This is a genomic window from Microvirga guangxiensis (assembly GCF_900102135.1).
In the GTDB taxonomy this organism is placed as follows: domain Bacteria; phylum Pseudomonadota; class Alphaproteobacteria; order Rhizobiales; family Beijerinckiaceae; genus Microvirga; species Microvirga guangxiensis.
Genome location: NZ_FMVJ01000004.1, coordinates 1 through 111,401, shown reverse-complemented (window position 1 = coordinate 111,401; position 111,401 = coordinate 1). Strand labels below are relative to the sequence as shown.

At 62.3% G+C, this 111,401-nt stretch carries 117 protein-coding genes and 1 tRNA gene (1 of these 118 running past the window's edge); 74 read left to right on the top strand and 44 right to left on the bottom strand.

Annotation, left to right across the window (positions count from 1 at the left end; all coding sequences use genetic code 11):
- The 3 genes from BLP10_RS06985 to BLP10_RS06975 form a co-directional block, all read right to left on the bottom strand.
- A protein-coding gene (locus tag BLP10_RS06985) for an amidohydrolase (protein WP_091132530.1) crosses the window boundary here: on the bottom strand, window positions 1-1,392 show its 5' portion. Its footprint begins 279 nt before the window's first position; only the first 1,392 of its 1,671 coding nucleotides appear in the window; the start codon lies at window positions 1,390-1,392; its stop codon lies off the left edge, out of view.
- Window positions 1,393-1,397: 5 nt separating this feature from the next.
- A complete protein-coding gene (gene wrbA, locus BLP10_RS06980) occupies window positions 1,398-1,997 on the bottom strand; it encodes an NAD(P)H:quinone oxidoreductase (protein WP_091132526.1) in 600 nt (199 codons plus the stop codon).
- 104 nt (window positions 1,998-2,101) lie between these two features.
- Complete coding sequence (locus BLP10_RS06975) at window positions 2,102-2,977, bottom strand: LysR family transcriptional regulator (protein ID WP_210183601.1); 876 nt, start codon at window positions 2,975-2,977, stop codon at window positions 2,102-2,104.
- Window positions 2,978-3,382: 405 nt separating this feature from the next.
- On the opposite strand from BLP10_RS06975, the gene BLP10_RS06970 reads away from it, so the two are divergent.
- The 3 genes from BLP10_RS06970 (at window position 3,383) to BLP10_RS06960 (ending at window position 6,568) form a co-directional block, all read left to right on the top strand.
- On the top strand, window positions 3,383-4,978 hold the full coding sequence (locus BLP10_RS06970) for an ATP-dependent nuclease (RefSeq protein WP_091132519.1): 1,596 nt from the start codon (window positions 3,383-3,385) through the stop codon (window positions 4,976-4,978).
- Window positions 4,965-6,041 carry a UvrD-helicase domain-containing protein gene (locus BLP10_RS06965; protein ID WP_091132516.1) on the top strand — a complete coding sequence of 359 codons (1,077 nt, stop codon included), beginning with the start codon at window positions 4,965-4,967 and terminating at the stop codon, window positions 6,039-6,041. The genes BLP10_RS06970 and BLP10_RS06965 overlap by 14 nt, the downstream gene beginning before the upstream one ends.
- A gap of 263 nt (window positions 6,042-6,304) precedes the next feature.
- The gene (locus BLP10_RS06960; RefSeq protein ID WP_091132513.1) at window positions 6,305-6,568 is read left to right on the top strand and encodes a helix-turn-helix domain-containing protein; all 264 of its coding nucleotides are present in this window, start codon (window positions 6,305-6,307) and stop codon (window positions 6,566-6,568) included.
- Window positions 6,569-7,139: 571 nt separating this feature from the next.
- Here the strand turns inward: BLP10_RS06960 and BLP10_RS06955 are convergent.
- Together BLP10_RS06955 and BLP10_RS06950 are read right to left on the bottom strand one after the other, a co-directional pair.
- Complete coding sequence (locus BLP10_RS06955; protein ID WP_091132510.1) at window positions 7,140-8,693, bottom strand: site-specific integrase; 1,554 nt, start codon at window positions 8,691-8,693, stop codon at window positions 7,140-7,142.
- Window positions 8,694-8,779: 86 nt separating this feature from the next.
- Window positions 8,780-8,864, bottom strand: a tRNA-Leu gene (locus tag BLP10_RS06950).
- 201 nt (window positions 8,865-9,065) lie between these two features.
- Here BLP10_RS06950 and BLP10_RS06945 point away from each other — a divergent pair.
- Window positions 9,066-10,181: a complex I NDUFA9 subunit family protein gene (locus tag BLP10_RS06945; RefSeq protein ID WP_091132507.1), complete on the top strand. Its 1,116-nt coding sequence runs from the start codon at window positions 9,066-9,068 to the stop codon at window positions 10,179-10,181.
- Here the strand turns inward: BLP10_RS06945 and BLP10_RS06940 are convergent.
- A complete protein-coding gene (locus tag BLP10_RS06940) occupies window positions 10,178-10,909 on the bottom strand; it encodes a sulfate transporter family protein (RefSeq protein WP_091132505.1) in 732 nt (243 codons plus the stop codon). The two genes, BLP10_RS06945 and BLP10_RS06940, sit on opposite strands and share 4 nt — an antisense overlap.
- Window positions 10,910-11,009: 100 nt before the next feature.
- Between BLP10_RS06940 and BLP10_RS06935 the strand changes: the two genes are divergently transcribed.
- Window positions 11,010-12,281, top strand: a complete 1,272-nt coding sequence (locus BLP10_RS06935; protein ID WP_244510429.1) for a flavin monoamine oxidase family protein — start codon at window positions 11,010-11,012, stop codon at window positions 12,279-12,281.
- Here BLP10_RS06935 and BLP10_RS06930 read toward each other — a convergent pair.
- From BLP10_RS06930 to BLP10_RS06920, 3 genes are all read right to left on the bottom strand, one after another.
- Window positions 12,273-12,566 carry a hypothetical protein gene (locus tag BLP10_RS06930; protein ID WP_091132499.1) on the bottom strand — a complete coding sequence of 98 codons (294 nt, stop codon included), beginning with the start codon at window positions 12,564-12,566 and terminating at the stop codon, window positions 12,273-12,275. The genes BLP10_RS06935 and BLP10_RS06930 overlap by 9 nt on opposite strands.
- Window positions 12,567-13,286 carry a Crp/Fnr family transcriptional regulator gene (locus BLP10_RS06925; RefSeq protein WP_091132496.1) on the bottom strand — a complete coding sequence of 240 codons (720 nt, stop codon included), beginning with the start codon at window positions 13,284-13,286 and terminating at the stop codon, window positions 12,567-12,569.
- 100 nt (window positions 13,287-13,386) lie between these two features.
- Complete coding sequence (locus tag BLP10_RS06920; protein WP_091133478.1) at window positions 13,387-14,379, bottom strand: 2-hydroxyacid dehydrogenase; 993 nt, start codon at window positions 14,377-14,379, stop codon at window positions 13,387-13,389.
- Window positions 14,380-14,542: 163 nt separating this feature from the next.
- On the opposite strand from BLP10_RS06920, the gene BLP10_RS06915 reads away from it, so the two are divergent.
- Window positions 14,543-15,079, top strand: coding sequence for an SH3 domain-containing protein (locus BLP10_RS06915; protein WP_091132493.1), 537 nt, complete (start codon window positions 14,543-14,545; stop codon window positions 15,077-15,079).
- A 478-nt stretch (window positions 15,080-15,557) separates the two neighbouring features.
- Window positions 15,558-15,704 carry a DUF3096 domain-containing protein gene (locus tag BLP10_RS06910; protein WP_091132489.1) on the top strand — a complete coding sequence of 49 codons (147 nt, stop codon included), beginning with the start codon at window positions 15,558-15,560 and terminating at the stop codon, window positions 15,702-15,704.
- Between the two features lie 3 nt (window positions 15,705-15,707).
- Here BLP10_RS06910 and BLP10_RS06905 read toward each other — a convergent pair whose 3' ends face one another.
- Window positions 15,708-16,586: an EamA family transporter gene (locus BLP10_RS06905; RefSeq protein WP_091132485.1), complete on the bottom strand. Its 879-nt coding sequence runs from the start codon at window positions 16,584-16,586 to the stop codon at window positions 15,708-15,710.
- A 48-nt stretch (window positions 16,587-16,634) separates the two neighbouring features.
- A complete protein-coding gene (irr, locus tag BLP10_RS06900; protein WP_091133476.1) occupies window positions 16,635-17,108 on the bottom strand; it encodes a Fur family transcriptional regulator Irr in 474 nt (157 codons plus the stop codon).
- 247 nt (window positions 17,109-17,355) lie between these two features.
- Between irr and fabA the strand changes: the two genes are divergently transcribed.
- The 4 genes from fabA to BLP10_RS06880 all read left to right on the top strand — a co-directional run bounded on the left by fabA (window position 17,356) and on the right by BLP10_RS06880 (window position 20,894).
- Window positions 17,356-17,877, top strand: a complete 522-nt coding sequence (gene fabA, locus BLP10_RS06895; RefSeq protein WP_091133474.1) for a 3-hydroxyacyl-[acyl-carrier-protein] dehydratase FabA — start codon at window positions 17,356-17,358, stop codon at window positions 17,875-17,877.
- Window positions 17,878-18,098: 221 nt separating this feature from the next.
- On the top strand, window positions 18,099-19,322 hold the full coding sequence (gene fabB / locus BLP10_RS06890; RefSeq protein ID WP_091132481.1) for a beta-ketoacyl-ACP synthase I: 1,224 nt from the start codon (window positions 18,099-18,101) through the stop codon (window positions 19,320-19,322).
- Between the two features lie 246 nt (window positions 19,323-19,568).
- Window positions 19,569-20,399 carry an enoyl-ACP reductase FabI gene (fabI, locus tag BLP10_RS06885; protein WP_091133473.1) on the top strand — a complete coding sequence of 277 codons (831 nt, stop codon included), beginning with the start codon at window positions 19,569-19,571 and terminating at the stop codon, window positions 20,397-20,399.
- 54 nt (window positions 20,400-20,453) lie between these two features.
- Window positions 20,454-20,894, top strand: a complete 441-nt coding sequence (locus tag BLP10_RS06880) for a GNAT family N-acetyltransferase (RefSeq protein ID WP_091132478.1) — start codon at window positions 20,454-20,456, stop codon at window positions 20,892-20,894.
- Here BLP10_RS06880 and BLP10_RS06875 read toward each other — a convergent pair.
- The gene (locus tag BLP10_RS06875; protein WP_091132475.1) at window positions 20,884-21,786 is read right to left on the bottom strand and encodes a protein-L-isoaspartate O-methyltransferase family protein; all 903 of its coding nucleotides are present in this window, start codon (window positions 21,784-21,786) and stop codon (window positions 20,884-20,886) included. The genes BLP10_RS06880 and BLP10_RS06875 overlap by 11 nt on opposite strands.
- 185 nt (window positions 21,787-21,971) lie before the next feature.
- Here BLP10_RS06875 and BLP10_RS06870 point away from each other — a divergent pair, with 185 nt between their 5' ends.
- The 11 genes from BLP10_RS06870 (at window position 21,972) to olsA (ending at window position 30,670) form a co-directional block, all read left to right on the top strand.
- Entirely contained in the window at window positions 21,972-22,598 is a 627-nt protein-coding gene (locus BLP10_RS06870; protein ID WP_091132471.1) for a DsbA family protein, read from the top strand.
- Between the two features lie 316 nt (window positions 22,599-22,914).
- On the top strand, window positions 22,915-24,429 hold the full coding sequence (gene murJ, locus BLP10_RS06865) for a murein biosynthesis integral membrane protein MurJ (RefSeq protein ID WP_091132469.1): 1,515 nt from the start codon (window positions 22,915-22,917) through the stop codon (window positions 24,427-24,429).
- Window positions 24,430-24,529: 100 nt separating this feature from the next.
- Complete coding sequence (gene trpS / locus BLP10_RS06860; RefSeq protein WP_091132466.1) at window positions 24,530-25,570, top strand: tryptophan--tRNA ligase; 1,041 nt, start codon at window positions 24,530-24,532, stop codon at window positions 25,568-25,570.
- Window positions 25,571-25,640: 70 nt separating this feature from the next.
- Window positions 25,641-26,138: a universal stress protein gene (locus tag BLP10_RS06855; RefSeq protein WP_091132463.1), complete on the top strand. Its 498-nt coding sequence runs from the start codon at window positions 25,641-25,643 to the stop codon at window positions 26,136-26,138.
- A 327-nt stretch (window positions 26,139-26,465) separates the two neighbouring features.
- A complete protein-coding gene (locus BLP10_RS06850) occupies window positions 26,466-27,026 on the top strand; it encodes a NifU family protein (RefSeq protein ID WP_091132460.1) in 561 nt (186 codons plus the stop codon).
- A 68-nt stretch (window positions 27,027-27,094) separates the two neighbouring features.
- Entirely contained in the window at window positions 27,095-27,685 is a 591-nt protein-coding gene (locus tag BLP10_RS06845) for a malonic semialdehyde reductase (RefSeq protein WP_091133471.1), read from the top strand.
- 71 nt (window positions 27,686-27,756) lie between these two features.
- Window positions 27,757-28,143, top strand: a complete 387-nt coding sequence (locus BLP10_RS06840; RefSeq protein WP_244510427.1) for a hypothetical protein — start codon at window positions 27,757-27,759, stop codon at window positions 28,141-28,143.
- A gap of 91 nt (window positions 28,144-28,234) precedes the next feature.
- Window positions 28,235-28,918 carry a tRNA (adenosine(37)-N6)-threonylcarbamoyltransferase complex dimerization subunit type 1 TsaB gene (gene tsaB / locus BLP10_RS06835; protein ID WP_091133468.1) on the top strand — a complete coding sequence of 228 codons (684 nt, stop codon included), beginning with the start codon at window positions 28,235-28,237 and terminating at the stop codon, window positions 28,916-28,918.
- Entirely contained in the window at window positions 28,915-29,400 is a 486-nt protein-coding gene (locus tag BLP10_RS06830; protein WP_091132456.1) for a GNAT family N-acetyltransferase, read from the top strand. The genes tsaB and BLP10_RS06830 overlap by 4 nt, the downstream gene beginning before the upstream one ends.
- A gap of 131 nt (window positions 29,401-29,531) precedes the next feature.
- Entirely contained in the window at window positions 29,532-29,906 is a 375-nt protein-coding gene (locus BLP10_RS06825) for a Fur family transcriptional regulator (RefSeq protein ID WP_175493839.1), read from the top strand.
- The gene (gene olsA / locus BLP10_RS06820) at window positions 29,903-30,670 is read left to right on the top strand and encodes a lyso-ornithine lipid O-acyltransferase (RefSeq protein WP_091132453.1); all 768 of its coding nucleotides are present in this window, start codon (window positions 29,903-29,905) and stop codon (window positions 30,668-30,670) included. The genes BLP10_RS06825 and olsA overlap by 4 nt, the downstream gene beginning before the upstream one ends.
- A gap of 9 nt (window positions 30,671-30,679) precedes the next feature.
- Here the strand turns inward: olsA and gcvA are convergent, their stop codons facing one another.
- The gene (gene gcvA, locus BLP10_RS06815; RefSeq protein ID WP_091132450.1) at window positions 30,680-31,594 is read right to left on the bottom strand and encodes a transcriptional regulator GcvA; all 915 of its coding nucleotides are present in this window, start codon (window positions 31,592-31,594) and stop codon (window positions 30,680-30,682) included.
- Between the two features lie 120 nt (window positions 31,595-31,714).
- On the opposite strand from gcvA, the gene BLP10_RS22795 reads away from it, so the two are divergent.
- The 10 genes from BLP10_RS22795 (at window position 31,715) to trmB (ending at window position 41,036) form a co-directional block, all read left to right on the top strand.
- On the top strand, window positions 31,715-31,933 hold the full coding sequence (locus tag BLP10_RS22795) for a DUF1127 domain-containing protein (protein ID WP_210183600.1): 219 nt from the start codon (window positions 31,715-31,717) through the stop codon (window positions 31,931-31,933).
- 27 nt (window positions 31,934-31,960) lie between these two features.
- The gene (locus BLP10_RS06805; protein ID WP_091132443.1) at window positions 31,961-32,644 is read left to right on the top strand and encodes a glutathione S-transferase family protein; all 684 of its coding nucleotides are present in this window, start codon (window positions 31,961-31,963) and stop codon (window positions 32,642-32,644) included.
- A gap of 221 nt (window positions 32,645-32,865) precedes the next feature.
- The gene (gene miaB, locus BLP10_RS06800; protein WP_091132437.1) at window positions 32,866-34,224 is read left to right on the top strand and encodes a tRNA (N6-isopentenyl adenosine(37)-C2)-methylthiotransferase MiaB; all 1,359 of its coding nucleotides are present in this window, start codon (window positions 32,866-32,868) and stop codon (window positions 34,222-34,224) included.
- Between the two features lie 63 nt (window positions 34,225-34,287).
- On the top strand, window positions 34,288-35,382 hold the full coding sequence (locus BLP10_RS06795; RefSeq protein ID WP_091132435.1) for a PhoH family protein: 1,095 nt from the start codon (window positions 34,288-34,290) through the stop codon (window positions 35,380-35,382).
- 14 nt (window positions 35,383-35,396) lie between these two features.
- Window positions 35,397-35,855 (top strand): rRNA maturation RNase YbeY, encoded by a 459-nt coding sequence (gene ybeY / locus BLP10_RS06790; RefSeq protein WP_091133464.1) that lies wholly within the window; start codon window positions 35,397-35,399, stop codon window positions 35,853-35,855.
- A gap of 33 nt (window positions 35,856-35,888) precedes the next feature.
- On the top strand, window positions 35,889-36,923 hold the full coding sequence (locus tag BLP10_RS06785) for a hemolysin family protein (RefSeq protein ID WP_091132432.1): 1,035 nt from the start codon (window positions 35,889-35,891) through the stop codon (window positions 36,921-36,923).
- A gap of 71 nt (window positions 36,924-36,994) precedes the next feature.
- Window positions 36,995-38,611 carry an apolipoprotein N-acyltransferase gene (gene lnt, locus BLP10_RS06780; RefSeq protein WP_091132429.1) on the top strand — a complete coding sequence of 539 codons (1,617 nt, stop codon included), beginning with the start codon at window positions 36,995-36,997 and terminating at the stop codon, window positions 38,609-38,611.
- A gap of 44 nt (window positions 38,612-38,655) precedes the next feature.
- Window positions 38,656-39,069, top strand: a complete 414-nt coding sequence (locus BLP10_RS06775) for a helix-turn-helix domain-containing protein (RefSeq protein WP_091132425.1) — start codon at window positions 38,656-38,658, stop codon at window positions 39,067-39,069.
- 102 nt (window positions 39,070-39,171) lie between these two features.
- Window positions 39,172-40,347: a methionine adenosyltransferase gene (gene metK / locus BLP10_RS06770; protein WP_091132421.1), complete on the top strand. Its 1,176-nt coding sequence runs from the start codon at window positions 39,172-39,174 to the stop codon at window positions 40,345-40,347.
- Window positions 40,348-40,352: 5 nt separating this feature from the next.
- The gene (trmB, locus tag BLP10_RS06765; protein WP_091132417.1) at window positions 40,353-41,036 is read left to right on the top strand and encodes a tRNA (guanosine(46)-N7)-methyltransferase TrmB; all 684 of its coding nucleotides are present in this window, start codon (window positions 40,353-40,355) and stop codon (window positions 41,034-41,036) included.
- Window positions 41,037-41,039: 3 nt separating this feature from the next.
- On the opposite strand, the gene BLP10_RS06760 is transcribed toward trmB, so the two are convergent.
- Genes BLP10_RS06760 through BLP10_RS06750 form a run of 3 tightly spaced genes read right to left on the bottom strand, consistent with a single transcriptional unit; the run spans window position 41,040 to window position 43,967 of the window.
- On the bottom strand, window positions 41,040-41,741 hold the full coding sequence (locus BLP10_RS06760) for an ABC transporter ATP-binding protein (protein ID WP_091132414.1): 702 nt from the start codon (window positions 41,739-41,741) through the stop codon (window positions 41,040-41,042).
- Window positions 41,738-42,985, bottom strand: a complete 1,248-nt coding sequence (locus BLP10_RS06755) for an ABC transporter permease (RefSeq protein ID WP_091132411.1) — start codon at window positions 42,983-42,985, stop codon at window positions 41,738-41,740. The genes BLP10_RS06760 and BLP10_RS06755 overlap by 4 nt, the downstream gene beginning before the upstream one ends.
- Before the next feature lies 1 nt (window position 42,986).
- Window positions 42,987-43,967 carry an efflux RND transporter periplasmic adaptor subunit gene (locus tag BLP10_RS06750; RefSeq protein ID WP_244510454.1) on the bottom strand — a complete coding sequence of 327 codons (981 nt, stop codon included), beginning with the start codon at window positions 43,965-43,967 and terminating at the stop codon, window positions 42,987-42,989.
- 245 nt (window positions 43,968-44,212) lie between these two features.
- Between BLP10_RS06750 and rimP the strand changes: the two genes are divergently transcribed.
- The 8 genes from rimP (at window position 44,213) to truB (ending at window position 52,617) form a co-directional block, all read left to right on the top strand.
- A complete protein-coding gene (gene rimP / locus BLP10_RS06745; RefSeq protein WP_091132404.1) occupies window positions 44,213-44,839 on the top strand; it encodes a ribosome maturation factor RimP in 627 nt (208 codons plus the stop codon).
- Window positions 44,840-44,851: 12 nt separating this feature from the next.
- Window positions 44,852-46,471: a transcription termination factor NusA gene (gene nusA, locus BLP10_RS06740; RefSeq protein ID WP_091132400.1), complete on the top strand. Its 1,620-nt coding sequence runs from the start codon at window positions 44,852-44,854 to the stop codon at window positions 46,469-46,471.
- Between the two features lie 31 nt (window positions 46,472-46,502).
- The gene (locus BLP10_RS06735) at window positions 46,503-47,174 is read left to right on the top strand and encodes an RNA-binding protein (RefSeq protein ID WP_091132397.1); all 672 of its coding nucleotides are present in this window, start codon (window positions 46,503-46,505) and stop codon (window positions 47,172-47,174) included.
- On the top strand, window positions 47,171-50,173 hold the full coding sequence (gene infB, locus BLP10_RS06730) for a translation initiation factor IF-2 (protein ID WP_091132394.1): 3,003 nt from the start codon (window positions 47,171-47,173) through the stop codon (window positions 50,171-50,173). Before BLP10_RS06735 ends, infB begins: the two co-directional genes overlap by 4 nt.
- Window positions 50,174-50,278: 105 nt before the next feature.
- A complete protein-coding gene (rbfA, locus tag BLP10_RS06725) occupies window positions 50,279-50,695 on the top strand; it encodes a 30S ribosome-binding factor RbfA (RefSeq protein ID WP_091132390.1) in 417 nt (138 codons plus the stop codon).
- Entirely contained in the window at window positions 50,685-51,089 is a 405-nt protein-coding gene (locus BLP10_RS23105) for a hypothetical protein (RefSeq protein WP_175493811.1), read from the top strand. The genes rbfA and BLP10_RS23105 overlap by 11 nt, the downstream gene beginning before the upstream one ends.
- Before the next feature lie 17 nt (window positions 51,090-51,106).
- Entirely contained in the window at window positions 51,107-51,688 is a 582-nt protein-coding gene (locus tag BLP10_RS06720) for a YcxB family protein (protein ID WP_175493810.1), read from the top strand.
- A complete protein-coding gene (gene truB, locus BLP10_RS06715) occupies window positions 51,685-52,617 on the top strand; it encodes a tRNA pseudouridine(55) synthase TruB (protein WP_091132383.1) in 933 nt (310 codons plus the stop codon). Before BLP10_RS06720 ends, truB begins: the two co-directional genes overlap by 4 nt.
- Before the next feature lie 116 nt (window positions 52,618-52,733).
- Here truB and BLP10_RS06710 read toward each other — a convergent pair whose 3' ends face one another.
- Window positions 52,734-53,276: a ferritin-like domain-containing protein gene (locus BLP10_RS06710; protein WP_091132380.1), complete on the bottom strand. Its 543-nt coding sequence runs from the start codon at window positions 53,274-53,276 to the stop codon at window positions 52,734-52,736.
- Between the two features lie 309 nt (window positions 53,277-53,585).
- On the opposite strand from BLP10_RS06710, the gene rpsO reads away from it, so the two are divergent.
- The 3 genes from rpsO (at window position 53,586) to BLP10_RS06690 (ending at window position 57,201) form a co-directional block, all read left to right on the top strand.
- On the top strand, window positions 53,586-53,855 hold the full coding sequence (rpsO, locus tag BLP10_RS06705) for a 30S ribosomal protein S15 (RefSeq protein ID WP_091132374.1): 270 nt from the start codon (window positions 53,586-53,588) through the stop codon (window positions 53,853-53,855).
- A gap of 290 nt (window positions 53,856-54,145) precedes the next feature.
- A complete protein-coding gene (gene pnp / locus BLP10_RS06700) occupies window positions 54,146-56,323 on the top strand; it encodes a polyribonucleotide nucleotidyltransferase (RefSeq protein WP_091132370.1) in 2,178 nt (725 codons plus the stop codon).
- A 482-nt stretch (window positions 56,324-56,805) separates the two neighbouring features.
- Window positions 56,806-57,201, top strand: coding sequence for a type II toxin-antitoxin system death-on-curing family toxin (locus BLP10_RS06690; RefSeq protein ID WP_091132360.1), 396 nt, complete (start codon window positions 56,806-56,808; stop codon window positions 57,199-57,201).
- 176 nt (window positions 57,202-57,377) lie between these two features.
- Here the strand turns inward: BLP10_RS06690 and BLP10_RS06685 are convergent, their stop codons facing one another.
- Window positions 57,378-58,226: an AraC family transcriptional regulator gene (locus BLP10_RS06685; protein ID WP_091132357.1), complete on the bottom strand. Its 849-nt coding sequence runs from the start codon at window positions 58,224-58,226 to the stop codon at window positions 57,378-57,380.
- 166 nt (window positions 58,227-58,392) lie between these two features.
- On the opposite strand from BLP10_RS06685, the gene mbfA reads away from it, so the two are divergent.
- Entirely contained in the window at window positions 58,393-59,376 is a 984-nt protein-coding gene (gene mbfA / locus BLP10_RS06680) for an iron exporter MbfA (protein WP_091132353.1), read from the top strand.
- Between the two features lie 13 nt (window positions 59,377-59,389).
- Here mbfA and BLP10_RS06675 read toward each other — a convergent pair whose 3' ends face one another.
- On the bottom strand, window positions 59,390-60,328 hold the full coding sequence (locus BLP10_RS06675; RefSeq protein ID WP_091132349.1) for a DMT family transporter: 939 nt from the start codon (window positions 60,326-60,328) through the stop codon (window positions 59,390-59,392).
- A 131-nt stretch (window positions 60,329-60,459) separates the two neighbouring features.
- Here BLP10_RS06675 and BLP10_RS06670 point away from each other — a divergent pair, with 131 nt between their 5' ends.
- Both BLP10_RS06670 and BLP10_RS06665 read left to right on the top strand, forming a co-directional pair.
- Window positions 60,460-61,074, top strand: coding sequence for a pyridoxamine 5'-phosphate oxidase family protein (locus BLP10_RS06670; protein WP_091132345.1), 615 nt, complete (start codon window positions 60,460-60,462; stop codon window positions 61,072-61,074).
- Window positions 61,075-61,171: 97 nt separating this feature from the next.
- Window positions 61,172-61,522, top strand: coding sequence for a RidA family protein (locus BLP10_RS06665; protein WP_091132342.1), 351 nt, complete (start codon window positions 61,172-61,174; stop codon window positions 61,520-61,522).
- 64 nt (window positions 61,523-61,586) lie between these two features.
- On the opposite strand, the gene BLP10_RS06660 is transcribed toward BLP10_RS06665, so the two are convergent.
- Both BLP10_RS06660 and BLP10_RS06655 read right to left on the bottom strand, forming a co-directional pair.
- Complete coding sequence (locus BLP10_RS06660) at window positions 61,587-62,030, bottom strand: BA14K family protein (protein WP_091132337.1); 444 nt, start codon at window positions 62,028-62,030, stop codon at window positions 61,587-61,589.
- An 82-nt stretch (window positions 62,031-62,112) separates the two neighbouring features.
- On the bottom strand, window positions 62,113-62,889 hold the full coding sequence (locus BLP10_RS06655) for an endonuclease III domain-containing protein (RefSeq protein WP_091132335.1): 777 nt from the start codon (window positions 62,887-62,889) through the stop codon (window positions 62,113-62,115).
- Between the two features lie 192 nt (window positions 62,890-63,081).
- On the opposite strand from BLP10_RS06655, the gene BLP10_RS06650 reads away from it, so the two are divergent.
- Entirely contained in the window at window positions 63,082-63,516 is a 435-nt protein-coding gene (locus tag BLP10_RS06650) for a PACE efflux transporter (protein ID WP_091132331.1), read from the top strand.
- A gap of 42 nt (window positions 63,517-63,558) precedes the next feature.
- Here the strand turns inward: BLP10_RS06650 and hslU are convergent, their stop codons facing one another.
- A complete protein-coding gene (gene hslU, locus BLP10_RS06645; RefSeq protein WP_091132328.1) occupies window positions 63,559-64,869 on the bottom strand; it encodes an ATP-dependent protease ATPase subunit HslU in 1,311 nt (436 codons plus the stop codon).
- Between the two features lie 39 nt (window positions 64,870-64,908).
- Complete coding sequence (gene hslV / locus BLP10_RS06640; protein WP_091132324.1) at window positions 64,909-65,439, bottom strand: ATP-dependent protease subunit HslV; 531 nt, start codon at window positions 65,437-65,439, stop codon at window positions 64,909-64,911.
- Window positions 65,440-65,606: 167 nt separating this feature from the next.
- Between hslV and hisB the strand changes: the two genes are divergently transcribed.
- From hisB to coaA, 9 genes are all read left to right on the top strand, one after another.
- On the top strand, window positions 65,607-66,194 hold the full coding sequence (gene hisB, locus BLP10_RS06635; RefSeq protein ID WP_091133462.1) for an imidazoleglycerol-phosphate dehydratase HisB: 588 nt from the start codon (window positions 65,607-65,609) through the stop codon (window positions 66,192-66,194).
- Between the two features lie 67 nt (window positions 66,195-66,261).
- Window positions 66,262-66,750 carry a DUF2628 domain-containing protein gene (locus BLP10_RS06630; RefSeq protein WP_091132320.1) on the top strand — a complete coding sequence of 163 codons (489 nt, stop codon included), beginning with the start codon at window positions 66,262-66,264 and terminating at the stop codon, window positions 66,748-66,750.
- Complete coding sequence (gene hisH / locus BLP10_RS06625; protein ID WP_091132316.1) at window positions 66,747-67,397, top strand: imidazole glycerol phosphate synthase subunit HisH; 651 nt, start codon at window positions 66,747-66,749, stop codon at window positions 67,395-67,397. Before BLP10_RS06630 ends, hisH begins: the two co-directional genes overlap by 4 nt.
- Window positions 67,385-68,137, top strand: coding sequence for a 1-(5-phosphoribosyl)-5-[(5-phosphoribosylamino)methylideneamino]imidazole-4-carboxamide isomerase (gene hisA / locus BLP10_RS06620; RefSeq protein WP_175493809.1), 753 nt, complete (start codon window positions 67,385-67,387; stop codon window positions 68,135-68,137). The genes hisH and hisA overlap by 13 nt, the downstream gene beginning before the upstream one ends.
- Window positions 68,137-68,919 (top strand): imidazole glycerol phosphate synthase subunit HisF, encoded by a 783-nt coding sequence (gene hisF / locus BLP10_RS06615; RefSeq protein ID WP_091132312.1) that lies wholly within the window; start codon window positions 68,137-68,139, stop codon window positions 68,917-68,919. Before hisA ends, hisF begins: the two co-directional genes overlap by 1 nt.
- Window positions 68,920-68,925: 6 nt before the next feature.
- Entirely contained in the window at window positions 68,926-69,441 is a 516-nt protein-coding gene (locus BLP10_RS06610) for a hypothetical protein (RefSeq protein WP_091132309.1), read from the top strand.
- Window positions 69,442-69,522: 81 nt separating this feature from the next.
- The gene (map, locus tag BLP10_RS06605) at window positions 69,523-70,272 is read left to right on the top strand and encodes a type I methionyl aminopeptidase (protein ID WP_091132306.1); all 750 of its coding nucleotides are present in this window, start codon (window positions 69,523-69,525) and stop codon (window positions 70,270-70,272) included.
- An 8-nt stretch (window positions 70,273-70,280) separates the two neighbouring features.
- A complete protein-coding gene (locus BLP10_RS06600) occupies window positions 70,281-70,601 on the top strand; it encodes a phosphoribosyl-ATP diphosphatase (protein ID WP_091132302.1) in 321 nt (106 codons plus the stop codon).
- Window positions 70,602-70,621: 20 nt separating this feature from the next.
- Window positions 70,622-71,596, top strand: coding sequence for a type I pantothenate kinase (gene coaA / locus BLP10_RS06595; RefSeq protein ID WP_091132297.1), 975 nt, complete (start codon window positions 70,622-70,624; stop codon window positions 71,594-71,596).
- A gap of 119 nt (window positions 71,597-71,715) precedes the next feature.
- Here coaA and BLP10_RS06590 read toward each other — a convergent pair whose 3' ends face one another.
- A complete protein-coding gene (locus tag BLP10_RS06590; RefSeq protein WP_091132293.1) occupies window positions 71,716-72,732 on the bottom strand; it encodes a DUF2279 domain-containing protein in 1,017 nt (338 codons plus the stop codon).
- Between the two features lie 225 nt (window positions 72,733-72,957).
- Between BLP10_RS06590 and BLP10_RS06585 the strand changes: the two genes are divergently transcribed.
- Together BLP10_RS06585 and BLP10_RS06580 are read left to right on the top strand one after the other, a co-directional pair.
- On the top strand, window positions 72,958-73,479 hold the full coding sequence (locus tag BLP10_RS06585) for a DUF202 domain-containing protein (protein WP_091132289.1): 522 nt from the start codon (window positions 72,958-72,960) through the stop codon (window positions 73,477-73,479).
- Window positions 73,480-73,559: 80 nt separating this feature from the next.
- Window positions 73,560-74,267: a gamma-glutamylcyclotransferase gene (locus BLP10_RS06580; RefSeq protein WP_091132286.1), complete on the top strand. Its 708-nt coding sequence runs from the start codon at window positions 73,560-73,562 to the stop codon at window positions 74,265-74,267.
- On the opposite strand, the gene BLP10_RS06575 is transcribed toward BLP10_RS06580, so the two are convergent.
- The 5 genes from BLP10_RS06575 to BLP10_RS06555 all read right to left on the bottom strand — a co-directional run bounded on the left by BLP10_RS06575 (window position 74,264) and on the right by BLP10_RS06555 (window position 78,209).
- Entirely contained in the window at window positions 74,264-75,265 is a 1,002-nt protein-coding gene (locus BLP10_RS06575) for an adenosine kinase (RefSeq protein ID WP_091132281.1), read from the bottom strand. The two genes, BLP10_RS06580 and BLP10_RS06575, sit on opposite strands and share 4 nt — an antisense overlap.
- A 73-nt stretch (window positions 75,266-75,338) precedes the next feature.
- A complete protein-coding gene (locus BLP10_RS06570) occupies window positions 75,339-75,746 on the bottom strand; it encodes a helix-turn-helix domain-containing protein (RefSeq protein WP_091132277.1) in 408 nt (135 codons plus the stop codon).
- Between the two features lie 5 nt (window positions 75,747-75,751).
- Window positions 75,752-76,321, bottom strand: coding sequence for a Smr/MutS family protein (locus tag BLP10_RS06565; RefSeq protein ID WP_091132274.1), 570 nt, complete (start codon window positions 76,319-76,321; stop codon window positions 75,752-75,754).
- Window positions 76,318-77,490, bottom strand: a complete 1,173-nt coding sequence (mltA, locus tag BLP10_RS06560; protein ID WP_091132271.1) for a murein transglycosylase A — start codon at window positions 77,488-77,490, stop codon at window positions 76,318-76,320. Before mltA ends, BLP10_RS06565 begins: the two co-directional genes overlap by 4 nt.
- Window positions 77,487-78,209 carry a Tim44/TimA family putative adaptor protein gene (locus BLP10_RS06555; protein WP_091132268.1) on the bottom strand — a complete coding sequence of 241 codons (723 nt, stop codon included), beginning with the start codon at window positions 78,207-78,209 and terminating at the stop codon, window positions 77,487-77,489. Before BLP10_RS06555 ends, mltA begins: the two co-directional genes overlap by 4 nt.
- A 264-nt stretch (window positions 78,210-78,473) precedes the next feature.
- Between BLP10_RS06555 and secB the strand changes: the two genes are divergently transcribed.
- On the top strand, window positions 78,474-78,959 hold the full coding sequence (gene secB / locus BLP10_RS06550; RefSeq protein WP_091132265.1) for a protein-export chaperone SecB: 486 nt from the start codon (window positions 78,474-78,476) through the stop codon (window positions 78,957-78,959).
- Between the two features lie 153 nt (window positions 78,960-79,112).
- On the opposite strand, the gene dnaQ is transcribed toward secB, so the two are convergent.
- Genes dnaQ through BLP10_RS06525 form a run of 5 tightly spaced genes read right to left on the bottom strand, consistent with a single transcriptional unit; the run spans window position 79,113 to window position 82,762 of the window.
- A complete protein-coding gene (gene dnaQ, locus BLP10_RS06545) occupies window positions 79,113-79,838 on the bottom strand; it encodes a DNA polymerase III subunit epsilon (protein WP_091132261.1) in 726 nt (241 codons plus the stop codon).
- Between the two features lie 2 nt (window positions 79,839-79,840).
- A complete protein-coding gene (coaE, locus tag BLP10_RS06540) occupies window positions 79,841-80,449 on the bottom strand; it encodes a dephospho-CoA kinase (RefSeq protein WP_091132257.1) in 609 nt (202 codons plus the stop codon).
- A complete protein-coding gene (locus tag BLP10_RS06535; protein ID WP_091132253.1) occupies window positions 80,446-81,294 on the bottom strand; it encodes a shikimate dehydrogenase in 849 nt (282 codons plus the stop codon). Before BLP10_RS06535 ends, coaE begins: the two co-directional genes overlap by 4 nt.
- Before the next feature lie 12 nt (window positions 81,295-81,306).
- Window positions 81,307-81,924 carry a Maf family protein gene (locus BLP10_RS06530; protein WP_091132246.1) on the bottom strand — a complete coding sequence of 206 codons (618 nt, stop codon included), beginning with the start codon at window positions 81,922-81,924 and terminating at the stop codon, window positions 81,307-81,309.
- 4 nt (window positions 81,925-81,928) lie between these two features.
- On the bottom strand, window positions 81,929-82,762 hold the full coding sequence (locus tag BLP10_RS06525) for a pyruvate, water dikinase regulatory protein (protein WP_091132243.1): 834 nt from the start codon (window positions 82,760-82,762) through the stop codon (window positions 81,929-81,931).
- 512 nt (window positions 82,763-83,274) lie between these two features.
- Here BLP10_RS06525 and hemE point away from each other — a divergent pair.
- The 3 genes from hemE (at window position 83,275) to rho (ending at window position 86,331) form a co-directional block, all read left to right on the top strand.
- Window positions 83,275-84,312 carry a uroporphyrinogen decarboxylase gene (gene hemE / locus BLP10_RS06520; RefSeq protein WP_091132240.1) on the top strand — a complete coding sequence of 346 codons (1,038 nt, stop codon included), beginning with the start codon at window positions 83,275-83,277 and terminating at the stop codon, window positions 84,310-84,312.
- Between the two features lie 5 nt (window positions 84,313-84,317).
- Window positions 84,318-84,743, top strand: a complete 426-nt coding sequence (gene hemJ, locus BLP10_RS06515; protein WP_425286939.1) for a protoporphyrinogen oxidase HemJ — start codon at window positions 84,318-84,320, stop codon at window positions 84,741-84,743.
- Window positions 84,744-85,065: 322 nt separating this feature from the next.
- A complete protein-coding gene (rho, locus tag BLP10_RS06510; protein WP_091132236.1) occupies window positions 85,066-86,331 on the top strand; it encodes a transcription termination factor Rho in 1,266 nt (421 codons plus the stop codon).
- Between the two features lie 213 nt (window positions 86,332-86,544).
- On the opposite strand, the gene BLP10_RS06505 is transcribed toward rho, so the two are convergent.
- Entirely contained in the window at window positions 86,545-88,551 is a 2,007-nt protein-coding gene (locus BLP10_RS06505; RefSeq protein ID WP_091132233.1) for a thioredoxin domain-containing protein, read from the bottom strand.
- Between the two features lie 137 nt (window positions 88,552-88,688).
- Here BLP10_RS06505 and mnmE point away from each other — a divergent pair, with 137 nt between their 5' ends.
- The 6 genes from mnmE to BLP10_RS06475 all read left to right on the top strand — a co-directional run bounded on the left by mnmE (window position 88,689) and on the right by BLP10_RS06475 (window position 94,933).
- Window positions 88,689-89,999, top strand: a complete 1,311-nt coding sequence (gene mnmE / locus BLP10_RS06500; RefSeq protein WP_091132230.1) for a tRNA uridine-5-carboxymethylaminomethyl(34) synthesis GTPase MnmE — start codon at window positions 88,689-88,691, stop codon at window positions 89,997-89,999.
- A 202-nt stretch (window positions 90,000-90,201) separates the two neighbouring features.
- On the top strand, window positions 90,202-92,103 hold the full coding sequence (mnmG, locus tag BLP10_RS06495; RefSeq protein WP_244510426.1) for a tRNA uridine-5-carboxymethylaminomethyl(34) synthesis enzyme MnmG: 1,902 nt from the start codon (window positions 90,202-90,204) through the stop codon (window positions 92,101-92,103).
- Complete coding sequence (gene rsmG / locus BLP10_RS06490) at window positions 92,100-92,726, top strand: 16S rRNA (guanine(527)-N(7))-methyltransferase RsmG (protein ID WP_091132224.1); 627 nt, start codon at window positions 92,100-92,102, stop codon at window positions 92,724-92,726. Before mnmG ends, rsmG begins: the two co-directional genes overlap by 4 nt.
- Window positions 92,723-93,562, top strand: a complete 840-nt coding sequence (locus tag BLP10_RS06485; protein WP_091132219.1) for a ParA family protein — start codon at window positions 92,723-92,725, stop codon at window positions 93,560-93,562. Before rsmG ends, BLP10_RS06485 begins: the two co-directional genes overlap by 4 nt.
- An 18-nt stretch (window positions 93,563-93,580) precedes the next feature.
- On the top strand, window positions 93,581-94,468 hold the full coding sequence (locus tag BLP10_RS06480; protein WP_091132215.1) for a ParB/RepB/Spo0J family partition protein: 888 nt from the start codon (window positions 93,581-93,583) through the stop codon (window positions 94,466-94,468).
- 39 nt (window positions 94,469-94,507) lie between these two features.
- Entirely contained in the window at window positions 94,508-94,933 is a 426-nt protein-coding gene (locus BLP10_RS06475; RefSeq protein ID WP_091132212.1) for an SMI1/KNR4 family protein, read from the top strand.
- Window positions 94,934-94,974: 41 nt separating this feature from the next.
- Here the strand turns inward: BLP10_RS06475 and holA are convergent, their stop codons facing one another.
- The 3 genes from holA to leuS form a co-directional block, all read right to left on the bottom strand.
- The gene (gene holA / locus BLP10_RS06470; protein ID WP_091132208.1) at window positions 94,975-95,994 is read right to left on the bottom strand and encodes a DNA polymerase III subunit delta; all 1,020 of its coding nucleotides are present in this window, start codon (window positions 95,992-95,994) and stop codon (window positions 94,975-94,977) included.
- A 95-nt stretch (window positions 95,995-96,089) separates the two neighbouring features.
- Window positions 96,090-96,626, bottom strand: a complete 537-nt coding sequence (gene lptE / locus BLP10_RS06465) for an LPS assembly lipoprotein LptE (RefSeq protein WP_091132205.1) — start codon at window positions 96,624-96,626, stop codon at window positions 96,090-96,092.
- On the bottom strand, window positions 96,613-99,234 hold the full coding sequence (gene leuS, locus BLP10_RS06460; protein WP_091132202.1) for a leucine--tRNA ligase: 2,622 nt from the start codon (window positions 99,232-99,234) through the stop codon (window positions 96,613-96,615). Before leuS ends, lptE begins: the two co-directional genes overlap by 14 nt.
- A 126-nt stretch (window positions 99,235-99,360) precedes the next feature.
- On the opposite strand from leuS, the gene BLP10_RS06455 reads away from it, so the two are divergent.
- Both BLP10_RS06455 and BLP10_RS06450 read left to right on the top strand, forming a co-directional pair.
- Window positions 99,361-100,041: a YggS family pyridoxal phosphate-dependent enzyme gene (locus tag BLP10_RS06455; RefSeq protein WP_091132198.1), complete on the top strand. Its 681-nt coding sequence runs from the start codon at window positions 99,361-99,363 to the stop codon at window positions 100,039-100,041.
- A gap of 332 nt (window positions 100,042-100,373) precedes the next feature.
- Window positions 100,374-100,592, top strand: a complete 219-nt coding sequence (locus tag BLP10_RS06450; protein ID WP_091132195.1) for a hypothetical protein — start codon at window positions 100,374-100,376, stop codon at window positions 100,590-100,592.
- A 79-nt stretch (window positions 100,593-100,671) separates the two neighbouring features.
- On the opposite strand, the gene BLP10_RS06445 is transcribed toward BLP10_RS06450, so the two are convergent.
- Window positions 100,672-100,869 carry a YqaE/Pmp3 family membrane protein gene (locus BLP10_RS06445; RefSeq protein WP_091132191.1) on the bottom strand — a complete coding sequence of 66 codons (198 nt, stop codon included), beginning with the start codon at window positions 100,867-100,869 and terminating at the stop codon, window positions 100,672-100,674.
- Window positions 100,870-101,034: 165 nt separating this feature from the next.
- On the opposite strand from BLP10_RS06445, the gene BLP10_RS06440 reads away from it, so the two are divergent.
- Window positions 101,035-101,988 (top strand): DNA-methyltransferase, encoded by a 954-nt coding sequence (locus BLP10_RS06440; protein WP_244510425.1) that lies wholly within the window; start codon window positions 101,035-101,037, stop codon window positions 101,986-101,988.
- Between the two features lie 164 nt (window positions 101,989-102,152).
- Here BLP10_RS06440 and BLP10_RS06435 read toward each other — a convergent pair whose 3' ends face one another.
- Window positions 102,153-102,686 (bottom strand): L,D-transpeptidase family protein, encoded by a 534-nt coding sequence (locus BLP10_RS06435; RefSeq protein ID WP_091132187.1) that lies wholly within the window; start codon window positions 102,684-102,686, stop codon window positions 102,153-102,155.
- A 214-nt stretch (window positions 102,687-102,900) separates the two neighbouring features.
- Between BLP10_RS06435 and BLP10_RS06430 the strand changes: the two genes are divergently transcribed.
- From BLP10_RS06430 to BLP10_RS23100, 3 genes are all read left to right on the top strand, one after another.
- Complete coding sequence (locus BLP10_RS06430) at window positions 102,901-103,587, top strand: response regulator transcription factor (protein ID WP_091132184.1); 687 nt, start codon at window positions 102,901-102,903, stop codon at window positions 103,585-103,587.
- A gap of 4 nt (window positions 103,588-103,591) precedes the next feature.
- Window positions 103,592-104,086: a cyclic nucleotide-binding domain-containing protein gene (locus BLP10_RS06425; protein ID WP_091132180.1), complete on the top strand. Its 495-nt coding sequence runs from the start codon at window positions 103,592-103,594 to the stop codon at window positions 104,084-104,086.
- 159 nt (window positions 104,087-104,245) lie between these two features.
- On the top strand, window positions 104,246-106,609 hold the full coding sequence (locus BLP10_RS23100; RefSeq protein WP_091132176.1) for a M10 family metallopeptidase C-terminal domain-containing protein: 2,364 nt from the start codon (window positions 104,246-104,248) through the stop codon (window positions 106,607-106,609).
- Between the two features lie 66 nt (window positions 106,610-106,675).
- On the opposite strand, the gene BLP10_RS23485 is transcribed toward BLP10_RS23100, so the two are convergent.
- From BLP10_RS23485 to BLP10_RS06400, 4 genes are all read right to left on the bottom strand, one after another.
- Window positions 106,676-108,757 (bottom strand): methyl-accepting chemotaxis protein, encoded by a 2,082-nt coding sequence (locus BLP10_RS23485; RefSeq protein ID WP_091132173.1) that lies wholly within the window; start codon window positions 108,755-108,757, stop codon window positions 106,676-106,678.
- 119 nt (window positions 108,758-108,876) lie between these two features.
- Entirely contained in the window at window positions 108,877-109,689 is an 813-nt protein-coding gene (gene xth, locus BLP10_RS06410) for an exodeoxyribonuclease III (RefSeq protein WP_091132171.1), read from the bottom strand.
- An 83-nt stretch (window positions 109,690-109,772) separates the two neighbouring features.
- Window positions 109,773-110,705: an outer-membrane lipoprotein carrier protein LolA gene (locus BLP10_RS06405; RefSeq protein WP_244510424.1), complete on the bottom strand. Its 933-nt coding sequence runs from the start codon at window positions 110,703-110,705 to the stop codon at window positions 109,773-109,775.
- Window positions 110,706-110,802: 97 nt separating this feature from the next.
- On the bottom strand, window positions 110,803-111,401 hold a 599-nt coding region (locus BLP10_RS06400; RefSeq protein WP_139165442.1), incomplete at its 5' end, for a DNA translocase FtsK.

Here is a 111,401-nt window from a genome sequence, read left to right as displayed (position 1 = left end):
CACGAAAGGATTGTAGACGTTCGCCATGACGGAATCGGAGCCAATGCCCCAGGGCACGCCGCTGGCACGCACGAGATCGAGCGGAGGCATACCGAGAGATTCTTCGCCCAGAGCCCGAAGACGGCGGCGACCGAAAAGCACCGGGCGGCTGTGCAGCGCCACCATCATGCCCAGCGACTTCATGCGCTTGAGCGATTCTTCCGAGATCGTGTCGCCATGCTCGATGGTCCAGCGCAGATGCGCGACGGGCGTATCCTTCGCAATCTTCTCGATGAGATCGAGATGCTGGGAAATGGTGACGTCGCTTTCCGCATGAATGCGCATCGGCCATTCGGCCTTTGCCAATGCGCGCAAAATCTTCTCGAACTCGTCGAGATGAACCGGAAGAGGAGATCCCGGCTGGCCGATGGAATCGAAGACCGGCATGTAGATCAGCTCGCCTGCGCCGATGAGACGAAAATGCGCAGGGCCGGAGAGCGGCTTCATCTCACGCAATTCGCGCGCGAACGCCTCCTTGCCGCGCGAGCCGTTGTCATTGCGGAACCAGCGTGTGTGAAACACGCGGATGGGCAGCTTGCCCGCAGCAGCGAGCTTGGAGAACGGCGTGTAGTCCTCGTCCCGGATTCCGAAGCCGCCCATGTCGAAGATGGAGGTGAGGCCCGCTGCAGCATGATCGCGCATCACGGCTTGTGCGCCTGCGAGCGACTTCTCCGCCGTCTTGGGCGGCAGCTTGCGCATGGCGAAATCCATCGCCCGGCCCGCGATGGCGCCGAGCGGCAGGCCGTCCTCGCCCGCAGGCATCTCACCTGTTTCAGCAAAGATGTGGCTTGCGGGCCCCATCAACCCCGCCGCCTTGGCCGCAGCGAGGTTGATATAGGCATGGCTGTACATGTGCTGGAGATAGACCGGATGATGGGGCGCGGCTTCATCCAGCTCCTCGCGGTTGAACACGCGCCCGTCGCCGAATTGCGCATCCGTGAATCCGCCCTGGCTGTAGATCCAATGCCCCTTGGGCGTAACTGCCGCCTTGCGGCGGATGCGGTCGAGCGCCTCCTCACGGGTGGTCGCTCCATCGAGGCGAACCTCCTCGGCCCAGGTGGCCGCCGCGCGGATGACATGGACGTGGTTGTCGATCAGGCCCGGCATAACCGTGCGGCCTTCGAGATCGACGATCTCCGCGTCGGCACCTGCCAGAGCTATGACCTCTGCTTCGGAGCCAACCGCGAGAATGCGATCACCGCGTACCGCCAGTGCCTGCGCGGTGCTGAACGCCGCGTCGACAGTCAGCACCTTGGCATTGCGATAAAGAACGGTTTTATCCTTGCCCGTCTCCGCCGATGCTGAAGCGGCGGCGAGCAGTGCAAGGAGCCCGATCCAGGATGCGCGGTGCATGGCGTTTAAGCCCGCAGCCTCTTGGCGATCTCCGCCACGTGCTTACCTTGAAAGCGGGCACCAGCGAGATCAATCTGACTGGGCTGACGCGCACCATCATTGCCCGTAAGCGTGGTTGCGCCGTAGGGCGAGCCGCCCTTCACTTCCTCGATGCCCATCTGATCCGCGAAGCTGTAAGGCAGGCCTACTACAACCATGCCATGATGGAACAGGGTCGTGTGGAAGGAGGTGATGGTGGTTTCCTGGCCGCCATGTTGGTTGGCGGAGGAGGTGAAGACGGAACCGACCCTGCCGATCAGCTTGCCTTGCGCCCACAGACCGCCGGTCTGGTCGAGGAAGTTGCGCATCTGCGCCGCCATGTTGCCGAAACGCGTGGGCGTGCCGAAGATGATGGCGTCGTAATCGGCCAGCTCGTTGGGCGATGCAACCGGCGCAGCCTGATCGAGCTTCGCACCTGCGGCGCGAGCAACCTCATCCGGCATCAGCTCGGGAACGCGTTTGACGACAACATCGGCGCCTGCGGAGCGTGCACCCTCGGCGACGGCGGCTGCCATGGTTTCGATATGGCCGTAAGTGGAATAATAAAGAACGAGAACTCTCGCCATCGCTGGACCCTCAACTGCGTGGACACGCCGATGAGAACCACAGGGCTTTTCCCCGATAAACGAGATGCCAGGCACAAGACTTTTAGCTGGCGGTAAAAAGTGCTCTAGAGGCGCGCCTCAAGCGTATCGGCCAGGAAATCCAGGAACACACGAACCTTGCGCTGGAGATGACGGCTGGTGGGATAGACCGCATAGACGTGGCGCTGCGGAAAGACGTGATCCTTCAGAACCGGCACGAGAGCACCACTGTCGATCTGCGGTTTGGCGATGAAGGAGGGCAGAGCCCCGATTCCCATTCCGGCCAGAAGCATGTCTCGCAGCATGATGCTATTGTTGGCGGAAAGCCGCACCGGGACGGCAATACTCATGTCGCCCTTCGGACCCTTGAGGTGCCAGACGCCTGGGTTATCGGCCAGAGTGTAGGCGAGACAATCGTGGCGGTGAAGATCGTCGAGATCGAGAGGCGCTCCCCGCCTTTCCAGATACGCCGGAGCGGCGCAGATGATCTGGTCCACATCGGCAAGCCTGCGGGCGATCAGGGAGGAGTCGGCCAGCTCCGAGCGCACACGGATCGAGACATCGAAACCTGAGCCCACCACATCGAGCAGGTGATCGCTGAGGGTCAGGTCGATCGTGAGATCGGGATAGGTCGCCATGAAAGCGGGCAAGATCGGCGAGAGCACCGTCAATCCGAAGGATAGAGGCGCATTGACCCGCAGGCGTCCCGTGACATGGCCGGCATCCGCCGCGATGGAGTGCTCCACCGCATCGATTTCATCGAGGATCCGGCAGCATTCCTCGTAATAGGCGCGCCCCGTCTCCGTCAGACCCATGCGCCGGGTCGTGCGCTGGATCAGGACAGTTCCCAGCCGCTCTTCCAGCCACCGGATCTGCTTGCCAAGGCCCGCCGACGACAGTCCCAGCTCCTCAGCCGCCCGGCTGAAGCTCCCCCGTTCGATCACGCGCCTGAACGAGCGCATTGCCCCTAGATGGTCCATGTTTTCCGCTGAAAGCTGGATATTCTTCCTGCACCTTAGCAGGTTTCTTCCAGGGTTGTTATGCGCCGATCCTCAGACGCAGCGGTGCCCAGCGGAGGATTGTCTCTTACAGGCTTAAAACCGAGGCAAAATAAGGCTTTTTGGAACTGCCAGTTGGAAGCGTTTGTACCACTCCACTGGACCACCGTCGAGCCTTGTAAGCAGCATAGATACGGTCAAAACCATCCCCCTCTCATCTTTATGTGCGGATCTAACCGGGTAGTTCCATATGCTCCTAAGCACGCCCCTACCCTAGCTTGGCTTTATCTGTGGATGGCATCCGCAGCTTTGCCGCACCGGGTAATATCTCTGCTAAATCGAGCAACAGGGAAGGAACGGGGGCGTCTGTTGTACATTTCACGTGTCATCGTGAATAATTATCGCTGCTTGAAGACAGCGGATGTAGAACTCAACCCAGGTCTCAACATCATTGTTGGGAATAACGAGTGCGGTAAATCCACTCTCCTTGAAGCAATCGATCTTGCGTTAACTTGCCAGTTGAATGGACGCCCGATCCAAACTGAACTCCATCCCCACCTGTTTAACTCCGAGGCTGTGGCCGACTATATCAATGCGCTGATCGCAAAGTCCCCCATCGCGCCGCCAGCGATCCTTATCGAGCTGTACTTCGAAGATCATTCAGCATTGGCGAAACTCAAAGGCATCAACAATACAGTAAAGGCGGATTTACCTGGCGTATCACTCGCAATCGAGTTCAATCCGGAATATGGCGATGAGCTCGCCAACTATGTCGCGAACCCATTACTTATCCGAACTCTACCAATCGAATATTACAAAGTCTCCTGGAGGAGCTTTGCGGAAAATCCGATTGCAACGGCTCGAAGCATCCCAATCAAGCCAAGCTTTATCGATGCGAGTACGATCCGCAATAATGCTGCTGCCAGCCGCTACGTTGTCGATCTGATGAAGGACAGCCTTAGTAAGGATCAAAAAGTCGATCTAGCTCTATCTTACCGGATGATGAAGGACGCATTCCTGGATAATGACAAGGTTAGGGGCGTGAACGAAGCGCTTGCCAGGAAGAAAGGCGATATCACCGAAAAGTCCTTATCGGTATCTCTCGACACGACATCCCGCGCAAGCTGGGAGGTAGGCGTCATACCTCACCTCGACGACGTGCCGCTTATGCTTGTTGGTAAGGGTGAGCAGAATTCTATCAAGATCAAGCTCGCACTAGAGTCTTCTGCCGACTCGCACCTCATCCTGATTGAGGAGGCGGAGAATCATCTTTCCTTCTCAAACCTCAACACTTTAATCAATCATATAGCTGAGCGGCGCGGAACCAGACAGCTCGTAATCACCACCCACAGTAGCTTCGTGCTCAACAAGCTCGGAGTCGACTCAGTGATCCTTTTCCACCGAGGTCGGGCAATTACGCTCAAAGAGTTGAAGAAGGACACTCAGGACTATTTCATGCGTCTTCCGGGTCATGACACGCTCAGGCTGATCCTGTCAGAGCGAGCCATTCTCGTCGAGGGTCCATCGGATGAGCTGATTGTTCAGGCCGCCTATAGGAAGCTGCACGGAAAGATGCCACTAGAAGCCGGAGTCGACGTGATCTCCGTAAACTCGCTGGCATTCAAACGTTTCTTAGAGATCGCTGTGCTCCTTGATCTCACCGTTGCCGTAGTAACGGATAACGATGCTGATATCGCAGCTGTCGCACGCAAGTACCAAGACTATATGAGCAAATCAAACATCCGCATTCATTACGATGCCGATGAAAAATGTCGAACGCTTGAGCCTCAATTGCTCAAAGTAAATGGACGCCCTGCTATAGAGCGCGTCTTGGGCAGAACTTTTGCAAGCGATACCGATCTCTTGGATCATATGCAGTCCAACAAAGCTGACACTGCACTGAAGTTCTTCACGACCCAGGAAGCCTGGACTGTTCCCGGATACATCTTAGATGCAGTCGGCTAGTCGAATTATCCTATGCGCTGCGGGCGGTGGGAAGACCACTCGAATTGTTAGTGAAGCAATATCGGAAGGAACATCCCGAGTTGCCCTCGTGACCTACACCCAAAACAATACAAAGGAGATCGAACGTAAGTTCTATGGACATACGACGGCCATTCCATCCCGCATCGAGATAATGACATGGTTCACCTTTTTACTGAGAGAGCTGGCCCGACCATATCGACGAGTTATGCATGATGAAAGGATTGAAGGTTTCCGCTGGGCTGAGGGCCGATCAGTCCCGTATGTCCCCGAAACTAACACGGCGGCGCATTATTTCGCTGGTGGCGAGTTTATCTACTCTGACAAAGTCTCGAAATTTATATGCGAATGTGAACGGCTGACCGGCGGTGCTGTGATGCGCCGCTTGGCTCAGCGTTTTGACCACGTGTTTGTTGATGAAATCCAGGATATGGCTGGCTACGACCTAGATGTGTTAGAATTGATCCTCAAGGCGGGAATTAAGCTCAGCCTAGTTGGTGATCACCGTCAGGCTACGCTTCGCACTAACTATTCGAAGAAGAATTCGGCTTATGCCGGAACTAATATCATAAAGAAGTTTCACGAGTGGCATAATTCAGGCCTTGCTACGCTTTCCTATGAACAGCACACGCATCGCTGCAATCAAGACATCGCGGATCTTGGGGATAGCTTTTTTCCAAATGAGCCGCGTACAAGGTCGCTCAACGACTCTGTGACGGGCCATGACGGGGTATTTATCGTGCCGCCCTCGCAAGTCGTCACTTATGTAGATCGCTTTAAGCCACAGGTTCTGCGACTCGACAAACGAACCCCTTGTGATGGTTTCCCCGCAATGAATTTCGGTGAATCCAAAGGATTGACCTTCGACCGGGTGCTGATCTTCCCGCATGGGCTGGGAAAGAAGTGGCTAGGCACAGGAAATTTGATCCATGTTGAAAAGTTATTACCCAAAATGTACGTTGGGGTGACTCGCGCTAGATTCAGCCTTGCATTCGTTCTCGATGGAGATGCGTCTATACCACATGCACAGACTTACTCTCAGTAGCGCGAGTATGGATCTGGGGTCTTGGACTAAGATCAAGCTATCTGCTCTAAGTCTGCCGAATTGGGGGTGTGGCCATTGCTGGTGCGTTGCTGATGACAGCCCCAAGCATCACCGATGCCCAAACCCCAACCCCACATTTTCCTCGGGAACTCCACATCTCGTGCATTCAGCTCTGTAAGATCGAATCATATTATGATCTTATTTTCTTATCATCGACTTAGAAGTTTACTGAATGCCTCGGTCAAGACCCATTCGGCCGAGACATGGCAAAATCCACACTTTCGAAATCGACACACACGACCCGCTATCAACGGCTCCTCAAGCTGATCATCGAAGCTCGCAGCGAGGCCAATCTGACCCAGGCAAAGGTGGCTGATCGTCTTGGCAAGGCGCAGTCGCAGATCGCCAGCATAGAGAGCGGCGGGCGGCGGCTTGATGTGGTCGAATTGCTAGACCTCTGCGAGGTGATCGGTCTCGACCCCGTCAAAGTGGTCAAGGTGCTCAGGGATACGAAGGAAGTCGATTGAGCCAGGCTTTCTCTTGCCTTAGCTCGTCGGGGACTGGCCTGGCCGGAAGAGGGCCCACCACCCGCCGAGGCTCGGCGGGTGGGAACAGAGACTGGAAGTATTGATGTGCTTGATGCCCTCTTTAGAGAGGGCAGTCTCTATTCATCTCGAATTCTGGTGGACGCTTGTTGGGGTCGTCTTTGCCCTTTGGGGCAAAGCTTCGCCTAAGCGGCGAAGCTGCTGACCGTCTGCAACGCTCTCGAATCCCGGAGCCACGCCGTCGGTAAGGCCGTTGGACCAGAACACAACCCTTTTACGGGGAGGCCGGGGTCAGGCGGTCGGCCTTTACATGTCGCTTCATATCTGACGCGGACTGGACCGTCCCGCCTGTTCCATACACGGGCCGGTCATCTGTAGGTCGGGGCTTTACCCGTTGCCTACTCCTGCAGCACTGAACTCATGTGCTGCTTTCTTACACTCCGATGCCCTTCGGCTTTTGATCGGCTACCCCCGAACCGCCTGGTTAGCGCCGAGGACCGAGTCCATATGGGACTGGCTATGTTGCCTAAGCCAGGGACAGGTTCGCTAAAATTCAGTCAGATGATGAGTCGAGTTTGAGTTCCGGCACTTTCTTAAGCTCCCTCAGCAACGCCTCAACCGGAAACTCCCCATACCCATCGCCAACGGTCCTACGCTGATGCCCGACGAGCGCGTCCACGATGTCAGGAGCCAAACCGTGCCTGCGGCCCAGGGTCTTGAAGCGGTGGCGCCAGGAATGGTTGGGGGAGATCCGGGTGTCCTTCAGGTCGAGGGATCGAACCCAGCGACCGATGACCTTGGTTCCGTTGCCTCCGCGCTTGCCGAACTTGTCCGGGGACAGCTTCGGGAAGAGAGGGCCGGATTTGACCGTGCGGACGTATTCGAGAAAGCCGCTCTCGATGATGGCTGGATGGAGCGGGACGATGCGCTCGGAACTGAGGGTCTTGAGCGATCCGGCGTCGGGGTCGATCTTCATACAGTCGATGCGCTCGACCTTCACGATGTCCTCGGCGCGGAGCTGGCAGATTTCCGAGACGCGCGCTCCCGAATAGGCGCACAGCCACGGCACCCAGCGGCGAACGGCGTTGGTCTCGGTGAGAGCTGCCTTCAGGACGATCTTGGCTTCCTCATCCTGGTAGCTGCGCTTGCGCTCGCCGGCCTTCGTCTTCACGTCGATGACGATCCGCTCGGCGGGGTTTTCCTTGAGGTGATGGTTATCGACTGCCCAGCGGAGGATGGCGCGCACAGGCGCGAGCTTCGCGTCCCGGATCGTCTTGGGACGAAGGTTCGCCGCGATGAGGGTGTTCTTCCAGCTCACCAGATCCTGGGCGGTCATCCGGGCAGCATCATCGTGCTTGAGGAAAGCCTTCAACTCCTTGAGCACCCGCTTCCACTCATAGACCGTCTTTTCGGCAGGGCGTTTCTCGGCTGACCAGCCTTTCACGAGATCGTCGAAGCTGACAGGCTTATGGTCGACACGAGCCGATGCCGAAGGAACGATGATCGGCGTATTCGAAGCCGGAATGAAAGCGTCCTTCCCATAGTCGCCCTTGGCGAACTGCGCGAGCTTGAGACAGGCCCGCTGGATGGCTGCACCGATGGCCTTCGCCAGACGTTCCTGACTCTCCTCATCCAGGATCAGGCCGCGCGCTTGGGCAAGGGCTGCGACTTCTTCCCGGCACAGAAACTCATGGGCGCGGTGCGCACCACGCGCGGGGTCGCCTATCAGGCGCACTTCGAGGGGAGTGCTGAGGTCGAAGGATAAGGGCTTCCAGAGGTCGCCGCCGATGTCGGTGTTCCAAGAGGTCTGCTGGCTCGGGTTGTCCTGGAAGGCAGTCAGCCAGGTATCGTGAACGGCCTGGGCCAACTCATGGGCCTCGCGCTCGGAGAGGGTCTTGGAGCCGGCGCGCAGGTTCTTCCACTGCTCCTCCAGCTCGACAAGAGCCTTGAGGTGCTCCTGCTTTGCCTTCTCAGGATCTTTGGTCTTGAGACTGAGCTTGATTTCCCGCTTGCCGATGATGGGTCGCAAGTCGTCCGGGACGCCTCTGCGAAGCCAGTAGATTCCGGTTTTGGGATGCTTCCAGGGACGCGACATCGAAAGAGCCATTTGTACCACCCGTTTGTACCACTCGGGCAGTCTCTAAGCCTTGATTTACCTGGATTCGCTTGCGGATCAACACCTTAGGGTGTTGTTGGTGCCCAGGAGAGGACTCGAACCTCCACGGTGTTACCCGCTGCTACCTGAAAGCAGTGCGTCTACCAATTCCGCCACCTGGGCATGCCTTACCGGCGAGGCTTCGTTTACGGTGGTTGAGGCTTTCCGTCAATCACTGAAAATGAGGTTCGTGCGCTTTCTTCGTCTCACGCCCCTTCACAGGGGAACGCCGTTTGACTAGAGACATTCCAATTCAAACCCCCAAGCTCTCCTTGCGAGCCCCTTTGCAGGTCTTCGCGGGTTCTTGGCGGACAGGAGACTTTCATGATCGGCGCCCTTCGCACACCTGAACAGCAAACCGTCACGGTCTTCGGTGGGTCGGGTTTTCTCGGCCGCTATGTGGTGAGCCGTCTCGCCAAGCGGGGCTACCGGGTGCTGGTCGCGACCCGTAATCCCAATCCCACCTATTTCCTGCCCATGGGCAAGGTCGGGCAGGTCTATGCGATCCAGGCCAACCTCCGCTATCCGGCCTCCATCGCTCAGGCGGTGGCGAAGGCGGACCACGTGGTGAACCTGGTCGGCATTCTCCAGGAGGGCGGCCGCCAGACCTTCGATGCGGTTCATGCCGATGCCCCCCGCCTGATTGCCGAAGCGGCCAAGCCTGGGGCGACCATCGTCCATGTCTCGGCCCTGGGCGCCGATGCCAATTCCGAATCGGCCTATGCCCGCTCCAAGGCGGCGGGCGAGGAGAACCTCCTCAGAGCTCGTCCCGATGCGGTGATCCTGCGTCCCTCCCTCCTGTTCGGGCCGGGCGACAGCTCCTTCAACCGTTTCGCGTCGCTCGCCCGCATGCTGCCCGTGCTGCCGCTGCCAGGCTGCGACACCCGCTTCCAGCCGGTCTATGCGGACGACGTGGCCGAGGTCATCGTGCGCGCCGTCGATGGCGCGGTGAAGCCGGGCATCTATGAACTCGGCGGCCCCGAGATCCGCACCATGCGCGAGATGATGGAATTCGTCTGCGAGATTACCGAGCGCAAGCGGGCGGTTCTCCCCGTGCCGGATGCGGTCGCCCGGTTCCAGGGCACGGTCATGGGCGCCCTCGACAAGCTCACCCTGGGCATTCTGCCCGACGAGATCGTCACTACCCGCGATCAGGCGCTGCTGCTCGAGAAGGACAATGTGGTTTCGCAGGCCGCCATCGCGGAGGGCCGCACCTTCGAGGGCCTGGGCGTGACGCCCACCACCATCGGGGCCATCGTGCCGTCCTATCTCGTGCGCTTCCGCAAGACTGGCCAGTTCGACCTCAAGCGCAACGCCGCCGCAACGACGCCGGACCTGCTGGCCCCGAGATCAGGCGGCGCGGCGTCCGACTTCCACCCGGAGCGGGCCTCCGGACCGGCCGCCGTCAATCCGCCGAGCGCCGTGCGGACGGGCCACTAACGCGCCTCGATCGACGCGCGATCCTGAGGGCGTTGCGAGATCCGCTTTGACGGATCCCGCGTGAGTTTCTTGTGCAGGTGAACCATCATCGCCGCTCCGAAAATGGGGGTGATGAGGTTCAGAACCGGCACCAGAACCAGGCCCGCCAGAACCGCGCCCGCAGCCAGCACCGTACCCCGATGCTCCAGGCGCAGGCGCTGCACGTCCTCGGGAGCCCAGAAACGGCCCGCCGCCAGTTCGAAATATTCACGGCTCAGAAGATAGGCGTTGGCGGCGAAGAACGCGCCGATATTGATGCCGGGCACGAACAGAAGAAGCAGCGCCACGAGGTTCACGGCGAGCGACAGGGCGCCGAAGCGCAAACCATAAAAGATCGCCTTGCCGAAAGGCAGGGGCCGTCCCGGTGCGTCGGCGGAATAATGCTCGCGCTCCACCACCTCGGCCACGTCATCGAGGAAGTAGCCTGCCACGATCGCCGATACCGCCGGCAGCAGATAGAACAATCCGACGAACAGACCGAAGCCTGCCAGGAAAATCGCCAGCGTATCCAGAAACGGATAGCTTTCGCTGAGGCTGTGATTGTTGAGAAAGACGTCGATCAGGCGCGTCAGGCCAACCCAGACCAGCGCCAGCAATGCCATGGTCAGACCGATGGACTTCCACAGGATGCGCCGGAGCGCCGGAGAGAAGACATCCCGGGCTGCCGCGATAACCGTCTGAATCAGCATGTTTCGTTCGTTTTCCTTGAAAGCGGTGCCCCCTCGTCCGAGAAGGCGTGGCCTTTACTTATGACCGAACCTCTCGAATCGCGAGAGGGTGGAGGAATGTGTGCCGTTCGATCCCTCGCCTGCCGTCGATCTCCCTCAGGAGCCGGATGTGGTCATCGTCGGCGCGGGCAGCGCCGGCATCGGGGCTGCGCGAAGGCTTCTGAGCCAAGGCCTCACGGTGGCGGTGCTTGAGGCGCGGGTCCGGATCGGCGGGCGCACGACCACGCAGCTTTTCAAGGGACATCCCGTAGATCTGGGCGCGCACTGGCTTCATGCCGGCCCCATCAATCCCCTCGTGAAGCTCGGCTTCGAGCGCAGGGAACCCTTGCGGCGCGCGCCGGTCGAGGGGCATTTCTACGTGCGCGGCAAGCCGGGACGGCCTTTTGAGCGTGCCGCCCTCGACCGGGCCTTCGACATGGCCGACCGGGCGATGACGCTGGCTGCGAGGGCTCCGGAGGATCGGCCCGCTGCGAGAGCCCTGCCTGCGGGCATGGGCCCCCTGGGCCGTCGCGTTTCGGACATCCACGGCCTCGTCTCGGGCAGGCCTCTCGGCGAGGTGAGCCTGCACGACTTTCCGAGCATGGAATACGCCGACAACCTGTTCATTGCTGGCGGTCTCGGGGGCTATGTGGCACGGCTCGGGAAGGATCTTCCAGTTCGCCTTGCCAGTGCCGTCCATGCCATCGACTGGTCGGGAGGCGACGTGCGCGTCGAGAGCGCATCCGGCACGCTCCGCGCAAAGGCCGTCATCGTCACCACCCCCATGGCCGTGCTACAAGGGGATGCGATCCGCTTCGCGCCTGCTCTGCCGAACGAGGTGCGCGAGGCGATTCAAGGCTTCACCCAAGGCGTCTACGAGCATGTGATCCTGCATTGGCCCGACGCGCCCTTCAAAGGCCCTGACAGGCTCGCGACGCTAACCGGCACCCGCCGCTCGCCGCCGGGACTTCTTACGCGGATCGACGGCACGCCGTTTCATTTCTTCGAGCTCGATCAGACCCATGCCGCGCATTTCGACCGGCGCGATCCTCATGCGCCGGCGCGGTTCGCGCGGGATATTCTCGCGGAGCATTTCGGCTATCGGGCCTTGCGGAATCTGAGCGTGATGCATGCCACCGCGTGGCGCAACGATCCCTGGTCCCGGGCCTCCTGGGCGGTGATTCAGCCGGGACTGGCGCCCATCCGCGACCTGCTGAAAGCCCCCGTGGGCGAACGGATCTGGTTTGCGGGAGAGGCGCTGTCGCGCGCGCAATGGGGCACGGCCGGCGGCGCGTGGGAGGAAGGCGAGCGGGCGGCAAACGAGGTTGTACAGAAGCTCAAAGTCTCAGGTTGAAGGCGCTTCCGCCTCCAGCTTTTCGCGCACCCAGACAATGGCCTCGTCGAGCGTCGGGAATACGGGCGGGATCGGCGTCATGAGAATGCTGCAGGGGCCGAAGCCTGCTTCCAGGAACCAGCCTTCAGTTTGAATGTTGCTGCCTGCATTCTCCTCCGCGGAGACTTTTGCGAAGACGGCGACGAGATCTCCGCCGGACAGGACAAGGCACCCCTCATGGCTGCCGCCGTCGCTCAGAACGGAGATGGGCTGAAGGCTGATGTCCGGCGTCGGTTTTCCTGACATTTATCGATGTTCGCGCTGGAGATTGAGATAGGTCGGAGTGAACTCGCCCACGCTGACCAGGCGCTCCCAATCGAGAATCGTCAGGGCATCGCCTTGCCACCGGATCAGCCCCTCCTTGCGCAGTTCCTGCAGCACGCGGTTCACGTGAACGGTGGAAAGTCCCAGCGTATCGCCAAGTTCCGCCTGCGTGAGCGGCAATTGGATCGTATCGCCATCCGTGCGTCCGACGGCCTTCAAGCGCATGAAGAGTTCGCAGATGAAATGCGCCGTGTGGGCCGTGGCCGAGAGGCGGCCCATGGTGGTGAGCCATTCGCGATGAATGGCGCCGTCGATGAGCGTGTTGAGCCACAACAGCCGCGTGAGATGCGGGTATTCGTCGGTGATCTTCTCCAGCGCCGCATGGGGCACGATGGCAATGCGGCAGGGCGTGAGCGCCACCACCCCATGATCCATGGTCTTGAGAAGGAAGCTGTGAAGGTCGACGAAATCGCCGGCGACGTGAATGGCCGTGATCTGTCGCCGCCCGTTGGAGAAGATCTTGTAGCGCGCGGCGAACCCGTCGAGCAGCAGATTGCTCTCGGACGGATGCTCGCCCTCATGCACGATATCCTCGTCGTTCTCGACAACGCGAACGCGCGAAATCGCGCTTTCGAGCACACGCTTCTCGTCGTCCGAGAGGCTGTCGCATTGTTCGAGTTTGAGAACGAAGGGGTTCGGCATTTCAGGCTTTTCATTGGAGCATGAAAAACCCTTCTGGCCGTTCCAGCCTAAACTACGCACTCACATATGTTATATGCCCGGAGGTTCTCCCCTCCATGCCTTACAACATGCTCGGCAGCACGCGATCCGGCGGCTTGTGGCCGTCGACGAAAGCCTTGATGTTGACGATCACCTTCTCGCCCATGGCGACGCGGCCCTCGTGCGTGGCCGAGCCCATATGGGGCAGGAGCACCACCTTGCCCTGCTTGGCGAGCCGCACGAGGCGCGGATTGACGGCGGGCTCCTCCTCGAACACGTCAAGGCCCGCGCCTGCGATGGCGCCGGATTCGATGAGCTTGGTGAGCGCACCCTCGTCGATGATCTCGCCGCGCGCCGTGTTCACCAGAATGGCGTCGGGCTTCATGAGCTTGAGCCGCCTTGCCGAGAGCAGGTGATAGGTTGCGGGCGTATGCGGGCAGTTGACGGACACGATGTCCATGCGCGCCAGCATCTGGTCGAGGGATTCCCAATAGGTCGCCTCGAGCTCCGCCTCGATCTTCGGCGGCACATGGCGGCGGTTGTGGTAGTGGATCGAGAGGCCGAAGGCCCGCGCCCTGCGGGCCAGCGCCTGGCCGATGCGGCCCATGCCGACGATGCCGAGGCGCTTGCCGGTGATGCGCCGTCCGAGCATCCAGGTGGGCGACCAGCCGGCCCATTCCCCGTCCGGGATCACCTTCGCGCCTTCCGTGATGCGGCGGGCGACGGCGAGGATCAGCGCCATGGTCATGTCCGCCGTGTCCTCGGTGAGCACGCCCGGAGTGTTGGTGACGGTGATGCCTCTGGCGACCGCCGCCGCCACGTCGATATTGTCGACGCCGTTGCCGAAATTCGCGATGAGCTTGAGGTTGGGGCCGGCCTGTTGCAGGAGCGCGGCGTCGATCTCGTCCGTGATGGTGGGCACGAGCACATCCGCCGTGCGGACCGCTTCCGCCAGCTCCTCCGGGGAGAGAGGCTTGTCCTCGAGGTTGAGGCGCGTGTCGAAGAGCTCGCGCAGGCGCGTCTCGATAGCGTCGGGGAGGCGGCGGGTGACGACGACGGCAGGTCTCTTTTTCATCGGCTCAGACAATCCCCCACATGAAAAACACTGGATATGAGGAGTTTTTCACGCTCCCTTAACCCTGTTTCGGCACTAAAGGCGACGAGCCGCCGCGTGGCGGCACCGGTCAAGCTTCTCTATCAGAGGCTTGTGTAGACACAAAGTCGCCGAGAGGGGTTCCATGCGCAAGATCGTCGTCGCCATTGCCGCTTTGATTGTGAGCGCAGTGCCGGCCCTGGCGCAGCAGACGCCTCCGGGAGGACGCCTCGGCACCGGACTGCCCGTTCCCCGCTATGTCAGCCTCAAGACCGACCGCGTGAACCTGCGCGAAGGCCCCTCGAAGGATCACCGGACGGCCTGGGTGTTCCAGCGCGCGGGCCTGCCGGTCGAGATCGTCGCCGAATACGAAACCTGGCGGCGCATCCGCGATTCGGAAGGAACGGAAGGCTGGGTGCTGCACTCCCTCCTGTCGGGTCGGCGCACGGCTCTCGTGATGCCCTGGGCCAAGAGCGGAGAACCGCCGATCAGCCTGCTCGACCGGCCGGATGCCAAGGCGGGAATCATCGCCCATATGCAGCCGGGCGTGATCGCCAATGTGCGCGCCTGCGACGGCAAATGGTGCCGCGTCATGGTCGGCATGGAACGCGCCCGCGACCTCGACGGCTATGTGCAGCAGGAAAAGCTCTGGGGCGTCTACCCCAACGAGCAGGTCGAGTAGAGCGGGACGTTTCTTCGAAAGCGACCCAGTCCTCGTCCTCGCAGCCCGGATTCCCATCCTGCGAGGCTGGCACGATCAAGGATAAGGCGCGTGCTTCTGTCTCCCTTGCAGGAAAGGGGGCGCAAAGTCAGAACGCTGCATCTGCTTCAGTGAGCCCGACAGCCCTACAGCACATCCCCTCTCCCGGGTGGGAGAGGGGCAAGGGTGAGGGAATGCCCTGTCCGGATCAGGCTCAGTCCTAACCGCTCGGGAGAATTGGAACTGCGCTTCTCTGGTTGAGCCATTCACCCGGTCGATCGACCCCCATCCCTACCCCTCCCCGCAAGGGGTAGGGAGCAGGACCGTCTGCGCTTTGTTCGGCCGCACTCCTGGGATGGGGGTCGGCAATCATGGATCTGACTTCAGGCGCTTTTCCGATTTATCAAGGAATAACGGGATAGGTAACAGCGTATCGTTATCAGTTTCCGGAGCCCGATTCGTGTCCATCAACCTGAGCTTCAAGCTCCTGCCGATCCTGGCCCTCATCCTGGGCATTGCTTCCCTCGTCGCGCCACGCTTTCTCAACGTCTTCGTCGCGATCTTCCTGATCGTTTACGCGCTGGTCGGCTTCGGCTTCATCCGCTGACCGTCAGGCGGTTTTCCGGCGGCCCAGGATCTTTCCTCCGAATACGTTCAGGGTCAGCCCTGCCACGATCACCGCGCCGCCGATCGCCTCGACGGGGTGCATCTCCTCGCCCAGGAACAGGGCGGAGCCGAGAATGCCCGCAACGGGCACGAGCAGGGCAAAGGGCGTAACGGTCGCCGCCGGATGGCGGGAGAGCAGGTACGCCCAGACCCCGAAGGCGAAGACGGTGGTGGGATAGGCGAGATAGGCCACCGCCGCCCAGGTGCTCGGGCTCATGCTTGTCAGCGCCGTGGCGACCTGCGCCGGCCCGTCGATGAGGAGCGAGAGGGCCAGAAGCGGCAGCGGCGCGACAACGCCCGCCCAGACGATATAGCTCAGCATGTCGACCCGACCTGCGCGCTTCGAGACGATGTTTGCCACGCCCCAGGACGCCGCCGCGGCCACCGTCATGAGGAACGCCCCGGCCCCGCTGCCGGTGAGCCGGGGCACGGCGATGATGACAAGCCCGAGAGCACCGATGAGGCCGCCCGCGATCTGATGCGGAGTGGGCCGCTCGTTCATGAGGAACGCGGCGAACAGGATCGTGAAGAACACCTGCGCCTGCATGACGAGAGACGCGAGGCTCGCGGGCATGCCGAACGCGATCGCGGCAAAGAGCAGGCCGAACTGGGCGACGCCCAGGAAGAAGCCATAGGCCAGTACGTTGCCCCATGTCGTCTGAGGACGCCGGACGAAGAAGATGGCGGGAAAGGCGACGAAGAAAAAGCGCAGGGCCGCCAGCAGCAAAGGCGGCATGGTGCCGACCCCGAGCTTGATGACGACGAAGCTCAAGCCCCAGATGATGGTGACGAGAACGGCAACGAGGCTGTGGGAGAGCGGCATGCGATGAAATCCCGGCTGCCGCTCTTAGAAACCTGTCGGGCCGATTTGTTAAGCCGTTTTGCGGCGAAGGCGCACAATCACCTCGACGCCCGCCACTTCCATGCCTTCCGGCGGTTCGGGCAGGTCGGCCACGCTCACCGCGGCGGTATGGGGCATGTCCACGAGTTCCCCCTCGCCTTCCAGGAAGAAGTGGTGGTGCTCGGTAGGGTTGGTGTCGAAATAGGCCTTGGAGCCGTCGACGGCGAGCTGGCGCAGGAGGCCCGCTTCCGTGAACTGGTGCAGGGTGTTGTAGACGGTTGCCAGCGACACCGGCACGCGGGCGCGGCTCGCCTCGTCGAAGAGCATTTCCGCCGTGATGTGGCGGTCGCCCTTGCCGAACAGAAGCCAGCCCAGCGAAACGCGCTGGCGGGTGGGGCGCAGGCCGACACGGCGAAGCTTGTCCCGCAGCTCGGACAGGGGGCATCCCCTCCGGTGGGCCGGAGCCGTCGTGGACTCGATATAGGCGGACAAAGGATCGGTCATCATCGGAACTGTTTGCAGGAGCGAGCGCTTCTCTATCATTGCAATGATAGGAAAGCGAGGGGGGCGCCGCAAGGTGATCTACGGTCGCGCTTAAGGAATCATCCTTAAAAGGCGGCAGGAATGACCGCTCTGTGCCCGGGTCCCTTTGATGGATGGCCAAGCCTGTGCTACCAGAGCCCGCATTGAAGGCCTTGAGGACCTCTCGAGGCTGCCCGTTGAGACCCTGATGAAAGGATCGGCATCCGGCATGGCCCGCCAGTCCAGCTTTAACTACGAAGAGCTCCTTGCCTGCGGGCGCGGAGAATTGTTCGGCCCCGGCAATGCGCAGCTGCCGCTGCCTCCCATGCTGATGTTCGACCGGATCACCTCCATCGGCGAGGACGGCGGCGAATACGGCAAGGGCCATGTGCGCGCCGAACTCGACATCCGCCCGGACCTCTGGTTCTTCCCCTGCCATTTCGCAGGCGATCCGGTGATGCCGGGCTGCCTCGGCCTGGACGCCCTCTGGCAGCTGACTGGCTTCTTCCTGGGCTGGGGCGGCTCCCCCGGTCGCGGCCGCGCCCTGGGCGTCGGCGAGGTGAAGTTCGCCGATCAGGTGCTGCCCACCACGAAGAAGGTGGTCTACGGCGTGGACCTGAAGCGCGTCTTCCGTTCCAAGCTCGTTCTCGGCATCGCCGATGGCTGGCTCGAGGCCGACGGACGCCGCATCTATGAGACCAAGGACATGCGCGTCGGCCTGTTCCAGGCCGAGACTCCGGTCGGCGGGTAAGCCTCCCGGAGGCTGCCCCTACGTCAGCAGCGATTCATTCATCCTGTTGACAAAACATCATCTTTTCGAAAAACCGGCCCTGCCGCACGCCGGCGGGGCCATCGAATCCGATGAATCGTTTTTTCGATCTCCCGCAGGCTCACGGTTGAGAATGAGCCGGTCAAGCCTTACGTGTCTCAGACAGAAGGCTTGGCATCCAGAATCCTATGAAGAGGTTGGCTATGAGGCGCGTCGTCGTCACCGGAATGGGCATCGTTTCGTCCATCGGCAACAACACGCAGGAGGTGCTGGCCTCTTTGCGCGAGGCAAAGTCCGGCATCGCGAAGGCCGATGATTACGAGAAGTACGGCTTCCGCTGCCAGGTGCACGGCGCCCCGCAGATCGACGTGGATTCCCTCGTCGACCGCCGCGCCATGCGCTTCCACGGCAAGGGCACGGCCTGGAACCACGTGGCCATGGATCAGGCGATCCGCGATTCCGGTCTCGAGGAGAGCGACATCTCCAACGAGCGCACCGGCATCATCATGGGCTCGGGCGGTCCGTCCACCCGCACCATCATCGAGGCCGCCGACATCACCCGCGACAAGGGCCCCAAGCGCATCGGCCCCTTCGCCGTGCCGAAGGCCATGTCGTCCACGGCCTCCGCGACGCTCGCCACCTGGTTCAAGATCAAGGGCGTGAACTATTCCATCTCGTCCGCCTGCGCGACCTCCAACCACTGCGTCGGCAATGCCTACGAGATGATCCAGTACGGCAAGCAGGACGTGATGTTCGCCGGCGGTTGCGAGGATCTGGACTGGTCCCTGTCGAATCTCTTCGACGCCATGGGCGCCATGTCCACCAAGTACAACGACACCCCGGCCCGCGCCTCCCGCGCCTATGACGTCAACCGCGACGGCTTCGTGATCGCCGGCGGCGCAGGCGTCCTGGTGCTTGAGGAGCTGGAGCACGCCAAGGCCCGCGGCGCCAAGATCTACGGCGAGATCGTCGGCTACGGCATGACCTCGGACGGCTACGACATGGTGGCCCCGTCGGGTGAGGGCGCGATCCGCTGCATGCGCATGGCCCTCAAGGACGTGCACAACCCGGTCGACTACATCAACCCGCACGCCACCTCGACCCCCGTGGGCGACCAGAAGGAGATCGAGGCGATCCGCGAGGTGTTCGGCTCGGGCGACAAGTGCCCGCCGATCTCGGCCACCAAGTCGCTCACCGGCCACTCGCTCGGCGCCACCGGCGTGCAGGAGGCGATCTACTCGCTTCTCATGATGCAGAACGGCTTCATCTGCGAGAGCGCTCATATCGACGAGATCGATCCCGCCTTCGCCGACATGAACATCGTCCGCAAGCGCATCGACGATGCGAAGCTCGATACGGTTCTGTCGAATTCGTTCGGATTCGGCGGCACTAATGCCACACTCGTCTTCAGCCGCTACAACGGATAAGAGCATTTTCGGCGAAGTGGATCCGGTTCGCCGCAAAAAATGCGGCAACCAAAGATGAGAGCTGATTTCACGTCAGTGGAAACAGCTCTGATCACGTCATAAACCTGAGACAGCGCCATGCGATTTCCCGACTATTTAGGGGGATTTCGCATGGACACGCTCATTGAAATCAAGACCAAGGCTCCGGATGCACGGTTTGCTAACGATCGGCATCCGACAATCGAGCCGATGCATAGGGGGACCCACATGAGCGGTCTGATGCAAGGAAAACGCGGCCTCATCATGGGCGTCGCGAACGACCACTCCATTGCCTGGGGCATCGCGAAGGCACTGGCGGAGCAAGGCGCGGAACTTGCCTTCACCTACCAGGGCGAAGCCCTCGGCAAGCGCGTGACGCCGCTGGCGCAGTCCCTCGGCTCCGACCTCGTGATCCCCTGCGACGTGGAAGACCTCGCCTCCGTCGACGCCGCTTTCGACGCCCTCGACAGGCGCTGGGAATCCATCGACTTCGTGGTCCACGCCATCGGCTTCTCCGACAAGTCGCAGCTCAAGGGCTCCTACACGGACGTCACCACCCGCGAGAATTTCTCGCGCACCATGGTGATCTCCTGCTTCTCGTTTACGGAAATCGCGCAGCGCGCGGCCAAGCGCATGAAGAACGGCGGCTCGCTTCTCACGCTGACCTATGGCGGCTCCACCCGCGTGATGCCGAACTACAACGTGATGGGCGTGGCCAAGGCCGCTCTCGAAGCTTCCGTGCGCTACATCGCCAACGACCTCGGCCCCCAGGGCATCCGCTGCAACGCCATCTCCGCGGGCCCGGTGCGCACGCTGGCGGGCGCCGGCATCGCCGATGCGCGCCTGATGTTCACCTACCAGAAGGCTCATTCGCCCCTGCGCCAGAACGTGACCATCGAGGATGTGGGCGGCGCAGCCCTCTACATGCTGTCCGACCTGTCGCGCGGCGTGACCGGCGAGATCCATTATGTGGATTCCGGCTACAACATCATCTCGATGCCGCGTCCCGACGTGCTGAAGGCCCAGGACGCCGCCGGCGTGACGGGCGAAGAGGCCTAAAAGGTTCTTCCAAAGCTCTTGTATCGAACATCCGCGAGGGGCACTCTTTCGCGGATGTTTGCTTTTCAGCCCATCACTCCCGACACGGAAGGCTTCGATGCGCTCTTGCGCGCAAGCCTGTCCGAAAATCACGGCATGCTGCAGCGGCTGCAGGAGAACTGGCGGAACGGCGCGAACCGGTTCTCAAGGCCAGGCGAAACCCTCCTCGGCGCCTTCGATGGCCGAAGCCTCGTCGGCATCTGCGGACGCAACATCGATCCTTACACCGGCAATCCGAAAGCAGGCCGCGTCCGTCATCTCTATGTCGCGCCGCCAGGCCGGCGTCAGGGCATCGGCCGCATGCTCGTGACGGCTATTGCCGAGTGTGCAGTGCCGTTCTTCGGGCATCTCAATGCGCGTGCGCCGGAATTCGCTTTTCCGTTTTACGAGCGTCTCGGTTTTTCGCGGATCGAGAACGATCCCTACGTGACGCATCGCCTGCGGCTCAAGGCGTAATCTCGTCGTAGCACAACGCCCAGCCCGAGCCAGTGAACCAGCAGCGTCCGGGTGGAGGGACCTGTCGCCAGATCAGGCTGCGGACGAATTCGATGCCGCCGCCCTCGAAGGCCGCTTGCAGGGCCTGACGCTCCTGACCCGCAATCGACAATTCGCCTTCCGCGCAGACGAAGAAGGCCCGGTTGAGCCATTGCACAGCCAGCCCCTTCTCACGGAGCGTCACGCGCAGGCCAGCACCATGGATGGCGTGGGTGCCCCCCCACGGACTGGGCTTCGACCGGGGCAAGCCCAGCGGAAAGATGAGGCGGCCATCGTGCTTCAAGTGGTCGATCCAGGCTTCAGCCGGACGCTCGACCGAAAAATTCACATAGACCGCATCCACATCCTCGCGCGGCCATTGAGCTCCGTCTCCCTCGACCACAGTAACATTGGGCCGGTCGGCGAGGTTTTCGCGGGCAGCCTTCGCCAATTCAGGGTTGAACTCGACCGCTGTCACATGGCCGGACTCACCCACGAGCTCCGCGATGATCGCGGTATAATAGCCTGTGCCTGCTCCCATATGCGCCACGCTCTCGCCTTCGCGCAGCGACAGGGCGTGCAGCCATCCGGCGTGGAGCGAGGGGGATCCGTTGTTCACGCCGCGATGGGAGGCCAGCGCCAGGAGCACATCCTGGTAGAGCACCACTGGATCCTGAGAGGGAAGAGGCTCGTAGCCCCCGGCGCCCCGCGAAATGGTCCAGGGTGGATCTCCGAGAAACCGCTCGCGCGCGATAGCAGCGAAGGCTGCTTCCAATCTGGCATCTTCCACTATGCCTGCCAGCGTCAGGATCTGCTTGGCATAAGCACGCCGGATCACGGCCATGTCGGCCTGGGTGAAGCTCGATTCCATCATCGGTTGTTTCCTGAACCTGCGCCATCTTCACTTGGTTAAGGCTAAGCTGCAACCTCTGCGTTTGCACCGCTCCTTTAAGACTTCCGAAACCCTGCCTTCACAAGTGCATCAGCAGCCAAAGCTTGGCCTTGCTCCGGACACGATCCACCGGCACCTGAGGAGCTCACCTCCGAGAGTAGCTTTCGATGATCCTGTCCCGACGCACCCTTCTTGCCGGTTTGGCCGCCTCCGGCGCCAGCATTCCCGCCTTCGCGCAATCCGCGCCGGAACCGCAGCTCGTTCCCATCGAGCTTGTCGAGGACACCCTCGCCCTGCCTTCAGCCGTGACGCTCGGACACAAGCACGGCGACGTGATCATGATCGAGTATTTCGATTACAACTGCCCCTGGTGCAAAAAGTCCGCGGCGGAGCTGCCCCAGCTTCTGAAGGCGGAGCCCGATCTCACCTATGTGCTGGTGAATTTCGCTGTGCTCGGCATCCCCTCGGTCACGGCCACGAAGGCCGCCCTCGCCTACCTTCAGGTCCACGGGCCCGACGCCTACCTGCCGCTGCACCTTGCTCTCTTCAAGCTCAAAGGAGCCGTCGACGGGGCGCGGGTAATGAAGGAGGCAGAACGCCTCGGCGGCGACCCCAAGCGCCTGGAGGAGGCTGGCAACAGCGAACGCACGACGCAATGGATGAAGGACACCCTCAAGCTCGGCGACTCGCTTGGCTTCACCGCGACGCCTTCCTTCCTCGTGGCGACCGAATCCTATGTCGGCGGAATGACGCTGGCCCAGAAGCGCGAGGCGATCGCCCGAGCGAGGGGTTGAGGCAGAGCGCTTCCCTCCCCCTTGCGGGGAGGGGTAGGGGTGGGGGTCGCAAAGTCGAAGCGCTGTGCTGATCCAGGAAGCCCGACAGCCCTACAGTGTCATTCCCGGACGGAGCGCAGCGGAGGGGAAGGGAATCCATATCGCTGCGCGTGATCGTGGATCCCCGTCCCTCGCTGATGCTCGCCGGGGATGACAGAACTGGTTCAGATAATCACCCAGTCACACCACTCCTGCCTCTCCCTGGAAGAGGCAGCGAAAGAAACGCCCTCCATCCCTTAGACAATCCGCCCGGAAGGGTTTAAGCGCGACAACAGCCATGTCGCTCATCCGCTCGTCCCTTCTGGTCGGCCTCAGTTCCATCGCCTCGCGCATTCTCGGCTTCGTCCGGGACATGCTGTTCGCGCAGGCCTTGGGCGCCGGGCCTGTGGCGGATGCGTTCCTGACCGCCTTCCGCCTGCCGAACCTCGTGCGCCGCATCGTCGGCGAGGGCGGGCTCAATCCGGCCCTCGTGCCGCAATTGAGCCGCCTGGACGAGAAGGATGCCGCCACGATGGCGGGGGATGTGCTCAGCGTCTTCGCGCTCGCTCTCCTTGCGCTCACCGCTCTCGTCGAGATCGGCGCGGGTCTTGTCGCGCTCCTTCTTGCGCCGGGGCTCCGCGACGATGGCAATACGCTGGCGCTGACGGCCTTCTATACGCGTCTGTCCTTTCCCATCGTGGTGAGCGTCACGCTCTCCTCCATCGCCGCCGCCATCCTCAACATGCGCGGGCGCTATGGAGCGACGGCGCTTGCGCCGCTGGCGGTGAACGCGGGCCTGATCCTGACGCTCGTGGTTCTGGAAACCGTCGTCACCGTGCCGCTGGACGCCAAGGCCGCATGGCTCTCGGGCGCATCGAGCGTGGCCGGTTTCATTCAGCTTCTCGTGGTGCTGATCGCGCTCCGCGGGGGCCGCGAGCACTTGGTGCGCTTTCGTAAACCCCGTTGGTCTCCCGCGCTGAAGAGTCTGCTGCTGGCAGGTTTTCCCGCGCTTGTCGCCAGCGGTGCGGTGCAGCTGTTCGTGCTCGCGGGAACGATCGTCGCGTCGTTCTGGCCCTCCGGCATTTCGTGGCTCTACTATGCCGATCGCGTGATGCAGCTTCCGCTCGGCCTCATGGCGGCCTTGGGCTCCAGCGTATTGCTGCCGGAGCTCGCCCGGCATCATCACGCGGGCGAGACGAAGACCATCATCCGTTCTCAGCATCGGGCGCTGGAAATGGCGCTGCTGCTGGCGCTTCCCGCCAGCGCCGCCCTGCTGATGCTGAGTTTTCCGATCACGCGCGTGCTCTTCGAGCGCGGCGCGTTTCTGCCCTCCGATACGCAGGGCACCGCGCTGGTGCTCGCAGCCCTCAGCTTCGGCCTCCCCTTCGCCACAGCCGGCAAGGTGCTGAGCCAGACCCTCTTCGCCCGCGGCGCGCTGCGCATGACCCTGGCCGGAACCGTCCTCGGCATCCTCGTCACCCTCCTGGGCAGCGCGCTCCTCGCGCCGCTCTGGGGCGTAGCGGGAATCGCGCTGGGCGTCAGCCTGGGCTGCGCCGCCCATGCCCTCGCCATGGCATGGCTGTTGCGCCGAATTGGCCTGTGGCACCCGGATCGTCTCTTCCTCGGACGGCTGATCCGCATCGCCGTCTCTGCCGCCCTCATGTGTGCGGCTCTTTGGGGCGCGCAGAGCCTTCTCGCGCCCGACGACAGCCTGTCGCTTGCCGCCTTCTGCTTCGGAGGACTGGGGGTTTATGCCCTCGCGGCATGGCTGACGGGCGCGGTGACCCGTGACGATTGGGCCCTGCTTCGTTAAACGCTTGCATCGTGGCGCGGCCCTGTCATAACGCGCGCCTCTAGACCTGATCGCAACGCGGAGCGGCGTCCAACCCGCTTCCGCTAAGGAGTGCATAAAGATGGCGCAGTTCAAGGAGCTGGTTTTCTCGGGCGTCCAACCCACCGGCAACCTCCATCTCGGAAATTACCTCGGCGCCATCAAGCGCTTCGTGACGATGCAGGAGACGCACGACTGCATCTACTGCGTCGTGGACATGCACGCGATCACCGTGTGGCAGGATCCCAAGGAGCTGAAGCGCCAGATCCGCGAGGTCACCGCAGCATTCCTCGCCGCCGGCATCGATCCGAAGAAGCATATCGTGTTCAACCAGAGTCAGGTTGCGCAGCACGCGGAGCTCGCCTGGGTGTTCAACTGCATCGCCCGCATGGGCTGGGCGAACCGCATGACCCAGTTCAAGGAAAAGGCCGGCAAGGACCGCGAGAACGCGTCGGTGGGCCTCTTCGCCTACCCGATGCTGATGGCCGCCGACATTCTGGTGTACCGCGCCACCCATGTGCCGGTGGGCGAGGACCAGAAGCAGCATCTGGAGCTGACCCGCGACATCGCGCAGAAGTTCAACAACGACTTTGCCGAGTCGATTGCCGAGAACGGCTTCGGCGACGCCTTCTTCCCGATCACCGAGCCGCTCATCCATGGCCCGGCGACCCGCGTCATGTCGCTCCGCGACGGCGCGAAGAAGATGTCGAAGTCGGACCCGTCCGATTACTCGCGCATCAACCTGACCGACGATGCCGACACCATCGCCCAGAAGGTGCGCAAGGCGAAGACGGACCCCGAGCCGCTGCCGTCCGAGGTCGAGGGACTCAAGACCCGTCCGGAGGCCGATAACCTGGTCGCCATCTACGCCGCTCTCACCAATACCACGCCGGAAGAGGTGCTGCGCGACCATGGCGGCTCGCAGTTCTCCGGCTTCAAGGCCGCCCTGGTCGATGTGGCGGTGACGAAGCTCGCGCCCATCGCCGACGAGATGCGCCGCCTCATGGCCGACCCCGGCCATATCGACGCGGTGCTCGCCGATGGTTCCGACCGCGCCCGCGTGATTGCCGCGCAGACCATGGATGCGGTCAAGGACATCGTCGGATTCGTTCGGTCGCGCTGACCTGACTGCGGCTGGCCTTGCCCTAGATAACAGGGCAAGGCAGCATCGAGCTGTTGCAGGAGAACGTGCCGTGAGCAGCCAGCGCCGATCCTACGAGACGGGCCACCGGCCCAAATTCATGGTGGTGATCGACAAGACCCCGGAATGCGCCCGGGCGATCCATTTCGCCTCGCGCCGCGTCGTGCGCACGGGGGCGAGCATGCTCATGCTCGCCGTCGTGGACCCGCCGGACAATTTCGAGTGGATCGGCGTCGGCGAAGCCATGATCGAGGAAGCCAGCGAAGAGGCGAAAAAGCTCCTGGAGGCCGCCGCCCGCGAGGCGCGCAATGCCGCAGGCGTGGAGCCCGAGCAGGTGATCCGCGTCGGCGACCGCGCCGATGAGATCATCAAGCTGATCCGCGAGGACGAGGATGTCTCCTTCCTCGTGCTCGCCGCCGGCAGCGGCAAGGAAGGCCCCGGCCCCCTGGTCTCGACCCTCGCCGGCAAGGCCGCCTCCACCTTCCCGGTCCCGATCGTCATCGTGCCCGGCACCCTGACGGACGAGGAGATCGACGCTCTGGCGGGTTGAAGGGTCGGTTATTCCGGACTGACTCAGCGATCCGGGATCGTCAGCAGAAAACAGCGCCATTTTCCTCCCCCTTGTGGGGAGGGACTAAGGGTGGGGGTGCTAGCTCCTGACCTTGATAGGCTATCGCCCCCACCCCCACCTCCAACTCCTCCCCACAAGGGGGAGGAGGGTTCCCATGCTATTTTCGTCATGTGATCCTACCTTCTGCCTTGTCCCTCTCCTCTTGGAATCCTCGCTTCTTCATTCCACATTAGAGCTGAAACCTGTTAGAACGATTCTAAGCCCACCGCTCGGCCGGCCTTGAACCGGCGTCAGAGGACCCAAACGATGTTCATTCAGACCGAAGCCACCCCGAATCCCGCCACCCTGAAGTTCCTGCCCGGCCGCGTCGTGATGCCCGAAGGCACCTTCGAGGCGAAGACCCCCGAACAGGGCGAGTTCTCGCCGCTGGCCCAGCGCCTCTTCGCCGTGCCCGGCGTGACCGGCGTTTTCTTCGGCTATGACTTCATCACCGTCACCAAGGCCGATGGCGAATGGCAGCACCTGAAGCCCGCCATCCTCGGCGGGATCATGGAGCACTTCATGACCGGCGCGCCGCTGTTCGCCAACGGCTACGGCGCGAACGAGGATGACGGCGAGGAATTCTTCGATCCCGAGGACGAGCCCACGGTCGCGACCATCAAGGAGCTGCTCGAGACCCGCATCCGCCCGGCCGTTGCGGGCGACGGCGGCGACATCACCTTCCGCGGCTTCAAGGACGGCGTGGTGTATCTCGTCATGAAGGGCGCCTGCTCGGGCTGCCCCTCCTCGACCGCGACGCTCCGCCACGGCATCCAGAACCTCCTGCGCCACTTCCTGCCGGATGTGCGTGAAGTCCAGGCCGTTTAAGCGATCTGTAAGAACCCTATTATTCAAAGCGCGGCGTGAAAGCCGCGCTTTTTCTTTGGAGCCTTGCCTTGCCGCCTCTCTCTGACGCCGCCCTCGACCAGCTCTTCCGCAATGCCCGCACCCATCGCTGGTGGGAGGACCGGAAGATTCCCGAGGAAACCCTGCGCCGGATCGCCGATCTCGCCAAGCTCGGCCCGACCAGCGCCAACACGACGCCGGTCCGCTTCGTCTTCGTGGTATCCGACGCCGCCAAGGAAAAGCTCAAACCCCATCTCGACGAGGGCAATGTGCGCCAGACCATGAGCGCGCCTGCCACCGTGATCGTGGCCTACGACACGGAATTTTATGAAAAGCTCGGCTTCCTTGCCCCGCACAGCAAGGATGCCCGCAGCTGGTTCGCGGGCCAGCCCGACGTGATCGAGCGCACGGCGTTCCAGGGCTCCTGCCTCCAGGGCGCCTATCTCATCATGGCGGCGCGTTCGCTCGGTCTCGATTGCGGCCCCATGGGCGGCTTCGACCGGGAGGGCGTGGACGGGACCTTCTTCCCGGACGGCAAGACGAAGTCCAACTTCCTCATCAATCTCGGCTACGGCCTGCCCGAGAAGCTCCATCCCCGCCAGCCGCGCTTCGCCTTCGAGGAATTCTGCCGGATCGAGTGAGAGGAGCCAGCTCCTGCTTTTCCGGCCGACCTGGGCTAAGATCGGCTCCGAACCATCAGCAACGGCACGCCGTGAGCGACAAACCGCACGCCGCCCCTATCGACAGGACGCCTGAACCCGACGCAGAGCGCGCGACCATCGATTCGACCTTTCGGAACGGCTCGCTGACCGCGATCGGCGTCGTGGTCGGCTTCTCACTGGGCTTTTTAAGCCGGTGGGCGGGGCTTCCCGGCGATTGGGCCCCTTCCGACCTCGTTGCCGTCTTCGCCATCACCCTCGGCATCGGACTTCAGATCAAGGCCCTGGCCGACCTCCTGTCGATCCAATCCCTCCAGTTGGTCCGCTACAACCGCGCGGTCAGGATCTTCATCATCGGCCTGATCCTCGTTTCCTGCGGCGTTGCTTCCGCGCTCTTTGCCGACCTTCTGGGCTTTGGCGGCATTGCCCTGAAAGGCTGACGCCGTGCTACCATGACATCCTGCAGAAAACCGGGGTCCACTTTTCTGTCCGATGCGGTAAAGAAGCGCCCTCACCTGACGGAGACGAATGTTGCGCGTCCTTGCCATCGATACCGCTCTCGGCGCCTGCTCTGCCTGCATCTGGCAGGCGGGCGATGACGTGCCCCTGGCCAGCGAATCGCTCCCCATGGAGCGCGGCCATGCGGAGGCGCTGCTGCCGCTCATCGACCGCGTCGCCGCCCAGGTGGAAGGCGGGTTCGAGACCCTGGACCGGGTCGCCGTGACCGTGGGGCCGGGCAGCTACACGGGCCTGCGCGTCGGCATCTCGGCCGCCCGGGGCATCGGCCTCGCCGCCGGAATTCCCGTAGTGGGCGTGGCCACCCTTTCCGCCTATCTCGCCCCGCTCATGGTGAAGGAACGGCGCGGGCTGTTCACCGCCGCCATCGATGCCAAGCACGGGCACATCTACATCCAGGCCATTGCGCCGGGCGGACGCACCATCATCCAGCCGAGCCTGATGAGCTATCGCGATGCGATCCGCGTGCTCGGCTCCGGCCCCCTCCTGATCAGCGGCTCCGCCGCCGCGATGCTGGCCGCGGAAGCGCGCACTCAGGGCGTGGACGCGTACATCACCGACATGCCGCAGGCTCCCGACATCGCCTGGGTGGCACGCCTCGGCGCACTCGCCGACCCGAATCAGGCCTTGCCCAAGCCCCTCTATCTTCGCGATCCCGACGCCAAGCCTCAGGACAGGGCGCGCATCGCCCGCCAATGAGTTTCTTCGATCTCTTCAAGAGGCCGAGCGGCCTGCGCATCGACCCCTTGGGCACCGATTCCGCCTCGCGCCTGGCTGCCATCCACGGCGCATCCTTCGCGCAACCCTGGAGCACCCTGGAATTCGAGCGGCTGCTGGGCGAGCGCGGCGTGGTGGGCGACGGGGTCTTTCTCGGAAGCGCCACGAAGCCCTCGGGCTTCGTGCTGTCGCGGATCGTGCTGGACGAAGCGGAGATCCTCACCGTCGCCATCGCCCCGGACGCGCGAGGCAAGGGGTATTCGATCCCCCTGCTCGAGCGGCATCTCGACGAGCTCTCCCGCCGGGCGGTTCGCAATGTCTATCTGGAGGTCGAAGAGGGCAACGATCCTGCGCTTGCCCTCTACCGGCGCTTCGGCTTCGAGGAAACCGGACGGCGCGAAGGCTATTACCAGAAGGCGGATGGCACCCGGGTGGCGGCGCTCACCATGACGCTCGGCCTATAGCCGCTCCCGGCCAAGTCTCGTATAAGCATTCGCAAGGAGTGGCTCTCACCTTGTCAGTACGCACCAGCAGCACCGGAAAATCCCGCCGCCTCGGCGCGATCGAGCGCGCCTGCCGCGACAAGGGCCTGCGCATGACGGGCCAGCGGAAGATCATCGCGCAGGTTCTCGACGATGCCGCCGATCATCCCGACGTGGTGGAGCTGCACCGGCGTGCGGCCGATGTGGATGACCGCATCTCGCTTTCCACGGTTTATCGCACGGTCAAACTCTTCGAAACGGAAGGCATTCTGGAGCGGCTCGATTTCCGCGACGGACGCTCGCGCTACGAGCAGGCGGCGCGCGAGCACCACGATCATCTCATCAATCTCGAGACCGGCGACGTGATCGAGTTCCATTCCGACGAGATCGAAAAGCTCCAGACCGAGATCGCCAAGCGCCTCGGCTACAAGGTGGTCTATCACCGGCTCGAGCTCTACGCGGTGCCCCTCGACAAGGACGAGGCGTGACGAAACCCATCGTCGTTCTGAAGCTCCTCGTGCTGCTTCTGTGCAGCCTCGTGCTCGTTCCCTTGCAGCTGCTGGCGATCCGATTCAGCTGGGATGTCGTGCACCACCTGCCGGTGCTGTTTCACCGCATCTTGCTCAAGCTGTTTCATGTGCGCGTGATCGAGAAGGGCACGCCGCCGGGCGATGCGCCGACACTCGTCGTGTCGAATCACGTCTCCTGGCTCGACATTCCCGTTATCGGTTCGGTGCACCCGCTCTCCTTCATCGCGAAATCCGAAATCGAAGGCTGGCCGGTGGTGGGACTGCTCGCGAGATTGCAGCGCTCCGTGTTCATCGACCGCCAGCGCCGCAAAGCCACCGCGGAAGTGAACGACGCTCTTGCCCATCGCCTCGTGAAGGGAGAGGTGATCGTGCTCTTTGCGGAGGGCACCACGAGCGACGGCAACCGGCTCCTGCCCTTCCGCTCCTCCCTCGTCGGCGCGGCGCAGACCGCGCTCATGCATGACAGCGTCGAGCAGGTATTCCTGCAGCCGCTCGCCATCTCCTATACCCACCGCAACGGGATGCCGATCACGCGGCGCGACCGCCCCGCCATCGCATGGTATGGCGACATGGATCTCGCGCCTCATCTCGGCCTGTTTCTCGAAGGCCATCCCATCGATGTGGTGATCACCTGGGGCGAGCCGATCCCCTTCAACGGCAACCGCAAGGAGGCGACCGCTTCCGCCGAGAGCGCCGTGCGCAAGGCCTTGAAGGCGGCCTGACGACATGCCTCACACGTTCTGCGCGCGCGCCTCGTCCTGAAGCCACCCGCGGAAGGCTGCGATGGCCGGCCGGTCGGCGGCATCGTCGGGACAGACGATGTAGTATTGATAGGCGCCGCGCACCTGATGCGGGAACGGTCTGACCAGACGGCCCGCCGTGAGGTGATCGCCGATGAGCGCGCTGGTGGCGAGCGCCACGCCCTGGCCCGCGGCGGCGGCCTGCAGGCAGAGATAGGTGTGGGAATAGCGCGGGCCGCGCGAGGTATCGACACCCGTTACGCCGATGGCGGAAAACCATCGGTCCCAGGTGGTATAATCCGGCACGTCGGCGATTTCGTGGATCAGGGTGTGATGGCGCAGGTCCTCGGGCTCCCGTAGCGGCCTGGCGGGATCGTTCAGCAGGGCGGTGCTGCAGACGGCGAAGAAATGCTCCTCCATCAGAAGCTCCGTCCTGAGGCCTGGATAATGTCCCCGCCCGAAACGGATGGCGATGTCCACGTCCTCCCGGGCGAAATCCGTGAGCTTCATCGACACCGAGACGCGCACGTCGATCTCGGGCTCGCGCTCGCGGAACGCGCCGAGCCTTGGGATGAGCCAGTTCGAAGCGAGGCTCGGCATGGCGCTGACGGTGATCACATGCGGATTTTCGGGCTTCAGCGCCTGCGCGGTCGCCTCATCGAGCCGGTTGAGGATTTCCGTGACCGCGACCGCATAGCGCTGGCCGAGAGGGGTCAGCGCCACCCCCTTGGCCGGCAGGCGCATGAAGAGCGGGCGTCCCAGCCAGCCCTCGAGGGTCTTGATCTGCTGACCGACGGCGCTGGCGGTCACGGCGATCTCGTCGCCCGCTTTCTCGAAGCTCAGATGACGGGCGGCCGCCTCGAAAGCGCGCAAGGAATTGAGCGGCGGAAGGCGGCGGCGGGCCATGGTGCATCCCTAAAATTGCCCAAGCTGCACTTGGGCAAAACGCAAGATCTTCCCGTTTGCTTCCGGACCCTGCGAGGAGCATTTCTCTCCTTAGGAAAAGCACTCTCGATGGAGGCCGTCATGGCAACCGGGTACGCCACAGTAAATCTTGGGTTTGTCGCCGCCAAGCCTGAAAAGAAAAACACCTTCATGGATCACCTCCTGAAAGTCGAAGCCTGGCTCGACAGGCGGAGAACCAGCCGCATCCTCTACACGCTGACCGATCGCGATCTCGCGGATCTCGGCTTGTCGCATGCCGATGTGGATGGCTTGAATGAGGAAGCCGAGCGGCTCTTCTGATCGGCCGCCTCTCCTGAAGGATCGACGATGAAGCTCTATTCCGGCCCTTTGAGTCTCTTCTCGCGCAAGGTGGAGATCGCCCTTCACGAGAAGGGGCTTTCCTTCGAGCGCATCCAGGTGCCCTTCAGCCAGACCAGAGGCTATCACCCGAAGGATCCGATGGTGCTGGCCGCCAATCCGAAGGGGCAGGTGCCGGTTCTCATCGACGGGGACCTCTCGATTTACGATTCCACCGTGATCCTGGAATATCTGGAGGACGCCTATCCCTCGCCCGCCCTCTATCCGCAGGATCCAAGGGAGCGTGCCCGTTGCCGGCTTCTCGATGTCTTCGCCGACGAGGTGATGCTGGCCGCCTTTCGCGCCCTGATGCATCGCACGGAGCCCCACGAGGCGGACGATCCGCGCTTTCTCGCCAACGAGGCGAAGGCGAAAGAGGCCGAACCTGCCATCACGGGCCACTTCGCGAAGCTGGAAGTAGAGCTTTCCGGACGCTCCTATCTGTGCGGCGCATTCTCCGCGGCCGACATCGCGGTCTTCATGGCCGTTTTCTGGATCCGCCGCCTCGGCGGTCCGTCGCTGAAAGGCACCCCTGCCCTCTCCGCCTGGTACGCCCGCCTCTCCGAGCGCCCGGCCTTCGCGCGGGTGATCGAAGAAATCCTTCAAGCCGACCGGGAGCTGTCCGCTCCGGTCGAGGGCGCGTTTCAAAATTAAAACTCGTCATCCCGGACAAGCGAAGCGCAGATCCGGGATCGTTCTCAGAAAAAGGTGCTCTTCTCGTCACCCGATCCCGGGTTCCGCGATGCGGACCCGGGATGACGCCATGGGCCAATTGACCTCTCTCACTTGAGCCAAACAGCCGCTATTCTCTTCAAGCGACAAAAGGCTTAAAAGGGCCGCCTGATCTTCCCGACCAAAGCAGACAGGCCGATCTCGTGAAAAAAGTCTTCGTCAAATCCTATGGCTGCCAGATGAACGTCTATGACGCCGAGCGCATGGCGGACATGCTGGCGACGGAAGGCTATGCCGAGACCAAGGCCATGGAGGAGGCGGACCTCGTCATCCTCAACACCTGCCATATCCGCGAGAAGGCCGCCGAGAAGGTCTATTCGGAACTGGGCCGCGTGCGCGAGCTGAAGAAGGAGCGCGCCACCCAGGGCCAGGAGACCAAGGTGGTCGTGGCGGGCTGCGTCGCCCAGGCCGAGGGCAAGGAGATCCTGCGCCGTGCGCCTGCCGTCGACGTGGTGGTCGGTCCGCAGAACTACCACAACCTGCCGGGCCTTCTGAAAAAGGCGAAGGCCGAGCGCGTGGTCGACACCGAGTTCCCGATCGAGGACAAGTTCGACCATCTTCCCAAGCCTTCGAAGGCGATGATCCGGAACCGGGGCGTGTCCTCGTTCCTGACCATTCAGGAAGGCTGCGACAAGTTCTGCACCTTCTGCGTGGTGCCCTATACCCGCGGCGCGGAAGTCTCGCGCCCCGTATCCAAGATCGTCGACGAAGCGCTTCGCCTCGCCGATGCGGGCGTGCGCGAGCTGACGCTGATCGGCCAGAACGTGAACGCGTATCACGGCGAGGATTCCACGGGCGCCGTCTGGACGCTGGGCCGCCTGCTGCATCGCCTCGCCGAGATCCCCGGCATCGCGCGGCTTCGCTACACCACGAGCCATCCGCGCGACATGGACGACGAGCTGATCGCCGCCCACCGCGACCTGCCCGCCGTGATGCCCTACCTGCACCTGCCGGTGCAGTCCGGCTCCGACCGCATTCTCGATGCCATGAATCGCAAGCATACGGGCGACGAGTACCGTCGCCTGATCGAGCGCATCCGTGCCGCGCAACCCAATCTCGCCCTCTCCTCCGACTTCATCGTGGGCTTCCCCGGCGAGACGGATGCGGAGTTCGAGGAGACCATGCGCCTCGTGGCCGATGTGGGCTTTGCCAGCTCCTTCTCGTTCAAATACAGCCCGCGCCCCGGCACCCCCGCCGCCGAGATCGCGGAGCAATTGCCCGAGGCCGTGAAATCCGAACGTCTGGCGCGCCTGCAAAACCTGTTGGAAACGCAAAGACAGGCTTTCAATCACGGAACCGTTGGTCAGACTCTGGACGTTCTCTTGGAGAAGCCGGGCCGTCACCCGGGCCAGATGGCCGGCAAGTCGCCCTATCTGCAACCTGTGCAGTTTGACAGCGACAGCCACCGGATTGGTGATATCGTGACGGTGCGGATTATGCAGGCTGGCTCGAACAGCCTGTTCGGCGAAGTGGTTGAGCCCGGCTCTCAGGCCGCTGCCTGACACTTTTCCGCAGCTTGAGAGTTTCCTTCGCTGCAACCCGCAGCGAACACAAAGGAGAGGCATTTGAGGCCAGCGGACAACGCGACCGCACGAGCGCAGAAGGGCAGATCCCCCAGCACCTTGCATCCTGGAGTCGAGGAAGAGGCCGAGATCATCCTCACCTTCGACGACAACCGCCTCGCCAGCCTTGTTTTCGGGCAATACGACCAGAACCTCGCGCATCTGGAGCGCCGCCTGAACGTGGCCGCCATCGCCAACGGCAACCGGGTGACCGTGAAGGGCACGCCCGAGGCCTCGGAGATGGCGCGGCGCGTCCTGGAAGGGCTCTATGACCGCGCCCGCCAAGGCGCCGCTCTCACCCCCGGGGACGTGGACGGCACCATCCAGGAGGCCACCCTGCAAGGCTCGCTCTTCTCGCCCGAGGAAGCGCCCGCTCCGGGCCTTTCCGCCTTCGATCACATCTCCACCCGCAAGCGCGGCCCCGTGCGCGCCCGCAACGCGGCGCAGAACGATTACATCAAGGCGCTCAAGCAGAACGAGCTCGTGTTCGCCGAAGGCCCTGCCGGCACCGGCAAGACTTGGCTCGCCGTAGGCTATGCCGTTTCGCTTCTCGAAGCGGGACAGGTGGATCGCCTCATCATCTCGCGACCGGCCGTGGAGGCGGGCGAGCGCCTGGGCTTCCTGCCCGGCGACATGCGCGAGAAGGTCGACCCCTATCTGCGCCCGATCTACGACGCGCTTTACGATTTCATGGAAGCCCGCCACGTGGACCGGGGCCTGCAGACCGGCATGATCGAAATCGCGCCGCTGGCCTTCATGCGCGGACGCACGCTCACCAACGCCCTGGTGCTGCTGGACGAGGCCCAGAACACCACCTCCATGCAGATGAAGATGTTCCTGACGCGTCTCGGCGAAGGCTCGCGGATGATCATCACCGGCGACCCGACCCAGATCGACCTGCCGCCGGGCCAGAAATCCGGTCTCGTGGAAGCGGTGCGCATCCTGAACGGCGTCGAGGGCATCTCCCGCGTCACCTTCAAGGAAGCGGACGTTGTGCGCCACGATCTCGTACGCCGCATCGTGGCGGCCTACGACACCGACTTCCGGAACAACCCGCCTCAAGAACCTTCCTACCGCGAACGGAATCAAAGGCCGTGATCGAGCTCGACATCATGATCGAGGAGGGCGATTGGGAGACGATTCCCGATGTGGAGGCCCTCGCGCAGAAGGCCGCCTCGGCGGCGCTCGCGGTCACCTATGAGGCCGAGGAGGAATGCGAGGCGAGCCTGATGCTCACCGACGACGCCCAGATCCAGGAGCTGAACCGCAACTGGCGCGGCAAGGACAAGCCCACCAATGTGCTGTCTTTTCCCGCGCCCGAGCAGCCAGGCTTAAACGGGCCTCGCCATTTGGGCGATATTGCTTTAGCCTACGAAACGCTGGTGCGCGAATCCGAGGAGGAATCCAAGGAGCTTGCGCATCATTTTGCCCATTTGATCGTCCATGGCGTTCTGCACCTTCTCGGCTACGACCACGAAACCGAGGCTGAGGCGGAGATCATGGAAGGTCTTGAGGTGAAGGCGCTCGCCACTCTTGGCATCGCCGATCCCTATCGCGATATGGCAGCGTGAACGCACAACGTTTGAGCTGAAACTCACACTGATATGAACGAAGATCGAAGTCGTAACGACCGTCCTGTCCGACCTCTCTCGGACGATGAAATCCCACGAGAACATTGGTACGAACGTGTTCTCACCCGCTTGGGCCTGAAGCCCCGCGATTCCATCCGCCACGATCTCGAGGACGCCCTCGAGGAAACATCCGTCGAAGACACGGACTTCTCGCCCCAGGAAAGGGCGATGCTCAAGAACGTGCTCTCCTTCCACCGGATCCGGGTGGAGGACGTGATGGTGCCACGCGCAGACATCGTGGCGGTCGCCGCCGATACCAATCTCGGCGAGCTCCTGAACCTTTTCCGCACGGCAGGCCACTCCCGTCTTCCGGTCTATGGCGAGACCCTCGACGACCCGAAGGGCATGGTCCATATCCGGGACTTCCTCGATTTCATCGCCATGCGTGCTGACAGCGGCGCCTCCGAGGGCGGAGCGAGCGACGACACGCCCCCGCCGAGCCTCGGCCAGATCGATCTTTCCATGACCCTGGCTGAAGCCAACATCCTGCGTCCGGTGCTCTTCGTGCCGCGGTCCATGCCGGCCATCGATCTGCTGGTGCGCATGCAGGCGACCCGCACCCACATGGCCCTCGTGATCGACGAATACGGCGGCACGGATGGGCTCGTCTCCATCGAGGATCTCGTGGAGATGGTGGTGGGCGACATCGAGGACGAGCACGACGAGGACGAGGAGGTCACCGTCACGAAAGCCGCGGACGGCACCTATATCGCCGATGCCCGCGCCAGCCTCGAAGAGGTGACGGAAACCCTCGGCGTCGACCTCTCCGACGAGGATGGGGCCGAGGACATCGACACCATCGGCGGCTTCATCGTGACCCTTGCCGGTCGCGTGCCCTCGCGCAGCGAGGTGATCGAAGGCCCGAAAGGCCTCGAATTCGAGGTGCTGGACGCCGATCCGCGCCGGGTGAAGCGCCTGCGCATCCTCCAGCGCACCGTCTCCACCGAAGTCGAAGTGGAAACATCCGTCTCCGTGACCCCGCGTCCTGAGAGCGCTGCGGCGGAATGATGCCGGCAAAGCAGCTCCGGCTCGCTGACGAGACTTGCCACATACCAAAGGAAGGAACCGGTTCCAGGAACATGGAGCCGGTTCTGGCCGACCGCGTCATCCTCGCTCGGGGATGGCGACGCTGGGCCTTGAGCTTCACGGCAGGCGCCATCGGCGCGCTCGCGATGCCCCCCTTCGGCCTCCTGCCGGCGCTGGCCCTGTCTCTCGTGCCTGCTATCTGGCTCATCGACGGCACCGGTAAAGCGGGTCCTGGCCGCTGGGCCCCTTTCAAATCGGCGGCGCTGATCGGCTGGTTCTGGGGGTTCGGCTATTTCGTGGCCGGGCTCTGGTGGCTGGGGGCAGCCTTCCTCGTGGAGGCCGACCAATTCGCCTGGGCCCTGCCCCTCGGGGTCCTGGGGCTTCCTGCCCTGCTCGCTTTCTTTACGGCCTTCGGCTTTGCCCTCGCGCGCCTGCTCTGGCTGCCGGATGCGTCGCGCATCCTCGCCCTCGCTTTCGGACTGACGGTGAGCGAGGTCTTGCGCGGCCACCTCTTCACGGGCTTTCCCTGGAACAACCCCGGGATGGCGCTCGGCCAGAACATCTGGCTCATGCAGTCCGCCTCGCTGATCGGCCTTTACGGCTTGTGCTTCCTCGCCGTTGCGATCGGCGCCTCGCCTGCCCTGATCTTCACCGGCCGCACGGCTCGGGCGCGCTGGCTCGCGCCTGGGATCGCAGCGGGCCTTCTCGCGGCCATGGCTGCTTTCGGCTTTTGGCGCGTGCCTGCCGACCCCATGGCGAGCGTCGAGAACGTGCGCCTTCGCATCATGCAGCCCAACCTCCCGCAGGATGCCAAATTCAACCCCCGCAACCGCGATGCGATCATGCGGCGCTACCTGAGCCTGAGCGCCAGCCCCGGGCGCGACGGCAGAACGCATGCGGACGCCACCCATATCATCTGGCCGGAATCTGCTTTTCCGTTCCTGCTTCATCGCGATCCCGCCTCGCTGGCCCAGATCGGCGGTCTTCTCGAACCTGGCTCCGTGCTGATCACCGGTGCGGCCCGCATGGACGAGCCGCTTCCCGGCGAGGAGGTCGGCAAGTTCTTCAATGCGATCCAGGTGATCGACGATCGCGGCACCATTCTGGGAGCCTACGACAAGGTCCATCTGGTGCCCTTCGGCGAGTATGTGCCCAAATTCCTCGATGCCCTGATCCGGGCCGCGGGCTTGCGTCAGTTCATCCATATTCCGGGCGGCTTTGAGCCGAGCGAGAGGCGAAAGCCCTTGAGCATTCCCGGCCTTCCGCCTGTCGCTGCCACTATCTGCTACGAGGCGATCTTTCCCGGCGAGATCCTGCCCGAGGGTCCGCGCCCGAGCCTGATCCTCAACGTCACCAACGATGGCTGGTTCGGCCAGACGACAGGCCCTTATCAGCACTTCGCGCAGGCCCGTCTGCGTGCCGTAGAGGAAGGTCTTCCTTTGGTGAGGGCTGCGAACACGGGAATCTCCGGTGTCGTGGATCCTTACGGCCGGGTTGTGGACAGTCTTCCACTTGGAGTTGATGGCATCCTCGACGCAAATTTACCGGTTGCAATCTGGCAGGCTAAATCCTCACAAACACGAAGCTTTTCTTTGACGGCCATGCTTGTGATCTGCTTAATGACCTTGATTGTACGTCGAAAACAAAAAGCCGCATCGTCGCAAGACTAGATCGGCACGACGCTACGTCAGCTTTAGCAGGAAAGCGCGGGGCTATGAAGAAGTCGACCAGCTTGATCGATAAGGAAATCGGAACGCGCGTGCGCATGCGCCGAATTTCGATTGGTATGAGCCAGGAAAAGCTTGGCGAAATGCTTGGCCTTACCTTTCAGCAGGTGCAGAAATATGAAAAGGGGATGAACCGGATCAGCGTCGGCCGCTTGGTCGATATCGCTAAGATCCTGGGGGTCGAGATCCACTTCTTCTTCGACGGCATCAAGAGCGCAAAGGCCGAACCCGGTTTCGCGGAGGATGATTCTCCGGCCTATATCGCCGATGTTATGTCGACACCCGAGGGCCTCCAGCTCATCCGAACCTTCACCGGAATCAAGAGCGCAAAGGTCCGAAAAAGCATCGTTCAGCTCGTCGCTTCCCTGGCCGCTCAGGAAGAAGAAGAACGTTCGTCATAAAGAACGCGTTCGCTTGACCTTTCCAACGTCCTGAGGCATGAGCACGGAAAGTCTATGAGCTCATAGACACCCGATTTTCTTATTTGCCTGAGGAATTCTCCCGTGCGGCGCTCAAGCTATCTCTTCACCAGCGAGTCGGTGTCCGAAGGTCATCCCGACAAGGTTTGCGACCGCATTTCCGATGCCGTCGTCGATGCGTATCTGGCAGCCGAGCCCGAGGCTCGCGTGGCGTGCGAAACCCTGGCGACCACCAACCGCGTGGTCATTGCCGGCGAGGTGCGCGGCCCGGCTTCCATCACCAAGGACAAGGTGATCGAGCTTGCCCGCGATGCTATCAAGGATATCGGCTACGAGCAGGAAGGCTTCCACTGGAAGAACGCCGAGATCGACGTGTACCTGCATGCCCAGTCGGCGCACATCGCCCAGGGCGTCGACGCTGCCGGCAACAAGGACGAAGGCGCGGGCGACCAGGGCATCATGTTCGGCTATGCCTGCAACGAGACGCCCGAGCTGATGCCGGCGCCGATCTACTACGCCCACAAGATCCTCGAGAACCTGACCGCGGCCCGCAAGGCCAAGCAGGGCGATGCCGCCAAGCTCGGCCCCGACGCCAAGAGCCAGGTCACCGTCCGCTACGAGAACGGCAAGCCGGTTGCTGCCACGCAGATCGTTCTCTCCACGCAGCACTTGGACGAGAACCTCTCGTCCGACGACGTGCGCGCCATCGTCGAGCCCTATATCCGTCAGACCCTGCCGGAAGGTTGGATCTCCGCCGATACCATCTGGCACGTGAATCCCACCGGCAAGTTCGTGATCGGCGGTCCCGACGGCGATTGCGGCCTCACCGGCCGCAAGATCATCGTGGACACCTACGGCGGCGCGGCCCCGCACGGCGGCGGCGCGTTCTCCGGCAAGGATCCGACCAAGGTGGACCGTTCGGCCGCCTACGCCGCGCGCTACCTCGCCAAGAACGTGGTGGCCGCTGGCCTTGCCGACCGCTGCACCCTGCAGCTCTCCTATGCCATCGGCGTAGCCAAGCCCCTGTCGATCTACGTGGATCTGCACGAGACCGGCAAGGTGAGCGAGGACAAGCTCGAGGCCGTGCTCATGGAAGTGATGGACCTCACCCCGCGCGGCATCCGCACGCATCTCGGCCTCAACAAGCCGATCTATGCGCGGACAGCAGCCTACGGCCATTTCGGCCGCAAGCCCGACACGGACGGCGGCTTCTCCTGGGAGCGCACCGACCTCGCCCCCAAGCTCAAGTCAGCTTTTTAACTCCCATGAGCGAAGCCTCCAAACAGACCGGCGCCTTCTTCGGGCGCCGGAAAGGCAAGAAGCTTCGCTCAAGGCACGATGACCTGATTCATCATCTCCTGCCCGCGATCCGCGCGATCCCGGGCAGCGCCCCTGCCGGTCAGTTTCCGAATGTGAACCCGCGGGAAACCTGGCTCGAGATCGGCTTCGGCGGCGGCGAGCATCTGGCCCATCAGGCCCGCACCCACCGCGACATCAATTTCATCGGCTGCGAGCCCTTCGTGAACGGCATGGCGAAGCTGCTTGCCGCCGTGGATCATGAGAAGCTCGACAACATCCGCGTGTGGGACGACGACGTCACCAAACTCCTGCCGACCCTTCCGGATGCGTGCTTCGACCGGGTCTATATTCTCTATCCCGACCCATGGCCCAAGCGCCGTCAGCGCAAGCGCCGCCTCGTCTCCGACGAGATGCTCGTCGAATTGGCGCGCGTGCTGAAGCCTGGCGGCGAGCTGCGTTTCGCCAGCGATATCGACGATTATATCGGCTGGGTTCTTTCCCGCATCCTGCGCTCGGACCACTTCCGCTGGACGGCGAAGCGCGCCGACGATTGGCGCACGCCCTACGAAGGCTGGCCGGGCACGCGTTACGAGGCGAAGGCGATCCGCGAAGGCCGCGTGCCGAGCTATCTCACGATGGTTCGGATCTGACGCCTACACGGCTGCCTGAACTACACGCTCGTCGCTCACCACCCTGCCGTCGACGAGATGAATGCGCCGATCCACGCGGGCCGCGATGTCCATGTCGTGGGTAACGGCGATCACCGTCTTTCCGCGCTCGCGCACGAGATCTTTCAGGATGGTGAAGACCTGCTCGGAACTCTTGCTGTCGAGACTTCCCGTCGGCTCGTCGGCGAGCACCACATGCGGATCGTTGGCGAGCGCGCGGGCCACCGCCACGCGCTGGCGCTGACCTCCGGAGAGCTGATCGGGCCGCTTGTCGAGATGCCCCGCAAGACCGAGATCCTCCAGGAGGCTCGCGGCCCGGTCATGCATCTCGGAAGCGGACAGACGGCCGGCTTTTCGCATCGGCAACCGCACGTTCTCGAGAACGCTGAATTCCGGCAGCAGAAAGTGGAACTGGAACACGAAGCCGAGGTGCTCGAGCCGCAATCGCGCGAGTTCGTCGTCGTTCAATTGCGACGTGTCCTGGCCTGCGATCTTCAACATGCCGCTGGTCGGGCGATCCAGAAGGCCGAGCAGATAAAGCAGCGACGACTTGCCGGAGCCCGACGGACCGGTGATCGCGAGAAATTCCTGCTCGCCGACGGTGAGCGACACGTCGCGCACAAGCGTGACCGGCACGATGGCCGGCAGGATGCGGGTGAGATGATCCGCCTCGATCAGCGCGCTCATGTGGCGCCCCTGATGATGTCGACGGGATTAAGCCGCGCCGCCTGGCGCGCTGGAAGATAACCGGCGACACCCGACGATATGAGCGCGAAGGAGGAGGCGATGGCGTAATGCCACGGCGACCAGAACAGCGGCAGGCGCGTGAGCTCGCGGCCGACACCGGCGCCCGAGAGCTTGAACTCCACCTGCGAGAGCGCGAAACATAACAGAAATCCGATCAGCCAGCCGGCAACGGAGCCTGCAAGGCCAAGCGCCAATCCTTCGATGAGGAACAGGCGGCGCATGTTGCCTTGCGTGAAGCCGAGAGATTTCAGAATCGCGATGTCGCGCGCCTTCTCGTGCGTGATGGTGGAGATGATGTTGTAGATGCCGAAACCCGCCACCAGCAGGATCGCGCCGACCACCGTGTACATCACCACGTTGCGCACCACGAGCGCTTCGAGAAGCGACTCGTTCGCCTCCTGCCAGGGCACGGCCTTGTAGCCGAGCTCCGCTTCCGCCTGCCGGGCCACGCGGGGCGCGGCGTCCGGATCGTCGAGGCGCAGGCGGATGTCGTTGATGGCGTTCGGCCGCTCGGAGAGGATCTGCGCGTTCTTCAGAAGCACATAGGTCTCGCCTTCGTCGCGCGCATTGTTGCCCGTGTGGAACTCCCCGACGATCTTGAAGCCCCGCGACTGGCCCGTGGGCGACACGAGTTGGATCGTCGTGCCCATGGATGCGCCCAGGCGCCGCGCAAGCGTATCGCCCACGACGATGTTGTTGCCCCCCGCCTGCAGCGCATCGAAGCTTCCCTGTACGAAATCGCCCGCTACGGACGACACGGTTGCCTCGATTTCCGGCTCGATGCCGATGACGGAAACGCCCACATCCCGCCCGGCATAGCGAACCACGCCTTGCGTGCGCAGGCTCCGCGCCATGCGTCCGGGCACCCAGGCCCGCAGCGATGCGAAGGCGGCGGCGGGATTGAGGATGCCGCGCCGATCCTCCTTCGGCCTGAGCCCCTCGAATTGGGCTGCGGCGAAAAGATCCTCCGCCGGTTGGCGGCGCGCCGTGCGGCGCTCGTCCGAGATCTGCACATGAGGCATGGTGTCGACGAGCTGGGCTATGAAATCCTTTTCCGTTCCCTGCATCAGCGCGGCCATGGCGATGGAGAAGCCGACACCGAGCGCGACGCCCAGGATTGCCACGATGGTCTGGCGGCCGCGTCCGGCGATATGCGTCAGGGCCAGCTCCAGGATGAGGCGCATGTCAGCCTCTCTTCTCTTTGATCCTCGCCCCGTCCGCGAGATCTTCCGGGAACGGTACGATCACATGCTCCTTCTCGTTCAGGCCTGAGAGGATCTGCGTGTTGCTTGCTCCGCGAATTCCCACCTTCACGTCGCGGCGACGGGCGGTGCCGTTCTCCGCGACGAAGAGCGAGCCTCCGCGCAGCCCATTGGTCGGCACGAGGAGCGCGTCGGCGGACACCTGCACGATCACGTTCACCTCGACCGTCATGCCGATCCGCAGCGGGGTATCGTCCGGCAAAGCGAGATGGACCCGGTAGGTCTTGGCCACAGGGTCTCCCTTGGGTGTGATGGCTTCCACCTTGGCTTCCAGGACGCGGTCCGGGAAAGCGTCCGCTTTCAGGACCGCGCGCTGGCCGACCACGACGCGCGGAATGTCCTCCTCGTTCACGTCGGCTTCGATCTGCAGCGGTTTGGGCTCGCCGACCCAGAACAGGACCGTTCCGGGCTCGGCCACCTCACCGACCTCGCCGTCCTGGCGCAGCACGACGCCGCTCACGGGCGCCCGCAGGATGTAGGTTTCGAGCCGGGTCTCCTGCCCGGCGATGAGCGCTTCCACCTGGCTCAACTCGCTGCGGGCGCGGTCGAGGGCCTGCTCGCTCGCCACCCGGCGCTCGACCAGGGTCGCGATCCGATCGTAGTCGGCCTTGATGAACCTCTGGCGGGCTCGCAGCTCGGAGAGGGTGGCTTGCGGCTGCCGGTCGTCGAGGCGGGCGAGCACGGCGCCCTTCTCCACGGATTCGCCCTCGCAATTGCAAAGCTCGACGAGCCGTTCCCTGAGCAGGGGCGTCACCTTGGCCCAGATTCGCGGCTCCACCACCCCGGTTGCGTAGACGATCTCGGCCGCGTCGCCACGGGTCGGCGTGGCGGCAACCACCTCCTGGGGTAAGGTGAGACGCCAATACGCCGCAGCCGCTGCGGCCAGCGCCACCAGGGCAATCATCACGCGGGAGAGCTTCAACGGCGGATCTCCGGGAACGGCCTTCTCTACCATAGCCGCAAAGTTGCGACGATTGAGGGTTATTCCGGAGACACGGTGCCCTTTACCCTCACCGACCTTGCATTTCAGGGCTTGAACGGGTATATCGGTGGTTGTCAGCTCTGGTTGCAGTGTAAACTGCCGTTCGAGAGTGGGCCCCGCCGGGTCCGCTCTTTTTTATTGCCTCGATGCTGGAGCTTTGGAGAAATATGACGAACGAACGCGACAAGCGGTTGATTACGGAAAACGGCGTGGCCGCCCGTGTGGCTGCCATTGTCGAGCCTGTGATCGAGGATCTGGGCTTCAATCTCGTGCGGGTGAAGGTGACCGGCGAGAACGGCTGCACCGTTCAGATCATGGCCGAGCGGCCGGACGGCACCATGTCGGTGAGCGATTGTGAAACCGTCAGCCGCGCCGTTTCGCCGGTGCTGGATCTCGAAGACCCGATCTCCACCGCCTATTATCTCGAAGTCTCCTCGCCGGGGATCGACCGTCCGCTCGTGCGCGTCAGCGACTTCGAGCGCTGGACCGGCCACGACGCCAAGATCGAGATGGCCGTGCCGGTGGCGGGCCGCAAGCGTTTTCGCGGCTTCCTGCGCGGCGTCGAAAACGGCGAACTCATGATCGAATTGCCGGACGTCAAGGAGGGCCTCGAGCCCATCGCCCGCGTTCCCCTCTCGGATCTGGGTGAAGCGCGCCTCGTTCTGACCGACGACCTGATTCGTGAGTCGCTGCGCCGGGGAACCGCGCCGACCACGGACGATCTTGATGAAGACACGGATGTGGTGGAAGCGCCTGAACAGGACAACGACCCGTCCGATACGAAACCGAACTAAGGAGTGACCTCGATGGCTGTTAGTGCCAACAGGCTTGAGCTCTTGCAGATCGCCGATGCGGTCGCGCGTGAGAAGGTGATCGACAAGCAGATCGTGCTGGACGCCATGGCGGACGCCATCGCGAAGGCCGCGCGGTCCCGCTACGGCGCCGAAACCGACATCCACGCCGAGATCAACCCGAAGACCGGCGAGCTGCGCCTGTCGCGCCACCTCCTCGTGGTCGAGGACGGCGCCATGGAGAACGACGCCCGCGAGCTCACCCTCTCGGAGGCCCGCGCCCGCCACAACCCGGCGGCCCAGGTCGGCGACGTGATCGCCGACACCCTGCCCCCCTTCGATTTCGGCCGCATCGCGGCCCAGTCGGCCAAGCAGGTGATCGTGCAGAAGGTGCGCGATGCCGAGCGCGACCGTCAGTACCAGGAATACAAGGACCGCATCGGCGAGATCGTGAACGGCGCCGTCAAGCGCGTCGAATACGGCAACGTGATCGTGGATCTCGGCCGTGGCGAAGCGATCATCCGCCGCGACGAGCTGATCCCGCGCGAGACGTTCCGCCCCGGCGACCGCATCCGCGCCTATCTCTTCGACGTGCGCCGCGAGACCCGCGGACCGCAGATCTTCCTGTCCCGCACCCATCCGCAGTTCATGGCGAAGCTCTTCGCCTCCGAAGTGCCGGAAATCTATGACGGCATCGTCACCGTGCAGGCGGTCGCCCGCGATCCGGGCTCCCGCGCCAAGATCGCCGTGATCTCGCGCGATTCCTCCATCGATCCCGTCGGCGCCTGCGTCGGCATGCGCGGCTCCCGCGTCCAGGCGGTGGTCGGCGAGCTCCAGGGCGAGAAGATCGACATCATTCCGTGGTCCCCCGATCAGGCGACCTTCATCGTCAATGCGCTCCAGCCCGCCGAAGTGGTGAAGGTGGTGCTCGACGAGGAAGCCGACCGCATCGAGGTAGTGGTGCCCGACGACCAGCTCTCGCTCGCCATCGGCCGCCGCGGCCAGAACGTGCGTCTGGCCTCGCAGCTCACGGGCTGGGACATCGATATCCTCACCGAAGCCGAGGAATCCGAGCGTCGCCAGAAGGAATTCGCCGAGCGCACCGATCTCTTCATGAACGCGCTGGACGTGGACGAGGTGGTGGGCCAGCTGCTCGCCTCCGAAGGCTTCCGCTCGGTTGAGGAAATCGCCTACGTGGATTCCGCCGAAGTCGCCTCCATCGAGGGCTTCGACGAAGACACTGCGGCCGAGATCCAGAACCGCGCCCAGGAATACATCGCCCGCATTGAGGCCGAGAACGAAGCCCGCCGCAAGGAGCTTGGCGTCTCGGACGACCTGAAGGAGATCGACGGCGTCACCACCGCCATGCTCGTGGCCTTCGGCGAGAACGACATCAAGAATGTCGAGGATCTTGCCGGCTGCGCCACCGACGATCTGGCAGGCTGGACCGAAGGCAAGGGCCCCGAGGCAACCCGCTACAAGGGCGCTCTCGACGGGTTCGACGTGTCCCGCACCGAGGCGGAAGCCATGATCATGGCGGCCCGCGTGAAGGCCGGCTGGATCGAGGCTCCTGAAGAAATCGTAGAGACCGAGGGATCGGCCGAAGAGGCCGAGACCGAGGCTCAGCCGTCTTAACAACGGCCATGGCAAAGCGAGGTCAGCACCCGTGCCGCGGCATGAACCGGAGCGCACCTGCATCATCACCCGCGAGGCTCAAAGCCCCGCGGGCCTGATCCGCTTTGTCCTCGGGCCCGACAATCAGGTCGTGCCCGATCTCAAGCACAAGCTTCCCGGCCGGGGCGTCTGGGTGACGGCCCGCCGCGATATGGTGGACGAGGCGGTGAAACGCCGCCTCTTCGCCCGCGCCTTCAAGACCGAGGCGAAAGCCTCTCCGACCCTCTCCCAGGACATCGAGCGCATGTTGCTGGAGGACCTGAGACAGGGCTTGGCGCTGGCCAATAAGGCAGGCTGCGTCATCACCGGCTTCGAAAAAGTCGAGTCGGCAATCACGGTTAAGCCCATCGTTGCCCTTATTCATGCCGCAGAGGCGGCCGAAGATGGGCGAAGAAAATTAGCGAACCCGTTGCGAAAACGCCTCGGCGAGGCAATATCTAGCTTTCCGGTCATCCAAGTATTGTCGAATGACGAATTGGGTTTGGCATTAGGCCGGTCACATGTGATACATGCTGCCCTCGTCGCGGGCGCTGGGAGCGACGGCTTTCTGAACCGCTGGCATCGTTACCGCACCTATTGCGGCATCGACGCCAATCTATCTGGCCTCGAAAACGAGACCGGCGAACCCACGATTTTGAAACCCGCAGGAACTGAGGCGGAATGACTGATACGAAAAACCAGGGCGACAAGACTCTTCACGTGTCGTCCAAGACGCTGTCTCTGAAGCGCCCCGTCGAGCAAGGCACGGTGCGCCAAAGCTTCTCCCATGGCCGCTCGAAATCGGTCGTGGTCGAGACCGTAAAGCGTCGCCCTGCTGCTGCCCCCACGGGGGGCAAGGACGAGAAGCCGGCTGTCTCCCAGGCTGCAGCGCCCGCTGCCGCGCCGAAGGCAGCTGCTCCGGCTTCGAAGCCGTCCAATCAAGGCGGACGCCCGCAACGCGGCGCGCCCTCCTCAAACGCGCCCCGGTCCGGCGTGGTGCTGCAGACGCTCTCCGACCAGGAGCGCGATGCCCGCATGAACGCGCTGGCCGATTCCCGTCGTCGTGACGAGGAAGACCGCAAGCGTCAGGCCGAAGAGGCTGCTCGCCGCGCCGAGCGCGAGGCTGCCGAGGCCAAGGATCGTGCTGCGGCAGAAGCCCGCAAGCAGGAAGAGGACGAGCGGCGCCGTCAGGACGAGGAGCGCAAGCGCCGCGCCGAGGACGAGGCTCGCCGTCGTCTGGGCGAGACAGCGGCTCCTGCTCCCGCACAGGCTCGCGACCGTACTCCGGCTCCGCGCCAGGATGGCCCGCGCGAAGGTCGCCCCGGCGGCTTCCGTCAGGACGGCCCGCGTGGCGATGGTCCCCGCGGTCCGCGTCCCGATGGTCAGCGTTCCGGCGGCTTCCGCTCCGAAGGTGCCCCGCGCGGTGAAGGCCGTCCAGGCGGTTTCCGCTCGGAAGGCGGCCCGCGTGGCGAAGGTCGTCCCGGTGGCTTCCGTTCCGATGGACCGCGTGAAGGCCGCCCTGGCGGTTTCGGCGGTGGTCCGCGCGTAACGGGCGGCACCTCCGGCGGTCGTCCCCCGAGCCTCAACCACATGGCCCGTCCCGCGGCTCCGGCGATCCCGGATCCGTCCACGGCCAAGCCCAATGCACGCACCGCTCCGCCGGTGGCAACCCGTGGCCCCGCCGTCGAGATCGATGACGATGAGGCACCGCGTACGGTTCGCCGTCCCGGCACCCCGGCAAAGCCGGCGGCTGCTCCGAAGACGCCCAAGGCCGCTCCCGGCGAGGAGCGCCGCCGTGGCCGCTTGACGCTCGCGACCGCCACTTCCGGCGAGGACGAGCGCACCCGTTCGCTCGCCGCGTTCCGTCGCCGCAACCAGCGTCTGATGGGCCACCGCCAGGTGGAGCAGAAGGAAAAGATCGCCCGCGAGGTGACGATTCCGGAAACGATCACCATCCAGGAGCTCGCCAACCGCATGTCGGAGCGCGCCGTGGACGTGATCAAGTTCCTGATGAAGCAGGGACAGATGCACAAGATCACCGACGTGATCGATGCCGATACCGCGCAGCTCGTCGCGGAAGAGCTCGGCCACACGGTGAAGCGCGTCGCGGAATCGGACGTCGAGGAAGGCCTTTTCGACACGCCGGACACGGACGAGAACCTCACGGCCCGTCCTCCGGTGGTCACCATCATGGGCCACGTCGACCACGGCAAGACCTCGCTGCTCGACGCGATCCGCAAGACCAACGTGGTCTCCGGCGAAGCCGGCGGCATCACGCAGCATATCGGCGCCTATCAGGTGACCTCGCCGCTCGGCGGCAAGATCACCTTCATCGACACCCCCGGCCACGCCGCCTTCACCGCCATGCGCGCCCGCGGCGCCAAGGTGACGGACATCGTCGTGCTCGTGGTGGCGGCCGATGACGGCGTCATGCCCCAGACCGTCGAGGCGATCACCCACGCGCAGGCGGCCGGCGTGCCGCTGATCGTGGCGATCAACAAGGTGGACAAGCCCGACGCGAACCCGCAGCGGGTGCGCACCGAGCTGCTCCAGCACTCGATTGTCGTGGAATCCATGGGCGGCGAAACCCTCGAATTCGAGGTGTCCGCCAAGACCGGCCACGGCCTCGACAGCCTTCTCGAAGGTCTGTCGCTCCAGTCGGAAATCCTGGATCTCAAGGCGAACCCGGAACGTTCGGCCGAAGGCACCGTCATCGAAGCCAAGCTCGATCGCGGTCGCGGTCCGGTAGCGACCGTGCTCGTCCAGCGCGGCACGCTGCGCACCGGCGACATCGTGGTGGCCGGCGCCGAATGGGGCCGCGTGCGCGCCCTGATCAACGATCTCGGCTCCAACGTGAAGGAAGCAGGCCCCTCGGTTCCGGTCGAGGTGCTGGGCTTCAACGGCACTCCGGAAGCCGGCGACCGCGTTGCGGTGGTCGAGTCCGAAGCCCGTGCCCGCGAGGTCACCGAGTACCGCACCCGTCAGAAGCGCGAACGCGCCGCAGCCCGCATGGGTTCGGCCGGACGTACGCTGGTGGACATGATGCGCGACCTGAAGGCCGGAGCCGGCCGCAAGGAGTTCCCGCTCGTGATCCGTGCCGACGTGCAGGGCTCGGCGGAGGCCATTGCCGGTGCTCTCGAGAAGGTTGGCAACGACGAAGTCGCTGCCCGCATCATCCAGGCCGGTGTCGGCGCGATCTCGGAATCCGACGTCACGCTGGCGGAAGCCTCCGGTGCGATCATCCTCGGCTTCAACGTGCGCGCCCACAAGGAAGCACGTGAATCCGCCGAGCGTGCCGGCATCGAGATCCGCTACTACAACATCATCTACGACCTCGTGGATGACGTGAAGGCGGCGATGTCCGGACTGCTCGCTCCGACGCTGCGCGAAGAGCGCCTCGGCGAAGCGCAGATCCTCGAAGTGTTCAACGTGTCGAAGGTCGGCAAGATCGCAGGCTGCCGCGTCCTCGACGGCGTGGTGCAGCGTGGCGCCCATGTTCGCCTCATCCGCGACAACGTGGTCATCCACGAGGGCAAGCTCGCTCAGCTCAAGCGCTTCAAGGACGACGCGAAGGAAGTCACATCCGGCCAGGAATGCGGTATGGCCTTCGAGAACTACCAGGACATGCGTGCTGGCGACGTGATCGAATGCTACCGCGTGGAAGAGGTGAAGCGGACATTGTAAGCCGCTCACCCTCTCGCTTCGACAGACTTGAAACGAACATCATGGCCGGGTCATCCCCGGCCATGATCCCTTTTGATCAATCCGGTCCAATCCCGGAGGACGACCATGGCAAAACGTTTTGAACAAACCACCGGCCCCTCCCAGCGCCAGCAGCGCGTGGCCGAGCTTATCCGCCACGCTCTCGCCGAGGTGCTCTCCCGCGGCGACATCCAGGACGACGTGTTGACGAAGAACGTCATCACGATTCCGGAAGTGCGCATGTCGCCGGACCTCAAGCTCGCGACCGCCTATGTGATGCCGCTCGGAGGCAAGGACGAGGATGCGGTGATCAAGGCTTTGGAGAAGAACAAGAAGGTTTTGCGCCAGGAAGTCGCCCGCCGCGTGAACCTGAAATTCGCGCCCGACCTGCGCTTCCGCCGCGACGAGAGCTTCGACGAGGCTGCCCGCATCGACGCATTGCTGCGCTCCGAGCGCGTGGCGCGCGATACGGGTAAACCGAGCGTCGACGAAGATGACGAGTGATCATCAGGAGAGCGCGTGGCCGAAAGTTGCAGTAACATTAGCAACATTTGGTGCCCTGATCCTTCTGAGTCTGATCGGACTTCGTCTGTTTGATCGAGGTCCTCTCATCACTGCTTATGACGAAGCTTGGCGAGACAGCTTTGGAACCAATGTCACAGAGGATGTCGCTGCAGCCCTACCCTTGGATAAATCTGCACGGGAAATGATGCAGTTTGTCGAGAGTAACGGGTTTGCCTGCAAACGCTCCGAACTCCTGCAGGATTTCGGTTTTCACATCTGTCAGCGTCGAAGATTACGCGTGAGGTTGCTTAGCTTCGCCTACGAAAAATGGGTCTTGGAATTTGAATGCCGAGCCAAACTTCCACGCTGCAACCATTTCGCGATGGTCCGGTGAGCGAAAGATCGAGCATAATGTCTGACGCACTCACGAACGCAGCGCTGGGCATCATCGATATCCGGTTCACGCCGTCGGCTGCAGATATGAAGGTTCTGTCGCGTCTTGCTTCAGACCGCGCCCTCATCATGATCCTGACGGTTCTTTCCCGCCTGGGCGCCTTTGCCTTTGGGGCAATCCTCACAGGCGCCGCCGTTTGGGCCTTGGGCGTGTTCGAAAGCGACATGCTGCAGACTGTGACCTTCGCCATTGCAGGCGGCTTGGCGGGTGTGGTGGCCTTTCGGCTTCTGATCGAAAAAGCCTGGCATCAACGCATTCGGCAGTTGCCCCTCAAGCGGGCACGAAACATGCATGTCATCGGCGATGGTCACGCTCTGACCGTCGAGGCCGAGCATATCAAAACCCGCATCGCCTTTTCAGGCATCGACCGTGTAGTCGTGGTGCCGACACATCTGGTTCTCTACCACGAGCGCATCCTGATCGCCGCCTTGCCGAAAAAAGCCTTTGAGGAATCTCAGGCTTTCGACGCCTTCGCGTCTTTTCTGCAGAAGCGCATTGCTCATCAAACTCACATATCTATTTCAGAGAAAACCGCATGACCGACGCACCTCAGAACGAGCGCCCTCCCCGCCGTCCCCATGGCGACCGCCCGAAGAAGCGCGACGTCAATGGCTGGATCATTCTCGACAAGGGCGTCGGCATGACCTCGACCCATGCGGTTGCGGTGGTGAAACGCGCGTTCTCCGCCAAGAAGGCAGGTCACGCGGGCACTCTCGATCCGTTGGCCTCCGGCATTCTGCCGATTGCCTTGGGTGAAGCCACGAAAACCGTGCCCTTCATCATGGACGGCCGCAAATCCTACGTGTTCACCGTCGCCTGGGGCGCGGAGACCAATACGGACGACACGGAAGGCGAGATCGTCGAGCGTACGGATAAGCTGCCTGAGGCATCGGAGATCGAGGCCCTGCTGCCGCGCTTTACCGGCTCCATTCAGCAGGTCCCTCCACGCTTTTCAGCCATCAAGATCCAAGGCGAGCGTGCCTACGATCTCGCCAGGGAGGGCGAGGTTGTGGAACTGCAGGCGCGCACCGTCGAGATCGACCGTCTCGCCCTCATCCATCATGACGGCAACCGCTCGGTAATCGAAGCGGATTGCGGCAAGGGCACCTATGTGCGCGCGATCGCCCGCGATCTCGGCCGCGCCCTCGGCTGCCTTGGCCATATCGCCGCGCTCAGGCGCACCCGCGTCGGGCCATTCTCGGAGCACGATGCAGTGACGGTGGACGATCTCACCACGGATCCTGCAGCGCTTCGCTCCGTGGACACGGCCTTGAGTGAAATTCCGTCGATCGCAGTCAGCCGCGACATGGCGAACCGCCTCATGCGCGGCCAATCCATTATCCTGCGTGGACGGGAGGCCCCTCTCACCGGCAAGGCTTACGCCACCTGCAACGGCGTGCTCGTCGCCGTCGGCGATATCGAGCGCGGTGAGTTGGTTCCGCACCGGGTGTTCAATCTGGGGGCTTAAAAACATGCCATCCCGGGCTGCGGTGCAGAACCCGGGATCGCTGGACGACAAGTGCACCTTATTCTGAAAGCGATCCCGGATCGGCTTGACGCCGTCCGGGATGACGCTTGTCGGAATTACCGGTCCGCCTTCAGGCCCTGTGCCTCGCGCGACAGGTACTTCAGCGTGATCGGCTCGATCATGTCGTAGATGGCCTGAGCGGTTTTTTCCTCTTCCCGCAGAGTCTCCTGGAGAGCGGGAACGAAGCGCTGGTGGCCGGCGGCTTGCGCCATGGCGATCAGCGACTTGTAGGACGCAATCTCGAAATTCTCGAAGGCATGATTGGCGAAGGTATTTTTCAGCACCTCGTCGGCCATGGGCATGTGGCCGGCCGCGGCCATGTTGGCCATGAACTGGGTGGCCATGTCCTTCAGCAGTGAGCGGTCCTCGCCGAAGGTGTGCAGCATCTCGTCGAGACGGCGCACCTGGCCTTCCGTCTCGGCAATGTGCCGGCGCAGAAGGTCGGACATTTCCGGATAGTTCTCGAAGCGCTCGACCTGACGCTGCATCAGCTGCAGCGCTTCCTTCTCAAGGGCATGCGCGTTCTGAAGACCAGTGATGAAAACGTTCTTCACGGTTTCATTGGAGGCAAGATCAGTCGTGCCGGTGCTGGCGGTCATGATGTCGGGTTCCTATATGAGAGGGTGTCTGGTTCACCAACCTCGCGACCGAATACTTGTTCCGGCGCATGCGGCACCGGACAGCCCGGAACCGGCCATCCTATTGTCAGGCTTGGCAAAAACGATTCCGCTGGTACTTATTCACAATTCGTGTATGGTGCGCCCGCCTCGAAGGGTTGACCCTTCGAAGGACCGTCTGGGCTTCCAGACCGCGCTGGACGACATCCCGGCCCGGCCTTTCCCCGACGAAACCGGCCCTGAGCCCCTCGGCCAAGGTCTCACGAAAAAGCAAACCTGAAAGGATATGCGATGTCGATCACTGCTGAGCGCAAGAACGCGCTTGTAAAGGAATTCGCGCAGAAGGCTGGCGACACGGGCTCCCCCGAGGTGCAGATCGCCATTCTGACCGAGCGGATCACCAACCTGACCGGTCACTTCAAGACCCACAACAAGGACAACCATTCCCGTCGTGGCCTCCTGAAGCTCGTCTCGTCGCGCCGTTCGCTTCTCGACTACCTGAAGAAGAAGGACGAGAACCGCTACAAGACCCTGATCGAAAAGCTCGGCATCCGCCGCTAAGCTTTTGACCTTTCCGTCCGGAGCACGGCTCCGGACGGTTTTTCCGGATGTGACCGAGAAATCATCTCCGGTGTTCACGAACGGATCGGGCGATAGAGCCTGACCGGTTCGCTCCGGCGCTGGCGAGACCTCGAGAAGAAGTCCCGGCGTCCCTTTGAGGAGATGGATGACGCGATGTCCATGGCAGGATCGCAAGAGGCTTGGAGAAGCGGGCAGACCCGCTTTACGAGCCTCTTGCCGTCTTGCTCATGGCATCGAGCCCCCGCTCCTGCTGTCATGAAAGACGAAACATGTTCGATACACAACGCGAAGAACTGATCTGGGGTGGGCGCAAGCTCACGCTCGAAACCGGCCGCATGGCCCGCCAGGCCGATGGCGCCGTGGTCGCCACCTATGGTGAAACTACCGTGCTCGCCACCGTCGTTTCGGCCAAGGAGCCGAAGGTCGGCATCGATTTCTTCCCGCTCACGGTGAACTACCAGGAGCGCGCCTATGCCGCCGGTCGCATCCCGGGCGGCTACTTCAAGCGCGAAGGCCGTCCGACCGAGAAGGAGACCCTCGTCTCCCGTCTCATCGACCGCCCGATCCGCCCCCTCTTCGTCGAAGGCTACCGTAACGACACTCAGGTTGTCGTGACCGTGCTCTCGCACGACCTCGAGAACGATCCCGACATCGTCGGCATGGTTGCCGCCTCCGCGGCCCTCACCCTCTCCGGCGTGCCCTTCATGGGCCCGGTGGGCGCAGCCCGCGTCGGCTATATCGGCGGCCAGTACAAGCTGAACCCGCCGCTGCAGGAAATGGACCAGACGGACCTCGACCTCGTGGTCGCCGGCACCGCCGACGCCGTGCTCATGGTCGAGTCGGAAGCCAAGGAACTGCCGGAAGACGTGATGCTCGGCGCCGTGATGTTCGGCCACAAGCACTTCCAGCCGGTGATCGAGGCCATCATCCGCCTCGCCGAGAAGGCCGCCAAGGAGCCGCGCGACTACCAGCCGGCCGATGTCTCCGACGTGGAGAAGGCCGTTCTCGAAATCGCCGAGAAGGACCTGCGCGAAGCCTACAAGCTCACCAAGAAGCAGGACCGCTACAATGCCGTCGACGCCGTGAAGGCGAAGGTGTTCGAAGCGCTCTGCCCCGCCGAGGGCGAAGCCAAGTTCGAAGCCGAGAAGGTCAAGGCCGTCTTCAAGGAAGCCCAGGCCAAGGTCGTGCGCTGGAACATCCTCGACACCGGCTCGCGCATCGATGGCCGCGATCTCAAGACCGTCCGTCCGATCCTGTCGGAAGTAGGCGTTCTGCCCCGCACCCACGGCTCCGCCGTGTTCACCCGCGGCGAGACGCAGGCGCTGGTCGTGACCACGCTCGGCACCGGCGAGGACGAGCAGTTCATCGACGAGCTGGAAGGCACCCGCAAGGAAACCTTCCTGCTGCACTACAACTTCCCGCCCTACTCCGTCGGTGAGACGGGCCGCATGGGCTCGCCCGGTCGCCGCGAAATCGGCCACGGCAAGCTCGCCTGGCGCGCCATCCACCCGATGCTGCCGGCGGCTCACGACTTCCCCTACACGATCCGCGTCGTGTCGGAGATCACCGAGTCGAACGGCTCCTCCTCCATGGCCACGGTCTGCGGCGCGTCTCTCGCGCTGATGGATGCTGGCGTGCCGCTCCGCCGTCCGGTGGCGGGCATCGCCATGGGCCTCATCCTCGAGGGTGAGCGCTTCGCGGTCCTGTCCGACATTCTCGGCGACGAGGATCACCTCGGCGACATGGACTTCAAGGTGGCCGGAACCGAGCAGGGCATCACCTCGCTCCAGATGGACATCAAGATCGCCGGCATCACGGAAGAGATCATGCGCGTCGCGCTCGAGCAGGCTCAGGCCGGCCGCACGCACATCCTCGCCGAGATGAACAAGGCCCTCACCGCTCCGCGCGCCGAACTCGGCGAGCACGCTCCGCGCATCGAGACCATGCAGATCCCGGTCGACAAGATCCGCGAAGTCATCGGTTCGGGCGGCAAGGTCATCCGCGAGATCGTGGAGAAGACCGGCGCGAAGATCGACATCAACGACGACGGCCTCATCAAGATCGCCTCCGCCGACGGCAAGTCGATCAAGGCCGCCTATAACTGGATCCGCTCCATCGTCGCCGAGCCCGAGGTCAATGTGATCTATGACGGTACGGTGGTGAAGGTGATGGAATTCGGCGCCTTCGTGAACTTCTTCGGTTCACGCGACGGCCTCGTGCACATCTCGGAGCTCGCCAAGAACCGCGTCGCCAAGGTCACGGACGTGGTCAAGGAAGGCGACAAGGTGAAGGTGAAGTTCCTCGGCATGGACGACCGCGGCAAGGTCCGTCTCTCCATGAAGGTCGTGAACCAGGAGACCGGCGAAGACATCACCGAGCAGCTCAAGGCTGAGCGCGACGCCGAAAAGGCCCAGCGCGACCAGCAGAAGGCCGCCAGCGGCGAGTAAGTCTCAAGGCTTATAGCTCCAGAATGAAAGCCTCGGTCTTCTGGACCGGGGCTTTTTTCTTGGTTTCAATGCTGGCAGAAAGGCGACACAGCTCAATTTCCATATTGCCGTGCCACTAAGTCCTCATGGCTTCAACAGATCATTACGGATTATGGCCTGTACCAAGGTCAGTATTATGCCAGACGTCGCTAGATCTTGCTCGAAATCCTACAAAACTGTATCCATATTCTGGTGGAACATCCTCTGGAACCCTTGCTTAGCTCTAAGCTTTGATGGGTAGGAGCCTCTAATGGTCGCTGTTAAGGCAAAAGCAAAGACTACATATACCGCCCGGGATCGGAGCGGTAAGTTTGTTGCTGTCGCCTCACGCGATCAGAGTGCAGTGCTTGTTGCCCGCCCTCCCCGGCCTTTGCAGGGGAAGGTCGACTATGATGAACTTATCACAACGGCCATGAAGAAGTTCTCGAAGACGCGGGCACGCCTTGCCGAGTGAGCCGCGTTGGCTTCCTCTTGAAGTCGTTATCACGATAAATCGCCGCGAAGTCGAAGAGACTGGTGAGCCTTTTGGCGTGCGAGATGATGGGCTTCTCGAAATGGCACTTATGAAGCCCCGGAACCTTTGGCTCTATGAGCATCAGGACGACATAGCGGTGCTCGCGACGGCCCTTTTGTTCGGGATTACACGTAACCATCCATTCCAACAAGGCAACAAGCGCACGGGGCTGACCGCCGCCGAGGTATTCGTTGCCCTCAATGGTTACAAACTAGAGGTACCGGATGGAGATCTCTTGGCCAATGCCATTCTCGATGTGATCACTGAGCGCGCTTCAGAGGAAGAGTTCAGCGAGGCCATGCGCGTCTTCGTCCGCTCGCTCTGAATATAGAGTTTGGGCCCGGGCCTATCTGAAATATCTTTTATTGAAGAATTTAACATCAGATGGAATGCTGTGCTCAGCAGCGTGAAAGATTTGTACGTGGAATTCTTCCTTTGTAGCGCAATCAGCGCTTAATGGGCGCGTTTTCGACCACACCCTTTCTTTGTCGACACTGCTCCTCACCTCAGCGGCAGATAAATATCTGTCCGCAACTCGGTCGGCGGGGTGTCGCGCGGGCTGTTGAGATAATCCTCGAAGACTGGGGCGTCGGCGGCTTCGCGGTTTGATGCGGGAAGCCATTGGCCGAAGAGCCAATCATAGGCCATGCGCATGTCGCCATAGGGGCCTTTGTATTTCAGAACCGCATAGTCGCCGCCTTGAACCTGTGTCGTCAGAAGCGGCGCATCGACCGCGACCGGATTGAAAACGGCAACGCCCGCCTGCGATCTCAACTCAGCCTCCGGCACGCTCGTCGGATCATCAATATAGACGCCGATCATGCGCATATCCGGCTTGATGAGATTGCGCGAAGCCAGCGTCGTGAACAGAAGGTCGAAGCTTTTGCCGATGCTCATGTAAGAGCCGCGATGATCGACCGCGATCAAATCCATGGCGGGAACGTGATTGAGGGCGATGTCATACATGGCTTGGATGTCCTGAAGTGTTGAGTCTTTGAAGACTGAATGGCTGCCGACCTCGCGGTATTTCGCAGGTGGCAGTCCGAAGGCGGCGCTGAAGGCGCGGGTGAAGGAGGCCTGGCTGTCGTATCCGGCGCGCATCGCGATCGCCTGAATGGATTTTCCAGTATGGGCCAGTTCGGCAGCGGCGCGCTGCAACCGCAGGCGCCTCACTGTCGCCGCGACCGTTTCACCGAAATAGCCGTGATAGATGCGGTGCCAATGATAGGGCGACAGGCAGGCGACATCGGCCAGAACATCGAGACTAAGTTCTTTATCCAGATGATCGTGGATATAGGCCGAAACGCGCATGAGGCGCCTCGCGTAAGTCTCTGAAACCGGTTTCTCCATGACCTGCCCTCAACTGACTATTTGCCTAACCTTAAGCGGAGAGGCTTTGATAAATCCTGCTGTTCTGAAGTTTCTCATCCTTCGTTTTAGAGAAGCCCAAGTTCGGCAAAATTGACCTGCCGGGGAACAAAAGTTATTTAGAATTATTCTAAAGAAAGGGTCTGCCATGCTCTCCCGCGTCTTCGGCTTTGACCGTCGTCCGTTCGATTCCTTGAGCGAACAGGAAATCCTGGCGCTCGCGATTTCCTCGGAAGAGGACGATGCGCGGATCTATCGCTCCTATGCGGAAGGTCTGCGGGAGCAGTTTCCGCAATCGGCCAAGGTCTTCGAGGAAATGGCGGTTGAGGAAGACGGGCACCGGTCGGCGCTGATCGAACTGCACCGCAAGCGCTTCGGAGAAACCATTCCGCTGATCCGGCGCGAGCATGTGCGCGGCTATTACGAGAGAAAGCCGGATTGGCTGGTGCGCCCGCTCGGCATCGAGAAGGTGCGGACGGCGGCGGAAACCATGGAGGCGCAGGCGCACCGCTTCTATGTGGAGGCTGCGAAGCGCTCGACGGATGCCTCGACGCGAAAGCTCCTCGGCGATCTCGCCACCGCGGAGATGGCGCACGAATCTCTCGCCCGCCGCCTCGGCCTCGCTCACACGCCGGAATCGGTAAAAGAGGAAGAGGCACAGACCGAGCGGCGGCAATTCATCCTGACTTACGTTCAGCCGGGACTGGCGGGCCTGATGGATGGATCGGTTTCGACCCTCGCGCCGATCTTCGCCGCGGCCTTCGCCACGCAGGATACCTGGCAGACCTTTCTCGTGGGCCTCTCGGCGTCCGTGGGTGCGGGCATTTCCATGGGCTTCACGGAAGCCGCCCACGACGACGGCAAGCTCTCAGGGCGCGGCTCGCCCATCAAGCGGGGATTTGCGTCAGGCATCATGACCGCCGTCGGAGGCCTCGGACACGCCCTGCCCTATCTGATTCCGCATTTCTGGACCGCGACGATCATCGCCGCCGCCGTTGTGTTCGTGGAGCTCTGGGCCATCGCCTTCATCCAGAACCGCTACATGGAGACGCCCTTCCTGCGTGCGGCGTTCCAGGTGGTGCTCGGTGGCGCGCTGGTCTTCGCGGCGGGCGTGCTGATCGGGAACGCCTAGCGTAGCGCCAGGATCACCCTCTCCTCTCCGACAGCGTGAACCATCCGATGCCGAGAATGACGAGAGCGGCGCCGAGCCAATCCGCAAGGCCCACCGCATCGCCGAGGATCGACATGGCGAGCACGATGGTGACCACGGGGCTGAGCATGCCGATGGTGGCGTTCGCCTGGGGCGTGATCTGCTTCAGGGCCGCGCTCATGAAGAACGATGGCAGCACCGTTGCGCCGAAGGCGAGGGCGAGGCTCAAACCCCATAGATGGGCTGACACGAACAGGTTCTCGAAAGGGTGCGTGACCAGAAACTGCAGGATGACGGCCACCCCCGCCGCGCCCATGGCGATGCAGGTGAACAATTGCGGGCCGATCGTCATGATCAAGGGCTTTGCGAGCAGTTGATACAGCGCGAAGGTGACGGCGGCGGCGAGCACGAAGAGGGTGCCTGTCATCGCGCTTGCGCCGAGGGCGGCAAAATTCTGTGAGAACATCAGCGCCAGGCCCACATAGCTCACCGCAAAGGCGAGCAGAGCCTTAGGCTTGATCGACTGGCGGAAAAAGGCTGCGCCGATGAGCACGACGAAGAGCGGGTAGGTGAACAGGATCAGCCGCTCGAAATGCGCGGAGATGTATTCGAGCCCCTTGAAGTCGAGATAGCTCGACGTCCAGTAACCGATGAGCCCGACGCCGATCACGCGCAGCCACAGCTTCGTATCCGGAAGCGTTTTCCCGCTGGCCTTCATGCTGGTGAAAGCGTGGATGCCGATGACGAGATAGAAGGGCAGGGCGAGGATCATGCGCAGAGCGAGCGTGGTCTCCGCATCGATGCCGTGCGCGTAGGCCAGCTTGATGAGAATGCTCTTGGTGGAAAACAGCGTCGCGCCCGCAGCCGCCATGGCATAGCCCATGTAAGGCGGTCGCTTGATGTCTTGGGCCACGGTCTCGGCGGAGGCGGTCATGCGAATTCCTTCCCTGCCACCTTTTTCACAGAGCCGGTGAGGGCACAAGGCTGACAGAGTGCATCCCACCGTTGCGGCCAAGGCGCAGCGAGTTTATGCCTTGGCCTCGTCCACCGCAGAAGAGGCGTTTCATGCCGGCCACGATCTCCAGCATCGCTGAACTCGAAGCGCTCTACGAGCTCCCGTCCGAGGCCTCGCTGCTGAAGGAGGTCGATCGCATCATCCCCGAATACCGCGCCTTCATCGAGGCCGCGCCCTTCCTGGCTCTCGCAACGCAGGGACCTGAGGGCCTCGACTGCTCGCCCCGCGGCGACGGGCCGGGCTTCGTGCGCGTTGCGGACGACAAGACCCTGCTGATACCGGACCGTCGCGGCAACAACCGCATCGATTCCCTTCGCAATATCGTACGCGACCCGCATGTTGCCCTGCTTTTCCTGATCCCTGGCATCGGCGAAACGCTCCGGGTGAACGGACGGGCGGTGATTTCCGTCGAACCACCATTGCTGGAGAGCTTCGCGTTCGACGGCAAGACACCGAAATCCGTCATCGCGATCACGGTGGAATCGGTATTCTTCCAATGCGCCCGCGCGATCCTGCGCTCGGATTTATGGAACCCGCAGAAGCATATCCCGCGCAAGGACCTGCCGAGCGCCGGCCAGATTCTGGCGGCCGTGACCCAGAACCGTTTCGACGGCGAGGCATATGACAAAGTCCTGCCGGAACGTCAGAAAACGACTCTCTACTGAACCTCGTGGAGCTGCCGCCTATCTCCCACGCGCCCTCTTGACCATCAGGGCCTGCCCGTCGGAAAAGCGGAGGCAGTCTTCTTGAAAGGGGCACATCATGACCATTCAACGCATCAAGTCCGGTCCCCGCATGAGCGGCGCCGTCGTCCACGGCAACACGGTGTATCTCGCAGGCCAAGTCGCCAACCAGAGCGCCGGCAAGAGCGTGACCGAGCAGACGCAGGAAATCCTGTCGATCATCGACAGCCTGCTGGCCGAGGCCGGCACCGACAAGTCGAAGCTCCTGATGGTCAACATCTGGCTGACCGACATGAGCACGTTCCAGGAAATGAATGCCGTGTGGGACGCCTGGGTTTCCCCCGGCAATACGCCCGCCCGCGCCACCGTCGAGGCAAAGCTGGCGGCTCCCCAGTTCAAAGTCGAGATCGCCGTCATCGCGGCGAAGTAAACTCTTCGACGCAAAAAAGAAGCGGGCCGAAAGCCCGCTTCAATCTTTTCAAGCTCACGCCGTCTTATGGGCAGGCGTGACGGCGCCCGTCATAGCCCAGATAGGTGCCCGAAGCCGGATCGTAGGACCGGAAGCGCTGAGCGCAGTAAGCGTGGACATTGCTGCTTGGAGCGGCCTGAGCCTGCGACTGGGCAAGGGCCCCGCCGATGATAGCGCCGGTGGCAAGGCCCAGAGCGCCGGCGGCCAGGGCGTCACCGCGGTCGCGGCGATAATAGCGGCGCTCCCCGTAACGAGGGCCACCGCGATAATAGCGACGCTCCACATAGCGCGGACCGCCACGGTAGTAACGGCGATACTGCACGTAATCGGCCTTCACGTCGCCATTCTGGATCGCAGCGACAAGGCCATTCAGGGGAGCCTTCTGCACTTCAGCTGCCGAGGCAGGCGCGGTGAAGGCTGCGGTGCCAAGAGCTGCCGTCGCAGCGAGAGCCATCAACATTTTACGCATAAGGTAACTCCTTGGAGGGTTTTCAGCGTTGTGAGCCGAACGCATCAGGCAAGGCGTCGTTCCCTAGCGTGGCCTTTTTTGCCTAAGAGCTCTCGCGAAAACGTGAGGGAGCGCCAGCCGGTGCTGCCCGGCCACGCTTCACGGAGGAGGGGGCATTTGCTTCGCGCATTCTCAGCTGTCCGGTCGGGCAGAGATCGAGAATGACGCAGCGTCCGCAGGCTGGATTGTTGAAGAAGCAGCAGCGCTGCCCATGCAACATCATGACTTCATGATTATCATAAACGGCTTGGGCATCCCATTCCGGGGGGAGCAGGGCGAAGAGAACCGCATGCGACGGCCCCACGGCCACGTTGCGTGCGATCAGGCCCGTGCGCGCAGCCACACGGTGATGATGTGAATCGACGGGGAGAGCTGCTTTCCGCAGTGTCGAAAAGGATAGAACGGCCGCGCTCGTTTTCGGCCCGATGCCGGGGATGCTTTCGAGCCATGCACGCGCTTCCTCCACCGGCATCTCGCTCAGGAAATCGAGGGAGAGGGCGCCGTGACGCTCTTCGATAGCGTGCAAAATCGCCTGCAGGCGCGGCGCTTTCTGCTCAGGCCAGGTTACGCCCTGAATCGTTTCTTCCACTTCCTCGGTCGGAGCGTTCATCAGCGCCGCCCAATCGGCATAGCGCGCCCGCAACGCTTTGTACGCGCGACCTGAATCCGCGTTGCGGGTGCGATGCGACAGAAGCGAGGAAATCAGCTCGCTCAGCGGGTCGAGAGTATGGAAGTAGGGAATCGGGCAACCATAGGCTGCGCAAAGACGCTCGTGGATCGCGAGCGCCTTGGCCTTCAGGTCCTGCGGTTCCGGATTCATGGGCTTTCAAGTCGGAACCCGACTCGCCGGTTCCATAAGTCCGAGTCGGAAGGGCTGGCGTGTCGTGAAACCACGTTCGCTTGTGCCTATCGTAGCGTTGACTTATATGAAGCTCGTAAGCGAGGACGGCCTCCCCCAGCCTTCTGGGACAATCGTTCGGGACGACCCGAACTTTTCCCGCTGGGGTTTTTCATGCGCACGACACGCGACCGGATTCGTCACGCCATCAGCTTCGAAATCATCGGACTTGCCCTCATCACGCCCCTCGGCGCTTGGGTTTTCGACATGCCCATGCACGATATCGGCGTGATCGGTTTCGCAAGCGCGACTATCGCCACGCTTTGGAACTACATCTACAATCTCGGCTTCGACCATGTCATGCAGCGGGTGAGGGGAAGCACGCTAAAGACCGCGCCGATCCGTGTGCTGCACACGATCCTGTTCGAAGGCGGCCTTCTGGTCGTGCTGCTGCCGCTCATCGCCTGGTATCTCGATATCGGCCTGTGGCAGGCCTTCCTGATGGACGTGTCCTTCGCCCTTTTCTACATGGGCTACGCTTTCGTCTTCAACTGGGCTTATGACCGTCTGTTTCCGTTGCCGGAATGGCGAGAGCTGGGAGCAGCCTGAAGACCACGATGCGGCGCTACGCAGAGCCGCATCGAACTCCGATCACAGGATGAAGCGGCTCAGATCCGTATTCTTGGCAAGCATCTCGACCTCGCCGCGCACGTAAGCGGCATTGATGGTCACCGTCTCGCCGGAACGGTCGGGTGCGGTGAACGACACGTCGTCGAGCACGCGCTCCAGAACCGTCTGCAACCGGCGCGCGCCGATGTTCTCAACCGTGTTGTTCACCTCGACTGCCACTTGCGCCAGCGCGTCGATGGAATCGTCCGTGAATACCAGCTCCACGCCTTCCGTCCTCATGAGCGCGACGGATTGCTTGATGAGGCTTGCCTCCGTTTCCGTGAGGATGCGTTTGAAATCCTCGACGGTAAGCGGTGACAGCTCCACGCGGATCGGCAGGCGGCCCTGCAATTCGGGGAGAAGATCCGACGGCTTGGAGACGTGGAACGCGCCCGACGCAATGAAGAGGATATGATCCGTCTTCACCGGTCCGTATTTGGTGGACACTGTCGTGCCTTCGATGAGCGGCAGCAGATCGCGCTGCACGCCTTCGCGCGATACGTCCGCGCCCGAGCGGCCTTCGCGCGCGCAGATCTTGTCGATCTCATCGAGGAAGACGATGCCGTTGTTCTCCACCTGACGCAGGGCTTCCTGCACGATGGCGTCCTGGTCGAGCATCTTGTCGGCTTCTTCCGTCACCAGCGGCTCGTAGGCTTCCTGCACCGTGGTGCGCCGCGTCTTGCGCTGTCCGCCGAAAGCCTTGCCGAACATGTCGGAGAGATTGATCGCGCCCACCGATGCGCCGGGCATGCCGGGAATCTCGAACATGGGCATGCCGCCCCCGCCCGATTGCTGCAGCTCGATCTCGATTTCCTTGTCGTCGAGTTCGTTGTTGCGCAGTTTCTTGCGGAAGGAATCGCGCGTGGCGGCGCTCGCCGTGGATCCGACGAGTGCATCGAGCACGCGCTCTTCCGCTGCAATATGGGCCTTCGCCTGCACCTGGCGGCGACGCTCGTCCTTCACGAGACCGATGCCGATCTCCACCAGATCGCGCACGATCTGCTCCACGTCACGGCCCACATAGCCCACTTCCGTGAACTTCGTCGCCTCGATCTTAATGAAGGGCGCGCCCGCAAGCTTGGCGAGACGTCGGGAAATCTCCGTCTTGCCGCAACCGGTGGGGCCGATCATCAGGATGTTCTTCGGCGCGACTTCCTCTCGCAGAGAGCCTTCCAGCTGCTGACGCCGCCAACGGTTGCGAAGCGCAATGGCGACGGCGCGCTTCGCGTCGTTCTGGCCAACGATGTAACGGTCGAGTTCGGAAACGATTTCGCGGGGGGAGAATGTGGTCATCAATCGGTCTTTCAGAGCCATCCAAAGGCGGAAATGAATTTATTCTGCTTCCAGCGTTTCAATGACGATGTTCGCATTCGTGTAGACGCAGATGTCGGCGGCAATCGCGAGAGAGCGGCGGACGATGGCTTCCGCATCCATATCGCTGTCGGCCAGCGCCCGGGCCGCGGCCAATGCGTAATTGCCGCCCGAGCCGATGGCCATGATCCCGTTTTCCGGCTCCAGTACGTCGCCGGCGCCGGAGAGCAGCAGGCCGACCTCCTTGTCGGCCACCAGCATCATCGCCTCCAGGCGGCGAAGATAGCGGTCGGTGCGCCAGTCCTTCGTGAGCTCCACGCAGGCGCGGGTGAGCTGGCCGGGATATTGCTCCAGCTTGGCCTCAAGCCGCTCGAAGAGGGTGAAGGCATCGGCGGTGGAACCTGCAAAGCCCCCGATCACACCTCCCTTGGACAGGCGGCGGACCTTCCGCGCGTTGCCCTTCACCACCGTCTGGCCGAGGCTGACCTGCCCATCGCCGCCGATGACGACGCGGCCCCCTTTGCGGACCATGAGGATCGTGGTGGCATGCATGCGGGGGGTAGCGTCTTCGGACACGAGGAGAGCTCCAACGGGCGGGGAGGGGAAAGCCTTACGAACCCTGACTTAATCACTCATTCCTTAAAAGCAACGCGGGTAGCGTTTCTTGCGCACTCTTGCTAGAACGCCCTCGTCTTACCTCTCCGCAAAGGACATTCATGATGCGCTCCGCGAGCGTCAGCCGTCGCACCGCCGAGACCGATGTCGCCGTGTCGATTGCCCTCGATGGCACCGGCAAGGCTGAGATCTCCACGGGGGTCGGCTTCCTCGACCATATGCTGGAACTCTTTGCCCGACACGGTCTCTTCGACCTGACCGTGAAGGTGACGGGCGACCTGCATGTGGACCAGCATCATACGACGGAAGACACGGGCATCGCGCTGGGCCAGGCCATCCTCAAGGCGCTTGGCGACAAAAAGGGCATCACCCGCTACGCGGATATCCATCTGCCGATGGACGAGACCCTGACGCGGGTCGCTCTGGACATTTCCGGCCGCCCGTTCCTGGTCTTCCGCACCTCCTTCCCCACGGAGAAGATCGGCGTGTTCGACACCGAGCTGGTGCGCGAATTCTTCCAGGCCTTCGCCGTCCAGGCGGGGCTGACCCTTCACGTGGAGACGCTCTACGGGGAGAACAGCCACCATATCGCCGAAAGCTGCTTCAAGGGCCTGGCACGGGCCTTGCGTCAGGCGGTGGCCATGGATCCGAGGGAAGAGGGACGCGTTCCCTCCACCAAGGGTACGCTCTAATTCAAGCAAGAGACACCTTGTCCGGCAAGGATTTCAGCTGGCCGGCAGGGCTTGAGGAAACGACGCCATGACCACCTATACCTTGCACCTTCCGCGCGATGCGCGGCCGGGTGATCCGGCTGCTTTGGACGAGGCGGAACTCGTGAAGGATGCGTTCTCCTGGGGCGCGTTCTTCTTCACCTTTCTCTGGTTTTTCTTCCACCGGCTCTGGCTTGCGGGCTTGGGCGTGCTGGTGCTCGTCCTCGCCTTCGGCGCGCTGATGCAGGTGCTGAACGTGCATGACGCCGCCGGCACCGTCGCGGCGCTTCTGCTGCAGGCTCTGATCGGCCTCGAGGCCAACAGCCTCAGGCGCTGGACCCTGGCGCGCCATGGCTATGCCCTTGCCGATGCGGTGACGGCCGCCGACAAGGACGAAGCCGAGGCCAAGGCGTTCGCCCGCTGGCTCGCGCCGCGTCCCGCCTCTACTCGCATTCCGGCGCCCGCGCCGGTTCCGACAACCCCTCGGAGGATCGATCCCGTGATCGGCCTCTTTCCCGATGCGGAGCGTCCCCGTTGAGCGTCGTCATCATCGATTACGGGTCCGGCAACCTGCACTCCGCGGCCAAGGCTTTCGAGCGCGCGGCCCGCGAGGCAGGCCTCGACGAAACCATTGCCGTTTCCTCCGATCCGTCTCTCGTCGCCAAGGCCGACCGGATCGTGCTGCCGGGCGTCGGCGCTTTCGCCGATTGCCGGCAAGGCCTCGATTCCGTACCCGGCATGGTGGAGGCGCTGCAGCGCGCCGTGCATGATGAGGGCCGCCCCTTCCTCGGCATCTGCGTGGGCATGCAGCTCATGGCGACGCGCGGCCTGGAACACACCACGAGCTACGGCCTCGACTGGATCCACGGCGATGTGAAGCCTATCGAGCCCAAGGACCCTTCCTTGAAGGTGCCGCATATGGGCTGGAACACGCTTGAGCTGGCAAAGCCTCATCCGCTGCTGGACGACATTCCCACCGGGCCCGACGGTCTGCACGCCTATTTCGTGCATTCCTATGCGCTCTCGCCCAGCGATCCGTCGGACGTTGTCGCGACCACCGATTACGGCGGGCCGGTCACGGCCATCGTCGGGCGCGACAACATCGTCGGCACCCAGTTTCATCCTGAAAAGAGCCAGGCGCTCGGCCTCAAGCTCATCGCCAATTTCCTGAGGTGGCGCCCGTGATTCTTTACCCCGCAATCGATTTGAAGGAAGGCCGCTGCGTTCGCCTGATCCAGGGCGACATGGACCAGGCGACGGTCTTCAACGACGATCCCGCCGACCAAGCCGCAATCTTCGAACGTCAGGGCTTCGAGTGGCTGCACGTGGTCGATCTCGACGGCGCCTTTGCCGGCAAGCCGATGAATGCTTCCGCCGTGGAGGAAATCCTCAAGCGTGTGAAGATTCCCGTGCAACTCGGCGGCGGCATCCGCGACATGAAGACCGTCGAGGGTTGGCTGTCCAAGGGTGTCTCCCGCGTGATCATCGGCACCGCCGCCGTGCGCGATCCGGCATTTGTGTGTGAGGCCGCGCGTCTCCATCCCGGCAAGATCGCGGTGGGCATCGACGCGAAGGACGGTCTCGTGGCCGTGGAGGGCTGGGCACAGACTTCCACCCTTTCAGCCGAAGAACTCGGCCGCCGTTTCGAGGATGCGGGCGTCGCCGCCATCATCTACACGGACATCGCCCGCGACGGCATTCTCAAGGGTCTCAACTTCCCGATGACGCTGGGCTTGGCCCGCGCCGTCTCGATCCCGGTCATCGCCTCGGGCGGCCTTGCTTCCATGGCCGATATCGAGCGTCTCACGCAACCCGATTGCGCCGTGCTCAACGGCGCCATTTCCGGCCGCGCGCTCTATGACGGGCGCATCGATCCGGAAGAAGCTCTGGCGCTGTTGAAATCCGTGCGCAAGGACAATGCCTGATGCTGAAAGTGCGTCTCATTCCCTGCCTCGATGTGAAGGACGGGCGCGTCGTGAAAGGCGTGCAGTTTGTCGATCTCGTCGATGCGGGCGATCCGGTGGAGGCCGCGAAAGCCTATGACGCGGCTGGCGCGGATGAGCTCTGCTTCCTCGACATCACCGCAAGCGTCGAAGCGCGCGGCATCCTGCTCGACGTAGTGCAGCGCACGGCCGAAGCCTGCTTCATGCCGCTCACGGTTGGCGGTGGCGTGCGCACGGTGGAGGACATCCGCAAGCTCCTGCTCGCGGGCGCCGACAAGGTGTCGATCAACACCGCTGCCGTGAAGAACCCCGACTTCGTGCGCGAAGCCTCGGAAAAGTTCGGCGCGCAATGCATCGTCGTCGCCATCGACGCGAAAAAGGTGTCCGGTGAAGGCGAGGAGCCACGCTGGGAAATTTTTACGCACGGCGGCCGCAACGCCACCGGCATCGATGCCATCGCCTTCGCCAAGCAGGTGGCGGAGCTCGGCGCGGGCGAACTGCTCGTCACCTCCATGGACCGTGACGGCACCAAGGGTGGCTATGACCTCGCGCTGGTTCGCGCCATCGCGGATGCCGTCTCCGTCCCCGTCATCGCCTCCGGCGGTGTCGGCAATCTCGACCACCTCGTTGACGGTGTCGAAAAGGGCCATGCCAGCGCGGTGCTCGCGGCCTCGATCTTCCATTTCGGAACATATACGATTTCGGAAGCCAAGGGCTACATGGCCGAGAAGGGCCTGAAGATGCGGCTAGACCGCGTTCAGTAGGTTCAGATGCCGATCAATCTGGGGATGTTAGACGAAGTCAGTCGTGACTTCGCCGCCTATGTTGCGGAACACAGGCCCGATTGGCTCGCGTATGCACGCTTGCTGCCTATTAGCGAGAATTCTAACCTGCATCATCTGGAGGTCGAGTTTCCCAACCAGCCCGGTGCAGAGGCTCAAGAGCCGTTCTGGATTTCAACCTATGGTGAAGAAGTCACTGTCGGACTGGATGCGCATCACGCGCATTTTCCTTGGCCAAAGGATTACAATGGAGAAGATGGCAGACCGGCTGCAATGAAATACATCCATGCGCTGATGAACGAGGAACTGGTGGTCGTTTCCTTCTGGGACGGTACTAGAATAAGATGCAGTTCGTCGGAGCAGCCTAAAAATCTGTCGATATATGAAGAACAGCCGGGCGGCGCATCGGAGCTGCGTATCAGGTCCTGGCGTGGAAGTTACAACAGGACTTTGCGGTTCGATTGGGATAGTTACCTCAAGACGATAAAAGGCTCACCTTCGTGACCTTCACAGAGAACTGCCAGTCAGCACTAATGCGGTTTTCTATGACAACCGCGGCCCCGACAGCATGAAAGAATTTTGCCCATGACGGTCTCCAACGAGGATGATCTGAACAAGCTCCGGGAGATCGGCAGGATCGTCGCCAATACTCTCGAGGCCATGGCTGCGGCCCTTGAGCCGGGGATGACGACGGCGGAGCTCGACATGATCGGGCGCAAACTGCTCGAGGAGGCTGGCGCTCGATCGGGCCCGGAGCTGGTTTACAATTTTCCCGGCGCGACCTGCATCAGCGTGAACGAGCAGATTGCCCACGGCATTCCCGGAAACCGCCGGATCGAGGCGGGCGATCTCGTCAACATCGACATCTCGGCGGAAAAGAACGGGATTTATGCGGATACCGGCGCGTCCTTCGCGGTGCCGCCCACCACTCATGCCGTCAAGCGGCTGTGCCAGGATGGCCGTCGTGCCATGTGGGTCGGTTTGCGCCAGGTCGGTGCCGACAAGCCGATCGCCGGCATCGGCCAGGCCATCGGGACATTCGCCAAGAAGAACGGCTATACCCTGGTTCGCAACCTCGCGAGCCACGGCATCGGCCATTCCCTTCATGAGGAGCCGGGGGAAATCCCCACCTGGCCCGTCCGGTCCGAGCGCCGGATCATGAACGAGGGACTCGTCTTTACGGTGGAGCCGTTCCTGTCTCTGGGCGCGAACTGGGCCACGGACGGCGATGACGAATGGACCCTGCTCAGCGACCCGCCCGCGCCGACGGTGCAGTACGAACATACGGTCGTCGCCACCCGTAACGGTCCCCTTGTCGTAACATTACCGGGCTAGTTCAAACCATGACCACTTTCACCCTCGACGATCTCTCCCGCATCGTGGCCCAGCGTGCAGCGGCTCCCACATCGGAATCCTATACGGCAAAGCTCCTGAGCGAAGGCCCCGCCAAGGCGGCCAAGAAGCTCGGAGAGGAAGCGGTGGAGGCCGCTTTGGCCGCCGTCCAGGGCGACCGGCAGAACCTCACGGCCGAGGCGGCGGACGTCCTGTATCATCTTTTGGTCGTGTTGCAGGGCGCGGATATTCCGCTAAGTGACGTTATGGCCGAATTGGAACGCCGCACCGCGCAGTCGGGGCTCGCCGAGAAGGCCGCGCGCAAGCTGTGACCTCACAGAAGGGGGCTCGCATGGATCAGCCCAACGTGGTTTCGCCCGAAACCGATGATGGCCTTTCGCCCTACCGCACCTTCACACGCGACGAATGGGCGAAGCTGCGTGCCGATGCGCCCATGACGCTCACCGCCGACGAGGTGGTGCAGCTGCAATCCCTCAACGACCCGATCTCGCTGGACGAGGTGGCGGCGATCTATCTGCCGCTGTCACGCCTGCTCTCGCTCTATGTTGCGGCCACCCAGGGGCTGTTCAGGGCAACACAGCGCTTCCTGCTCGCCGAGCAGGAGGAAAAGGTTCCCTACATCATCGGCGTCGCGGGCTCGGTAGCGGTCGGAAAGTCCACTACGGCGCGCGTGCTGAAAGCCCTTCTCGCCCGCTGGCCCAACACGCCGAAGGTCGACCTCGTGACCACCGACGGCTTCCTTCTGCCCAATGCCGAGCTGACGCGGCTCGGCCTGATGGAGAAGAAAGGCTTTCCGGAGAGCTACGACACCGGCAAGCTCCTGCGCTTCCTGGCCGACATCAAGGCGGGCAAACGCAACGTTAAGGCGCCGCTCTATTCGCACCTCGTCTATGATGTGGTGCCCGGCGAGGAAACGACGATCGACCGGCCGGACATCCTCATCGTCGAGGGCCTGAACGTGCTTCAGCCCGCGCGCATGCCGAAGGACGGCGAGGCCATTCCCTTCGTGTCCGACTTCTTCGACTTCTCCGTTTATATCGACGCCGACGAGGAGGACCTGCACCGCTGGTACGTGAACCGCTTCCTGCGCCTGCGCCATACGGCCTTCCGCGACCCGCTGTCCTATTTCCGCCGCTACGCGGAGCTGCCGGAGGCGGAAGCCATGAACATCGCCGACGGCCTGTGGAACCGGATCAACCTGCTGAACCTGCGCGAGAACATCGTGCCCACACGCCAGCGCGCCAGCCTGATCCTGACGAAGGGCGCGAGCCACCGGATCGAGACGGTGGCGTTGCGACGGCTTTAGAGCATTTCCCGCGAAGTGGCTCCGGTCCATCCTGAGAAGCGCCGTCAAGCAGGAAGAGTGTCGATTCCACGCAAGTGGAAACGACTCGCGGTATTGAACCCAAGAGTCCGTACGATGCGCTAATCCGCGAACGTCGTCCCCACCCGGCGCACGGTCGAGAAGCGGTTCTCGTAATAGACCGATGTGTAAGGCACCTGGACATATTCGAGCGTCTTGCGGGCAGCCCAGCCCGGGAGCGTGTCCCTGTACCGGGCGAAATTCGGATTCGGTCCCGTTCCAAACAGCACTTCGTTGAGATTCAGCCCGACCCCGACATAGAAGGATCGTTCAATCGGGTAGCCGAGTTCGCGCTCCTTCTCCTCGAAGCCGCGCGCATCGAAGCCGACATGTAGCTCGGCGTAGCGTAGCGGCGTGTCCTTGAGCGTTTCGAACCCACTGCCCTTCAGCGCCATGATGTAGCGCTGGCGCTCATATGGGGGAAGAATTCCGTTATCCCCTGTGATGCCGGGCCGCTCAAAGCTCGCAGGCGTATACATGATCCGCCAGTCCAGCTTTTCTCTCATCCCAGGAATTGAATTCCTGAAGACGGAGAAGAGGGCCCCGACACCGTTCGCCACGATATCCTCGCGCGAGAAACGGTGCCTGCCGGTGAACCCGTCCACGGTCTCCACCAATCCCATGATCCCGAATGCGACGAGTGCGGCCGTGATCGGAGCGCCCGCTGGGTTGGACGCATTCGCCCGGATCCTGTCCGTCAGAATGTCGGCGATGACATATGTCGAGAACGAATGGCCAATCTTATCCATTCCCCCGTGCCGGGTGTTCTTGGAGAACCATCCCTCCTCGATGGTCTGGAATCCGGAGGTATTGCCCCAATCCCAATCCTTGAGGCCGACAATGACAATGGCCGCCCCGACGATGGAGAGTTCCCACCGGACCGCATGCAGATGATCGCCCAGTTGGTTGAGTGAGTAGAAGGTCGGCGGGATAGGAGTCGGCTCGAGATCGGCAGGCGCGGACGACACGCCCGGTGCGGCCGCGACCGCTTGCGTCCCGTTCGGTTGCGCCAGGGATGCTTCCGGGCGAAGAAAGGTACCCAGAAGCGCAAAGCACGCGACGAAGGCGAACACCCGCATTGGCCGGTCCTCTCCAATGCCCCCTGGCCATACCTTATCTATGGCCCGGTGCGGAACTCAAGCCCCCTGGCCGAAGCGGCTCGGGGCGGGGCCGGGAGACGTCGAAGAAGGTAATCCGAGCCTTAAGATCGAGCACGGAATACGGGCATCCATGGATTCCATCCGTGAGGCTGTGCCAACCATTTCATAACCTTGAGCGTTGTGCCTCCGTAAGAGGGAGGCCGCATGTCCACGCCACCGGTCGAGGAAAAGCTGAAGCGCAGCGCCGAGCATGCGAAGGAAGCCGCAGAACAGACTCAGGAAGCGGCTGAGAACACGCAGGAAGCTGCCGAGCAGACACAAACGGCTGCAAAAACTACGGCCAAGGCAACCGTTCAGCTGAAAGACAGCGCCGATCGGCGCACGGAATTGGCTGCCAACCGCACCGTCTTTGCCGCCGAGCGCACCTATGCGGCCTGGGTGCGTACGGGCTTGGCTTCGCTCGCCTCCGGCATCGGCGCGCAGAAGCTCCTGGCTGGAGTGGTACCGGGATGGATGATCGTGTCGACCGGCTCCGTGCTGGTTCTGTTCAGCGCCTTCTGCTTCGCGGCGGCCGTGTGGCGTCAGCTGTTCACAGGCGCGCAGCCGCCGCATCCGGACGTGCAACGCCTTCCGCCGTATCTCTTGGTGATCTTCAACGGCTTCCTCGCCCTCGTCTCGCTCGCAGCCCTGTTCGGGCTGTGGTTCGGAAGAACGGGCGGCAATTGAGCGGCAGTGTTGCCTGCTTGGACGAGCGTTGCGGCTTGGACTAGTCTTTGCCGCGCAAGTTGCGAGCATGGGGTGACCGCATGAAACACCGGCAAATGGCGCTCACGCCCAACCTTGTCGCGTTCTGTCATCGCCCGCTCGAGGATCCTGGTCCTGAGCCGGGACTGCTCTATCACACGTCCGAAGACTATGATTCCATCGTTGCCAGGATGCTCGCATCGCATCCACCTGGGAAGGATGCTTGGCTTTTCGCCTATGGATCGCTGATCTGGAAGCCTGAAGTCGAGCATATCGAGGCCCGACGAGGTACGGCACATGGGTGGCACCGATCCTTCTGTTTCCGGATCACACGCTGGCGCGCCACGCGGGAGCAGCCTGGGCTCATGATGGCGATGGATCGCGGCGGGCAGTGCCAGGGAATGCTTTATCGACTTCCGGGGCACAATCTCAGCGAGCAGTTGGGAAAGCTGTTCCGTCGCGAGTTCACCGTGAAACCGGCAAACAGCATGCCACGCTGGATCAAGGTTGCGACTGAAGAGGGCCCTGTCACAGCCATCGCGTTCGTCATGAACAGGCAGGCGCCTGCTTATGTCGGAAGACTTACGCTTGAGGATGTGTCCGAGGCACTGGCAAAAGCCTGCGGCCATTGGGGATCAGGCGCGGAATATCTGCACAACACCGTCGTGCATCTGGAAGAGAACGGTATTCACGACAGCAATCTCTGGCGGCTGCAGAAGCTGGTTGCCGCCAGAATTGCCGTGTTGAAAGAAAACGGGGCCGGTCCTTAACCAAGCAGACCCTGTTGCTGCGCCAGCTCGCGCAGATTCGTCTGCGGGCGCGCGCCGAGGTGGCTGATGATTTCCGCCGCCGCCAGGCCGCCGAGGCGGGCGCAATCGGCAAGCTCCATGTTCTGCACGAGACCGGTGAGGAAGCCGGAGGCGAAGAGATCGCCCGCGCCGGTGGTGTCGACCACGCGCTCGACCGGAAAAGCCGGAACGGCCAGCGTCTCGCCGCGGCTGACCACAAGCGCGCCGTCCGCCGAGCGGGTAATGGCACCGAGCACCTTTTCCTCACGCAGGGCGGCCAGAGCGGCCTCGGGCGAGGAGGTGCCGTAAAGGCTCTGCAGCTCGTGGATATTGGCGAACAGAATGTCGAGGCTGCCGTCGCGCATGAGGCCGAGGAACTCGTCGCGGTAGCGGTCGACGCAGAAGGCGTCGGAGAGGGTCAGCGCCACCTTGTTGCCGGCCTCATGGGCGATCTTCACTGCTTTGCGGAAGGCTTCCTTCGCGAGCGGCGGGTCCCAGAGATATCCTTCGAGATAGACGATGGAGGAGGCGCGCACGGTCTCCGGGTTCACGTCATCGGGGGTCAGGTTCTGGCAGGCGCCGAGATAGGTGTTCATGGTGCGCTCGCCGTCCGGCGTCACCAGGATGAAGCTGCGCGCGGTGGCGGGGCCATCCTGCGCCGGAGCCACGTCGTAATGCACGTCGATGGCCTTGAGGTCGTGCGCGAAGAGCTTGCCCGTCTCGTCGTTCTTCACCTTGCCGATGAAGCCCGCCTTCACGCCGAAAGACGCCACGCCCGCCGCCGTATTGGCGCCCGAGCCGCCCGACACGATGATCGCCGGACCCATGTCCCCGTAGAGCTCCTCGGCGCGAGCCTCGTCGATGAGCTGCATGGCGCCCTTATGCACCTTCTTCTGGAGCAGGAAGGCCTCGTCGGTATGGGCGAGCACGTCAACGATGGCGTTGCCGAGCGTGAGCACGTCGATGCGGGTATGGGACATGGATGACCACGATGTTGCAAAAGGATGGGGCGCTTTGGCATCCAGCGCCCAGCGGGTCAAGGCTTAAGCCAACCTAGACTGCATCCTGCACGGCCTGGATCGGGACGGGCGTTCGCCGCTCGCGGCTCTGGGCGTGATCGAGAATGGCGAGCATGTCCTCGAGTTCGCCTTCCGAGAGATGGCGGATCTCCCGGGCGAGGCGGTTGGCGAGAAGCGTCGCCTTGGGGTCCATGCTGGCGGTCTCGATCTTCACGCGCGGATCGGAGAGGTCGGCAAGCCGCGTCAGCTCATCCGCCTCGTCCCAGATGATATGGAAATACTGCAGAACGCCCTGAATGAGAGCCCAGGTGGGCTTACCGCGCTCGCCGCGCTCCAGGGCCGAAAGATAGGCGCTCGACACGCCGAGATGGGCGGCCATGTCTTTCAACATCAATCCGCGCTCGCGGCGCAGCTGCCGCACCCGTTCGCCAAAGGGGGTCATGAAAGTTATCCCGCGCCCCGCCTGCGGCGGAGCCTGACATAGAGTGCACCGGAACCGCCGTGTTGGGGAGAGGCTTCCTCGAAGCCGACCACAAGAGATCTGAGATCCGGAAGTCGCAGCCAATGGGGCACTATGCGGCGCAACACGCCGCGCTCCTCGTAGAGGCCGCTGCTGACAGCTGCCCCGCCTTTGCCGGTGATCACCAGCACGACGCTGTGGCCGGAATTCTGCGCCCGGTGCAGGAAGCCGATGAGCGCGAAATGCGCCTCTTCCTGGCGCATGCCGTGCAGATCGATGACGCTGTCCACATCCTTCCGGCCCCGGCGCAGGGCCTGGAGCGTCTTGCGTTCCACAGGGGCGAGGGGCGGCAGCGACGGTGCTTTCGGCTGGGGAGGAAGCGCAGGCAGGGCGGCAGGCTTCAGCGCAACCTGCCGGGCAGGGGGTGCTGCTGGTTCTTCGTCCGGCTCGGGCTCCGGAGGAGGCATCTTGCCCTTCATGGGCTTCACATGGCGCGCCACGTGCGACCAGAGCCTCCGCTCCTCGGGGCTCAGATTCCGGGCGCGGCGCCTGGTCATCGCCTGGCTTTGGGCTTGAGGACCACGAAACGCGTGGTGTGACGCAGCAGACCGGCGCGGATGCCGGCCTCCTCTCCGCTGCCGAAAAAGAAGTCACCCCGCGCGGGGCCGACGATGGCCGAGCCCGTATCCTGCGCGATCATGAGGCGGCGCAGGGGTTCGGACCTGTCGAGGGTAAAAGGCAGGTCGCCCTCGAGCCAGAAGGGCAGGCCATATCCCCAGAGCCCACGGTCGACGGCCAGGCTGCGGCCGGGCACCAATGGAAAGCCCGCGCCGCCGATAGGCCCGTCCTCGGGCGCAAGCTCATCGGCCTCGCGGAAGAAGATATAGGATTGGTTCTGGCGCATCAGCTCCCGGGCAGGGCCGAGATTGTCCTTGAGCCAGCCCATGAGCTTGGCGAGCGTCATGGTTTCAAGATCCATCTCGCCCCGCTGCACCAGCACGCGGCCGATGGAGGTGTAAGGATGCCCGTTGCGCCCCGCATAGGCTACGCGCATGACCGACCCGTCCGTGAGGCGGATGCGGGACGAGCCCTGCACATGAATGATGAAGGCTTCCCCCGGTTCGCGAAGATAGACGACAGGCTTGGCGAGCGGTCCCAGGGCGCCGTCCTCGATGGCGGCGCGGTCGGGATAGGGCTCGTAGCCTTTGGCTGTCCGGCGCGCGGCCTGAAGACCCTTGTCGATGCCGGGCAGGGTTTGCCCTTGCGGGACGGTTACGAGATCGTCCGGCCGCGCGAGCAGGGGCACTTTGTAATGGGAATCGGGCGTGCGGGAGCCGAGGAACTCAGGCTCGTAATAGCCTGTGAGAAAGCCCCTGCCTGAATGGGGGACGACGGCGAAAGGCTGGAAATGCGTCTCGAAGAAACGGCGCGCCTCAGTACGCGGCAGGTTTTCGTGCTCGAGGGCCTTGCGGCAGATCGCGAGAAGCTCTCGGTTGGGGCTTTGCGCCGGGCGCAACTCGGCAGCGCTCGAATCGAGAGCGCGGCAAGAGCGCAGGAAGGCCTTGAAGGCGGCGGCATGATCGTCTTCCGCCCAGGAATCGAGATCCTTGAAGGAAAGAGCCTCAAGGCGCGCCTGGGCGGCCAGACGGGATGCGGCCTCGGCCTCCGGCATGGTCAGAGTCCAGGCGAGAAGGCACGCGAGAAGGGCTCGCCCCGCATGCCTCATTGCCCCGCTTCGGTCGCGACGAGCTGCCAGTTGGGATCGCGGCTGCCGAGCTGGCGGGCGAAGGTCCACACATCGGTGACCTCGGCCACCTGATCCGGGCTTCCATCCACCACTGTGCCGGATGTGTCGCGGGTCACGGTGATGAGCTGGGAGACGAAGCGCACCACGATCTGGGCGGTCTTGCCGTAGACCTCGGCTCCAGCCATCTCGGCCTTGTCGATGGAGACGAAGGTAGTCTCGACACGCTCGCCGCGCTGCTCGCGCTCGGTGATGGCGCGCTCGAAGCCCTCATAGACCTCGCGGGAGAGGAGATCCTTGAGCGTCTTGCGGTCGCCCGTGGCAAAGCTCGTGACGATCATCTCGTAAGCGCCCTTGGCTCCTTCCAGGAAGGTTCCGGGATCGAAGCCGGGCTCGGTGCGGGAGATGCTGTCGAGGGCCGCAGCCATCGGCGTGCCGGGTTCGGCGAAGCCCTTCCAGCGCTCGGCAGTCTGGACCTCGGCCGCCGGACGGGCGCCGTTGGCACCCGGAAGGCGCACTACATTGTGATCCGGCTCGGCCGGCGGATTGCCGGGACGTAAGGGGGCATCGCGGCGCGACAGCGGATCGAAGGGGGGCTGCTCATTGCCGGTCTTCTGTCCGAGCACCGAGCGGAGACGCCAAATGACGAAGATGGCCAGTACGATGAAAATAAGGGTCGTGATGTCGAAGGAATCCTGCATCGTCGATCCGTTGTGAGCCTGCCGGAATCCCAGCTGGCGCCGGGCGTTACCCCGAGTTGAAAGGATGTGTTCCTTTGCATATGGGGTCTTCCGGTCGTAACATCCACCTCTCCTCGCGACAAGCGAAGGAGGCGTGCAAATCTTGCTTCCTTGGGCGGAAACATGATAGCGCGAGGATCCATGGCCCGTTGCCGATCAGGTGCCTTCATCCGTGAAGCGCCCCGTCCGGGTCGATCGATTACCCTCTCTTCGGAGCATGAAACCATGGCCGACAACCCGGCAAACAACGGAGCGCCCGGCGGCATGCCCGCGCTGAACGCCCTTGCGCAGTACTGCAAGGATTTCTCGTTCGAGAACCCCAACGCTCCCCGCTCCCTCCAGCAGCAGTCGGAAGGCCCGCAGATCAACCTGCAGGTCAATGTGAACGCCAAGCAGCTGGCTGAGGCCGATTTCGAGGTGGATCTCACCCTCGAGGGCAATGCCAAGGTCGGCAACGATGTGCTGTTTGCCTTCGAGCTCACCTATTCGGGCGTGTTCCGCGTCCAGAACATCCCGCAGGACCAGCTGCATCCGGTGGTGATGATCGAGTGCCCGCGCCTGCTCTTCCCCTTCGCCCGTCAGATCGTGGCGGATTCGGTGCGCAACGGCGGCTTCCCGCCCCTCTACATCGACCCGATCGACTTCGTGGCTCTCTACCGCCAGCGCGCGTCCGAGATGCAGGCCGAGCAGGGCGGCCAGACCCTCTCGTAAGACGGTTTTTCGTTTTCCTGATCAAAGGCGGAGCGGGCGACTGCTCCGCCTTTTTTATTGCCCATAACGACGCCTCACGCCCTACGGCGCAGCCCGTCTTGAAAGGCGAGGCGCCTCAGGAATGGGGGCAGCCGTTGGTCGGCAGGCACCTTCTTACGACGCTTCCGGCGAGGCCTCACCGAGATATTCGCGCCAGAGCGAGGTTGCGCCGAGCTGCTCGATGAAGGCTGCATGCGCAGCGCGTTCTTCATCCGTGAGGCGCGAAATCATGGGACGGGGCTTGGCCTCACGCCGTGCGTTCGCATCCCCTCTCATGGCCATGGCGCCGCTCTTGACGGGCTGGGCGGATAGATCGAAGCCCACCTGCCGTCCGCCGATCAGCTCAATATAGACTTCCGCGAGAATCTCGGAATCGAGAAGCGCGCCGTGCTTGGTGCGCTTGGAATTGTCGATGCCGTAGCGCGAGCAGAGCGCATCCAGGTTGTTCGCTGCGCCGGGATGCTTGCGGCGCGCCATGATGAGCGTGTCGACTACATCCGGCAGGCTGAGCTGCGGATGGCCCGTTCGCGCGAATTCCGCATTGATGAAGCCGATGTCGAAGGGGGCGTTGTGAATGACGAGACGCCCGTCGCGGATAAAATCGTAGAACTCGTCAGCGATCGCAGCGAAGACCGGCTTGTCGGCGAGGAATTCGTCGCTCAGTCCATGGACGGCGAATGCGCCGGGATGAACCGGGCATTCGGGGTTGATGTAGACGTGATAGGTCTTGCCCGTCGGAATGTGATTGAGCAGCTCGACGCAGCCGATTTCGACGATCCGGTCGCCCTTGGCGTGATCGGTGCCGGTGGTTTCGGTATCGAGAACAATCTCACGCAACATCGTCAAACACTCACAAATCTGCGGCGGCCCGGCCGCCCCGCGAGACAGACCAGAATAGAACGCACCTGAGCCTCGGCGGAAGCAAAGCCGCGGCTGGTATCGACAAGAAAATGCGCGCGCTGGCGCTTCTGCGCATCGGGCATCTGTTTACGCAGGATTGTATGAAAAGTCTCTTCCGTCATGCCTGCGCGCGCCATGACACGCTGACGCTGCACGTCTTCCGGTGCGGTGACGACGAGAACGGCATCGCAGCGCTTCTCACCCTTCATCTCGAACAGAAGCGGGATATCGAGCACGGCGAGGGAAGCTGTTGAAACGCGCGTCAGAAAATTTTCCTCTTCCTCACGCACCAGCGGATGCACGATGCCTTCCAGCTGCTTCAGCTTCTCTGCATCGTTGAGCACGGCATCGGCGAGCCTTCGGCGATCCACTACGCCGTCATTCACTGTTCCCGGAAAGGCTTTCTCGATCAGCGGCGCGGCGCGTCCCCGATAAAGCGCGTGAACGGCGGCATCCGCGTCGTAGACAGGAACGCCAAGGCGGCGGAAGAGGTCGGCGGTTGCCGATTTTCCCATGCCGATGGAGCCGGTCAGTCCGAGCACGAAGGTCATTTCGCGCTCTCGAGATCGGCGACGATCAATGCGCGCAGTTCCGGCGTCACTTCGGGTTTCACGCCGAACCAGCGCTCGAAACCGGGAACCGCCTGGTGCAGCAACATCCCCAGCCCGTCGACAATGCGCAATCCGTGCGCTTCCGCTGCAGCGAGCAGGGGCGTTTTCAGCGGCACATAGACGATGTCGGAGACAATCGCCTTGCCTGGCGCCTTGGCGAGATCGAGATGCAACGGCGCCTGCCCCGCCATGCCCAGCGACGTGGTGTTGACGATGAGCTGCGATCGACCGAGCGCCTGATCGAGATCCTCCCAGGAAAGCGCCTTCAGTTCGACCGAGCCGTATCGCGCAAGATCGCGCACGAGTTCTTCAGCCTTCGCGATTGTGCGGTTGACGATGAAGATGCGCTTGATCGGCCGATCCTGCAGACCCGCGACGATGCCGCGCGCGGCGCCGCCGGCACCGAGAATGAGCGCAATATCCACATCCTGTTCCCATCCTGTCCCCAGGGTCAGATCGAGATTGGTCATGAAGCCGAGGACATCCGTGTTGTCGCCCCACAGCTCTCCGTTCTCGATCCAGATGGTGTTGACCGCCTTCAGGCGCTCAGCACGTCCGGTCTTTCGCGCAACGCCCGCGAAGGCAGCCTCCTTGTGCGGGATCGTGACATTGCCTCCGGCGAAGCCCTGCCCATGAAAACTGTTCAGGAAATTCCCGAAATTCACAGGCTCCACGTCGATGCGCTCATAGGACCCGGTGATCCCGTGCTGCTTCAGCCAGAATCCGTGAATGAGCGGCGAGCGGGAATGCTTGATCGGATGGCCAACGATGAAGGCCTTGGTCATGACGCGGGAATCCTAAAGAGCAAGGCAGCCGAGACGGCGCAAAGCGGAGAGAAGCGGGAGCAGGGGAAGCCCCAGAATGGTGGAATGGTCGCCCTCGACGGATTCGAACAGGTGAACTCCGAAGCTCTCGTATTGATAGATGCCGACGCTGTGGAGCACGTCCGGGCCCGCGAGTTCGAGATAGAGGTCGATGGCTTCGTCGGTCAGCGGCCGCATGGTGAGGATGGCGGTCGCGTTGAAGCTCTCCACCACCCTCCCGCCGATGGCGATGGCGCCGGCGGAATGGAGTGCATGACTTTTCCCGGCGAGCGCCTGCAGATGCCGGCGCGCGGCTTCGCGGTTCGCCGCCTTGTGAAAGATTGTTCCGCCGCAGGCGAGAACCTGGTCGGCGCCGAGCACCACGCGTTCCGGGTGACGAAGGCTCACGGCAACCGCTTTCTCGGCGGCAAGGCGCGCAGCGAGGGAGAGCGGATCGAGCTTCTCGGATTGCGCCGCTTCTTCGACCGCCCGTTCGTCCACATTCGGACTTTGCGTCTCGACGGACAAACCTGCGCTCACCAGCAGCGCAAGACGCGTTGCGCTGGTGGAGGCAAGAAGAAGTTTTTCCGATGGAGACCAGAGCGCGGGCACGGTTTTACTCGGCAATGAATTTCAGGCGATGGTCGCGATACAGATCGATGATCGCCGCCGCCGTCTCCTCGATGGAACGGCGTGTCACATCGATCACCGGCCAGCCATGGCGGGCGAAGAGACGCCGCGAGGCCGCGATTTCCTCCGCCACCGAGTCGCGGTCCACATAGGATGTATCGTCATCCGCCTTCAGGCTGAGCAGCCTGTTCTGCCGGATCTGCACGATGCGTTCCGGCGTCGCCACGAGACCGACGATGAGAGCCTTTCTGGAGGCTTCCAGTTTCGGCGGCAGCGGCATTTCCGGAACGAGAGGAAAATTGGCCGTCTTCAACCCACGATTGGCGAGGTAGATGGCCGTCGGCGTCTTCGAGGTGCGGCTCACCCCCATGAGGATCACATCCGCATCGTCCAGATCGTCGGGCAAGTGCCCGTCGTCGTGGAGGAGCGTGAAGTTCATGGCGTCGATGCGCTTGAAATATTCCGCGTTCAGCATGTGCTGCGCACCGGGCCGGGCGGTGGAATGCGTGCCGAGATAGGACGAGATCATCTGGTGCACGGGCTCCAGCACGGAGAGATAGGGCGAGCCGGTAGCGCGGCAGACCTCTTCCAAGCGGGTCGTCAGGTCGTTGTCCACAAGGGTATAGAGCACGATGCCCGGCGCGGTTTCGATTTCTGAGAGCACGCGCTCGAGCTGCGTGGTCGAACGCACGAGCGGATAGACATGCTCGATGGCGGCTACCCCTTCATATTGCGCCACCACCGCGCGGGCGACAGTGATCAGGGTCTCGCCGGTCGAGTCGGACACGAGATGGAGATGGAAGTAGCTGCGTCCCGCCACGGCGGATCTCCCAGGCTAGCGCATCGTTCGGAAAGCGATCCGGTTTTCCGCTTAGACGATGCGCTCTTATATAGAAAGCAGCATCGGGTTTTATCCCAAAAGTGCAAATCCACTTTTGGGTCCCATCCTCTGGAGCGGCGCGCTCGGTGCGCAGGAGTCGATAAATGTGGATAGAACGCCTCCTTTTCGGGCTCCAGCGGGAGGGGCTGTGATCAGCCGGGGGAACCATCAACAATTCAACCTCATGTGTGAGTCTGAATTCTCACAGATGGGGGAATCCGGCACGAATCATGTTTCAACGTGACGTTAACCTTCCGTTCAAATTCGTTAACGGGCTGTTAAGGTTTAAGAATTCGGAAATGATTGAGGCAGGCACGCCCCAACCATTAATGAACAGTTAACCGCCTGCCCTATGTGGAAGGGTTGTGGACGGGGTTGCGGCTTTGCGATTCACGGCCCAAGAGAAACATCAGATTCTTAGATTCAAAGATTATTCTTATTTGAGAGGGCCTGTGAGCGAGCGTCCCACCAAAGCGATCCTCCGCGTGCTGAACGGAGAACCTGTTTGGCCTCTGCCGATCTGGATCATGCGCCAAGCCGGCCGTTATCTGCCGGAATACAAGGAAACCCGGAAACAGGCAGGGTCCTTTCTCGACCTCTGCTACAATCCAAGGCTTGCCGAAGAGGTGACGCTCCAGCCGATCCGCCGTTTCGGCTTCGATGCCTCGATCCTGTTCTCCGACATCCTGGTCATTCCTCATGCGCTCGGCCAGGACGTGCGCTTCGTAGAGAATGAGGGGCCCAAGCTCGATCCGGTCACCTCGGAGCAGGATTTTTCGAGGCTTGCCGAGGAACTGCCGCTGGAGCGCCTCGATCCGGTCTTCGAAACCCTCGACCGATTGAGCAAGTCCCTTCCCAAGGAGACGACCCTTCTCGGCTTCTGCGGCGCTCCCTGGACGGTGGCGAGCTACATGATCGCCGGCAAGGGCACACCGGACCAGGCGCCCGCCCGGATCACCGCCTATCGCGATCCCGCGTTCATGGACGCGCTCATCGACCGGCTGGTGCGGGCCTCCACCGCTTATCTCATCCGCCAGATCGATGCGGGCGCGGAAGCGGTCCAGATCTTCGAGAGCTTCGGTTCGGCCCTGCCGCCCGCTCTCTTCGACAGGCTCTCCCTCAATCCGATCCGCCGAATGGTGGAAGGCTTGAAGGCCGTCCGGCCTCAGGCCAAGGTCATCGTCTTCGTGCGCGGCGGCGGCGCGAACCTTCACCGCTTCGCCTCGGCCGGGATCGGCGACGCCCTGGCCCTTGACTGGACCCTCGATCCGGCTCTCGTGCTGCCGACCCTTCCAGGCAGTCTCGCTACCCAGGGCAATCTCGATCCGCTCGCGCTGATCGCTGGCGGCGTGCCGATGGAGCAGGGGATCGACCATATCCTTCAGGCCGTGCGGGGCCGGCCGCATATCTTCAATCTCGGCCACGGCATCCTGCCGGAGACGCCGATCGCGCATGTCGAGCAGATGATCGCTCGCGTTCGGGGGGCTTAAGAACGATGCTGTATCTGTGGCTGAAAGCGTTTCACGTCATTGCCGTGATCGCCTGGATGGCGGGCATGCTCTATCTGCCGCGCCTTTTCGTCTATCACGCCGATACGCCAAGGGGTTCGATCCAGTCCGAAACCTTCAAGATCATGGAGCGGCGGCTCTTGAAGGCGATCATCAATCCGGCGATGATCGTCACCTGGGTGCTCGGCCTTTACCTCCTCTGGGACGGCGGCTGGTATAAGTCCGGCTGGATGCACGCGAAGATCGCCCTCGTGCTGATCATGTCGGGCCTGCACGGCGTCTATGTCCGCCGCCTAAAGGACTTCGCCGCGGACAAGAACACCAAGCCTGCGAAGTACTATCGCATCCTCAACGAGGTGCCGACGGTGCTGATGATCGGCATCGTGATCCTGGTGATCGTGAAGCCGTTCTAAGGGTACCTGACAAAAACACTGTTCGAACCGAGTAGCGGCGTCTCGAAGGAGGCTCCAGGGACACTGGAGACGATTACCCTTCGAGACGCCCCGCTCCTGAGGGCGAGGCTCGCTCCTGTTCGGGAATATCCAAACAGGACTTGAGAAAATCCGCGAACGCGGCTATAAAGAACTCCTCTTCCATAAAAAGACAGGTTGCGCTGCACGGGCCCCCAGGGCTCTTTCAAGTCACCTCTGGTGAACGGAGCGGCCCTGTCGAACTTTCCCCTGATCTCCCCGCGCAGTTTCTCATCCGCGCATTTTACCCCGAGAGTGTTCCCCGATGAGGGAAATCAAACTTCAAGACCTGAAATCCAAAACCCCTACCGAACTCATCACCTTCGCCGAGGAGCTCGAGGTCGAGAACGCGAGCACGATGCGCAAGCAGGAGCTCATGTTCGCCATCCTCAAGCAGCTTGCCGCGCGTGAGGTGGAGATCATCGGCGCGGGCGTGGTCGAGGTGCTGCAGGACGGCTTCGGCTTCCTCCGCTCGGCCGATTCGAACTACCTGCCTGGTCCCGACGACATCTATGTGTCGCCCAGCCAGATCCGCCGTTTCGGACTGCGCACCGGCGATACGGTGGACGGCCCGATCCGGGGACCGAAGGAGGGCGAGCGCTACTTCGCGCTGCTCAAGGTCAACACGATCAATTTCGAGGATCCCGAGAAGATCCGGCACAAGGTGCATTTCGACAACCTGACGCCGCTCTTCCCGCATGAGCGCTTCAAGCTCGAGATCGACGATCCGACGCGCAAGGATTTCTCGCCGCGCATCATCGATATCGTCTCGCCCATCGGTAAGGGCCAGCGCGCGCTCATCGTCGCGCCGCCGCGTACCGGTAAGACCGTTCTCATGCAGAACGTGGCGCAGTCGATCACCACCAACCACCCCGAGTGCTACCTCATCGTGCTGCTTATCGACGAGCGCCCCGAGGAAGTCACCGACATGCAGCGCTCGGTGAAGGGCGAGGTCGTGGCCTCCACCTTCGACGAGCCGGCGACCCGCCATGTGCAGGTGGCCGAGATGGTGATCGAGAAGGCCAAGCGCCTCGTCGAGCATGGCCGCGACGTGGTCATCCTCCTCGACTCGATCACGCGCCTGGGCCGCGCCTACAACACGGTGGTGCCGTCCTCCGGCAAGGTGCTGACCGGCGGTGTGGACGCCAATGCGCTTCAGCGCCCGAAGCGTTTCTTCGGTGCGGCGCGCAACATCGAGGAGGGCGGTTCGCTCACCATCATCGCCACCGCGCTGATCGATACCGGCTCGCGCATGGACGAGGTGATCTTCGAAGAGTTCAAGGGCACCGGCAACTCGGAAATCATCCTTGACCGCAAGGTTGCCGACAAGCGCACCTTCCCGGCCATCGACATCACCCGTTCCGGCACCCGTAAGGAAGAGCTGCTGGTCCCGAGCGACACGCTCAAGAAGATGTACGTGCTGCGCCGCATCCTTAACCCGATGGGCACGGTGGACGCCATCGAGTTCCTGCTCGACAAGCTGCGTCAGACCAAGTCGAACAGCGAGTTCTTCGACTCGATGAATACCTGAGCCGCTTTATCCGGCTTCGAACATGGCCCCATCCTCCGACAAGAGGGTGGGGTTTTTGTTTGGTCAAAACACTCCCATTATGAACAGGATGAGCAGGGTGAGGCCAACGGAAACCAGGAGCGAGCCTGCACAGCCGATCCGGTTTGAGAAGAAAAAGAACATCGTCGCTTCCAGCTTTGTCGGAGGTGAAAGCGCTGGGCGGCCTGCCTGTTCCTATGGCGACAGCATCTCCTGCACCTGAGCTTTCATGGCCTCCACTGTCGAGACCGGAAGCGAGCAGCGTTGACCGGCGCAGACAAGAGCTTGTGCTCCACTGCCCGACGAGGCGAGGGATCGCGCCGGATGATTTTCATCGAGAATCTCCCCCGGGTGCAGCCACCGTACGCTTCGGTCGAGATAAGGCACTTGCATCGCTCCCATGTGAAGCGGCTCCGCATCGTTTCCCGTGACGAGAATGCTCAGGCTCCGCAGGTGCAGATCGAGGGCGTTGAGGATCGAGGTGTGCCCGAGCGGAGAGGAGCGGGCTATGCCGACAAGCTGGGCGAGAATCTCCGTTGCGCGCTGATGATCGTGCTGCGTTTCCGTGATCTGCGCGAGCCGGACGAGAGCCTCCGCGAACACGCCATTGGCATTGGGTACGGCTTCGTCATGAGTGGGCTGCGGCCTGACGACCAAAGGGTCAGCTCCCTTGGCGGTCATGGCGAGACATCCGCTTTCCTCGATCATGAATTCATCGAGCAGCACATCGCGCCAGGTTTCGGCATCGCGCAGATAGGAAGCGTCCCGCGTGATTTCATGCAAGGCGAGGGCTGCCCGCATCATCGCGGCATGATCGAGGGCGAAGCCTGGAAAGATGAGAGAGCCTTCGCGCCATGAATGTCCGAGCCGTCCTTCGCGCCTCATCGAATCGGAGATGAAACGATAAGAGCGCCGAGCGAGCGCGATCCATTCCGGATGGTCGAGGAGCGGAGCAGCGCGCACGAGCGCCGTAATCATCAGGCCATTCCAATCCGCGAGCACCTTGTCGTCGAGTCCGGGACGAACCCGAGTGGATCGCCGCTCCAGCAGTTTCGCACGCATGATCGCAAGACGTACTTCGACGGGGGGAGGGGCCTCGCCGGTGATGAGCCGGTTCGGGATGTTATGGCCCTCGAAATTTCCCTCATCGGAAATGTCATAGACCTTCGCGAAGAAGGCGGCATCTTCTTCGCCCAGCACCTCTCGCACCTCGGCGAGATTCCATACGTAGAAGCGGCCCTCTTCGCCTTCCGAATCCGCATCGAGGCTCGAGGCGAATGCGCCTTCCTTCGTCACCATCTCGCGTTCGAGCCAAGTGACAATCCCCTCCGCCGCATCCTTGAAGAGCGCGCGACCGGTCTCCGCATAAGCGAGCGCATAGAGTTCCAGGAGCTGCGCGTTGTCGTAGAGCATCTTCTCGAAATGCGGTACGAGCCACCGCTCATCCACGGAATAGCGGGCGAAACCTCCGCCGAGGTGATCGCGAATCCCGCCGAGCGCCATCTGCTCCAAAGTGAGAAGAAATTTTGCGCGGGCGTCAGTGTCGCCGGCGCGACGGGCATAGCGCAGCAGATACTCGAGGATCGGTGGATTTGGAAATTTCGGCGCGCCCTGCAATCCGCCATGCTGCGTGTCGATCAGTTCCGACAGGCGCAGACCCATCCGGTCGAGATCGGCGAGACCCAAGGTGCCGCCGTCCGAATCCGTGCCTTTCGACAGATGCGTTTTTAGGGCATCCCGATTTTTGAGAATGCGCTCCGGTTCCGCGTGATAGAGACGGCTGATCTCGTTGAGCACCTGCACGAAGCCCGGACGTCCGAAACGGGGTTCCTTCGGGAAGTAGGTGCCGCCCCAGAAAGGCTCGCCGTCGGGAGTCAGGAACATGGTCAGCGGCCAGCCGCCCTGCTCGCCGAGGAGATGGAGCGCGCTCATATAGACATGGTCCACATCCGGTCGCTCTTCCCGGTCGACCTTGATGTTCACGTAAAGCTCATTCATGACCGCCGCCACCTCAGGGTCTTCAAAACTCTCGTGGGCCATCACGTGACACCAATGGCAGGCTGCATAGCCGATGGAAATGAGGATCGGCTTGTTTCGCCGTTTCGCCTCGGCCAAGGCTTCCGGTCCCCATTCCCACCAATGGACAGGATTGTCGCGGTGCTGCAGGAGATACGGCGAACTGGCATTCCCGAGGCGGTTCATGGATCCTGCTCCCAATGAGGCATCATGGGAAAGGGCAAGTCGACTCGGATCGGTATCGATCTTTGCCCTGCCTCCCGTTAAGCGTTCTTCAACCATAATCGCTCGATCTCCGAAGAGGTCCATAAAGGTTCAAGCTCATGCGCTCGGATGACACCATCTTCGCCACCGCTTCCGGCCATGGCCGCGCCGCCGTGTGCATCATTCGGATCAGCGGACCGGAGAGCCGGACCATTCTGGAGAGCCTTGGCGGTTCGGTGCCGGAGCCGCGCCATGCCGCCGTTCGGATCCTGCGAGAGCCCCAAACCGGTGAACCCCTCGACCAAGCCCTCGTCCTCTGGATGCCGGGTCCGCGCAGCTTCACGGGGGAGGATCAGGCCGAACTCCATATCCACGGCGGTCTCGCGACACGATCCGCGGTGCTGAAGGCCCTTGGCGCCATCCCGCATTGCCGCCCGGCGGAGGCGGGCGAGTTCACCCGTCGGGCTTTCCTGAACGGGCGCATGGACCTTTCGCAGGTCGAAGGCCTCGCGGATGTGATCGATGCGGAGACGGAGGCTCAGCGTCGGCAGGCCATGCTCCAGCTCGAAGGCCGTCTCGGCAATGCCGCCGAGCGCTGGCGCGAAGGCATCCTCCAGGCGCTCGCCCTGCTTGAAGCGAGCCTCGACTTTTCCGATGAGGGCGACGTGCCGGAGGATCTGGAGGCCGACATTCTGGGGCGGCTCGACGATCTTCGTGCCGAGATCGGGCAGGCCCTAGCCAACCGCAGCGGCGAGCGCCTGAGGGAAGGCTTCACCGTCGTGCTCGCAGGTCCTCCGAATGCCGGCAAATCTACCCTCCTGAATGCCCTTGCCCGGCGCGACGTGGCTATCGTCTCTCCGATCGCTGGAACGACCCGTGATGTGATCGAAGTCCATTGCGATCTCGGCGGTCTTCCTGTGGTGATCGTCGATACGGCGGGCCTGCGTGAGAGCGGTGACGTCATCGAGCAGGAAGGGGTCTCGCGCGCCCGCGCCCGCGCCCAGAACGCAGATCTCGTGCTGTGGCTCATCCCTCCGGAAGGAGCGGAGACGGACGCTCCCCAGGCTCGCCGTCTTCTCAGAATCGGCACTAAGGCCGATTTGAATCGGAAGCGTCACGATTGTGACGTTTCGATCTCTGCCTCTACAGGGGAGGGGCTTCCGCAACTCATTGCGGCCCTCGAACATGAGGCTGAGGCTGCTTTGGGACAGGGCGATGCCATCCTCACCCGCGAGCGTCACCGCAAGGCTCTTGAGCGCGCTCATCACTCCCTGGAGGCTGGACGCACCCTGTTAGCAACCCATGGCCCATTGGAGCTTGCAGCTGAAGAAGTTCGTCTTGCAGCGCGCGCAGTGGGTGAAATCACCGGCCGTGTGGATGTCGAGGACGTGCTGGATCGGTTGTTTTCCAGCTTTTGCATAGGGAAATGATATCGTCGGTAACGATACGGCGAATCTGTGCGAGTCTTCAGGAGAGCTGTTCACGAATCGGTTGAATGGTGCTGAATCCGATCTGGATAGCCTGTGTGAATTGTGTGCAGAACCGGCGGGCCAGGGAAATGTTTCACGTGGAACATTTTGCCCTTTTGACCTCTTCGCTGCGCCGTCATATGCCCCAGGCATGGAGTTTCCAGTGAGTCAGATTTCTACGCCTGACACGTTTGATGTGGTCGTGGTCGGTGGTGGCCATGCCGGTGCCGAAGCGGCCGCTGCTTCGGCACGCATGGGCGCGCGCACGGCTCTTGTCACGCACAAGCTCGCGACTGTCGGCGCCATGTCCTGCAACCCGGCCATCGGCGGTCTCGGCAAGGGTCACCTCGTGCGCGAGATCGATGCTCTTGATGGCGTCATGGGCCGCCTCGCGGACAAGGCCGGCATCCAGTTCCGCCTGCTCAACCGCCGCAAGGGACCTGCCGTGCGCGGACCCCGCACACAGGCGGATCGCAAGCTCTATGCGCGCGCCATGCAGGCTGAACTTCTGCAGACGGCAAACCTCACCATCGTGGAAGGGGAGGCGGATGATCTCGTCGTTCACGACGGCCGCGTGAGCGGCCTGCTCCTAGCCGATGGCAGAACGCTTGCAACCGGCGCTGTGGTCATCACGACCGGGACTTTCCTGTCCGGGCTCATCCATATCGGTGAGAAGAAGATCCCTGCAGGGCGAATGGGCGAGCGCCCGTCGCTTGGGCTGCCGAAGACCTTCGCCCGCCTCGGCTTTACCCTCGGCCGTCTCAAGACCGGTACGCCGCCTCGTCTCGATGGGCGGACGATCGACTGGGCTGGGGTCGACAAGCAGGCAGCGGATGATGATCCGGTGCCGTTCTCGTTGCTGACGGACAGGATCACCACGCCCCAGATCGAATGCGGCATTACCCGCACGACTGCCAAGGTTCATGAGCTGATCAGAGGCAACCTGCACCGCTCCGCCATGTATTCCGGCGATATCCAGGGCACTGGTCCGCGCTATTGCCCCTCCATTGAGGACAAGGTGGTGCGCTTCGGCGACCGTGACGGACACCAGATTTTCCTTGAGCCGGAAGGCCTCGATGATATCACGGTCTACCCCAATGGTATCTCGACCTCTCTTCCGGAAGAAGTTCAGCTGGAGTTCCTCAAGCATATTCCCGGCCTCGAAAAGGTGCGGATGCTCCAGCCTGCCTATGCCATTGAATACGATTATGTGGACCCCCGTAACCTGACGTCCGGGCTTGAGACGAAGGCCGTCAAAGGTCTTTTCCTCGCCGGCCAGATCAATGGCACGACGGGCTATGAGGAGGCGGGGGCTCAGGGGCTGGTGGCCGGAATCAATGCTGCTCGCAGTGCTGCCGGGCAGGAGAGTGTGGTCTTTGACCGTGCCGAATCTTATATCGGCGTTTTGATCGACGATCTGATTACCCGAGGCGTGAGCGAGCCCTATCGGATGTTCACGTCGCGCTCGGAATACCGTCTGAGCCTGCGTATCGATAACGTGGATGAGCGCCTGACCGGAAAGGGTCTGGAAATCGGTTGCGTTGGTTCAGCGCGCGGGGCGCATTTTCGCCGGTCGCAGGATGAGATCAGCTCCCTTCGCGAGAAACTCCAGAGCTTGAGCCTGACCCCGCAAGAGGCTTCCCGTCAGGGTTTGAACCTGAATCAGGACGGCGTTCGCCGGAGCGCCTATCAGCTCCTCTCCTATCCGACCATTGGCTGGAGTGATCTTGCCAAGGTTTGGCCCGACCTTTCATCTGCGAGCCCGCAGGTTCAGGAACGGTTGGAGACGGACGCGACCTATGCCGTTTATCTGGATCGCCAGCAGGCCGATATTGCCGCCTATCGGCGGGATGAGGGGATCGTGCTTGAGGAGGGCCTCGATTTTCAGGGGCTTCCTGGCCTTTCGAATGAGATTAAAGCCAAGCTCGTGCTCGTTCGACCCAAGACCCTTGGTCAGGCCGCCCGTATCGAGGGTATCACTCCTGCTGCGCTGACGCTTCTTGCGGCTCATGCCAAGAAATCGGGTACGCGCGTGTCTCGCTTGGAGAAAGCGGCGATACAATGAGCGCAGCTGTTTCGTCCCGTACCGCATTGAATGTTTCACGTGAAACACAAGAGAAGCTCCAGATCCTGGAGCAAGAGCTTCGCCGCTGGCAGGTGATCAAGAACCTTGTTGGCCCTGCGACTCTCGACCAAATCTGGGACCGGCATATCGTCGATTCCCTCCAGCTGCTCGAGCTCGCTCCTGATGCCAAGACTTGGGTTGATCTCGGCTCCGGTGCGGGTTTCCCAGGCCTAGTCGTCGCCATTGTGGGGCAGGAGAGGGGGCTGAAGGTGCAACTCGTCGAGAGCAATTCCCGGAAATGCTCCTTCCTCCGACATGTCGCGCGCCTTACCGGGTCCGCCGTTACAGTGCATGCCGCACGGCTGGAAACCATCGTTCCTACTCTTGTCGGCCAAGTCGACGTCGTCTCCGCGCGGGCTCTCGCCTCATTAACTCAGTTGCTGGAATGGACTGAGCCCATGTTGAAAGCGGGGACAACCGGCCTCTTTCCCAAGGGGCGTGACGCCGAGTCTGAATTGACCGAGGCCCGGAAAAGGTGGACATTCGAAGCAGATGTCCTGCCGAGCCGCACCGATTCTGACGCCAGGATTATTCGCATAACCTCCATCGAGAGCCACTCATGATGACCGACCGCAGCGAACCTCAAGCTGGAGCGCGTGGTGTGAACCCGCGTATCCTCGTGCTCGCCAACCAGAAGGGCGGCGTCGGCAAGACCACGACGGCCATCAATCTTGGGACGGCCCTCGCCGCAATCGGCGAGAAGGTGCTGATCATCGATCTCGATCCGCAGGGCAATGCCTCGACGGGTCTTGGGATCGACCGCAAGAGCCGTCAGGTCTCGACCTATCATGTGCTGGCCGGCGAAGCCTCTCTTCAGGAGAGCATCACAGAGACTGCGGTGCCTGCTCTTTACGTTGCTCCCTCGACTCTCGACCTCTTGGGCATCGAATTGGAGATCGCCAGCGAGCGGGACCGTGCCCATCGTCTTCGGACCGCGATTCGGGCTTTGGCAGCCTCAGAAGTAAGCGAACCGTTTACCTACATTTTGATCGACTGTCCGCCTTCCCTAAATCTTCTGACCATCAACGCCTTGACCGCTGCTGACGCAGTCCTGGTGCCTCTACAATGCGAATTTTTTGCTCTAGAGGGCCTCAGCCAGTTGCTGAAGACGGTCGAGCAGGTCCGTTCGGCGCTCAATCCTGACCTGACGATCCATGGCGTGGTGCTCACCATGTTCGACCCTCGCAACAACCTGTCGGGGCAGGTGGTGGCCGACGTTCGCGAGTTCATGGGCGACAAGGTCTATGAGACGATGATACCGCGCAACGTGCGCGTGTCGGAAGCACCGTCCCACGGCAAGCCGGTTCTGCTCTACGACATCAAATGCACCGGCTCGCAAGCCTATCTCCGTTTGGCATCCGAAATCATTCAGCGTGAACGCGCCTTGCGCGCCGCATAACACAGTTAGAGACAGACAATGGCAAAAGAAGCGAAGTCGCTCGGCCGGGGCTTGGCCGCACTGATCGGCGAAGTTGGCGCCGAGATGGGCACCATGCAGGGCAGCAACAAGGGCGGGCAGAAGAAAGTGCCTGTCGAGTTTCTCGTTCCCAATCCGCGCAACCCGCGCAAGGTGTTCGAGGATGCGGAGCTGCAGGAGCTGACCCAATCGATCAAGGATCGCGGCATCATCCAGCCCATCGTCGTCCGGCCTCTGCCGAACAAGGTCGATACTTACGAGATCGTCGCCGGTGAGCGGCGCTGGCGCGCATCGCAGAAGGCCGGCCTGCACGAGGTGCCGGTGGTCATCGTCAATATCGACGACAAGACCTCACTCGAATACGCCATTCTCGAAAACGTTCAGCGTGCCGACCTCAATCCCATCGAGGAGGCGGAAGGTTATGCGCGCCTGATGGCCGAATTCTCCTACACGCAGGAGAACCTCTCGAAAATTATCGGCAAGAGCCGCAGCCACATCGCCAACATGATGCGCCTGAGCGATCTGCCCGATCCGGTGAAGAAGCTGCTTGTCGACCGCAAGCTCTCCGCCGGTCACGGCCGGGCGTTGCTCGCCGTGAAAGACCCGGTCTCCGTCGCCAAGCAGGTGATGGACCAGGGCATGAGCGTGCGCCAGGTCGAGGCTATCGCCCAAGCCGAAAGCGCCGAGCCGGCAAAGCTCGACACGAAGTCCTCCGCCAAGCCGTCAAAGGTGGAAAAAGATCCGGATACCCGCGCTCTGGAGCGTGTGCTTCAGGATGTGCTCGGCCTCACAGTTTCCATCGATCACAAGGGTAACGGTGGCGAATTGCGCATTCGCTACAAGACCTTGGAGCAGCTCGACGGACTGTGCCGGCGGTTGAATCCGTAACGTTGCGCGGGAGCCGTTGCATGATGGGAGTAAAAAGCCATGCCACGGTTGATCGTACCTTTGCCGGAGCATTGGTACTCTAACGAGCCTGGTTGGTCTTCTGTAAAGAACCCCAGTCAGGATATCGCCCGCTGGGAGAGCGAGACGGGTTTATCCTTGCCGGACGACTATCGCCGCTTCATGCTCGCGTTCAACGGCGGGTATGTTTATCCGTCTCACTTCCGCCATGGCGTTCCGCGGAACCTATCTCCCCATGGTGGGGATGCAACGTTTGTCAGCCAGTTCTATAACTGGACCATTGCCGAGCGTTATTGGCATGGCGAAATGTGGGGCAAGGCTAAACCACCTGACATGTTCGAAATTGGATCTGACCCGGACGGGCTTTCGATCTTCTTATCGCTTCGATCTGCCGATCACGGACAGGTCTTTTGCTGGTCGGGTTTCTCCCTGAACGTCGCAAACTGATACAGCCGTTGATATTCTAGTCTCGTGAGTGAGTTGCTGCGTTAACGCCGCGCCATGCGCGCGAGATCGAGCAGTGTTTTCGCGGCAATCGTGTCGTCGAGACTGGCCATGCGGCGGGTGTCGAGAAGGCTTGCCTGAATGAGGGCAATAGCCTGCTTCAAGGTCTCGCTGGTCCAGCGCTGAAGGTGGCGCTCGACCAAGGGCTTGCGGCGAAAATGCAGGCTGCGCATGGTTTCCATCACGGTCGGGATGGGGCGTCCTTCCTCGACGGTAAGGCGCGTAGTCAGCAGCATCAGGGCATGACGGAGCGCCGCGCCCAGCAGAACCGAGGCGTGAACTCCCTCGGCGGCCAAGCGCCGTGAACCAATTTCGAGATTCGTGCCCTCTCCGCCGAAAGCGGCGTCGACCACTGCATCCATGGCAAGGCTCGACACATCGCTCATGATCGCATCGACATCCTCAAGGACAATCTCGCGTTTTCCATGCGCGTAGAGCATGAGCTTGGAGAGTTCCCCGCGGGTCGCCAAACGGTCACCGCCAAGGCTGGCGATCAGGGCTGTGCGAGCGTCGCGGGTGATTGAGAAACCGTTGTTTTTCAACGTTTCGTCGACGACCGCGCCGAGATCGCGGCCTGTATCGGCATAACAGGGCAGGGCGAGCGCTTTTTGCGAGCGCTCGCACAGGGTTCTCAGGGGCGAGGATTTCTGGAGATCGCCGCCTTCGATGACAACCACCGTATCCGTCAACTCGCCTTTGAGAACCGCATCGACGGCCGGAGCGATGTTGCGCGAGGTGGATTTCACCCAGATCGCGCGTTTGCCTCCGAACAGGCCCATGGTACCGGCCTCGTCCGCCAGGCGCGCTGGATCGGAAGCGATGTCGTCGCCATCGATGCGGATGAGCTGGAATGGATCGGAAGGATCGTCGACCGAGCGCTCCGCGATTGCCCGGGCGCGTTCGTTGATGAGGCCTATGTCAGGCCCGTAAAAAAGGTAAATGCTGATCTGTGGGTTGGGACGCCGGAGCACCCCGTCCACATCGCCGGCCTTGACGGCAACCATGCTAGAGCGTTCCCCATGAGGACGGAAAGTGCTCTAAGTCTCTGAAAAATCTCAATTTTTCTCGCAAAGCCGGATCCACTTTTGCGGGAGATGCCTTAGCTGCCTGCGGAGAGCGTTGCCGCCAAACGGGTTTTCACCTGATCCACCAGGACCTTGGCGAGCCTGATCTCTGCATCGCGCTGGGCGCGCACGGTGGCAAACCGCTGCTGATACCGGTCGTAGCTCGTGGACGATGTCGCCGAGCCTTGAGTGATGATCGTCGTGCCCTTGAGATCGGTCAGTGTGTAGGCGAGCGTCCCTGTGACGATCGCCGAGCTAGCGCGCCCCGTCTCCGTATCGACGATGGGAGTCGAAAGCGATTTGGTCAGAGCGATCTTCAGCACATAGCGCTTGGGCGTGTCGGAGCCTGAGCCATTCAAAGCGAAGATCAGCTCGCTGCGCACATAATGGCCCATTACCGCCTGGCTGTCCGGCCAAGGGACCTCGGGAACATCGATGGCGGCCAGAACCGTTTGGAGCGACTCGCCCGAGGCAGTAGGGCCGTAGAGCGGCTTGAAGCAGGCGGTCAGGCCGAGGGAGAGGCTCGCCACAATCGCAATGTGGGCCAGGCGCTTGAGGTTAAACGACGACATTCACGATCCTCTGGGGAACGACGATGATCTTGCGGGCAGGCTTCCCTTCCATAGCCTTTTGCACGCCATCAAGCGAGAGCACAGCCGCCTCGATCGTGGCCTGATCCGCATCGCGGGCGACAGTAACGTCGGCGCGCTTCTTGCCGTTGACCTGAACGGGCAGGGTGACCGTATCTTCGACCAGGAGGGAACGATCGAGAACCGGCCATGCCGTGTCGGTCACAAGGCCTGGCTGGCCAAGCGATTCCCAGCATTCCTCCGCCAGATGCGGCATCATGGGAGCCAGGAGCTGCACGAAGATGCGGCCGGCTTCCGCGAAGGCGGAAGGGAGGCCGGGCTCGTCGGACGTCTTTGCCTGGTTCGCCAGATCCTGCAAAGAATTGGCGAGTTCGTAGAGATGCGCCACGCAGCGATTGAAGCGCAGACGCTCCACATCGTCTTCCACAGCGGCCAGCGCTTTGTGCGCAGCCTTGCGCACGGCCAGCCCGATCGGGCCTTCGGACGCACCGGTGCTGCCGCCATTCAGCCGTTCGGCGATCTCTCCGATGAGGCGCCACACGCGCTGCACGAAGCGGCCTGCGCCCTGAACGCCTTCCTCGGTCCAGATCACATCGCGCTCGGGCGGCGAGTCGGAGAGCATGAACCAGCGGGCCGTGTCGGCGCCGTAGGATGCAATGATCTCATCCGGATCGACGGTGTTCTTCTTCGACTTCGACATCTTCTCGATGGAGCCGATCTCGATGGGAGCCCCGGTCTCCACATGGAAGGCCTTGCGGCTGCTGCCCTGCACCTCGAAGCGCACGTCGGAAGGCAGCACCCAGGCGCCCTTGGCGTCCTTATAGGTCTCGTGGACCACCATGCCCTGCGTGAACAGGCCGGCGAAGGGCTCGTCCAGACCCGCATGGCCCGTCTTCTTCATCGCGCGGGTGAAGAAGCGCGAATAGAGCAGGTGTAGGATCGCGTGCTCGATGCCGCCGATATACTGATCGACCGGCAGCCAGGAATCGACCGTGGCGCGATCCGTCGGCTTGTCGGTGAGGGTCGGGTCGGTGAAGCGGGCGAAGTACCAGGACGAATCCACGAAGGTGTCCATGGTGTCCGTCTCGCGGCGGGCCGCCTTGCCGCATGTCGGGCAGTTCACATGCCGCCACGTAGGATGACGGTCGAGCGGGTTGCCCGGCACGTCGAAGGTTACGTCCTCCGGCAGCACCACAGGCAGCTGGTCCTTCGGCACGGGCACCACGCCGCAATCGTCGCAATGGATGATCGGGATCGGGCAGCCCCAGTAGCGCTGGCGCGAGATGCCCCAGTCACGCAGACGGAAATTCACCTTGCGCTCGGCCACGGGACGGTTGTCGCGCATCTCGGCCTCAAGCCGCTTGGCCACTTCTTCCTTGGCTTCCGCGATGGTCATGCCGTCGAGGAAGCGGGAATTGATCATCCGGCCTTCGCCGTCATAGGCCTCGTCCGTGATCACGAAGGAGGCTGCGTCCTGATCCGGCGGACACACGACGGGGGTATTGCCGAGGCCGTACTTGTTCACGAAATCCAGGTCGCGCTGGTCATGCGCCGGACAGCCGAAGATCGCGCCGGTGCCGTATTCCATCAGGATGAAGTTCGCGACGTAAACCGGGATCGTCCAGTTCGGATCGAACGGATGCACAGCGCGCGCGCCCGTGTCGAAACCGAGCTTTTCCGCCTTGTCGATGGCTTCCTGCGCGGTGCCTACGCGCTTGGCTTCCTCGATGAAGGCAGCCAGCTCCGGATTCTTGGCGGCAGCGGCCTTCGCCAGCGGATGATCGGGTGCAACCGCCATGAACTTCGCGCCGAAGAGGGTGTCGGGGCGCGTCGTGTAGATCTCGAGCTCGGTCTCGCCGTTCGGTGCGGTCTCCGGCTTCAGGGCGAAGCGCACCAGCAGACCCTCCGAGCGGCCGATCCAGTTGCGCTGCATCAGGCGCACCTTCTCGGGCCATCGGTCGAGGGTGTCGAGCCTCTCGTCCAGATCCTGCGCGTAATCGGTGATCTTCAGGAACCACTGGGTCAGCTCGCGCTGCTCCACCAGTGCGCCGGAGCGCCAACCGCGGCCATCGATCACCTGCTCGTTGGCGAGCACGGTATGGTCCACCGGGTCCCAGTTCACCTTTGCGGTCTTGCGGTCCACCAGGCCCTTCTCGAGGAAGTCGAGGAACATGCGCTGCTGGTGCTTGTAATAGCTCGGATCGCAGGTGGCGATCTCGCGGCTCCAGTCGATGGACAGGCCCATGCTCTGCAGCTGGGCGCGCATGGTGGCGATGTTGGCGTAGGTCCATTCCTTGGGGTGGACCTTGTTCTGCATGGCGGCGTTTTCCGCCGGCATGCCGAAGGCGTCCCAACCCATCGGATGGAGCACGTTGAAGCCCTTGGCCCGCTTGTAGCGCGCTACTACGTCGCCCATGGTGTAGTTGCGGACGTGGCCCATATGGATGCGCCCCGACGGATAGGGGAACATCTCAAGCACGTAATATTTCGGACGCGGGTCGTCGTTGTTGGTCTTGAACAGGTTGCCATCGTTCCAGACCTTCCGCCATTTCAGCTCGGCTTCCTTGGCGTTGTAGCGCTCGGGCCTCATTTTCTTCAGTACATCCGTCGTTGATAAGCGAAGCAGCTTGCGCTGCCGGGTTGCGGCGGACTAGGACACAGCTCTCCCGCGCGGTCAACGGTTTCGCGCGTGCGAAGACGGCTTTGAGAGGGTCCCATGAGCGAGAACAATCCCGTCGAGGGTCTGCAGGAGGTGCGGGAGGCGATCCGCCGCGCCGCGTCCGACTACGAGCGCGAGCCTTCCGGCATCACCCTGGTGGCCGTTTCCAAGACCTTCCCGGTGGAGGCCATCGAGCCGGTTCTGGCCGCGGGCCAGCGGGTTTTCGGTGAGAACTACGTGCAGGAGGCAAAGGCCAAGTGGCCGGGCCTGCGCCAGCGCTATTTCGATGTCGAGCTCCACATGATCGGCCCGCTCCAGTCCAACAAGGCCAAGGAGGCGGTGGAGCTGTTCGACGTGATTCACACCCTCGACCGGCCGTCCCTGGCCGAGGCGCTTGCCAAGGAGATCGCCAAGCAGGGGAAGAAGCCGCGCCTGCTGGTTCAGGTGAATACTGGCGAGGAGCCCCAGAAGGGCGGGGTGATCCCGACCGAGGTCGACGCGTTTCTCGAGACCTGCCGCACCAAGCATGGCCTCGAAATCGAAGGCCTTATGTGCATTCCCCCGGCGGAAGACCCGCCATCACCGCATTTCGCGCTCCTCAACACCATCGCCAAGCGTCATGGGCTGAAAGTGCTCTCCATGGGCATGAGCGCCGATTTCGACGAGGCGATCCAGCTCGGGGCAACCCATGTGCGGGTGGGAAGCGCGATTTTCGGGGCGCGGTCGAAGACGGTGTGAGCCGCGCCTGACCGAAATCGCTTGCGTGACCTGATCCGGCAATGTCCGCCGCATCACCAATGCGGCGGCCTGATCGCTATACATAATTTCCAACCCTAGGCCTGCAGTTGATCCCTTTGAGCAGATTGAGAGGATGCTCGCTTATCCGGCATCCTCCAAGCTTGGCTGTAGAAGCATTCTGCATTCCGGCCGGATAAGGAAGGCTGCATATGAGGTCTAAGAAACTGGGGCTTTGGTCGGTTGCACTGGCAGCAGGCCTTGCATCGACGCTATCGCCTGCATGGGCAATCGATTGGACAGGCGTTTGGAGCGGGCGCGCTGCCAATGGGCGGATGACAGAGATCGCCATTTCGGGAAAGAAGGTCCAGTACTGGCGATCAAATGGTCAGGACCAGCCGCTGGCCCGGTCATCTGTCGGCTCTCAGAGCGTGTCGATCAAACATGCTGAAGGCGCTTCCGTGACATTGAAAGCACGCAAGGATGGCCAAGCCGACTACATATGGCAGGGAACGAACGGCCAAAGCTCCACCGTGCTGATGAGCCGGCGGTGACAAGCGGATTGGCGTCTCCAGGGACGCCAATCTCTGCACTCACTGACATCCGGACTGTTCCCATCGTCTAGGCTGGAAATCAGCGCACCTGTCGGCGCAGGGCGGCTTCGATCTTGCGGTCGGTGTTGAACTGGCTCAGCGCATAGACGGCCCAGATCGCCGCCGGAAGCCAGCCGATGACGGTCACCTGCAGGATCAGGCAGATCAGCCCGGCGAAGGGCCGTCCGATGGTGAAGAAGGTCAGCCAGGGCAGGAGCAAGGCGATCAGAAGACGCATGAGGGAGAGGCCTTTTGTTTCAACTGTGCTTGAGATGGGGATTCCCGAACCGGGTTGCAAAGCTGAGGTTGCGCCAAAACCGAACGAGATTGACGGGGGAGCGCTTCAAGGGCAGGGAAAGAGCATCTTCTGTCGCAGAATTTCCTTGGTTTGAAGCATATTTCCGTGAGGCACGACACCGCCCATCGCCGTAGCGCCGTTCCGGCCCCGCATGCCGAAGAATGCGTGCTGCCGCTCGACGATGTGGTTTCCGGCAATTCCATCGAACTCATCAAGACGCTGCCTGACGAGAGCGTGCATCTGATCCTGAGCGACATTCCCTACGGCATCGGGGCCGAGGATTGGGATGTGCTGCACACCAACACCAATTCCGCCTATCTCGGTTCAAGTCCCGCACAGGCGAAGGCGGGCGCGGTGTTCAAGAAACGCGGCAAGCCCATCAATGGCTGGTCGGAAGCCGACCGCGCCATCCCGCGCGAATACTACGAATGGTGCCTCACCTGGGCGCCGGAATGGCTGCGCGTGTTGAAGCCAGGCGGCTCCGCGCTCGTCTTCGCCGGACGTCGTTTGGCTCATCGCTGCATCGCCGCCATGGAGGATTCGGGATTCTCCTACAAGGACATGCTTGCGTGGATGCGGGAGCGCGCGCCTCATCGCGCACAGCGCTTGAGCGCGGTCTATGAACGGCGCGGAAACGCGGATGCCGCACAAACCTGGGATGGATGGCGCGTTGGAAATCTGCGCCCTACGTTCGAGCCGGTTCTGTGGCTCACAAAGCCCTACAAGATCGGCGCGACGCTCGCCGACAACGCACTCGTCCAGGGTGTCGGCGGGTATAACCAGGATGCATTTCTGAAATACGTGTCCGATCCCGACAATGTGCTCGATCTCGGCTTCATGCCGAAAGAAGGCGGTTTGCATCCGACTCAGAAACCCGTTCGCCTGATGCAGGCCTTGATCGAGCTCACCACGCGGGAAGGCCAGATCGTCCTCGATCCTTTCTGCGGCAGCGGCACGACATTGGTCGCGGCGAAAGCTTTGAGCCGCCGCTTCATCGGATTTGAGGCGGAAGCGTCTTATGTGGAGATCGCGCGAAAGCGCATCAGCGGCAACATCTGATGCCCGTGCGCTTCAAGCTGGCCCGAGAACTGACCTCCGAAAGTGGAGGGTCTTGGGAACGGCTAATTCGCCTCTGCTATCTCCAGCAGGCAACCTTGCTGACACTCCAGCATAGCAAGGCGGTTAGCAGCGTCTCCAGATCGGGTGGCGATCAGGATTGTGGTTTAACCCACGATCTCGATCACCGTCCGAGGCCCGATCCGTTCCAACAGGCGCCGGATCATGCGCGGTTCCACCGCCACGCAGCCCTCCGTGGGCAGAAAGCCGGGGCGGGCGAGATGGAGGAAGATGGCGCTGCCGCGGCCTTTTCTGATCGGTCCCCGGTTCCAGTCGATGTCGATCACCACATCGTAGAGGTGATCCTCGCGCCACATCTTCTCGTGGCTCGTCGGGCAGGGGAGCGGAACCAGGGTGTTGTAGCGCCTGTCGCTGGAATCGTCCGACCATCCGTCCAAAGGCCGGATGGGCCTCAGCTTCAGGCCGGTACGCGGGCGGGGACCGTGATCCGCCCGGTAAAAGGCCTGCAGCAGGCGAAAGCGCCCGACGGGCGAGCCGCCATCGCCCTCGCGCTTGGCGCGAACCGTTCCCGAGCGCCCGAGGGCGCAGGGAAGAGTAAGATTTCCGGCCTTTAACCACCCCTTTCGGTGATCAAGCGGGGAGCGGTGAACGCGGATGACTTGGACGCGGGTACGCTTCATTACCGTGGAAGGGCAGGGCCTGCCCCTTGTTGTCAAGCTGGGAATGACTACTCTAATGCAACGAGCGAGATCGGAAAGCGTGAAACCTGTCTTCGGCTGAATTCATGGGAATCCGCCGGACAAGTTGACGATCACGCCTCGAGACAGGGAACGGAAAACGGTTCCGCCCCTGAAAATGCCTAGCTTTTGCTGTTCATCGTGTGAAGGGTTTGAGATGTCGAATGCCAGCCGCCTCCTCGTCGTGGATGACGATCAGGATCTGCGCGACACCCTGTCCGAGCAGCTGGCCCTCCATGAGGAGTTCCAGGTGACCGTCGTCGACACGGCGGGCGCCGCCATCGAGGCGGTGAAGGGCGACCGGATCGACCTTGCCATCATGGATGTGGGCCTGCCCGACATGGACGGGCGCGAGGCGGTGAAGGTCATGCGCCAGAACGGCTTTCGCAGCCCCATCATCATGCTGACGGGCCAGGGATCGGATAACGATACCGTGATGGGCCTGGAGGCGGGCGCCAACGACTATGTGGTGAAACCCTTCAAGTTCGCCGTGCTGCTCGCCCGCATCCGGGCGCAGTTGCGCCAATACGAGGCGAGCGAAGACGCGGTGTTCCAGATCGGGCCCTACACTTTCCGCCCTGGTTCGAAGCTCCTTACCAACGATAAGGGCTCGAAGCTCAAGCTGACGGAAAAGGAAACCGCGATCCTGCGGTATCTCTACCGCGCCGGACAGGCGGTCGTGGGCCGCGACACCCTGCTCACCGAGGTGTGGGGGTATAACTCCAACGTCACCACCCACACGCTGGAGACGCATATCTACCGGCTGCGCCAGAAGATCGAGGCCGATCCGTCCAACGCCCGCATCCTGGTGACAGAACCGGGCGGCTACAAGCTGATCCCTTAAGCCGATGGCTCTCGACGACGATATCGCGGTCCTCTCTCAGGCTCCCCTGTTCAATCTGCTGGAGCGGGATGCCCTGCGTCTGGTGGCCTTCGCCTCGGAGACCCGTTCCCTGCGCGAGGGCGACGTGCTGTTCCGCAAGGGTGACCGCTCCGATGGCGGTTATGTCGTGAGCCGAGGCGCGATTGCCCTCGATTCCAGCGACGATGGCGCGTCTGCCGCTTTCACGGCAGGCCCCGGTTCCCTGATTGGCCAGGCGGCGCTCTTCACCCGGATTGCCCGGCCCGCTACTGCCACGGCCCTGGAAGCCTCCACGGTCATCCGCGTGACGCCCAGCCTCATGCGCCGCGTGCTGGAAGAATTCCCCTCCGCCGCCGCCGCCATGCAAGACGCCATGGCCGAAGAACTCGCCCGCCTCACCCAGGGTCTGGAACGGGTGCGTCAGCAACTCATCGCGATTGACGGTGAGGAGCTTCCGGCGAAGGGGCTGGAGAAGGACTAAAGGGCCGTTTAGCCTGGATGGAGTTCCCCAACGACATTACGGTGATCTGTTTTCAGTAAAAACAAGCCGTGGAGCGAGTAATTGGCGGAAGACAGCCTTTATCCGCGGTACTTAATGATATAACAATTCGCTGATTAATGGATAAGCGAAGGAGTGGTCATGTCTGTTCTCGCAGGAGACCGAATTCACCTCAACACCACGACCACTCTCTCCCAAAGGCTGGTCAGCATAGCCGCTCTCGATGATGGAACGTTCGTTGCGGTCTGGCAGCATGACAAAGTCATGCCCGGTGGCATCGAAATTCGCGGCCAGATCTTCAATGCCGACGGTTCGACAAAAGGTGCTGAGTTCGTCGTTAACAGCACTCCTAGCACCGCGAATGCATCTAAGACCAGTCCTGTTGTCACAGCACTCGCCGGCGGACGTTTCGTCGTCGCATGGACCGACGATCCTGATGTCGAAGGCCAGGGTACGGACATCACAGCGCGGGTATTCAGTGCAAATGGACCAGTCGGCAATGATTTCCGCGTGAACGCGACGACTGCTGATTGGCAGTTCGACGCCTCGATCGCTGCCTTGTCGAATGGTGGCTTCGTCGTCTCCTACACAACCGTGGAGGCAGATGGCTCGACCAATATCATGTGCCAAGCCTACGGGGCTGATCTCAACCGCATTGGCGGCGAAATTCTCGCGAACGCCACGACGGCTAACGATCAAAGAGGATCGACAGTTTCTACTTGGGGCAACGGATACGCCGTCTTCTATACCGACTACAGCAACAGCGTCGACGATCCGGTTGCTTTCACTTTGCGAGCGCGCATCCTTTCCCCGAACGGGAATGAGGAGATACCGGAATTTCTTGTCTCTACGGGGCCTGGACGGAAGGGCGACGCATCTGCCGCAACCTTGAAGGACGGTAACCATGTCGTCACTTGGACGACGGATGAAGGTGACGGCACAGGTCTTGCTGTCAAAGCCCAGATTTTCGCGGCGAACGGCGACAGGATCGGCACGGAATTTGTCGTGAATGCCGTAACCAGTCAGAACGAAATGTTGTCGACGACGACTGCTTTGTCCGACGGCGGATTTGCAATTACATACCTGCATGTCACAGAGGCCAGCGGTACCAGCCCTGGACGTACCGAGATCTATGTCGCTGTCTTCGACGCCAATGGCACGCGCCGCTCGAGCAGCGACCTTCTGGTCGGCTCAATTGATATGGCCTACCATGAGAAGCCCGACATCACAGCTTTGGCAAACGGCCATCTTCTCATCGCCTGGGAAAATCCACTGACGATTGATGGAGACCCGGACGGCGGTGTTTATGCACAGATCGTGGATACAGGGAATAGCACAGCCAACACCGCTCCTACCGTCGCCGTCGATCCCGCTAAGGTCCTCACACCGGCTATCGATAACGGCCCTCTCGTCAATCCCTTTGGTGGACTGACCTTCGCCGATGCCGAGAATGATGTTCTCACGATCACGATCTCATTCGATGCTTCCCACGGCTCTCTCGTCGTTCCAGCCGGACACCAGACGCCCGGTTTCGAGGAGAAGAACGGCAAGAAGATCTATACTTTCACGGGCAAAGCAGACGCGCTTGCCAGCCTCATGGACGTGGTACAATTCGATTCCGTTGATCGTCCTCTGTCTCAGGCAGGCAGTCATCATGTGACCACTTTTGCGATCGGAGTCACTGACGCCGATCACGCCATCCCGTCAGAGACATTCGTTCAGGTCGATACCATAGTCGCCAACCGTGCTCCGACGAACATCATGCTGAGCGGAACATCGGTTGCGGAAGTTGTCAGCGGAGAAGTCGGCATACTCTCTGCCGCCGATCAGTTCGGAGCCCAATTCACCTACGAGCTTATCGACAATGCCGGAGGGCGCTTCAGCCTCGTCTCCGTTGCGGATGACACGGGCAGGATGATCACCAAGCTGGTGACCGCCGACAGCCTCCTGCTCGATTATGAGCAGGCCCGATTCCATACCATCGTTGTGAAGGCCACGGACAAGGAAGGTACGTCCCTTACCAAGGCCTTCACCATCGAAGTGGGCGATGTGTTCGCGGAAAACATCTTCGGCTCTGCCGGCAGCGACATCTTCATGGGCGGTGCGGGACGCGACACGATCCGCGGCAACGACGGCAACGATAAGCTGTATGGCGGCCTCGGCAACGATCAGCTTGCGGGTGGCAGGGGCAAGGACATTTTCGTGTTCGATACCAAGCCGAACTCCAGGACGAACAAGGACAAGATCCTCGACTGGAAAGCCAAGGACGACACGATCTATCTGGAGAACATGATCTTCAAGAAGCTGAAGAAGGCCGGCAAGCTCAAGAAGGATTTTTTTGTGCTCGACGCGAAGGCGAAGGACGGCAACGACTACATCGGCTACAACAAGAAGACCGGCGATCTCTGGTACGACGCCAACGGCAGCAAGGCTGGCGGTCAGGTGGTTTTCGCCAATATCGGCAAGAACAAGAAGATTGCCTACAACGACTTCTTCGTCGTCTGAGTGGAATCACAGAGGGCCGGGTTCGATGGAACCCGGCCCTCCATCTTGGTTGATGTCAGCGTGCTCTCACGCCGTCTTCACGCCGGACAGGAACGAGCCGACCTCGCGGGTGAGCGTCTCGGAGTGGCGCGCAAGTTCCTGTGCTGAGGTCAGGACCTGGGCGGCTGCCATGCCGGTTTCGCTCGCACCCTGGCGTACTTCGTTGATGTTGCCGGTCACCACTTCCGTGCCGCGTGCGGCCTCCTGCACGTTGCGCGAGATTTCAGCGGTGGCTGCACCTTGTTCTTCCATGGCGGCCGAGATCGAAACCGAGATCTGCGACATTTCACCGATCGTGCGGGCAATGGCCTGAATGGCCTCGACGGCTTCGGATGTTGCCTGCTGCACGGAGGCGATCTGCGACGAGATTTCTTCGGTGGCTTTCGAGGTCTGCGTGGCGAGGTGCTTCACCTCGCTTGCAACGACCGCGAAACCCTTGCCGGCTTCTCCCGCGCGCGCAGCCTCGATGGTGGCGTTGAGCGCGAGCAGGTTCGTCTGCGAGGCGATGTTGTTGATGAGCTGCACAACGTCGCCGATCTTCTCCGCCGATGAGGCGAGCGTCTGAACGGTCTCGTTGGTGCGCTGTGCATCCACGACGGCCTGCTCCGCGATGCGTGAGGATTGGCCGACCTGGCTCGCGATCTCGCGAATGGAAATCGAGAGTTCTTCCGTGGCGGCGGCCACCGTCTGCACGTTGGCAGAAGTCTGTTCGGCGGCGGAGGCGACGCTGACAGACTGGTTCGTGGTCTGATCGGCGACGGCGGTCATGGATTGCGCGGTCGTTTCCATCTGCGTCGCGGCGGTGGAAAGGCCGCCGGTGAGCACGGAAACATTGGCCTCGAACTGCTTCGTGAGCTGATCGAGCATCTGTGCGCGGCGCATCTTGGCGTCCGCCTCGACGGCGGCGGCCTCATCGGCCTCTTTCTTCGCAATCAGCGCATCCTTGAAGATCTGCACCGCGCCGGCCATCGCACCGATCTCGTCGACGCGCTCCATGTCCGTGACCTTGACGGTGGTGTCGCCCTGAGCCAGCGTCTTCATGGTATTCGTGAGGCGTGTGATCGGCGTCGAGAGCGAACGGGCCGCCAGCCATGCGCCGAGAAGCGCCAGAGCGAGTAGGCCTGCTGCCGTCAGCAGCATCAGATTACGCGCGTCGATGGCGCCGGAAATCATGGCATCGGCCGGAACGGAAATGGAAAGGAGCCACGGCTCTTCGATGCCCGGGAAGGTGACAGGAACGACAGCGCGATAGATGTCGTTGCCATCGGCATCCTTGATCATCGTATCGGCATAGCCTTCCGACGATGCTTTTGCCTTCTCCGTCAGTTCGGCGATCACGGAGTCATCGGCAGGCTTGCCGAGAAGCTGCGCATCCTGGTTGGCGACCCACAAGCCGCCTGCGCCAACAAGGTTCACGGTTCCTGCATCGAAAGGCTTGAGAGCGCTGATGGTCTGCGAAATTGAGTCGAGGCTCGTATCGGCCGTAATGATGCCGACAGGCTTGCTGTCGCGGCGCAGAATGACGCTCAACGTCGACAGCAGAACCTCTTCGTCGTTCACCTTATAGGTGTAAGCCGGAACGAACTGGCTCTTGTTGTCGCGCAAGGGCTTCGTATACCAGTTCTCGATCTCCTGGGGCTTGTAGGTCAGGTCGAGGAGTTCGAGCCCAACCTTCTTGTCCTTCGTCCAATAGAAATAGGGGGCGAAGCGGCCGCTCGGGTCCGAGTAGGGATCGGCCAGGAAGTTCTTGTCCTGCCTGTCCATGGCATCCGGCTCGAAAGCAACCGACATGCCGATGAGGTTTGGCTGATTCTCGACCGCAAGCGCGAGGATTTCCGCGAGTTCGCCGCGATCCACCTTGTAATCGTAAATGATGGCATCGATGGTCGATTTCATCACCGTCGCGGCCGATAGCGCGCGGCCGATCTCCGACTGCACGAGTCCCTTGTATTGGTTGAGAAGGGTGCTCGCCGTGACGACGGCCTCGCTTCGGCCCTTGCTCATCATAATCTGTGCGCCTGCAAAAGTCAGGACCGTGCAGGCACCGATGAAGCCCACGCCTGCCAGCAACAGGACGCGCGTTTTGATGGAACGCAGTTTGAAAACCATTCGCTTGCCCCCGAGACATGGCTTTTCGGAATTTATTCGCGTTCTACAGAGCTGAGCTTGCGTCTGGCTTGCGGGGCAGCATGTCGGAGGGGATTAAAGGATAAGAGCGGCGGGTGCGCTCACAGCTCCAGCTCCATCGTCACCGGCGCATGGTCGGAGGGACGCTCCCAGCCGCGGGTGTCGCGGGTGACGTCGATGGCGCGGAGACCGCCTTTCAGCGCATCCGAAACCCAGATGTGGTCGAGCCGGCGGCCCTTGTTGGCGGCCGCCCAATCGGGAGAGCGGTAGCTCCACCACGAAAAGATCTTCTCCGGCTCGGGACGAAGGTGGCGCATGGCGTCGATCCAGCCAGCCTCCTGGCGCAGTTCTTCCAGCGCTGTCGTCTCCACCGGCGTATGGCTCACCACGTCGAGAAGCTGCTTGTGGCTCCACACATCGTTTTCCAGCGGTGCGACGTTGAGATCGCCAACGAGAATCGCGGGACCGGAGGTCGGCTTCATCTTCGCGCCCCAGGCGCGCATCTCGGCCAGGAAATCGAGCTTGTGGCGGAATTTCTCGTTGATCTCCGGATCAGGAATATCGCCGCCCGCGGGCACGTAGAAATTATGGATCGTGATTCCGGTCGCCGCTTTCGCCTGGCCGAGGGTCACCGCGATGTGGCGCGCATCCTGGCGACCGCACATTTCCATCACGCTCGTTTCGGAGAACGGGAAGCGCGAGAGGATCGCCACGCCGTTGTAGCCCTTCTGTCCTATATGAACGACGAAGGGATAGCCGAAGGCCTGCAGTTCCTTCAGGGGCAGCTTGTCGTTCGGGCACTTGGTCTCCTGCAGGCACAGGATGTCGGGACGCCGCTCGCTCAGGAAGCGCTCAACCTGATCGATGCGCAGGCGTACGGAATTGATGTTCCAGGTGGAGACGGTGAGTTTCACGGAAAAGTTGCCCCTTCGACAGTCCTCTCCGGGCTACGACAGATTCCGGCCGGATGGAAGGGTGCTGACCGATTCGATGGAGGCTACTTATGGTCGCCGCGGATCTCTTCGTACTGGATCCTGAAAAGATCCTGATCGATGCGGCGGCCCTTCTGGACCTGATTCAGCACGACCACCGTCTGGAAGCCCTGCGCGTCCACGATCCGCCACTGGTTCAGATTCTGCACATCGGGATCGAAGAACAGGGTGATCCGGGAGGTGCCGCCGAGCGTCGACGTATCCTCAAGATTGATGCGCACCGCATTCGGTTCGGCAGAGACGCCGGTGACCTTGATGTCCCGGCCGAGATTGACCTGCTCGCGCAGCAGGAATTTCAGCGGAGTCTGCGAGATCGAATAGAGGTCCTGCGTGGCGAGCTTGCGGTCGCGCACGGCAACCGAACGCCCATCGGCGATCACTTCGAGGGTGGCCGGAGGATCGTATTCGAAGCGCACCTTGCCGGGGCGCTGGAGATAGAGCGTGCCGCCCATCCGCCGCCCGTCGCCTCCCACCTGCGTGAAATCGGCCACGAGGGTGTTGAGGTTGGTGAAATAGGAATTCGCGCGCTCCACGATGGCGCTGTTCGGCAGAGGCTGGCCCTGCGCTACCGGACCCATGGAGGCGGTGACGATGGGCTTGGGCGCAATGTCGATCGGTGTCGTATCCTCGGCCTGAACGACCTCGTCGAAGTCCGGGCGGGCAGGGGGCAATGGCGCGGTGACCGCCAGCATCTGCTCCGCATTCACCGGCCTTGTCATCGGTCTGGCGGCCTGTGCTTCCACGGGAGCCCGCGCAGGCGCGGACGGCTGGTGGAAGAACGAGGTCGGGAGCGACGTGAGCGAGGCCTTGAAGCCTCCGGCAATCGGGCGCTTGGGCGGAAGGATCATCTCCATCGGCAGGGTCTGGGCAGCCGCCGTCAGCGGGCCCGCAAGAGCGGACGCCACGGTCACGAGACCGATCAGGCTGACTGGGCGCATTCAAACCATCCTTTGAAGAACCAATATGACCGCAGCTGTGCTTTAAGGCAGCGCTCAAGATGACGCAGGGCCGCGGTCAAGGTTCCCTCCTTATAGGCTAATCTTCTCCTCCGTGAGGGCTTTCGAGCAGGATTTCGCGTTTACCGGCGTGGTTTGCGGGTCCGACGATGCCCTCCTGCTCCATCCGCTCCATCAGCGAGGCTGCCCGGTTGTAGCCAATCTGCAGCCGCCGCTGGATGTAGCTCGTCGACGCCTTCTTGTCCCGCAGCACCACTGCCACCGCCTGATCGTACAGGTCGCCGCCCGGCGCCCCGAACTCGCCCGCGTCGAACACCGCCCCATCGGGTGCCGCCGCCTCCTCCTCGTCAGCGGTCACTGCCTCGAGATATTGCGGACGGCCCTGACGCTTCAGGTGCGCCACTACGTGCTCGACCTCCTCGTCCGAGCAGAACGGCCCGTGCACGCGCGTGATCCGCCCGCCCCCGGCCATGTACAGCATGTCGCCCTGGCCCAGAAGCTGCTCCGCCCCCATCTCGCCGAGAATGGTGCGGCTGTCGATCTTCGAGGTCACCTGGAACGAGATCCGGGTCGGGAAGTTCGCCTTGATCGTGCCGGTGATCACGTCCACCGACGGGCGCTGGGTGGCCAGGATCACATGGATGCCGGCAGCTCTGGCCATCTGCGCCAGACGCTGGA

Bases quoted from the DNA above. Each gene is read 5' to 3' on its own strand.
- BLP10_RS06660 (WP_091132337.1), bottom strand. From the start codon at position 62,030: ATGCGTAAAATGTTGATGGCTCTCGCTGCGACGGCAGCTCTTGGCACC.
- truB (WP_091132383.1), top strand. From the start codon at position 51,685: ATGACCGACGCACCTCAGAACGAGCGCCCTCCCCGCCGTCCCCATGGC.
- BLP10_RS06940 (WP_091132505.1), bottom strand. From the start codon at position 10,909: ATGCTGATTCAGACGGTTATCGCGGCAGCCCGGGATGTCTTCTCTCCG.
- gcvA (WP_091132450.1), bottom strand. From the start codon at position 31,594: ATGGCCCGCCGCCGCCTTCCGCCGCTCAATTCCTTGCGCGCTTTCGAG.
- murJ (WP_091132469.1), top strand. From the start codon at position 22,915: ATGTCGCTCATCCGCTCGTCCCTTCTGGTCGGCCTCAGTTCCATCGCC.
- secB (WP_091132265.1), top strand. From the start codon at position 78,474: ATGGCCGACAACCCGGCAAACAACGGAGCGCCCGGCGGCATGCCCGCG.
- ybeY (WP_091133464.1), top strand. From the start codon at position 35,397: ATGATCGAGGAGGGCGATTGGGAGACGATTCCCGATGTGGAGGCCCTC.
- BLP10_RS06775 (WP_091132425.1), top strand. From the start codon at position 38,656: ATGAAGAAGTCGACCAGCTTGATCGATAAGGAAATCGGAACGCGCGTG.
- BLP10_RS06475 (WP_091132212.1), top strand. From the start codon at position 94,508: ATGCCACGGTTGATCGTACCTTTGCCGGAGCATTGGTACTCTAACGAG.
- BLP10_RS06915 (WP_091132493.1), top strand. From the start codon at position 14,543: ATGCGCAAGATCGTCGTCGCCATTGCCGCTTTGATTGTGAGCGCAGTG.
- BLP10_RS06585 (WP_091132289.1), top strand. From the start codon at position 72,958: ATGTCCACGCCACCGGTCGAGGAAAAGCTGAAGCGCAGCGCCGAGCAT.
- BLP10_RS06925 (WP_091132496.1), bottom strand. From the start codon at position 13,286: ATGCCGAACCCCTTCGTTCTCAAACTCGAACAATGCGACAGCCTCTCG.
- BLP10_RS06760 (WP_091132414.1), bottom strand. From the start codon at position 41,741: ATGAGCGCGCTGATCGAGGCGGATCATCTCACCCGCATCCTGCCGGCC.
- BLP10_RS06655 (WP_091132335.1), bottom strand. From the start codon at position 62,889: ATGAATCCGGAACCGCAGGACCTGAAGGCCAAGGCGCTCGCGATCCAC.
- BLP10_RS06870 (WP_091132471.1), top strand. From the start codon at position 21,972: ATGATCCTGTCCCGACGCACCCTTCTTGCCGGTTTGGCCGCCTCCGGC.
- BLP10_RS22795 (WP_210183600.1), top strand. From the start codon at position 31,715: ATGGCAACCGGGTACGCCACAGTAAATCTTGGGTTTGTCGCCGCCAAG.
- BLP10_RS06665 (WP_091132342.1), top strand. From the start codon at position 61,172: ATGACCATTCAACGCATCAAGTCCGGTCCCCGCATGAGCGGCGCCGTC.
- BLP10_RS06965 (WP_091132516.1), top strand. From the start codon at position 4,965: ATGCAGTCGGCTAGTCGAATTATCCTATGCGCTGCGGGCGGTGGGAAG.
- map (WP_091132306.1), top strand. From the start codon at position 69,523: ATGACGGTCTCCAACGAGGATGATCTGAACAAGCTCCGGGAGATCGGC.
- BLP10_RS06600 (WP_091132302.1), top strand. From the start codon at position 70,281: ATGACCACTTTCACCCTCGACGATCTCTCCCGCATCGTGGCCCAGCGT.
- BLP10_RS06485 (WP_091132219.1), top strand. From the start codon at position 92,723: ATGATGACCGACCGCAGCGAACCTCAAGCTGGAGCGCGTGGTGTGAAC.
- BLP10_RS06535 (WP_091132253.1), bottom strand. From the start codon at position 81,294: ATGACCAAGGCCTTCATCGTTGGCCATCCGATCAAGCATTCCCGCTCG.
- infB (WP_091132394.1), top strand. From the start codon at position 47,171: ATGACTGATACGAAAAACCAGGGCGACAAGACTCTTCACGTGTCGTCC.
- BLP10_RS06755 (WP_091132411.1), bottom strand. From the start codon at position 42,985: ATGCGCCTCATCCTGGAGCTGGCCCTGACGCATATCGCCGGACGCGGC.
- hisB (WP_091133462.1), top strand. From the start codon at position 65,607: ATGCGCTCCGCGAGCGTCAGCCGTCGCACCGCCGAGACCGATGTCGCC.
- fabA (WP_091133474.1), top strand. From the start codon at position 17,356: ATGGCCCGCCAGTCCAGCTTTAACTACGAAGAGCTCCTTGCCTGCGGG.
- BLP10_RS06675 (WP_091132349.1), bottom strand. From the start codon at position 60,328: ATGACCGCCTCCGCCGAGACCGTGGCCCAAGACATCAAGCGACCGCCT.
- BLP10_RS06880 (WP_091132478.1), top strand. From the start codon at position 20,454: ATGTTTGCTTTTCAGCCCATCACTCCCGACACGGAAGGCTTCGATGCG.
- holA (WP_091132208.1), bottom strand. From the start codon at position 95,994: ATGGTTGCCGTCAAGGCCGGCGATGTGGACGGGGTGCTCCGGCGTCCC.
- BLP10_RS06480 (WP_091132215.1), top strand. From the start codon at position 93,581: ATGGCAAAAGAAGCGAAGTCGCTCGGCCGGGGCTTGGCCGCACTGATC.
- lptE (WP_091132205.1), bottom strand. From the start codon at position 96,626: ATGTCGTCGTTTAACCTCAAGCGCCTGGCCCACATTGCGATTGTGGCG.
- BLP10_RS06945 (WP_091132507.1), top strand. From the start codon at position 9,066: ATGATCGGCGCCCTTCGCACACCTGAACAGCAAACCGTCACGGTCTTC.
- BLP10_RS06720 (WP_175493810.1), top strand. From the start codon at position 51,107: ATGTCTGACGCACTCACGAACGCAGCGCTGGGCATCATCGATATCCGG.
- BLP10_RS06590 (WP_091132293.1), bottom strand. From the start codon at position 72,732: ATGCGGGTGTTCGCCTTCGTCGCGTGCTTTGCGCTTCTGGGTACCTTT.
- BLP10_RS06670 (WP_091132345.1), top strand. From the start codon at position 60,460: ATGCCGGCCACGATCTCCAGCATCGCTGAACTCGAAGCGCTCTACGAG.
- BLP10_RS23105 (WP_175493811.1), top strand. From the start codon at position 50,685: ATGACGAGTGATCATCAGGAGAGCGCGTGGCCGAAAGTTGCAGTAACA.
- mbfA (WP_091132353.1), top strand. From the start codon at position 58,393: ATGCTCTCCCGCGTCTTCGGCTTTGACCGTCGTCCGTTCGATTCCTTG.
- BLP10_RS23100 (WP_091132176.1), top strand. From the start codon at position 104,246: ATGTCTGTTCTCGCAGGAGACCGAATTCACCTCAACACCACGACCACT.
- pnp (WP_091132370.1), top strand. From the start codon at position 54,146: ATGTTCGATACACAACGCGAAGAACTGATCTGGGGTGGGCGCAAGCTC.
- rbfA (WP_091132390.1), top strand. From the start codon at position 50,279: ATGGCAAAACGTTTTGAACAAACCACCGGCCCCTCCCAGCGCCAGCAG.
- BLP10_RS06430 (WP_091132184.1), top strand. From the start codon at position 102,901: ATGTCGAATGCCAGCCGCCTCCTCGTCGTGGATGACGATCAGGATCTG.
- mnmE (WP_091132230.1), top strand. From the start codon at position 88,689: ATGCGCTCGGATGACACCATCTTCGCCACCGCTTCCGGCCATGGCCGC.
- BLP10_RS06830 (WP_091132456.1), top strand. From the start codon at position 28,915: ATGAGTTTCTTCGATCTCTTCAAGAGGCCGAGCGGCCTGCGCATCGAC.
- BLP10_RS06555 (WP_091132268.1), bottom strand. From the start codon at position 78,209: ATGCAGGATTCCTTCGACATCACGACCCTTATTTTCATCGTACTGGCC.
- BLP10_RS06565 (WP_091132274.1), bottom strand. From the start codon at position 76,321: ATGACCAGGCGCCGCGCCCGGAATCTGAGCCCCGAGGAGCGGAGGCTC.
- irr (WP_091133476.1), bottom strand. From the start codon at position 17,108: ATGACCGATCCTTTGTCCGCCTATATCGAGTCCACGACGGCTCCGGCC.
- BLP10_RS06850 (WP_091132460.1), top strand. From the start codon at position 26,466: ATGTTCATTCAGACCGAAGCCACCCCGAATCCCGCCACCCTGAAGTTC.
- BLP10_RS06575 (WP_091132281.1), bottom strand. From the start codon at position 75,265: ATGTCCCATACCCGCATCGACGTGCTCACGCTCGGCAACGCCATCGTT.
- BLP10_RS06955 (WP_091132510.1), bottom strand. From the start codon at position 8,693: ATGGCTCTTTCGATGTCGCGTCCCTGGAAGCATCCCAAAACCGGAATC.
- coaE (WP_091132257.1), bottom strand. From the start codon at position 80,449: ATGACCTTCGTGCTCGGACTGACCGGCTCCATCGGCATGGGAAAATCG.
- trpS (WP_091132466.1), top strand. From the start codon at position 24,530: ATGGCGCAGTTCAAGGAGCTGGTTTTCTCGGGCGTCCAACCCACCGGC.
- BLP10_RS06710 (WP_091132380.1), bottom strand. From the start codon at position 53,276: ATGACCGCCAGCACCGGCACGACTGATCTTGCCTCCAATGAAACCGTG.
- BLP10_RS06975 (WP_210183601.1), bottom strand. From the start codon at position 2,977: ATGCGCTCGTTCAGGCGCGTGATCGAACGGGGGAGCTTCAGCCGGGCG.
- BLP10_RS06805 (WP_091132443.1), top strand. From the start codon at position 31,961: ATGAAGCTCTATTCCGGCCCTTTGAGTCTCTTCTCGCGCAAGGTGGAG.
- fabI (WP_091133473.1), top strand. From the start codon at position 19,569: ATGAGCGGTCTGATGCAAGGAAAACGCGGCCTCATCATGGGCGTCGCG.
- rho (WP_091132236.1), top strand. From the start codon at position 85,066: ATGAGGGAAATCAAACTTCAAGACCTGAAATCCAAAACCCCTACCGAA.
- mltA (WP_091132271.1), bottom strand. From the start codon at position 77,490: ATGAGGCATGCGGGGCGAGCCCTTCTCGCGTGCCTTCTCGCCTGGACT.
- BLP10_RS06875 (WP_091132475.1), bottom strand. From the start codon at position 21,786: ATGATGGAATCGAGCTTCACCCAGGCCGACATGGCCGTGATCCGGCGT.
- rimP (WP_091132404.1), top strand. From the start codon at position 44,213: ATGACGAACGAACGCGACAAGCGGTTGATTACGGAAAACGGCGTGGCC.
- rpsO (WP_091132374.1), top strand. From the start codon at position 53,586: ATGTCGATCACTGCTGAGCGCAAGAACGCGCTTGTAAAGGAATTCGCG.
- BLP10_RS06505 (WP_091132233.1), bottom strand. From the start codon at position 88,551: ATGAACCGCCTCGGGAATGCCAGTTCGCCGTATCTCCTGCAGCACCGC.
- BLP10_RS06750 (WP_244510454.1), bottom strand. From the start codon at position 43,967: ATGATTGCCCTGGTGGCGCTGGCCGCAGCGGCTGCGGCGTATTGGCGT.
- leuS (WP_091132202.1), bottom strand. From the start codon at position 99,234: ATGAGGCCCGAGCGCTACAACGCCAAGGAAGCCGAGCTGAAATGGCGG.
- BLP10_RS06580 (WP_091132286.1), top strand. From the start codon at position 73,560: ATGAAACACCGGCAAATGGCGCTCACGCCCAACCTTGTCGCGTTCTGT.
- BLP10_RS06685 (WP_091132357.1), bottom strand. From the start codon at position 58,226: ATGGAGAAACCGGTTTCAGAGACTTACGCGAGGCGCCTCATGCGCGTT.
- rsmG (WP_091132224.1), top strand. From the start codon at position 92,100: ATGAGCGCAGCTGTTTCGTCCCGTACCGCATTGAATGTTTCACGTGAA.
- BLP10_RS06435 (WP_091132187.1), bottom strand. From the start codon at position 102,686: ATGAAGCGTACCCGCGTCCAAGTCATCCGCGTTCACCGCTCCCCGCTT.
- BLP10_RS06930 (WP_091132499.1), bottom strand. From the start codon at position 12,566: ATGTCAGGAAAACCGACGCCGGACATCAGCCTTCAGCCCATCTCCGTT.
- BLP10_RS06450 (WP_091132195.1), top strand. From the start codon at position 100,374: ATGACAGAGATCGCCATTTCGGGAAAGAAGGTCCAGTACTGGCGATCA.
- BLP10_RS06650 (WP_091132331.1), top strand. From the start codon at position 63,082: ATGCGCACGACACGCGACCGGATTCGTCACGCCATCAGCTTCGAAATC.
- hisF (WP_091132312.1), top strand. From the start codon at position 68,137: ATGCTGAAAGTGCGTCTCATTCCCTGCCTCGATGTGAAGGACGGGCGC.
- BLP10_RS06960 (WP_091132513.1), top strand. From the start codon at position 6,305: ATGGCAAAATCCACACTTTCGAAATCGACACACACGACCCGCTATCAA.
- wrbA (WP_091132526.1), bottom strand. From the start codon at position 1,997: ATGGCGAGAGTTCTCGTTCTTTATTATTCCACTTACGGCCATATCGAA.
- coaA (WP_091132297.1), top strand. From the start codon at position 70,622: ATGGATCAGCCCAACGTGGTTTCGCCCGAAACCGATGATGGCCTTTCG.
- BLP10_RS06455 (WP_091132198.1), top strand. From the start codon at position 99,361: ATGAGCGAGAACAATCCCGTCGAGGGTCTGCAGGAGGTGCGGGAGGCG.
- BLP10_RS06630 (WP_091132320.1), top strand. From the start codon at position 66,262: ATGACCACCTATACCTTGCACCTTCCGCGCGATGCGCGGCCGGGTGAT.
- hslU (WP_091132328.1), bottom strand. From the start codon at position 64,869: ATGACCACATTCTCCCCCCGCGAAATCGTTTCCGAACTCGACCGTTAC.
- BLP10_RS06425 (WP_091132180.1), top strand. From the start codon at position 103,592: ATGGCTCTCGACGACGATATCGCGGTCCTCTCTCAGGCTCCCCTGTTC.
- BLP10_RS06445 (WP_091132191.1), bottom strand. From the start codon at position 100,869: ATGCGTCTTCTGATCGCCTTGCTCCTGCCCTGGCTGACCTTCTTCACC.
- BLP10_RS06905 (WP_091132485.1), bottom strand. From the start codon at position 16,586: ATGCCGCTCTCCCACAGCCTCGTTGCCGTTCTCGTCACCATCATCTGG.
- hslV (WP_091132324.1), bottom strand. From the start codon at position 65,439: ATGCATGCCACCACGATCCTCATGGTCCGCAAAGGGGGCCGCGTCGTC.
- nusA (WP_091132400.1), top strand. From the start codon at position 44,852: ATGGCTGTTAGTGCCAACAGGCTTGAGCTCTTGCAGATCGCCGATGCG.
- BLP10_RS06570 (WP_091132277.1), bottom strand. From the start codon at position 75,746: ATGACCCCCTTTGGCGAACGGGTGCGGCAGCTGCGCCGCGAGCGCGGA.
- fabB (WP_091132481.1), top strand. From the start codon at position 18,099: ATGAGGCGCGTCGTCGTCACCGGAATGGGCATCGTTTCGTCCATCGGC.
- BLP10_RS06920 (WP_091133478.1), bottom strand. From the start codon at position 14,379: ATGAAAAAGAGACCTGCCGTCGTCGTCACCCGCCGCCTCCCCGACGCT.
- hemJ (WP_425286939.1), top strand. From the start codon at position 84,318: ATGCTGTATCTGTGGCTGAAAGCGTTTCACGTCATTGCCGTGATCGCC.
- BLP10_RS06785 (WP_091132432.1), top strand. From the start codon at position 35,889: ATGAACGAAGATCGAAGTCGTAACGACCGTCCTGTCCGACCTCTCTCG.
- trmB (WP_091132417.1), top strand. From the start codon at position 40,353: ATGAGCGAAGCCTCCAAACAGACCGGCGCCTTCTTCGGGCGCCGGAAA.
- BLP10_RS06405 (WP_244510424.1), bottom strand. From the start codon at position 110,705: ATGCGCCCAGTCAGCCTGATCGGTCTCGTGACCGTGGCGTCCGCTCTT.
- BLP10_RS06610 (WP_091132309.1), top strand. From the start codon at position 68,926: ATGCCGATCAATCTGGGGATGTTAGACGAAGTCAGTCGTGACTTCGCC.
- BLP10_RS23485 (WP_091132173.1), bottom strand. From the start codon at position 108,757: ATGGTTTTCAAACTGCGTTCCATCAAAACGCGCGTCCTGTTGCTGGCA.
- BLP10_RS06825 (WP_175493839.1), top strand. From the start codon at position 29,532: ATGACGGGCCAGCGGAAGATCATCGCGCAGGTTCTCGACGATGCCGCC.
- dnaQ (WP_091132261.1), bottom strand. From the start codon at position 79,838: ATGTTGCGTGAGATTGTTCTCGATACCGAAACCACCGGCACCGATCAC.
- lnt (WP_091132429.1), top strand. From the start codon at position 36,995: ATGGAGCCGGTTCTGGCCGACCGCGTCATCCTCGCTCGGGGATGGCGA.